Origin of the sequence: Roseateles depolymerans (assembly GCF_003387155.1) — a bacterium.
GTDB lineage: Bacteria > Pseudomonadota > Gammaproteobacteria > Burkholderiales > Burkholderiaceae_C > Roseateles > Roseateles depolymerans.
Genome location: NZ_QUMT01000001.1, coordinates 401,546 through 515,573, shown reverse-complemented (window position 1 = coordinate 515,573; position 114,028 = coordinate 401,546). Strand labels below are relative to the sequence as shown.

Annotated in this window: 103 protein-coding genes (2 of these 103 cut by a window edge); 43 read left to right on the top strand and 60 right to left on the bottom strand. The window is 66.7% G+C overall.

Annotation, left to right across the window (positions count from 1 at the left end):
• A protein-coding gene (locus tag DES44_RS02185) for a hybrid sensor histidine kinase/response regulator (protein ID WP_058936412.1) crosses the window boundary here: on the top strand, positions 1 to 689 show its final stretch. It extends 1,507 nt beyond the left edge of the window; the window shows 689 of its 2,196 coding nt (coding positions 1,508-2,196); its start codon lies off the left edge, out of view; its stop codon occupies positions 687 to 689.
• A gap of 495 nt (positions 690 to 1,184) precedes the next feature.
• The gene (locus DES44_RS02180) at positions 1,185 to 1,997 is read left to right on the top strand and encodes a CsgG/HfaB family protein (RefSeq protein ID WP_058937573.1); all 813 of its coding nucleotides are present in this window, start codon (positions 1,185 to 1,187) and stop codon (positions 1,995 to 1,997) included.
• Positions 1,998 to 2,003: 6 nt separating this feature from the next.
• Here DES44_RS02180 and DES44_RS02175 read toward each other — a convergent pair whose 3' ends face one another.
• The 5 genes from DES44_RS02175 to DES44_RS02155 are packed head-to-tail and all read right to left on the bottom strand — an operon-like array spanning position 2,004 to position 6,022.
• Entirely contained in the window at positions 2,004 to 2,966 is a 963-nt protein-coding gene (locus DES44_RS02175) for a ChaN family lipoprotein (protein WP_083525819.1), read from the bottom strand.
• Between the two features lie 3 nt (positions 2,967 to 2,969).
• Positions 2,970 to 4,040, bottom strand: coding sequence for a S49 family peptidase (locus tag DES44_RS02170; RefSeq protein WP_083525820.1), 1,071 nt, complete (start codon positions 4,038 to 4,040; stop codon positions 2,970 to 2,972).
• Entirely contained in the window at positions 4,041 to 4,415 is a 375-nt protein-coding gene (locus DES44_RS02165) for a Rieske (2Fe-2S) protein (protein ID WP_058936414.1), read from the bottom strand.
• Complete coding sequence (locus DES44_RS02160; RefSeq protein ID WP_058936415.1) at positions 4,408 to 5,064, bottom strand: HAD family hydrolase; 657 nt, start codon at positions 5,062 to 5,064, stop codon at positions 4,408 to 4,410. Before DES44_RS02160 ends, DES44_RS02165 begins: the two co-directional genes overlap by 8 nt.
• A gap of 13 nt (positions 5,065 to 5,077) precedes the next feature.
• Positions 5,078 to 6,022: an RluA family pseudouridine synthase gene (locus tag DES44_RS02155; RefSeq protein WP_310732347.1), complete on the bottom strand. Its 945-nt coding sequence runs from the start codon at positions 6,020 to 6,022 to the stop codon at positions 5,078 to 5,080.
• 909 nt (positions 6,023 to 6,931) lie between these two features.
• On the opposite strand from DES44_RS02155, the gene DES44_RS02150 reads away from it, so the two are divergent.
• Positions 6,932 to 10,114 (top strand): Rne/Rng family ribonuclease, encoded by a 3,183-nt coding sequence (locus tag DES44_RS02150; RefSeq protein ID WP_058936416.1) that lies wholly within the window; start codon positions 6,932 to 6,934, stop codon positions 10,112 to 10,114.
• Positions 10,115 to 10,336: 222 nt separating this feature from the next.
• Positions 10,337 to 11,857, top strand: coding sequence for a POT-type proton-dependent oligopeptide transporter (locus DES44_RS02145; RefSeq protein WP_058937576.1), 1,521 nt, complete (start codon positions 10,337 to 10,339; stop codon positions 11,855 to 11,857).
• Here DES44_RS02145 and DES44_RS02140 read toward each other — a convergent pair.
• On the bottom strand, positions 11,845 to 12,921 hold the full coding sequence (locus tag DES44_RS02140; RefSeq protein WP_232309833.1) for a LysR family transcriptional regulator: 1,077 nt from the start codon (positions 12,919 to 12,921) through the stop codon (positions 11,845 to 11,847). The genes DES44_RS02145 and DES44_RS02140 overlap by 13 nt on opposite strands.
• A gap of 166 nt (positions 12,922 to 13,087) precedes the next feature.
• Here DES44_RS02140 and DES44_RS02135 point away from each other — a divergent pair, with 166 nt between their 5' ends.
• Together DES44_RS02135 and DES44_RS02130 are read left to right on the top strand one after the other, a co-directional pair.
• Positions 13,088 to 14,335 carry an MFS transporter gene (locus tag DES44_RS02135; RefSeq protein ID WP_083525821.1) on the top strand — a complete coding sequence of 416 codons (1,248 nt, stop codon included), beginning with the start codon at positions 13,088 to 13,090 and terminating at the stop codon, positions 14,333 to 14,335.
• A gap of 498 nt (positions 14,336 to 14,833) precedes the next feature.
• Positions 14,834 to 15,469, top strand: a complete 636-nt coding sequence (locus DES44_RS02130) for a DJ-1/PfpI family protein (RefSeq protein ID WP_058936419.1) — start codon at positions 14,834 to 14,836, stop codon at positions 15,467 to 15,469.
• A 42-nt stretch (positions 15,470 to 15,511) separates the two neighbouring features.
• On the opposite strand, the gene nagZ is transcribed toward DES44_RS02130, so the two are convergent.
• The 17 genes from nagZ to plsX all read right to left on the bottom strand — a co-directional run bounded on the left by nagZ (position 15,512) and on the right by plsX (position 32,341).
• Positions 15,512 to 16,597, bottom strand: coding sequence for a beta-N-acetylhexosaminidase (nagZ, locus tag DES44_RS02125; RefSeq protein ID WP_058936420.1), 1,086 nt, complete (start codon positions 16,595 to 16,597; stop codon positions 15,512 to 15,514).
• A gap of 7 nt (positions 16,598 to 16,604) precedes the next feature.
• The gene (acpS, locus tag DES44_RS02120) at positions 16,605 to 17,000 is read right to left on the bottom strand and encodes a holo-ACP synthase (RefSeq protein WP_058936421.1); all 396 of its coding nucleotides are present in this window, start codon (positions 16,998 to 17,000) and stop codon (positions 16,605 to 16,607) included.
• Between the two features lie 14 nt (positions 17,001 to 17,014).
• Entirely contained in the window at positions 17,015 to 17,800 is a 786-nt protein-coding gene (locus DES44_RS02115; protein ID WP_083525822.1) for a pyridoxine 5'-phosphate synthase, read from the bottom strand.
• A 14-nt stretch (positions 17,801 to 17,814) separates the two neighbouring features.
• Positions 17,815 to 18,561 (bottom strand): DNA repair protein RecO, encoded by a 747-nt coding sequence (gene recO / locus DES44_RS02110; protein WP_058936423.1) that lies wholly within the window; start codon positions 18,559 to 18,561, stop codon positions 17,815 to 17,817.
• 11 nt (positions 18,562 to 18,572) lie between these two features.
• Positions 18,573 to 19,469 carry a GTPase Era gene (gene era / locus DES44_RS02105; RefSeq protein ID WP_058937577.1) on the bottom strand — a complete coding sequence of 299 codons (897 nt, stop codon included), beginning with the start codon at positions 19,467 to 19,469 and terminating at the stop codon, positions 18,573 to 18,575.
• Between the two features lie 288 nt (positions 19,470 to 19,757).
• Positions 19,758 to 20,465 carry a ribonuclease III gene (rnc, locus tag DES44_RS02100; protein WP_058936424.1) on the bottom strand — a complete coding sequence of 236 codons (708 nt, stop codon included), beginning with the start codon at positions 20,463 to 20,465 and terminating at the stop codon, positions 19,758 to 19,760.
• A 21-nt stretch (positions 20,466 to 20,486) separates the two neighbouring features.
• Positions 20,487 to 20,912, bottom strand: a complete 426-nt coding sequence (locus DES44_RS02095; protein WP_083525824.1) for a DUF4845 domain-containing protein — start codon at positions 20,910 to 20,912, stop codon at positions 20,487 to 20,489.
• 68 nt (positions 20,913 to 20,980) lie between these two features.
• Positions 20,981 to 21,943 (bottom strand): signal peptidase I, encoded by a 963-nt coding sequence (gene lepB, locus DES44_RS02090; protein ID WP_198164815.1) that lies wholly within the window; start codon positions 21,941 to 21,943, stop codon positions 20,981 to 20,983.
• A 5-nt stretch (positions 21,944 to 21,948) separates the two neighbouring features.
• Complete coding sequence (lepA, locus tag DES44_RS02085) at positions 21,949 to 23,757, bottom strand: translation elongation factor 4 (RefSeq protein WP_058936426.1); 1,809 nt, start codon at positions 23,755 to 23,757, stop codon at positions 21,949 to 21,951.
• A gap of 647 nt (positions 23,758 to 24,404) precedes the next feature.
• Positions 24,405 to 25,952, bottom strand: a complete 1,548-nt coding sequence (locus DES44_RS02080; RefSeq protein ID WP_058936427.1) for a DegQ family serine endoprotease — start codon at positions 25,950 to 25,952, stop codon at positions 24,405 to 24,407.
• Positions 25,953 to 26,010: 58 nt separating this feature from the next.
• A complete protein-coding gene (locus tag DES44_RS02075; RefSeq protein WP_058936428.1) occupies positions 26,011 to 26,592 on the bottom strand; it encodes a hypothetical protein in 582 nt (193 codons plus the stop codon).
• Positions 26,593 to 26,665: 73 nt separating this feature from the next.
• Positions 26,666 to 27,913, bottom strand: a complete 1,248-nt coding sequence (gene fabF, locus DES44_RS02070; protein WP_058936429.1) for a beta-ketoacyl-ACP synthase II — start codon at positions 27,911 to 27,913, stop codon at positions 26,666 to 26,668.
• Positions 27,914 to 27,981: 68 nt separating this feature from the next.
• Positions 27,982 to 28,221: an acyl carrier protein gene (gene acpP / locus DES44_RS02065; protein ID WP_058936430.1), complete on the bottom strand. Its 240-nt coding sequence runs from the start codon at positions 28,219 to 28,221 to the stop codon at positions 27,982 to 27,984.
• A 216-nt stretch (positions 28,222 to 28,437) separates the two neighbouring features.
• Entirely contained in the window at positions 28,438 to 29,175 is a 738-nt protein-coding gene (fabG, locus tag DES44_RS02060) for a 3-oxoacyl-ACP reductase FabG (protein ID WP_058936431.1), read from the bottom strand.
• 80 nt (positions 29,176 to 29,255) lie between these two features.
• Positions 29,256 to 30,197 (bottom strand): ACP S-malonyltransferase, encoded by a 942-nt coding sequence (gene fabD, locus DES44_RS02055; protein ID WP_058936432.1) that lies wholly within the window; start codon positions 30,195 to 30,197, stop codon positions 29,256 to 29,258.
• Between the two features lie 66 nt (positions 30,198 to 30,263).
• A complete protein-coding gene (locus DES44_RS02050; RefSeq protein ID WP_058936433.1) occupies positions 30,264 to 31,277 on the bottom strand; it encodes a beta-ketoacyl-ACP synthase III in 1,014 nt (337 codons plus the stop codon).
• Positions 31,274 to 32,341, bottom strand: coding sequence for a phosphate acyltransferase PlsX (plsX, locus tag DES44_RS02045; protein ID WP_058937579.1), 1,068 nt, complete (start codon positions 32,339 to 32,341; stop codon positions 31,274 to 31,276). The genes DES44_RS02050 and plsX overlap by 4 nt, the downstream gene beginning before the upstream one ends.
• A gap of 212 nt (positions 32,342 to 32,553) precedes the next feature.
• On the opposite strand from plsX, the gene DES44_RS24920 reads away from it, so the two are divergent.
• On the top strand, positions 32,554 to 32,703 hold the full coding sequence (locus DES44_RS24920; RefSeq protein WP_157592982.1) for a hypothetical protein: 150 nt from the start codon (positions 32,554 to 32,556) through the stop codon (positions 32,701 to 32,703).
• A gap of 43 nt (positions 32,704 to 32,746) precedes the next feature.
• Here the strand turns inward: DES44_RS24920 and rpmF are convergent, their stop codons facing one another.
• A complete protein-coding gene (rpmF, locus tag DES44_RS02040) occupies positions 32,747 to 32,932 on the bottom strand; it encodes a 50S ribosomal protein L32 (RefSeq protein ID WP_058936434.1) in 186 nt (61 codons plus the stop codon).
• A 221-nt stretch (positions 32,933 to 33,153) separates the two neighbouring features.
• Positions 33,154 to 33,720 (bottom strand): YceD family protein, encoded by a 567-nt coding sequence (locus tag DES44_RS02035; protein WP_058936435.1) that lies wholly within the window; start codon positions 33,718 to 33,720, stop codon positions 33,154 to 33,156.
• Between the two features lie 98 nt (positions 33,721 to 33,818).
• On the opposite strand from DES44_RS02035, the gene DES44_RS02030 reads away from it, so the two are divergent.
• Both DES44_RS02030 and DES44_RS02025 read left to right on the top strand, forming a co-directional pair.
• Positions 33,819 to 34,520, top strand: coding sequence for a Maf family nucleotide pyrophosphatase (locus tag DES44_RS02030; RefSeq protein ID WP_232309835.1), 702 nt, complete (start codon positions 33,819 to 33,821; stop codon positions 34,518 to 34,520).
• Positions 34,517 to 35,293 (top strand): SAM-dependent methyltransferase, encoded by a 777-nt coding sequence (locus DES44_RS02025; RefSeq protein ID WP_058936436.1) that lies wholly within the window; start codon positions 34,517 to 34,519, stop codon positions 35,291 to 35,293. Before DES44_RS02030 ends, DES44_RS02025 begins: the two co-directional genes overlap by 4 nt.
• A 94-nt stretch (positions 35,294 to 35,387) precedes the next feature.
• On the opposite strand, the gene DES44_RS02020 is transcribed toward DES44_RS02025, so the two are convergent.
• The gene (locus DES44_RS02020) at positions 35,388 to 36,905 is read right to left on the bottom strand and encodes a DEAD/DEAH box helicase (protein ID WP_058936437.1); all 1,518 of its coding nucleotides are present in this window, start codon (positions 36,903 to 36,905) and stop codon (positions 35,388 to 35,390) included.
• A 106-nt stretch (positions 36,906 to 37,011) separates the two neighbouring features.
• The gene (locus tag DES44_RS02015; RefSeq protein WP_058936438.1) at positions 37,012 to 38,142 is read right to left on the bottom strand and encodes an MraY family glycosyltransferase; all 1,131 of its coding nucleotides are present in this window, start codon (positions 38,140 to 38,142) and stop codon (positions 37,012 to 37,014) included.
• Positions 38,143 to 38,535: 393 nt separating this feature from the next.
• Between DES44_RS02015 and DES44_RS02010 the strand changes: the two genes are divergently transcribed.
• From DES44_RS02010 to DES44_RS01910, 21 genes are read left to right on the top strand one after another with little or no spacing between them, the layout of a single operon-like run.
• Positions 38,536 to 40,317, top strand: a complete 1,782-nt coding sequence (locus DES44_RS02010) for an SLBB domain-containing protein (RefSeq protein WP_058936439.1) — start codon at positions 38,536 to 38,538, stop codon at positions 40,315 to 40,317.
• Positions 40,318 to 40,334: 17 nt separating this feature from the next.
• Complete coding sequence (locus DES44_RS02005) at positions 40,335 to 41,456, top strand: Wzz/FepE/Etk N-terminal domain-containing protein (protein WP_116001395.1); 1,122 nt, start codon at positions 40,335 to 40,337, stop codon at positions 41,454 to 41,456.
• A gap of 52 nt (positions 41,457 to 41,508) precedes the next feature.
• Positions 41,509 to 41,892, top strand: coding sequence for a MarR family EPS-associated transcriptional regulator (locus DES44_RS02000; protein WP_083525829.1), 384 nt, complete (start codon positions 41,509 to 41,511; stop codon positions 41,890 to 41,892).
• Entirely contained in the window at positions 41,892 to 42,905 is a 1,014-nt protein-coding gene (locus tag DES44_RS01995) for an FAD-binding oxidoreductase (RefSeq protein WP_058936440.1), read from the top strand. The genes DES44_RS02000 and DES44_RS01995 overlap by 1 nt, the downstream gene beginning before the upstream one ends.
• Positions 42,906 to 42,940: 35 nt before the next feature.
• Positions 42,941 to 43,714 (top strand): glucose-1-phosphate cytidylyltransferase, encoded by a 774-nt coding sequence (gene rfbF, locus DES44_RS01990; RefSeq protein ID WP_058936441.1) that lies wholly within the window; start codon positions 42,941 to 42,943, stop codon positions 43,712 to 43,714.
• An 11-nt stretch (positions 43,715 to 43,725) separates the two neighbouring features.
• Entirely contained in the window at positions 43,726 to 44,784 is a 1,059-nt protein-coding gene (gene rfbG, locus DES44_RS01985) for a CDP-glucose 4,6-dehydratase (RefSeq protein WP_058936442.1), read from the top strand.
• A complete protein-coding gene (rfbH, locus tag DES44_RS01980; RefSeq protein ID WP_058936443.1) occupies positions 44,781 to 46,133 on the top strand; it encodes a lipopolysaccharide biosynthesis protein RfbH in 1,353 nt (450 codons plus the stop codon). Before rfbG ends, rfbH begins: the two co-directional genes overlap by 4 nt.
• An 11-nt stretch (positions 46,134 to 46,144) precedes the next feature.
• Entirely contained in the window at positions 46,145 to 46,681 is a 537-nt protein-coding gene (locus tag DES44_RS01975) for a dTDP-4-dehydrorhamnose 3,5-epimerase family protein (RefSeq protein WP_058936444.1), read from the top strand.
• 2 nt (positions 46,682 to 46,683) lie between these two features.
• Complete coding sequence (locus DES44_RS01970) at positions 46,684 to 47,532, top strand: NAD-dependent epimerase/dehydratase family protein (RefSeq protein WP_058936445.1); 849 nt, start codon at positions 46,684 to 46,686, stop codon at positions 47,530 to 47,532.
• A 52-nt stretch (positions 47,533 to 47,584) separates the two neighbouring features.
• Positions 47,585 to 49,003 (top strand): O-unit flippase-like protein, encoded by a 1,419-nt coding sequence (gene wzx, locus DES44_RS01965; RefSeq protein ID WP_058936446.1) that lies wholly within the window; start codon positions 47,585 to 47,587, stop codon positions 49,001 to 49,003.
• Positions 49,000 to 50,067, top strand: a complete 1,068-nt coding sequence (locus tag DES44_RS01960; RefSeq protein WP_083525830.1) for a glycosyltransferase family 2 protein — start codon at positions 49,000 to 49,002, stop codon at positions 50,065 to 50,067. Before wzx ends, DES44_RS01960 begins: the two co-directional genes overlap by 4 nt.
• Complete coding sequence (locus DES44_RS01955) at positions 50,064 to 50,987, top strand: NAD-dependent epimerase/dehydratase family protein (protein WP_083525831.1); 924 nt, start codon at positions 50,064 to 50,066, stop codon at positions 50,985 to 50,987. Before DES44_RS01960 ends, DES44_RS01955 begins: the two co-directional genes overlap by 4 nt.
• On the top strand, positions 50,987 to 51,940 hold the full coding sequence (locus tag DES44_RS01950; protein ID WP_058936449.1) for a glycosyltransferase family 2 protein: 954 nt from the start codon (positions 50,987 to 50,989) through the stop codon (positions 51,938 to 51,940). Before DES44_RS01955 ends, DES44_RS01950 begins: the two co-directional genes overlap by 1 nt.
• 12 nt (positions 51,941 to 51,952) lie before the next feature.
• A complete protein-coding gene (locus tag DES44_RS01945; protein WP_058936450.1) occupies positions 51,953 to 52,873 on the top strand; it encodes a glycosyltransferase family 2 protein in 921 nt (306 codons plus the stop codon).
• A gap of 15 nt (positions 52,874 to 52,888) precedes the next feature.
• Positions 52,889 to 54,154, top strand: a complete 1,266-nt coding sequence (locus tag DES44_RS01940) for a hypothetical protein (protein WP_058936451.1) — start codon at positions 52,889 to 52,891, stop codon at positions 54,152 to 54,154.
• Between the two features lie 40 nt (positions 54,155 to 54,194).
• Positions 54,195 to 55,094, top strand: a complete 900-nt coding sequence (locus DES44_RS01935) for a glycosyltransferase (RefSeq protein ID WP_058936452.1) — start codon at positions 54,195 to 54,197, stop codon at positions 55,092 to 55,094.
• Between the two features lie 42 nt (positions 55,095 to 55,136).
• A complete protein-coding gene (locus tag DES44_RS01930; RefSeq protein WP_058936453.1) occupies positions 55,137 to 56,099 on the top strand; it encodes an SDR family NAD(P)-dependent oxidoreductase in 963 nt (320 codons plus the stop codon).
• 11 nt (positions 56,100 to 56,110) lie between these two features.
• On the top strand, positions 56,111 to 56,944 hold the full coding sequence (locus DES44_RS01925) for a glycosyltransferase (RefSeq protein ID WP_058937582.1): 834 nt from the start codon (positions 56,111 to 56,113) through the stop codon (positions 56,942 to 56,944).
• A gap of 31 nt (positions 56,945 to 56,975) precedes the next feature.
• On the top strand, positions 56,976 to 58,901 hold the full coding sequence (locus DES44_RS01920; RefSeq protein ID WP_116001266.1) for an HAD-IIIA family hydrolase: 1,926 nt from the start codon (positions 56,976 to 56,978) through the stop codon (positions 58,899 to 58,901).
• Positions 58,898 to 59,884, top strand: a complete 987-nt coding sequence (locus DES44_RS01915; protein WP_058936455.1) for a GHMP family kinase ATP-binding protein — start codon at positions 58,898 to 58,900, stop codon at positions 59,882 to 59,884. The genes DES44_RS01920 and DES44_RS01915 overlap by 4 nt, the downstream gene beginning before the upstream one ends.
• An 11-nt stretch (positions 59,885 to 59,895) precedes the next feature.
• Positions 59,896 to 60,480 (top strand): D-sedoheptulose-7-phosphate isomerase, encoded by a 585-nt coding sequence (locus DES44_RS01910; protein ID WP_083525833.1) that lies wholly within the window; start codon positions 59,896 to 59,898, stop codon positions 60,478 to 60,480.
• A 38-nt stretch (positions 60,481 to 60,518) separates the two neighbouring features.
• On the opposite strand, the gene DES44_RS01905 is transcribed toward DES44_RS01910, so the two are convergent.
• The 12 genes from DES44_RS01905 to DES44_RS01850 form a co-directional block, all read right to left on the bottom strand.
• A complete protein-coding gene (locus DES44_RS01905; RefSeq protein ID WP_058936456.1) occupies positions 60,519 to 61,979 on the bottom strand; it encodes an LTA synthase family protein in 1,461 nt (486 codons plus the stop codon).
• Positions 61,980 to 62,072: 93 nt separating this feature from the next.
• A complete protein-coding gene (locus DES44_RS01900; protein WP_058936457.1) occupies positions 62,073 to 63,947 on the bottom strand; it encodes a polysaccharide biosynthesis protein in 1,875 nt (624 codons plus the stop codon).
• A gap of 55 nt (positions 63,948 to 64,002) precedes the next feature.
• Entirely contained in the window at positions 64,003 to 64,596 is a 594-nt protein-coding gene (locus DES44_RS01895) for a sugar transferase (protein ID WP_058936458.1), read from the bottom strand.
• A gap of 7 nt (positions 64,597 to 64,603) precedes the next feature.
• Positions 64,604 to 65,773 carry a DegT/DnrJ/EryC1/StrS family aminotransferase gene (locus tag DES44_RS01890; RefSeq protein WP_058936459.1) on the bottom strand — a complete coding sequence of 390 codons (1,170 nt, stop codon included), beginning with the start codon at positions 65,771 to 65,773 and terminating at the stop codon, positions 64,604 to 64,606.
• 24 nt (positions 65,774 to 65,797) lie between these two features.
• Complete coding sequence (locus tag DES44_RS01885) at positions 65,798 to 66,523, bottom strand: class I SAM-dependent methyltransferase (protein ID WP_058936460.1); 726 nt, start codon at positions 66,521 to 66,523, stop codon at positions 65,798 to 65,800.
• Between the two features lie 97 nt (positions 66,524 to 66,620).
• Entirely contained in the window at positions 66,621 to 67,838 is a 1,218-nt protein-coding gene (locus tag DES44_RS01880; protein WP_058936461.1) for a glycosyltransferase family 4 protein, read from the bottom strand.
• Positions 67,835 to 68,905, bottom strand: coding sequence for a glycosyltransferase (locus DES44_RS01875; RefSeq protein WP_058936462.1), 1,071 nt, complete (start codon positions 68,903 to 68,905; stop codon positions 67,835 to 67,837). The genes DES44_RS01880 and DES44_RS01875 overlap by 4 nt, the downstream gene beginning before the upstream one ends.
• A complete protein-coding gene (locus tag DES44_RS01870; protein WP_083525834.1) occupies positions 68,902 to 69,624 on the bottom strand; it encodes an acyltransferase in 723 nt (240 codons plus the stop codon). The genes DES44_RS01875 and DES44_RS01870 overlap by 4 nt, the downstream gene beginning before the upstream one ends.
• On the bottom strand, positions 69,621 to 70,844 hold the full coding sequence (locus DES44_RS01865) for a lipopolysaccharide biosynthesis protein (protein ID WP_058936463.1): 1,224 nt from the start codon (positions 70,842 to 70,844) through the stop codon (positions 69,621 to 69,623). The genes DES44_RS01870 and DES44_RS01865 overlap by 4 nt, the downstream gene beginning before the upstream one ends.
• 4 nt (positions 70,845 to 70,848) lie before the next feature.
• A complete protein-coding gene (locus DES44_RS01860; RefSeq protein ID WP_083525835.1) occupies positions 70,849 to 72,192 on the bottom strand; it encodes a DegT/DnrJ/EryC1/StrS family aminotransferase in 1,344 nt (447 codons plus the stop codon).
• On the bottom strand, positions 72,189 to 72,785 hold the full coding sequence (locus tag DES44_RS01855) for an acyltransferase (RefSeq protein WP_058936464.1): 597 nt from the start codon (positions 72,783 to 72,785) through the stop codon (positions 72,189 to 72,191). Before DES44_RS01855 ends, DES44_RS01860 begins: the two co-directional genes overlap by 4 nt.
• 3 nt (positions 72,786 to 72,788) lie before the next feature.
• Entirely contained in the window at positions 72,789 to 73,844 is a 1,056-nt protein-coding gene (locus DES44_RS01850) for a Gfo/Idh/MocA family protein (RefSeq protein WP_058937584.1), read from the bottom strand.
• Positions 73,845 to 74,072: 228 nt separating this feature from the next.
• Here DES44_RS01850 and lysS point away from each other — a divergent pair, with 228 nt between their 5' ends.
• Positions 74,073 to 75,614 (top strand): lysine--tRNA ligase, encoded by a 1,542-nt coding sequence (gene lysS / locus DES44_RS01845; protein WP_058937585.1) that lies wholly within the window; start codon positions 74,073 to 74,075, stop codon positions 75,612 to 75,614.
• Between the two features lie 223 nt (positions 75,615 to 75,837).
• Here lysS and DES44_RS01840 read toward each other — a convergent pair whose 3' ends face one another.
• From DES44_RS01840 to DES44_RS01805, 8 genes are all read right to left on the bottom strand, one after another.
• Positions 75,838 to 76,137, bottom strand: coding sequence for a DUF4148 domain-containing protein (locus tag DES44_RS01840; RefSeq protein WP_058936465.1), 300 nt, complete (start codon positions 76,135 to 76,137; stop codon positions 75,838 to 75,840).
• Between the two features lie 310 nt (positions 76,138 to 76,447).
• A complete protein-coding gene (locus tag DES44_RS01835; RefSeq protein WP_058937586.1) occupies positions 76,448 to 77,236 on the bottom strand; it encodes an enoyl-CoA hydratase in 789 nt (262 codons plus the stop codon).
• Positions 77,237 to 77,373: 137 nt separating this feature from the next.
• Positions 77,374 to 77,787: a hypothetical protein gene (locus tag DES44_RS01830; RefSeq protein ID WP_058936466.1), complete on the bottom strand. Its 414-nt coding sequence runs from the start codon at positions 77,785 to 77,787 to the stop codon at positions 77,374 to 77,376.
• Positions 77,788 to 77,828: 41 nt separating this feature from the next.
• Positions 77,829 to 79,007 carry a DUF3108 domain-containing protein gene (locus DES44_RS01825; protein ID WP_058936467.1) on the bottom strand — a complete coding sequence of 393 codons (1,179 nt, stop codon included), beginning with the start codon at positions 79,005 to 79,007 and terminating at the stop codon, positions 77,829 to 77,831.
• Entirely contained in the window at positions 78,992 to 80,728 is a 1,737-nt protein-coding gene (locus DES44_RS01820; protein ID WP_058936468.1) for a M61 family metallopeptidase, read from the bottom strand. Before DES44_RS01820 ends, DES44_RS01825 begins: the two co-directional genes overlap by 16 nt.
• 121 nt (positions 80,729 to 80,849) lie before the next feature.
• Positions 80,850 to 81,296 (bottom strand): DUF3429 domain-containing protein, encoded by a 447-nt coding sequence (locus DES44_RS01815; RefSeq protein WP_058936469.1) that lies wholly within the window; start codon positions 81,294 to 81,296, stop codon positions 80,850 to 80,852.
• Between the two features lie 64 nt (positions 81,297 to 81,360).
• A complete protein-coding gene (locus DES44_RS01810) occupies positions 81,361 to 82,092 on the bottom strand; it encodes a DsbC family protein (RefSeq protein ID WP_058936470.1) in 732 nt (243 codons plus the stop codon).
• Positions 82,093 to 82,175: 83 nt separating this feature from the next.
• A complete protein-coding gene (locus DES44_RS01805) occupies positions 82,176 to 83,381 on the bottom strand; it encodes an FAD-dependent monooxygenase (protein WP_058936471.1) in 1,206 nt (401 codons plus the stop codon).
• A gap of 164 nt (positions 83,382 to 83,545) precedes the next feature.
• Here DES44_RS01805 and ychF point away from each other — a divergent pair, with 164 nt between their 5' ends.
• The 3 genes from ychF (at position 83,546) to DES44_RS01790 (ending at position 86,284) form a co-directional block, all read left to right on the top strand.
• The gene (gene ychF, locus DES44_RS01800) at positions 83,546 to 84,640 is read left to right on the top strand and encodes a redox-regulated ATPase YchF (protein ID WP_058936472.1); all 1,095 of its coding nucleotides are present in this window, start codon (positions 83,546 to 83,548) and stop codon (positions 84,638 to 84,640) included.
• A gap of 393 nt (positions 84,641 to 85,033) precedes the next feature.
• On the top strand, positions 85,034 to 85,270 hold the full coding sequence (locus DES44_RS01795; RefSeq protein WP_058936473.1) for a hypothetical protein: 237 nt from the start codon (positions 85,034 to 85,036) through the stop codon (positions 85,268 to 85,270).
• A 240-nt stretch (positions 85,271 to 85,510) separates the two neighbouring features.
• Complete coding sequence (locus DES44_RS01790; RefSeq protein WP_058936474.1) at positions 85,511 to 86,284, top strand: substrate-binding domain-containing protein; 774 nt, start codon at positions 85,511 to 85,513, stop codon at positions 86,282 to 86,284.
• Between the two features lie 126 nt (positions 86,285 to 86,410).
• On the opposite strand, the gene DES44_RS01785 is transcribed toward DES44_RS01790, so the two are convergent.
• Entirely contained in the window at positions 86,411 to 87,793 is a 1,383-nt protein-coding gene (locus DES44_RS01785) for an MFS transporter (RefSeq protein ID WP_083525836.1), read from the bottom strand.
• Positions 87,794 to 87,883: 90 nt separating this feature from the next.
• Here DES44_RS01785 and DES44_RS01780 point away from each other — a divergent pair, with 90 nt between their 5' ends.
• The 3 genes from DES44_RS01780 to DES44_RS01770 all read left to right on the top strand — a co-directional run bounded on the left by DES44_RS01780 (position 87,884) and on the right by DES44_RS01770 (position 91,480).
• Positions 87,884 to 88,861 (top strand): LysR family transcriptional regulator, encoded by a 978-nt coding sequence (locus tag DES44_RS01780; protein WP_083525837.1) that lies wholly within the window; start codon positions 87,884 to 87,886, stop codon positions 88,859 to 88,861.
• 171 nt (positions 88,862 to 89,032) lie between these two features.
• Positions 89,033 to 89,707 carry a response regulator transcription factor gene (locus tag DES44_RS01775; protein ID WP_058936475.1) on the top strand — a complete coding sequence of 225 codons (675 nt, stop codon included), beginning with the start codon at positions 89,033 to 89,035 and terminating at the stop codon, positions 89,705 to 89,707.
• Positions 89,708 to 89,899: 192 nt separating this feature from the next.
• Complete coding sequence (locus tag DES44_RS01770) at positions 89,900 to 91,480, top strand: mechanosensitive ion channel family protein (RefSeq protein ID WP_058936476.1); 1,581 nt, start codon at positions 89,900 to 89,902, stop codon at positions 91,478 to 91,480.
• Positions 91,481 to 91,524: 44 nt separating this feature from the next.
• Here DES44_RS01770 and DES44_RS01765 read toward each other — a convergent pair whose 3' ends face one another.
• The 3 genes from DES44_RS01765 to DES44_RS01755 all read right to left on the bottom strand — a co-directional run bounded on the left by DES44_RS01765 (position 91,525) and on the right by DES44_RS01755 (position 98,064).
• Complete coding sequence (locus DES44_RS01765; RefSeq protein WP_058936477.1) at positions 91,525 to 91,899, bottom strand: response regulator transcription factor; 375 nt, start codon at positions 91,897 to 91,899, stop codon at positions 91,525 to 91,527.
• Positions 91,900 to 92,099: 200 nt separating this feature from the next.
• Positions 92,100 to 92,741 (bottom strand): response regulator transcription factor, encoded by a 642-nt coding sequence (locus DES44_RS01760; RefSeq protein ID WP_058936478.1) that lies wholly within the window; start codon positions 92,739 to 92,741, stop codon positions 92,100 to 92,102.
• Between the two features lies 1 nt (position 92,742).
• Positions 92,743 to 98,064 (bottom strand): trifunctional serine/threonine-protein kinase/ATP-binding protein/sensor histidine kinase, encoded by a 5,322-nt coding sequence (locus tag DES44_RS01755; RefSeq protein ID WP_058936479.1) that lies wholly within the window; start codon positions 98,062 to 98,064, stop codon positions 92,743 to 92,745.
• A 288-nt stretch (positions 98,065 to 98,352) separates the two neighbouring features.
• Here DES44_RS01755 and DES44_RS01750 point away from each other — a divergent pair, with 288 nt between their 5' ends.
• The 3 genes from DES44_RS01750 (at position 98,353) to DES44_RS01740 (ending at position 103,036) form a co-directional block, all read left to right on the top strand.
• The gene (locus DES44_RS01750; RefSeq protein ID WP_058936480.1) at positions 98,353 to 101,136 is read left to right on the top strand and encodes an ATP-binding protein; all 2,784 of its coding nucleotides are present in this window, start codon (positions 98,353 to 98,355) and stop codon (positions 101,134 to 101,136) included.
• A 310-nt stretch (positions 101,137 to 101,446) separates the two neighbouring features.
• Complete coding sequence (gene rpoH, locus DES44_RS01745) at positions 101,447 to 102,418, top strand: RNA polymerase sigma factor RpoH (RefSeq protein WP_058936481.1); 972 nt, start codon at positions 101,447 to 101,449, stop codon at positions 102,416 to 102,418.
• 228 nt (positions 102,419 to 102,646) lie between these two features.
• Positions 102,647 to 103,036 carry a tautomerase family protein gene (locus DES44_RS01740; protein WP_058936482.1) on the top strand — a complete coding sequence of 130 codons (390 nt, stop codon included), beginning with the start codon at positions 102,647 to 102,649 and terminating at the stop codon, positions 103,034 to 103,036.
• A gap of 1 nt (position 103,037) precedes the next feature.
• Here the strand turns inward: DES44_RS01740 and DES44_RS01735 are convergent, their stop codons facing one another.
• Positions 103,038 to 103,379 carry a YciI family protein gene (locus tag DES44_RS01735; RefSeq protein WP_058936483.1) on the bottom strand — a complete coding sequence of 114 codons (342 nt, stop codon included), beginning with the start codon at positions 103,377 to 103,379 and terminating at the stop codon, positions 103,038 to 103,040.
• 408 nt (positions 103,380 to 103,787) lie between these two features.
• Between DES44_RS01735 and DES44_RS01730 the strand changes: the two genes are divergently transcribed.
• A complete protein-coding gene (locus DES44_RS01730) occupies positions 103,788 to 106,847 on the top strand; it encodes a sensor histidine kinase (protein WP_058936485.1) in 3,060 nt (1,019 codons plus the stop codon).
• Between the two features lie 54 nt (positions 106,848 to 106,901).
• Positions 106,902 to 107,828 (top strand): M14 family metallopeptidase, encoded by a 927-nt coding sequence (locus DES44_RS01725; protein ID WP_058936486.1) that lies wholly within the window; start codon positions 106,902 to 106,904, stop codon positions 107,826 to 107,828.
• A 113-nt stretch (positions 107,829 to 107,941) separates the two neighbouring features.
• Here the strand turns inward: DES44_RS01725 and DES44_RS01720 are convergent, their stop codons facing one another.
• The 5 genes from DES44_RS01720 to DES44_RS01700 are packed head-to-tail and all read right to left on the bottom strand — an operon-like array spanning position 107,942 to position 112,174.
• Positions 107,942 to 108,565 carry an SCO family protein gene (locus DES44_RS01720; RefSeq protein ID WP_083525839.1) on the bottom strand — a complete coding sequence of 208 codons (624 nt, stop codon included), beginning with the start codon at positions 108,563 to 108,565 and terminating at the stop codon, positions 107,942 to 107,944.
• A 57-nt stretch (positions 108,566 to 108,622) separates the two neighbouring features.
• Entirely contained in the window at positions 108,623 to 109,531 is a 909-nt protein-coding gene (gene cyoE / locus DES44_RS01715; protein ID WP_058936487.1) for a heme o synthase, read from the bottom strand.
• Positions 109,528 to 110,733, bottom strand: coding sequence for a COX15/CtaA family protein (locus DES44_RS01710; RefSeq protein WP_058936488.1), 1,206 nt, complete (start codon positions 110,731 to 110,733; stop codon positions 109,528 to 109,530). The genes cyoE and DES44_RS01710 overlap by 4 nt, the downstream gene beginning before the upstream one ends.
• Positions 110,734 to 110,742: 9 nt before the next feature.
• Positions 110,743 to 111,408, bottom strand: a complete 666-nt coding sequence (locus DES44_RS01705) for an SCO family protein (RefSeq protein ID WP_083525840.1) — start codon at positions 111,406 to 111,408, stop codon at positions 110,743 to 110,745.
• Entirely contained in the window at positions 111,398 to 112,174 is a 777-nt protein-coding gene (locus DES44_RS01700) for an SURF1 family protein (RefSeq protein ID WP_058936489.1), read from the bottom strand. The genes DES44_RS01705 and DES44_RS01700 overlap by 11 nt, the downstream gene beginning before the upstream one ends.
• A 74-nt stretch (positions 112,175 to 112,248) precedes the next feature.
• Here DES44_RS01700 and DES44_RS01695 point away from each other — a divergent pair, with 74 nt between their 5' ends.
• Entirely contained in the window at positions 112,249 to 112,458 is a 210-nt protein-coding gene (locus DES44_RS01695; protein WP_058936490.1) for a DUF2909 domain-containing protein, read from the top strand.
• 274 nt (positions 112,459 to 112,732) lie between these two features.
• On the opposite strand, the gene DES44_RS01690 is transcribed toward DES44_RS01695, so the two are convergent.
• From DES44_RS01690 to DES44_RS01680, 3 genes are all read right to left on the bottom strand, one after another.
• Complete coding sequence (locus tag DES44_RS01690; protein WP_058936491.1) at positions 112,733 to 113,614, bottom strand: cytochrome c oxidase subunit 3; 882 nt, start codon at positions 113,612 to 113,614, stop codon at positions 112,733 to 112,735.
• An 86-nt stretch (positions 113,615 to 113,700) separates the two neighbouring features.
• Positions 113,701 to 113,949 carry a DUF2970 domain-containing protein gene (locus DES44_RS01685; protein ID WP_058936492.1) on the bottom strand — a complete coding sequence of 83 codons (249 nt, stop codon included), beginning with the start codon at positions 113,947 to 113,949 and terminating at the stop codon, positions 113,701 to 113,703.
• Positions 113,946 to 114,028, bottom strand: the 3' portion of a protein-coding gene (locus DES44_RS01680; RefSeq protein WP_058936493.1) for a cytochrome c oxidase assembly protein. It continues 583 nt past the right edge of the window; 83 of the gene's 666 nt are visible here — the last part of the coding sequence; its start codon lies beyond the right edge, outside the window; its stop codon occupies positions 113,946 to 113,948. The genes DES44_RS01685 and DES44_RS01680 overlap by 4 nt, the downstream gene beginning before the upstream one ends.

Here is a 114,028-nt window from a genome sequence, read left to right as displayed (position 1 = left end):
TGGAAGTGGCGGTGGACAACGGTCATGCCAAGGTGACGGTGACCGACACCGGCATCGGCATCGCGCCGGACCAGCAGCCGCAGGTGTTCGAGCTGTTCACCCGCCTGGAGGACAAGGGCAGTGGACCGTCGGGGCTGGGCATCGGCCTGGCCGTCTCTCGCCAACTGGTGCTGCTGCACGGCGGCAGCATCCATGTGGAGAGCGAAGGCGTGGGCCACGGCAGCCGGTTCGTGGTGTGCCTCCCGGTTGCGCAGGCCACGTCCCCGCAGGCCGACGAACGGGATGTGCAGGCCGTCTCCACGACCGCATCGGCAGGGCGTCGCGTGCTGGTCGTGGACGACAACGTCGATGCCGCGGACACCTTGTCCGAGGTGCTGCGTGGGGCCCATTACGACACGGAGGTCGCCTACAGCGGCGAAGACGCGCTGGCGCGCTTCGAGCAGATGCGACCGCGCGCGGTGCTGCTGGACATCGGGCTGCCGGGCCTGTCCGGGCTGGAGGTGGCGCGGCGCATGCGCAGCACGGTCCAGGACACGCCGCTGACGCTGATTGCCATCACCGGCTGGGGCCAGCATGCCGACCGCGAGGCCACGGCCGCCGCCGGCTTCGATGCGCACCTGGTCAAGCCCATTGAATTCGGCGACCTGGAGCAGACGCTGACGCGCCTGCTGCAAGCCGAGCCCGCCTGACGGGGGGACCGTCGGCGGTTCGCGGCGCGCCCGCGTGCCGGGCCCAAGCCTGGTGATGCCCGACCCGCCCTCAGGCGATCGCGCGACGCAGGTTCTCCCGCGCCCGGGCTTCCCATTGGTCCTTCAACGGGGCCAGGCTGTAGAGCGACGGACGGTCCAGGAAATTCTTCAGAATCTGGCGGCGCTTGAAGCGGAAGACGATGCCGGTACAACCCCGCGAGCCGGGTGGTCGGTGTGGCCTCGAAGCTGCCTGCCGCGGTCACATTGGCAACAGATGGTGAACAGCCACCCATCAGTGGGAGTGGGCCCCACTCCTGCTTGCGATAAGGTGCGCGTCGCATCCAGCCTTTGCCGGTGGTTGCCCCCTTCCCTCTCGCTCGGAGTCGCTTCATGACCGATCTGTCCTCGCCGGTGTCCCACGGCTTGATCCTGCCCGCTGGCGCTGCCGTCCCCCGCACACGCGCCTGTGCCGGCCGGGCCGGCCAAGCCAGTCGCATGGCCGGTCTCGCGCTGGCGCTGGCCGGCGCCGCCCTGCTGGCGGCTTGCGGCAAGCAAGGCGCGACCCTGGGTGAAGGCGGCTCGGAGATCAGCGGCTCGGCAGGACCGGCTGGCGCCAACAAGGCCAACCGCGAACTGATGAAGTGCGATGCCCCCGTCGCCACGCTGGCCCTGGTGGAGAACCCCAACGGCTATGTGATGACCGGCGCCAACAACCTGCCCACCACCCCGCTGCCGCTGGTGCGCCTGCTCGCCCAGCAAAGCGGCTGCTTCCGCGTGGTGGACCGCGCCGCAGGTCTGCGTGCCACCATCAAGGAGCAGGAACTCAAGGACGCCGGCATCCTGCGCAAGGAAGGCAGCACCGTGGCCAAGGGCAAGGGCTACGAGGCCCAGTACACCCTCACGCCCAGCCTCACCTTCAGCGAGCAGGACGCCGGCCGTCAGGTAGGCGGCCTGCTGGCAATGATTCCAGGGCTGGCGCGCTTCGTTGGGGCCGCCGAGCATGTCAAGCTGAAGGAAGCGCAGGTGGCCCTGCTGCTGACCGACAACGAAACCACCGAACAGGTGGCCGCCGCCACCGGCTCGGTACGGGTGACCGACCTGGGCATGGGTGGACTGGTGCTGGGCAAGCTCGGCGGCGCTGCCGGCGCGGGCTGGGCCAACAGCAATGAGGCCAAGGTCATCGCCGCAGCTTTCCTGGATGCGCACAACCAGCTCGTGGTCCAGGCCCGTGCGCTGGCGGCCAAGGACCTGCCCGAGCCGGTGCCCACCCGCAAGGTCAAGGCCGCGCCGACTGGCACGGCCTCCTGAGCCCGGTCAGCGCTTGAAGGCGGCGCAAGGGTCTTCGCGCTTGGGCGCGGGGGCCAGCTCGATCCGGTCGTAGGGGACGGTGGCCGAAGCGGCGGACGAAGTGGCGGAAGGGCTCGAAACGATGCCTGCCCGACGCTCCTCAGGCCCATCTGGCTCCAGGTAGCCAATGGACTCGATGTCGGACGCCGCCACACCCGCCGCCTGCAGATACACCGGCACCGCCACGTCGCGGCGCACATGTCCGTTGCCGGCGATGAGCACCACCCGCTTGGCGCCGCCGCTGCGGGCCTGCAGCAGGGCCTGGGCCATGGCCGCGTCCCGCGCCCGCTGCGCGTTCACCATGCCCGGCAGCATCGAGGCGGGCATGGCCCCGCAATGGCCGTCCTGGATGTCGCGCACCAGCGTCTGCTGCTGGTCGTCGGTCCAGGCAGTGCGGTTGCGAAGGGCCAGCAGATCCGACGGCCAGGCCGTGTCGCCTTCCCGCACGATGCGCCTCACCACGTCCCGTTCCAGGTTGCCGCCGCGCAGTCCCGCGCCGTGTTTCACCACCACGTCCAGCACCGGCTGATGGAGCGGCCAGCCCCAGGCCTTCCGGTCGAACTGGCCGGCCTGCAGCACCTGGTCGAGCGTGACCGGCGGTTCGCGCAGCGCTTGCGCCAGGGCGGCGTCCCGGTCCCGGGACATCTGTTCCATGACCACCACCGTGTCCGGCTGCTGGTCCAGCAGGCGCTGCAGCAAGGCAGCCCGCGCCTGGTGATGCGCCGGGTTGTCGTGGACCTCGCCGAGCAGCACGTAGTGGGCGTCGGGACGGACGATGGGAACTGACGGGACCGCTGGGGCGGCGGTGGCCTGCGGTGACGTGGACCCGCCCGCACTGGCACAGGCCGTCAGGACGAGCCACGTGAACGCCGCCGCCATTTTGGCGACGATGACACAAGGGCGAAGAGACACAGACAGGGCAGTGTTCATGACTCACCGGATGCTGGTCATCTCCCGCATCGTCTTCACCGCACCGGCGCCCATGGCGGCGCCGAAGCGCTTGGCCAGGCGTTCCGCCACGTTGTCGCGCGGGGTGTAATCCACCACGTCCTCGGCCTTGATCACTTCCCGGGCCACATAGTCCAGGTTGCCCATGCCATCGGCCAGGCCCAGCTTCACCGCCTGTTCGCCGTTCCAGAACAGACCGGAGAAAGTCTCCGGCGTCTCCTTGAGCCGGTCGCCACGGCCTTCGCGGACCACCTTGATGAACTGCTGATGGATCTGGTCCAGCATGGCCTGCGCATACGCCTGCTGCTTCGGCGAGACGGGAGAGAACGGATCGAGCATGCCCTTGTTCTCTCCAGCGGTCATCAGGCGGCGCTCCACGCCCACCTTCTGCATCAGGCCGGTGAAGCCAAAGCCGTCCATCAGCACGCCGATGGAGCCGACGATGGACGCCTTGTCCACATAGATCTCGTCGGCGCCCGCCGCGATGTAGTAGGCCCCCGACGCACACATCTCCTCGACCACCACGTAGACCTTCTTGTTGTGCAGCGCCTTGAGCCGCCGGATCTCGTCGTTGACGATGCCCGCCTGCACCGGGCTGCCGCCGGGAGAGTTCATGCGCAGCACCACCGCGACCGTGCCCGGGTCTTCAAAGGCATTCTTCAGCGCGGAGACGATCAGTTCGGCACTCGCTTCAGTGTCCGCCGCGATCTCGCCCCGCACTTCCACCAGCGCGGTATGCGGCGCGGCACTGGTGCCGCCGTGATGCCGCTGGGACGCGAACATCCCCCACACCAGCAGCAGGAAGGCGCTGGCCCACAGCAGCCGGAAGAAGATCTTCCAGCGACGCTCACTGCGCCGGTCGCGAAGGTATTCGCTGGCAAACTGCTCCAGCACCTGCTCATACGGACGTGCGGCGGACGCCTGGCCGGCGGTGCCGGCTGTGGACCCTGCCGATGCACGGGCCGACGCACCGGTCGGCGGGGTGCTGAACATGTCCTCCGGTCGCTCGGTGGCGTCCGGAATCGGGTTCGGCAGATCGTTCGGGTTCTGATTCATTCAGTCCTCAAAGGCGGGACGGGTGTCCCGGGAAGGGGTCCAGTAGACCTGTCCGTCGCGTTCCTGGACGTCCAGGCGGGTCAGGCCGATGCGGCCGCACATGCCGGTCACGCAGCGGCCGTCCAGCGGGTGATACACGGCGCCGTGGATGGAGCAGATGATGTAGCGCTTGTCCCGGTCCAGAAACTCGCCTTCCTGCCAGTCCATCTCGGTGGGCACGTGGGCACAGCGGTTGAGGTAGGCCACCACCTGCCCTTCGAAGCGCAGCGCGAAGGCGGTGGCGGACTGCCGGAAATGCAGCACGTCGAAGGTGTGGGCCTTGCCTTTTTCTTCCAGCGCCGCGGAGGCGCACAGCAGCACGTCGGTGTCAGGCATGTTGCAGCAGCCAGGCGTGCAGACTGGCGACATCATGGGCCACCAGCAGCGGGTCGTAGGCGAGCAGGCTGTCGTGTGCATGCGCCCCGTAGGTCACCGCCACGGCGGGACAGCCGGCATTGCGCGCCAGTTCCAGGTCGTGGCTGGTGTCCCCGATCATCAAGGTGCGCTCCGGCTCGGTACCGAACTGGCGCATCAGCTCCAGCAGCATCTGCGGATGCGGCTTGCTGGCGGTCTCGTCGGCGGTGCGGGTGCCGTCGAACAGTCGCTGCATCTCCACGGCTTCCAGGGCCTCGTCCAGGCCGCGGCGGCTCTTGCCGGTGGCCACGGCCAGCCAGTGGTGCCGGTCCTTCAGGTCCTGCAGCATGGCGGGCACCCCGTCGAACAAGGTCACCTCATGGGCCGACGCGAAGTAGTGATGCCGGTAACGCTCACCCAGTTTGGGATAGTGCGCCGGGTCCAGGCCCGGCAGCGCGTGGCGCAGCGCCTCCACCAGCCCCATCCCGATGACATAGCTGGCGCGCTCCCGGCTGGGCGGCTCCAGGCCCAGGTCCACCGCGGCGGCCTGCATCGACTTCACGATCAGGGCCGTGGAGTCGAACAGGGTGCCGTCCCAGTCGAAGACGATCAGGTCAAAACGTTGTGGCATGGGTCAGGTTCGGTCAGACGGTGGGCGCCGTCTTGCGCAGCGCGGCCAGCAGATTTTCGCAGGCCGGCGGCAAGGGGGCGGTGAGCGTGAGCTCTTGTCCCGTGGCGGGATGGGTGAATCGCAGTTCCCGGGCGTGCAGGAACATGCGGTCAAAGCGCAGCGCGCCCCGTGCCATCAAGCGGTTGGCTTCGAAATCCCCGTATTTCGGGTCGCCGACGATGCTGTGGCCTTCATGGGCCAGGTGCACCCGGATCTGATGGGTGCGGCCGGTCTTGATGGTCACGTCCAGCAGACTGTGCTGGGGCAGCTTTTCGGTTACCCGCACCAGGCTGATCGACCGCTTGGCCTGGTCGGCGGACGGGTCCTGCGGGTTGGGCACCGCCCGCACCCAGCGTTCGCCGTCGCTGCCAACGAACTTCAGCAGCGGCACATCCACCACCTTCTTGGATGCCGACCAGTGTCCCCAGACCAGCGCAGCGTAACGCTTGCCGGTTTCCCGGTCGCGGAGCTGGTCCTGTAGATGGTTCAGGGCGCTGCGCTTCTTGGCGATCATCAGCAGCCCGGAGGTTTCCTTGTCCAGTCGGTGCACCAGTTCCAGGAAGCGGGCCTGGGGACGGGCCCGGCGCAGTTGCTCGATCACCCCGAAGCTGACGCCGGAGCCGCCATGCACCGCCACGCCGGCGGGCTTGTCCACGACGATCAGGTGTTCGTCCTCGAACACCACCGGGAATTCGCGACCGGGCACCGCGCTGTCGTCAGCCTTGTCCGCCAGACGCAGGGGGGGAACGCGGACCACGTCGCCGGCCGCCACCCGCGAGTCCGCGCTGCACCGGCCCTTGTTGATGCGCACCTCCCCGGACCGGATGATCCGGTAGACCAGGGTCTTGGGGGCTCCCTTGAGTTCGCGCATCAGGAAGTTGTCCAGGCGCTGGCCGTCGGAGCCGTCGTCCACGGTCAACAAGCGAACGGCGGGAGTCGGGGTCGGTGCGGGTGGGGCTGCTGGCGCGGCTGTGGGTGCGGCAGCCCGCTTGGAAGACGCCTGCGGAGCCTCCTGGGCAGACGCCTTTGCAGGCCCCTTTGCAGGCCCCTTTGCAGGCCCGTTTGCAGCCCCATTTGCAGCCGGGTTAAGCCCCTTCGTAGACCCGTCCCTTGAGCGCGTGGCACCCCGGGCAGTCCCTGGGGCGGCCTTGCGGGCTTTAGCCCCTATAATGCTGCTTGCCACGTTCGCGTTGTAAGTGTTTGATTTTTCTCATTTTACCTGTGCAGGCACTTGTGCGGCGGCCCCATTGAGGCCTTCTGCGCGGCGCAACAACAGCGTGGTTATGGTTGTGCAACGCCCTCTCGGCCTCGTCGGGCCCGTTCCCCAAGTGAGCGGGCAGTCCAGGCTGCGGGACGGAAGAGCAACGTCGTCAGAACCATGCCGTGTGGCCGCTTCAATATCAGGCGGTGCCGGTACAACAACAAGGTTTCACGACGTCAGGATGGAGGCTTGCGCCTGCGTCCTGGCGTCAGCGCCCAGGCTTTTTGTCCGGATGATTCCCCCAGTCCCCCTCACCCCCCGCCGCCAGCGTGCGCGTCCCGGCTCTGCCCGGACGCTGGTCACCGGCCGTGGGCGGGCCGTGCCCCCGACCTGTTCGGGGACATGCTTGCGGGCCGGAACAGACGGACCGGAGCCCGACGCGCACGCGCCAACGCTGCATCACTAAACGGACGTTTTGTCCGTTGTCTGCAGTCCAGGGCGATTCCTTCCTCGGTTCTCTCGCGTTTCTCGTGCATCGGTTGAATCGCCCGCCGGTCAGACCCAATATCCGGCGGCGGTTCTGATGTGGTTCGGCCGAGAACATTCCTCGGCCGTGGAGGAGAACTGATGAAACGCATGCTGATCAATGCGACGCAGCAGGAAGAGCGTCGCCTGGCCATCGTCGATGGACAGAAGCTGCTGGATTTCGAAACCGAAATCGAAGGCCGCGAACAGCGCAAGGGCAATATCTACAAGGCAGTCGTGACGCGGGTCGAACCCTCGCTCGAAGCCTGTTTCGTGGATTACGGCGAGGACCGCCACGGCTTCCTGCCGTTCAAGGAAATCTCCCGCCAGTATTTCCGCGAAGGCGTGGACGTGCGTTCCGCCAAGATCCAGGACGTGATCAAGGAAGGCCAGGAACTGCTGGTCCAAGTGGAGAAGGAAGAACGTGGCAACAAGGGCGCCGCCCTGACCACCTTCGTCTCCCTGGCGGGCCGTTACCTCGTGCTGATGCCCAACAACCCCCGTGGGGGTGGCGTGTCGCGCCGCATTGAAGGCGAAGACCGCGAAGAGCTCAAGGAAGCGCTTGACCAGCTGGACTACCCCAAGGGCATGTCGCTGATCGCCCGCACCGCCGGCATCGGCCGCAGTGCCGCCGAGCTGCAGTGGGACCTGAACTACATGCTCAAGCTGTGGACCGCCATCGACGAGGCGGCTCATGGCGGCAAGGGTGCCTTCCTGATTTATCAGGAATCGTCGCTGGTGATTCGCGCGATCCGCGACTATTTCACCGCCGACATCGGCGAAATCCTGATCGATACCGACGACATCTTCGAGCAGGCCCACCAGTTCATGACCCATGTGATGCCGGAGACGGCGCACAAGGTCAAGCGGTACCGGGACGACGCCCCGCTGTTCAGCCGTTTCCAGATCGAACACCAGATCGAGACGGCCTTCAGCCGCACGGTGAACCTGCCCTCGGGCGGCGCCATCGTCATCGACCACACCGAAGCGCTGGTGTCGGTGGACGTGAACTCGGCGCGCGCCACCCGTGGCGGCGACATCGAGGAAACCGCCACCCGTACCAACCTGGAAGCGGCGGACGAAATCGCCCGCCAGATGCGTCTGCGTGACCTGGGCGGGCTGATCGTCGTGGACTTCATCGACATGGAGGAGTCCAAGAACCGCCGGGATGTCGAGCAGCGTCTGCGCGACGCCCTGCGCCAGGACCGCGCCCGTGTGCAGTTCAGCTCGATCAGCAAGTTCGGCCTGCTGGAACTGAGCCGTCAGCGTCTGCGCCCGGCCCTCTCCGAGGGCAGCCACATCACCTGCCCGCGCTGCAACGGCACCGGCCACATTCGCGACACCGAATCCTCCGCGCTGCAGATCCTGCGCATGGTGCAGGAGGAGTCGATGAAGGACAACACCGCCGCCGTGCACGTGCAGGTGCCGGTGGAAGTGACCAGCTTCCTGCTGAACGAGAAGCGCACCGAGATCACCAAGATCGAGCTGAAGCAGCGCGTGACCGTGCTGCTGGTGCCCAACAAGCATCTCGAGACGCCCAACTACAAGCTGGAGCGCCTGCGCCACGACGACCCGCGTCTGGAAAACCTGCAGGCCAGCTACACCATGATCGAGGAGCCGCAGGACGAGGTGGGCATCACCCGTCGCGGCGCCGAAAAGGCCAACAAGCAGGAACCGGTGATCAAGGGCATCCTGCCCGAGCAGCCGGCCCCGATGCCGGTGCCCGCAGCGGCCAAGCCGGCCGCCGAGCCTGTCGCGGCAGCGCCCACGGCACCCGCTGCGCCGGCCGCACCGGTGGAAGCCGGCGGTGGCTTCTTCGGCTTCATCAAGCGTCTGTTCGGCGGCACTCCGGCGCCGGCACCGGCCCCGGAAGCCGAGGTCAAGACGGCAGAACCGGCCCGCAAGGAGCGCGGTGAGCGTCAAGGCGAGCGCGGGGGCCGTGGTGGCGACCGTCAGCGTCGCGGCGAACGCAGCGAGCGCGGCGGTGAACGCGGCGAGCGCGGTGACCGCGAATCCAAGGCGCGCGATGGCAAGGGCCGTGGCGACCGCTCCGAGCGGGGTGATCGCTCTGAGCGCGGTGACCGTGGTGACCGTGCGGATCGGGGCGAAGGCCGTAGCGACAAGCCGCAACAGGACGGCGCCCTGCGCGCTGAACGTGGTGAGCGCACCGAGCGTGGCGATCGCGGTGACCGTGCCGAGCGTGGTGAGCGCAGCGACCGGGGCGACCGTGCCGAGCGTGGTGACCGCGGCGAACGCGGTGGCCGTCGCAACGAGGCTCGTGGCGAGAAGCCGGACACGGCAGCCGCTGACGGTGCTCCGCGCCAGGACCGTGGCGAACGCACGGAACGTGGTGATCGTGGCGAGCGCGGTGAAGGCCGCCGTCGTCGTGAGGAGCGGGGTGACCGCGCGCCGCGTCAGGACGCAGGCGCCGAGGCCGTGCAGGACCAGGCCCTGAGCCTGGCTGGCACGGACGCGGCACAGGCCGAATCCCCGACCGCATTCGCCGACACGCTGCCGGACGGACTGGCGCTCAACACCGAAGCCGGTGAAGAGCGTGGCGGCCGCCGCCGTCGTCGCCGTGGCAACCGCGGTGAACGTGGCGCGGAAGGTGCGGAAGGCATCGAGGGCGTGGAAGGCACGGAAGGCGCAGCCGCCGTGGACATCGACGCCGCAGCCTCGGCGGAACCGGTGGCCGATGGTGCCGACGGGGAAGCTCCTGCCGGTGAAGACGCCGAAGGCCAGGGCCGTGATGGCCGCCGCCGTCGGGGAGGTCGTGACCGTTATCGCCGCGACCGCCGTGAAGGCGACGCAGGCGGTCAGGACGCCGCTGCGGAAGGCACGCATGGCACGGAGGTCGCCGCTGAAGGCACGCAAGCCACGAACGCCGTCGCGGCGGATCAGCCGCAGCAGGCCGACCTGGGCGCGGACGTCGCTGCCCCGGTGAGCGCACCTGTGCACGCACCGGTGGTGGTGCCGCAAGCTGCTCCGGTGGTCGCGGCCCAAGCGGCCCCTGCCCCGGCAGTGGCGGCTCCCGCAGCACCGGTCGTGCCGCGCTTTGAACTGCCGCTGGCCGACCTGAATGCGGTGGCCGAGAGCGCTGGCCTGGTCTGGGTCAACAGCGACGCCGACAAGATCGCCGCTGCCCAGGCTGCCATCGCCGCCGAGCCCAAGGCCGCGCCGCTGGGCCGTGCACCGGCGCCGGTCGTGGTGCTGGATGAAGGTCCGCTGGTGCTGGTCGAGACCCGCAAGGATCTCAGCCAGTTCAAGCTGCCTTTCGAAGCCTGAACCGACGAAGGACGCTGAGGCGTCTTTCGTCCGCGCAGCCGCCGCGGCCTGGGCCCGGCGGCTCTTTTTTGTCTGCCGTTTTTTTCATGGGCACCACCGTGCCCGATCCGCTGGCCACACCCGTGGCCTTGATCTCGCTGGGAGACCCCCTTGAGCCTCACCCCCTCTCATCCCTTGCCTGCAGGCGCCGGTGCCGGTGCCGCCCCGGCTGCCGCGCCGAAGATGCCGTCGCAGGTGCCCTTCATCATTGCCAACGAAGGCTGCGAGCGCTTCAGCTTCTACGGCATGCGCAACATCCTGACGGTCTTCCTCATGACCAGCCTGCTGCTGGCCATTCCGGAGCCGCTGCGCAAGGGCGAGGCCAAGGAGATCTTCCACACCTTCGTCATCGGGGTGTATTTCTTCCCGTTGCTGGGGGGCTGGCTGGCCGACCGGTTCTTCGGCAAATACAACACCATCCTCTGGCTGAGCCTGGTCTATTGCGTGGGCCATGCCTGCCTGGCGATCTTCGAGAACAACCTGCGCGGCTTCTACACCGGCCTGTTCCTGATCGCGCTGGGCTCGGGCGGCATCAAGCCGCTGGTGAGCTCCTTCATCGGTGACCAGTTCGACAAGACCAACCGGTCGCTGGCGCAGAAGGTGTTCGATGCCTTCTACTGGATCATCAACTTCGGCTCCTTCTTCGCCTCGCTGCTGATGCCCATCTTCCTGGACCGCTTTGGCGCCAGCGTGGCCTTCGGCATTCCGGGCGTGCTGATGCTGTTGGCCACCCTGATCTTCTGGAGCGGCCGTCGTCGCTACGTGCATGTGCCGCCGACGGCGGCGCAGGACCCGCACGCCTTCCTGAAGGTGGTGCGCACGGCGCTGCTGGCCCGTCGCGACGGGGAAGGCCGTCCGGGCCTGATCATTGCTGCCCTCGGGGCGATGCTGGCCCTCGGGTCGCTGGCGATGTCGCCGCAGTGGGGCTTTGTGATTGCCTTCTGCTTTGCGCTGGTGCTGCTGATGTTCTTCGGCGGCGTCGGTGCCTGGATCCAGCTGCCGCGCGCTCGCGGCGTGCATCCGGACGAAGCGGTGGAAGGTGTGCGCACGGTGCTGCGCCTGCTGGTGCTGTTTGCGCTGGTCACGCCGTTCTGGTCCCTGTTCGACCAGAAGGCATCGACTTGGGTGCTGCAGGCCGACCAGATGAGCAAGCCCGAATGGTTCAAGTCGTCCATGATGCAGGCGATCAATCCGGCGCTGGTCATGATCCTGATCCCCTTCAACAACGTGGTGCTCTACCCGCTGCTGGAGCGTGCGGGCGTCAAGCTCAACGCGCTGCGCCGCATGGGCGCCGGCATCGCCCTGTCGGGCGTGGCCTGGATCGTGGTGGGCGGGCTGCAGCTGTGGATCGATGGCGGCCAGAGCGTCTCCATCGTCTGGCAGGTGCTGCCTTATGCGCTGCTGACCATGGGTGAGGTGCTGGTGTCCGCCACCGGTCTGGAGTTCGCCTACAGCCAGGCGCCGCTGGCGATGAAGGGGGTGATCACCAGCTTCTGGAACCTGTCGGTGACCATCGGCAACCTGTGGGTGCTGGTGGCCAATGCCAGCGTGAAGGGTGAGTCGGTGACGGGCTACATCCAGAGCACCGGCACCAGCGTGACGGCGTTCCAGATGTTCTTCTTTGCGGGTTTTGCCCTGGTCGCTGCGCTGCTGTTTGCGCTGTATGCCCGCGGCTACCAGCTGCAGAACCGCTACCGCGACTGATCCACTGGCCGGTCCCCTGCCCCGACGGCCCGCATGCCGGGGATGGCGGGGACCACCTCCCGCATCAGGGCGGCGAATGCCCGCAGCCGTGCCGGCTGATGGCGCCGTGAGGGAAAGACCAGCGAGAACGGCAGCGGCATGGCGCACCAGCGGGGCAGCACCCGCACCAGCCGGCCGGCGTTCAGGTCGTCCATCACGGCCCAGTGCGATACGGCGGCCAGGCCCAGGCCCTGGCGGGCGGCCTCGATCAAGGCGAACAGGCTGTCGGTGCCGAAGCGGAAGTGGATGGGCACTGGCAGCACATCGCCGCCGCCTTGCGGCCGCAGCCGCACCTCGTCGCGATAAAAGGTGGTGAGGGCCAGCCAGGGCTGGTCGCCCAGCGCGACGGCCAGTGCGTCTGGCGCCAGGTCATCCAGGCCCTTGGGCAGTTGCTGGACCACCTCTGGCGCGGCCACGAGCACGCGGGGCACTTCGGCCAGCGGCACCATGATCAGGTCGGGCCGCTCCACCTGGCCCACCACGACGGAGCAGTCCACCGGTTCGCGGCTGAAGTCCGGCAGTTCATCTTGCAGCATCCACTCCACCGACAGGTGGGGATGCTGTTTCATGAAGCGGCCCAGCACCTCCATCAGCTGGTACTGGCCGAAGGCATGCGGGACGCGGACCCGCAGTCGGCCGCTCAGGGGCTGACCGTGCTCGCCCATGTCTTCGCTGAGGCTGGTCCAGCCGTCGATCAGCGGGCGGGCCTGGGCCACGCAGCGCCGGCCTTCCTCGGTCAGGCGCAGGCCTCGGGTGGAGCGTTCCACCAGACGGGCGCCGAGCAGGGATTCCAGCATCTGCAGACGACGGCTGACAGTGGGCTGGGTGGTGCCGAGTTGCTGGGCCGCTGCCGAGAAGCTGCCCGCCTCCACCACCTGCAGAAAGGTCTGCAGCAGCGACAACCGGTCCTGCCCTCCCAGGTCGCGGACTGGCTCCAGCGGTCGTTCGACGCCGCGCTCCCTCATCGGCTCGCCTGCCGGTTCGCTCAGCGGCTGTTTCCTGGGGTCGTTCGTTTGCTCACTCATGGGGACCGTCCTCTTCCGATGCAATCGTCCGATTCATACGTGCGAGGTATAGCACTTGTGCGACCGGGCCGTCTTCTGCCGCGGCTGCTGCATCGCAACAATTCCACTCAGCTCCTCATTCCGCCGTGCCGTTCCAGCGAATGTGCCGGCTCCCGAAAGGTCCCTCATGTCTGTCCTTCCTTTACCCAAGACCGCTGGCCCAGTGCCGGCCAACGCCTCGCATGCGGGGCATTCCGGGGCGCAGCAGGCGGCGCCGGCCCCGGCTCTGATCGTCCTGATGGCGGCCTCTGCGGGCCTGGGCGCGGCATCGCTTTACTACAGCCAGCCGATCCTGGCCCCCCTGGCCGACGACCTGCACGCCAGTGCGGCGCAGATTGGCGCCGTGCCCATGCTGACCCAGCTGGGATACGCGGCAGGCATTTTGCTCCTCACGCCGCTGGGGGATCGTTTTGACCGGCGCAAGGTCATTCTGACCAAGTTTGTGCTGCTGGTGCTGACCTTGCTGCTGTGCGGCCTGGTGCCGGCCTACACCCCCTTCCTGCTGGCCAGTGCGCTGCTGGGCCTGACGGCCACCCTGGCTCAGGACGTGGTGCCGATGGCGGCAGCGCTGAGCCCGCCGGACCACCGCGGCCGTATCGTTGGCCAGGTGATGACGGGCTTGCTGCTGGGCATCCTGCTGTCGCGGGTGATGAGTGGCGTGGTGGCGCAGGCCTTTGGCTGGCGCTGGGTCTTCATGCTGGCTGCGGGTGCCCTGACCTTGGTGGGCCTGCTGAGCTGGCGCCTGCTGCCGTCGGTTCGCCCGGCGACGGCCACGACCTATCCGGCGCTGATGCGTTCCCTGCGGGGCCTGTGGCAGGCCTACCCGTCGCTGCGGCGGGCCACGCTGGCGCAGGGCCTGATCTCGCTGGCCTTCAGCGCGTTCTGGTCCACCCTGGCGGTGATGCTGCACCACCGCTTTGGCCTGGGGAGTGCTGTGTCCGGCGCCTTCGGACTGGCGGGTGCTGCGGGTGCCCTTGCAGCGCCGCTGGCTGGCCGCGTGGCGGACCACCGGGGCCCGGGGCTGGTCACCAAGATCGGCGCACTGATCACGGCGCTGTCCTTCGCGGCCATGTCGATCACGCCCCTGCTGGACCGCTCCGCGGCGATTGTGCTGCTGGTGGTGCTGGCAATCATCTTCGACTTCGGGGTGCAGGCCACGCTCATCGCCCACCAAACCATCGTTTATGGGCTGGACCCGGCTGCGCGGAGTCGCCTCAACGCCATCCTCTTCACCGGCATGTTCATCGGCATGGCGGCGGGGGCTGCTCTTGGGAGCCTGCTGTTGAGCCAGTTTGGCTGGGTGGGGGTGACGGCGCTTGCGGCGTTTGCCAGCTTGGTCGCGCTCGTTTTGCGGATGACGGCGGAGAGCGACTGAACGGTTTTGGTTTTTTGTGAGGTCGGGTCGGAGGGAGGCTGTGCCCCTCCCCCTTTTCCTTCATGTCCCCCGGACCCTGCGGGTCCTCCTCCTTTACTTCCGGAAAAGGGGGAGGGGCACAGCCTCCCTTCGATCGACCGAGTGGTGCGGGAGAGGTGGTGTGCGGAGAGCCTGCCGCATTCGTGATGTTGGTTGTTTGGCGCGATCGCTTGAATCGCGGTCCGCAACCAGTCGCTCGACACTCACCGTGATCGGCTCCCTACACAGCCATCACCTCGGTGCCCCGCAGGAGGTTCAAGGCAGAGCTCGGTGATGGTGAGGAGAGGGTATGCGTTGCCCCTTTCCGTAAGTAAAGGAGGAGGACCCGCAGGGTCCGGGGGACATGGAGGAAAGGGGCAACGCATACCCTCTCCGCTCGCCCCTCACGTCGCAGGACCTCTCCCTGTCGAAGTCCCAAGCGGCCCCCCCGGCAGGAACAGCCTTTGCCGCCTCCCGGTCATGAACGCCCCCGACCGCACAGTCCACCTCTATTTGTTCGACGGCTTCGCTGACTGGGAAGCCGCCTTTGCCACCGCGGGTATCCAGCAGCCCGACTTCCAGCAGACGCCGGGTCGATGGCAGGTGAAGACGGTGGCGGCTGCCGGTGCCGGACTGGTGAGATCGGCCGGGGGGTTGTCGGTGCTGCCGGACATGCGGCTGGACTCATTGTTCCCGCAGGACAGTGAACTGTTGATCTTGCCCGGTGGCCCTGGCTGGGATGTGGGCGAGCACATGAAGGCGGCGCACAAGGCCAAGGACTTCCTGGACCAGGGCCGGCGCGTGGCGGCGATCTGTGGCGCCACGGCGGGACTGGCCCGTGTCGGGGCGCTGGACCAGCGCCGTCACACCAGCAATGCGGCCAGCTATCTCAACGGCACGGGATACGCAGGCGGCGACCAGTATGTGGATGAACCGGTCGTGCTGGACCAAGGCCTGATCACTGCCGGCGGCATGGCGCCGATCGAATTCGCGCGAGCGATTTTCGAGACCCTGGACATCTACAACGCCGAGACGCTGGAGGCCTGGTACCAGCTCTACAAAACCGGCAAATCCGCCTGGTTCGCCCGCATGGCGCAACGGGCATCAGAAGACTGAACGCGCGCCACAGGCCAGCATCGAACCGTCGCCTCGCGCCGCTCAAGGCAGTCGCGCCAAAGCCTCCAGATAACGCGGCGCCAACATCAACTCATCCCAGGTCAGCGGCGCTGATTGCGGCAACAACGCTGCACGGCGGGCTTCGCTGTCGATCGCAGGGTGCCAGCGCCCGTCGGACTGCGCCTGGCTCAACCCGTCGAGCAGCTCATCAATCGCCTGCCCACCGGACTCCAGACTCTGGTTGCACAGCAACACCAGATCACACCCCGCGTCCAGCGCCGCCATCGCCGCCTCGGTAAAGCCCACCGGCCGACCTTCGATGACCCGTGCCCCCGCCATGCCCAGATCGTCACTGAACACCGCGCCCGCAAACCCCAACCGCTCCCGCAGGATCTCCTGCAACCACCGCCGACTGAAACCCGCCGGACGGCTGTCCACCTTGCGGTAGACCACATGCGCCGGCATCACCGCCGACAGACTCAGGCTCAGCCACTCGAACGGCCGCGCATCTTCCGCAAGAATCGCCTTCAGGCTGCGGGTGTCCACCGGCACATCCACATGGGAATCGGCCGCCACATACCCGTGGCCAGGGAAATGCTTGCCGCAACTGGCCATGCCCGCCAGCGCCAGCCCCTGCATCAGGCTCTGGCCCAGCAGACTCACCACCCGCGGGTCCCGATGGAAACTGCGCGACCCAATCACGCCGCTCAAGGACTGATGGGTGTCGTCGTGATGGTCCAGGTCCAGCACCGGCGTGAAACTCATGTCCACCCCGCAGGCCCGCAGCTCCAGCGCCAGCACCAGCCCCGTGGCCGTCGCGGCCTGGATGGCCCGCATGGCATCGTCCATCCACAGCTCACCGAGGCTGCGCATCGCCGGCAGCGCCGTGAAGCCGTCCGTGCGGAAACGCTGCACCCGTCCGCCTTCCTGGTCCACCGCAATCAGCAGATCCGGTCGCAGCGACTTGGCCTCGGCACACAACGCCGTCAGCTGGGCACGGCTTTCGAAATGACGGGCGAACAGAATCAGCCCCCCCGTCAACGGATGCTGAAGACGCCGACGGTCATCCGCCGTCAAGGCCGTGCCGGCGATGTCCAGGATGACGGGCGCGTGCAAGGATTCGGTCATGCTCGGTTCACTCTCGGGTCTCCACGACCACAAAGGCCGCGGCATAGTCGGTTTCATCGGTCACGGTGACATGCGCCGTCAACCCCTTGGCTTCGAACCACGTCGCCAGCGCGTTGTGCAGCCGCAAGCCGGGCTTGCCGCTGGGCGCCTTCACCACCTCGCAGTCCCGCCAGGTCATCGGCATACGCATGCCCATGCCAATGGCCTTGGAAAACGCTTCCTTGGCCGAAAAACGGGTCGCCAGATAAGCAATGCCCCGCGCCGGCACCCGTTGGTAGCGGTCGTGGAACACGGTCAGCTCGTGCGGTCCGAGCACCTTCTCGGCAAACCGCACGCCTCGACGCTCAAAGGTCTCGCGGATGCGGCGGATGTCGCAGATGTCGGTGCCAATGCCGTAGATCATGTCGGTCCGCCCCCTCAGCGGGCATAGGCCCGCTGGATGCTGCGCTGGTACTCTCGCACCGCTTCGCCATACCCCAGCTCCAGCGCATCGGCCACCAGGGCATGACCGATCGACACCTCCGCCACGCCCGGCACGTCCCGCAGGAAACGCGTCAGGTTGTCGCGGTTCAGATCGTGCCCGGCATTGATGGCCAGCCCCTGCGCCAGCGCTGCACGGGCGGTGTCGGCAAAACTCGCCAGCACCGCCGCCTCCCGCTCGGTGCCAAAGGCACTGGCCCAGGTTTCGGTGTAGAGCTCGATGCGGTCCGCGCCCAGCGCGGCCACGTGGGCCATCATCTCCGGCACCGGGTCCATGAACAGGCTCACCCGCACGCCCAGCGACTTGCATTCCGCAATCATGGGCCGCAGCCGCTCCGCGTCCGCCGGCAGATTCCAGCCATGGTCGGAGGTGAACTGGTCTTCGCTGTCCGGCACGAATGTCGCCTGATGGGGCCGGGTCTCCCGGATGAAGTCCATCAGGTTCTGGGTCGGGTTGCCCTCGATGTTGTACTCAGCATGCGGCCAGGCCTTGAGCAGCTCTGCCAGCTCACGCACGTCCTGCGCGCGGATGTGCCGGCCATCCGGCCGCGGATGCACCGTGATGCCTTGCGCGCCCGCTTCCAGGCACAGCTGCGCCGCCCGGGTGACGCTGGGAATGCCCAGGTGGCGGGTGTTGCGCAGCAAGGCCACCTTGTTGACGTTGACGGACAACGCGCAGCGCGCGTCGTGACGGAAGCCTTCAGGGGCCATCAGGGGATTCATGCAGGGAACTCCGGTCAGTTCAGCAGCTTCTGGACATCCAGCAGCACCTGCCGCGTGCGCAGCGGCCGATGCCCCAGATGATAGTGAAGCAAGGCGCGCAGCAACGGCTTCAGGGCCGATCCCGCGTCGTCACAGGCCGCACGCAGCGCAGGCATGGAGCCATGCAGCAGCGCCGCCTGCAGTTGCACCAGCGCCTGCCCGGTGAGCTGCGGCGCATCCTGCGTCGGCACGACCACGCCCGACTCCGGCGACAACATGTACAGCCGCTCCGGGTCCAGCGCAGCCTGCGTCGTGGCCAGCACACTCAGGTCGGGCAGCAGGCCACAGTCGGCCAGCAGGCGAAGTTCAAAGGCACGCAGCGCCGCCTGCGACCCGTCCGGCGTCTGCAGCAGCGGCATCAGGTCCGCATAGGCATCGAACAGCGCCGTGTGCGGGTCCTGGCGCGGCAGGAATTTGAGCAGCAGCTCGTTCACGTAGTAGCCGCTGAAGAGCGCGGCGCCGGTGGGCAAGGTCTGTCCGCCCACCCATTCCGCGCCGCGCAGCGTACGCACCTCGGCCGCGCCTTCCTCGTTCATCTTGGACGGCTTGCTCAGCGTCACCTGCAGCCGCAGGAACGGCAGCAGCACGCCCCGCAGCTGGGAATAAGGCCGCTTGGCGCCTTTGGCGACCACCGCCAGCCGGCCATGGTCCCGGGTGAAGAGATCCAGCACCAGGCTGGTTTCGCTCCAGTCGTAATGGTGAAGCACGTAGCCCTGCACCATCAGCGGCTCACTCACTCATAGCCGTAGCTGCGCAGATGTTCTTCCGAGTCCGCCCAGCCGGAGCGGACCTTGACCCACAGCTCCAGGAACACCCGAGCATCCATCAGCGTTTCGAGCTCCTGGCGGGCTTCCGAGCCGATCCGCTTGAGACGCTCCCCGCCCGCACCGATGATCATGCCCTTCTGCGCGTCCCGCTCCACCACGATGCTGGCGGAAATGCGGCGCAGGTTGCCCTCTTCCTCCCAGCGGTCGATGACCACGGTGGCGCTGTAGGGCAGCTCGTCGCCCGTGAGGCGGAAGAGCTTTTCTCGGATCATCTCGCTGGCCAGGAACTTCTCGCTGCGGTCGGTCAGCGCGTCCTCGTCATAGAACCACTCCTGCTTGGGCAGGTAGGGCTTGAGGATCTGGAAGAGACGCTGCACGTCCGCATCCTTGCGGGCCGACAGCGGCACGAATTCGGTGAAGTTGCGACGCTCCTGCATGCTCTTGAGCCAGGGCATCATCTCGGCCCGGCGGGTGACCGCATCCAGCTTGTTGGCAATCAGCACCACCGGCTTGTCCTGCGGCAGCAGCGACAGCACCTTGGCATCGTCCAGACCGAACTTGCCGGCCTCCACCACAAACAGCACCAGATCCACGTCGGACAACACGCCCTGCACCGTCCGGTTCAGGTTGCGGTTGAGGGCGGAGCTGTGGCGAGTCTGGAAGCCGGGCGTGTCGACGAAGACAAACTGCGCCTCCTCCACGGTCCGCACCCCGGTGATGCGATGGCGCGTGGTCTGGGCCTTCTTGGAGGTGATCGACACCTTCTGGCCGACCAGCGCGTTGAGCAGGGTCGACTTGCCGACGTTGGGACGGCCGACGATGGCGATCAGGCCGCAGCGGTTGTCGCCTTCATAGACGTGCATCGGCGGGGCGCCAATGCCTCCGCTGACGCCGCTGTCTTCGCCGTCGTCCTCGTCGTCGCCCTCGGCTTCATCCGAATCGTCGTCTTCGTCATGACCCTGGCCGTGATCCTCATCATGACCGTGCAGGTCATCGGGTGAGTCCGCCTGCAGCGCGTCCTGCGGGCCGGTGACCTCGTTCAGGTCATCGGCATCATCACGGGCGCGCGCATCGAGCGCGGTCGAGTCAGTAGCAGCCGGTCCGGAGACCGGGCCGCCGCGAGAGGTTTTTTTCATGGGGGTGCCTTTTGCTTAGTCGCGCAAGCCGCCACCGGGCTTGTCGCCAGCCAGCAGCTCATCCAGGAGCTGCCGGGCCGCTTCCTGCTCCGCCATCCGGCGGGAGCGGCCTTCGCCCGTGCGCGCGAGGCTGAGCGCGGGCACTTGGCATTCAACGGTAAAAGTCTGGGCATGGGCCTGCCCGCGGGTCTCGACGATGCGGTAGGCCGGCACCGGCAGCTTGCGCGCCTGCAGCCATTCCTGCAAGGCCGTCTTGGCGTCCTTGGCCCATTGGTCGATGCCGCTGCCGGAGATCAGGTCGCCCAGCAGACGGCGGACGATCTCGTTGGAGGCCTGATAGCCGCCGTCGAGAAAGGCGGCGCCAATGACCGCCTCCAGCGCGTCCGCCAGGATGGACGGACGCTGGCCGCCACCGCCACGGGCCTCCCCTTCGCTCATGCGCAGGGTGGCCGGCATCTGCAGTTGCAGGGCCAGGCGGTGCAGGCTGTCTTCGCGCACCAGGTGGGCGCGGATGCGGGTGAGGTCGCCCTCGTCGGAACCGGCAAACCGCTCATAGAGCAGGGCCGACACCGCCAGGTTCAGCACCGCGTCGCCCAGGAATTCCAGGCGTTCATTGTGCTGCTGCCCGAAGCTGCGATGCGTCAGCGCACGCTGGAGCAACTCCGCCTTGTTGAAGCGGTAGCCCAATCGCTGCTGGAGTGCATCAAGCGCTTGCGGGTTCATGCGTGTCCTTCAATGGCGTCCTCAGCGAGTCTCGCCCTTGTATTTGATCAGCAGATAGACCGGACCGCCCAGCGACACTTCCTTGTCGTAGGCAAAACTGATCTTCACCTTCTCGTCCTTCTTGGTGATGATCAGGTCGTTCGGCTGGATGCTGACGATCGAATATTCAACTTCCTGCGTACGGGCAAATGCCGCGCGCGCCTCGGCCACCGACGAAGGACCGCTGGTGGCAATCTTTTCCACCGCCTTGAGGATGGTGAAGTATTCCATCACCGTCGGCGTGACGCGCATGCCCACAACGGCCAGGAAGGCCAGGATGACGCCCCAGAACAGCAGGCCGAACAGGCTGACGCCGCGCTGGCGACGACCCAGGCGCGCCGGACGGCGGGCGCTGGTGGCCTGGACAGAGTGGCTGTTCACGGTGGTGGTGGTGCTGGCCCCGGTCATGTCTGGTTCTCCCATTCCTCGAAATTCACTCGACGATCAGTCGTTGGCTCGATGCGCTGGCACCGGCCTTATTGGATGCTGCCAATGCGCTTTGGATTCCCGAAGTTCATCCACACGACAAAGGCCTTGCCGACGATGTTCTCATCCGGCACGAAACCCCAGAAGCGGGAATCCTGCGAGTTGTCGCGGTTATCGCCCATCATGAAGTAATGGCCTTCCGGCACCTTGCAGGTCACGCCTTCCAGCGTGTAGGTGCAGTTCTGGGAATACGGGAACTGGGCGATCGGGCTGAGCGGGCCTCGCGGCTGCGGATCGACCAGGATCTTGTGCTCCACCACACCCAGTTTTTCGGTGAACAGCGGACGGATGCGCATGGACCCCGGATCGTCATCAAAGAAGTCGCCCTGGGCCTGCGTTTCCACCTGCTTGCCGTTCACATACAGCTTCTGGTTGAGGTAGCGGATTTCGTCACCGGGCAGGCCGACCGCCCGCTTGATGTAGTCCACGCTGGGGTTGAGCGGGTAGCGGAACACGACCACGTCCCCCCGGGCCACGTCGTGATTGCTGATGATCTTCTTGTTGATCACCGGCAGACGCACGCCATAGTGGAACTTGTTGACCAGGATCAGGTCGCCGATCAGCAGCGTCGGAACCATGGAGCCGGACGGAATCTTGAAGGGCTCGAAGAGGAACGAGCGCAGCAGGAAGACGATGAGAATCACCGGGAACAGCCCGGCGGTCCAGTCCAGCCACCAGGGCTGGCGCAGATGCGGCTCGGCCACCACCTCGCGGGCGGCAGCGGTGGCTTCGGCGCCGCGCCAGCGCTGCTCTTTCTCCCACGCCTCGGCCGCGATCTGGGCCTGGCGCCGGCGGGCCGGCTGGAAGTAAAAGCGCTCGGCCGTCCAGTAGCCCAGCGTGACCAGCGTCAGCACAAACAGCAACAGCGAGAAATTGCCGTTCCAGTAGCCCGAGAACCAGCCGCCCAGGTAGGCGATCAGGGCGGCATACAGCAGCCCGGTCAGTGCACTCATCGCGTTCATTCTTCGACTTGGAGGATGGCCAGGAAGGCTTCTTGCGGCACCTCCACCGAACCGATTTGTTTCATGCGTTTCTTGCCGGCCTTCTGCTTCTCCAGCAGCTTGCGCTTGCGGGTGATGTCACCCCCATAGCATTTTGCCAGCACGTTCTTGCGCAGCGCCTTGATGTTCTCGCGGGAGATGATGTTGGCGCCGATGGCGGCCTGGATGGCCACGTCATACATCTGGCGCGGAATGATCTCGCGCATCTTCGCCGCCACCTGGCGGCCGCGGTACTGGGACTGCGACCGGTGCACGATCAGGGACAGCGCATCGATGCGGTCGCCGTTGATCAGCATGTCCACCTTCACGACGTCGGAGGCGCGGTATTCCTTGAACTCGTAGTCCATCGAGGCATAACCGCGGGAGACCGACTTGAGCTTGTCGAAGAAGTCCAGCACGATTTCCGCCAGCGGGATTTCGTAGGTGAGCATGACCTGGCGGCCGTGATAGGCCATGTTCAGCTGCACGCCGCGCTTCTGGTTGGCCAGCGTCATCACCGGGCCGACGTATTCCTGCGGCATGTACAGATGCACGGTGACGATGGGCTCACGGATCTCGCCGATCTTGCTCTGCTCCGGCATCTTGGACGGGTTTTCCACCTCGATGACTTCGCCGTCGTTGAGCTGCACTTCGTACACCACGCTGGGGGCGGTGGTGATCAGGTCCTGGTCGAACTCACGCTCCAGCCGCTCCTGCACGATCTCCATGTGCAGCAGGCCCAGGAAGCCGCAGCGGAAACCGAAGCCCAGCGCCTGGGAGACTTCCGGTTCGAAGCGCAGCGAGGCATCGTTGAGCTTGAGCTTTTCCAGGGCGTCGCGCAGCTGGTCGTATTCGCTGGCTTCGGTGGGATACAGACCGGCGAAGACCTGCGGCTGGATTTCCTTGAAGCCGGGCAGCGCCTCGGTGGCCGGGCCCAGGTTGTTGGGTTGCTTCTTCTCGACGGTGATGGTGTCGCCCACCTTCGCCGCGGCCAGTTCCTTGATGCCGGCGATGATGAAACCCACCTCCCCGGCGTTGAGCCGGTCGCGCGGTTCGGACTTAGGGGTGAACACGCCCAGGTGCTCGGCGGGGTAGACCGCGTCGGTGGCCATCATGCGGATGCGCTCACCCTTGCGCAGCGTGCCGTCCACCACACGGACCAGCATCACCACGCCGACGTAGTTGTCGAACCAGGAGTCGATGATCATCGCCCGCAGCGGAGCTTCCACCTGGCCCTTGGGGGCCGGCATGCGGGTGATGATGGCTTCGAGGATGTCGTCCACGCCCATGCCGGTCTTGGCCGAGCAGGGGATGGCGTCGGTCGCGTCGATGCCGATCACGTCCTCGATCTCCGACTTGGCCCCTTCCGGGTTGGCCTGCGGCAGGTCCATCTTGTTGAGCACCGGCACCACTTCCACGCCCAGCTCCAGCGCGGTGTAGCAGTTGGCCACGGTCTGGGCTTCCACGCCCTGGCTCGCGTCCACCACCAGCAGCGCGCCTTCGCAGGCGGACAGCGAGCGGCTGACTTCGTAGGAGAAGTCCACGTGCCCCGGGGTGTCGATCAGGTTGAGGTTGTAGACCTGGCCGTCGCGGGCCTTGTACTGCAGGGCCGCGGTCTGGGCCTTGATGGTGATGCCGCGCTCGCGTTCGATGTCCATCGAGTCCAGCACCTGCGCTTCCATCTCCCGGTCCGACAGGCCGCCGCAGCGCTGGATGATGCGATCGGCCAGAGTGCTCTTGCCGTGATCGATGTGGGCAATGATGGAGAAATTGCGGATGTGGTTCATGGACTCAGTCGGAGGCCGCGGACCCGGAGACTGCCATGGGAGCACCGTGCAGAGAACGGCTCCCGGGCCTGCCCCAGGGCGGCGAAGCGTGGCCCCTTCGTGGGCTCACACGGAACATATGAGGAACTCGGGGTCACGTGTGCCACATGCGCCGCTGCCCTCGTGTGGCGGACGGCAGATGCAAGCCTGCGGGACATAAAAAAAAGGCACGTCGAAACGGTGACGCGCCTTCCAACAAAACGTATGGCAACTGCTTGTTGGGCTTTCATTGTAGCCAAAAGGGCCGCGCTGAAAACCGCATGGATGCGAGCTTTGCGGGCGTTGCCCTTCGCCAACAGGAATTTTTTCAACAGGTTATCCACAAAAGCTTGAGGACATCCTGTGGATCAATCCAGCCCTTTGCAGAGCCTTCCTGATTCCCTGTCGCAGTGGCTACAAAGAGAGCCGGACGCGGTGCGATTGTAGCGGAGGGCAGCATCAATCCCGTCGGTTGGTCACATCCGCTAGCGAGCACCAACCGACGGAAATCGTGGACAGGTTGCTCGCAGAGCGGACTCAGATTCCGCATCACGGAAAGCCCCAGACGGGCGGTGGGTTGAAGGCGCATGGCAAGGGTTAACCCTGACAGACACCCTCCCCCCACCTGGTTAGCCCTTGCCCGGCTTCAAGACCACGAAGCTCGCGGCATCCCCGCGGCGCACCAGCATCTGCAGGGGCTTGTTCTTCTCGGCCTTGGCCAGCACCGCCTGGAACTGCTTGATCGTCTTGACCTCGGTGTTGGCCACCGACAGGATCAGGTCGCCTGCACGCAAACCGGCGCGCGCTGCGGGACCGTCCACCGCATCGATCTTGATGCCGGCGCTGAGCTTGAGCTCCTTGCGCTGGGCATCGGTCAGCTCGCTCACCGTCAGGCCCCAGGCCTGGGCGCCCGTCTGCACCGGCGCTTCGGGTTCAGGCGTGGCTGGTGCGCGGTCATCCGGCAGGGCTTCCAGCGTGGCGGTCAGGTCCTTGTAGCCACCGCGGCGGAACACCTGGATCGTCACCTTCGAGCCCGGGGGCGTGGCGGCGGCCAGGCGGCGCAGATCGACCGCCTTCTCCACGGGCTTGCCGTTGAACCGGGTGATGACATCGCCCAGCTCCAGGCCCGCCTTCTCGCCAGGGCCGCCCGCCGTGATGCGGGTGACCTGCGCGCCCAGGGGCTTGCCCAGGCCGATGGCTTCGGCCACTTCCTTGCTCACGTCGTCCGGATAGACGCCCAGCATGCCGCGGGTGACGCGGCCCTTGCTGCGCAGCTGATCGGCCACGCGCATCGCTTCATCGATCGGAATCGCGAAGGAGATGCCCATGAAGCCGCCGGACTGGCTGTAGATCTGGGAGTTGATGCCGACCACCTCGCCGCGCAGGTTCAGCAGCGGGCCGCCCGAGTTGCCCGGGTTGATGGCCACGTCGGTCTGGATGAGGGGCAGCAGGTCGCCGGTATCGCGTGCCTTGGCGCTGACGATGCCGGCGGTCACGGTGTTGTCGAAACCGAAGGGCGAGCCGATGGCCATCACCCATTCACCGACCTTGAGCTTGCCGACATCGCCCATGCGCAACATGGGCAGGCCGGTGGCGTCGATCTTGAGCACGGCCACGTCGGTGCGGCGGTCCAGGCCCACCACCTTGGCCTTGAATTCGCGCTTGTCGGTCAGGGTGACCATGACCTCGTCGGCCTCGTCCACGACGTGGGCGTTGGTCATCACGTAGCCGTCGGCGCCGATGACGAAGCCGGACCCCAGGCCGCGACGCTGGGGCGACGCATCGTCGTCATCGTCGTCATCGTCGGGGGACGGCATGTTGGGCGTCCCTGGCGCGTTGGGCGTCGGAGCGCCCTTGCGCTGCGGCGGCACCGGGATGCCGAAGCGGCGCAGGAATTCGCGCATCTGCTCATCGAGCTGGGCATTGGTGCCCACCTTGATCTTTTCCGAGGTCCGGATGTTGACCACGGCCGGACCGGCCTGCTCGACCAGCACGCTGAAATCGGGCAGTGCCCGGGCGAGGTCAGCCACGGGTGCCGGGGCGGGCGCGGGAGCCGCTGCCGAGGCAGGGGCCACCGGCGTCGCCTGGGCAGCCGCCTGGGCGACCGCATGCAAGGGCGCCTGCAGCGCGGCGGCGCCTGCGAGCGCCAGGGCAAGATGACGGAACGGTTTGGACATGAAGACTCGCGTCAGGAGCAGATCAGAGGAACAGAACTTACATCATGCACGGAAATGCTCAGGTTCGTGCCATGAAGAGGTGAATGCGCAGTAACGACCAGTGGCCGGCCTGCTGCCGCCGGGACACCGCCAGACAGGAGTGGCGCCAGAAGCGCCCTTCACTGCCGATCGGGACCAGCCGCAGCAGCAGCCAGTGCTCGCCATCCAGCAGCACATGAGGGGTCACGGCCACGGCGGGACGACCTGGGTCGATGCCTGCTGGGGTGGCGTTGGCAAGCGGCTCGCCCGCGGCTGCGTGCTTCGCAGCCGCATCGGTGGTGACTGCGTGCTTCGCAGGCACATCGGTGGTAGCTGCGTGCTTCGCAGCCGCATCGGTGGCCGCGGCCGGCTCCCACCACCATTGCTCGCCATCCCATCGCAGGGATGCGGCGAGCGGTGACTCCGCGCGCACCCGCACCTGCCGATCCGTCACCCACAGCGCAGCGGCCAGCAGGCCAGCCGCGATGACCATCAGTGTGCAGAAAGGGGACGTGAGTTGCAGCAGCACCGCCAGCACGGCGGTGAGCAGGCCGGCCGCCCGCAGCACATCCTGCACCGCCTGCCACGCGGGATCCGGCGGACAAAGAAAACGCCGGGCCATCGCTGCACGATGAACCCGGCGTGGGGGAGTGGCCAAGGCCTGCGCGGTCATACGTTCACCGCGCGAGGGCCGTTCAGACCCGCTTGAAGATCAGGGTGCCATTCGTGCCGCCAAAACCGAAGTTGTTCTTGGCGGCATATTCGATGGGCATCTTGCGCGCTTCATTGGCGCAATAGTCCAGGTCGCAGGCCGGGTCCTGATTGAAGATGTTGATGGTCGGCGGGGCGATCTGGTCGTGGATCGCCTTGACGGTGAACACCGACTCGATGCCGCCGGCGCCGCCCAGCAGGTGGCCGGTCATCGACTTGGTCGAGGACACCACCAGGCCGTTCTTGGCATGGTCGCCGAAGGCCTGCTTGATGGCGTTGGTCTCGTTGGCATCGCCCAGCGGCGTGGACGTGCCATGGGCATTCATGTACTGGATCTGGTCGGGGTTCAGACCGGCATTGCGCAGGGCATTGCGCATCGAGCGGGTCGGGCCGTCCACATCCGGCGCGGTCATGTGGAAAGCGTCGGCACTCATGCCAAAGCCCACCAGTTCCGCATAGATCTTGGCGCCACGCTTCTTGGCGTGTTCGTACTCTTCCAGCACCAGGACACCGGCGCCCTCGCCCAGCACAAAGCCGTCGCGATCCTTGTCCCAGGGGCGGGACGCGGTCTTGGGGTCGTCGTTGCGGGTGGACAGGGCACGGGCAGCCGCGAACCCACCCACGCCCAGGGGCGACACGGTGGATTCGGCGCCGCCGGCCACCATGACGTCGGCGTCGCCCGCCTCGATCATGCGACCGGCCTGGCCGATGCTGTGCAGCCCGGTGGTGCAGGCCGTCACGATGGCCAGGTTGGGGCCCTTGAAGCCGCACTGGATGGACACGTGACCGGAGATCATGTTGATGATCGAGGCCGGCACGAAGAACGGAGAGATGCGGCGGGGGCCGCGGTTGGTCAGCTCCGCATGCGTCTCTTCAATCATGGGCAGGCCGCCGATGCCGGAGCCGACCAGCACGCCAATGCGTTCGGCCAGTTCGGGCTGCAGCGCCTCGCCGGTGGGCAGACCCGCATCCCGGATGGCCTGCAGTGAAGCGGCCAGCCCGTAGTGGATGAAGGTGTCCATGTGCCGCGCTTCCTTCGCGGAGAAATATTCCTCCACGTTGAAGCCCTTGACCTCCCCCGCGAATTGACAGGCCAGGTTGCTGGCATCAAAACGGGTGATGTGATCAATGCCGGATTGACCAGCCACGATGTTGGCCCAGCCCTGCTCGACCGTGTTACCCACGGGACTGATCAGGCCAAGACCGGTGACGACGACGCGACGACGGCTCATGCTCTATGACTGAAGTGATACTGCGGGAACGCCTCGGGGCTGCGCTGCTGGAGCGCGCCCCCCATGGATCAAGCCTTTTGGTGCTTGACGGCGTAGTCGATCGCCAGCTGAACGGTGGTGATCTTCTCGGCTTCCTCGTCCGGGATCTCGATGCCGAACTCGTCTTCCAGGGCCATCACCAGTTCCACGGTGTCCAGAGAATCAGCGCCCAGATCGGCGACGAAGGCCTTTTCATTGGTCACATCGGCTTCAGGCACGCCGAGTTGCTCGGCGATGATTTTCTTGACACGTGCTTCGATATCGCTCATGACTCCTCCAGGAGGGGTTTGCTAGAACAACCCGGGATTCTAAGGCCTTAGAGTGGCGCCCCTAAGATCAGGCGCCCCCGAGGCGATCGGTTCCCTTGGGAACGTGAACGCGCTCGGACTCTATCAGCCCCACACCGGCCGGGTGAATCCGGTGGGCACCCACCCTTTTGGGAAGCGGGTACCACGATGCGTGAAATGTAGTGGCGGGCGAGGCCCTCAGCTCATGTACATGCCGCCATTGACATGCAGCTCTGAGCCGGTGATGTAGCCCGCTTCCTTGGATGCCAGGAACGCCACCGCACTGGCGATTTCCGAAGGATCGCCCAGCCGGCCCAGGGGAATCTGTGCCAGCAATGCGGTCTTCTGGGCTTCGGGCAGGACATCGGTCATGTCGGTGGCGATGAAGCCGGGCGCCACGCAGTTGACGGTGATGTTGCGGCTGCCCAGCTCCCGTGCCAGGGCACGTGTCATGCCCGCCACGCCGGCCTTGGCCGCCGCATAGTTAGCCTGGCCGGCATTGCCGGAGGCACCCACCACCGAGGTGATGTTGATGATGCGGCCCCAGCGCTGCTTCATCATCGTGCGCATGACTGCCCGGCTGGCGCGGAAGACGGCCTTGAGATTGGTGTCCAGCACCGCGTCCCAGTCTTCGTCCTTCAGGCGCATGGACAGCATGTCGCGGGTGATGCCGGCATTGTTGACCAGCACATGCAGGCCACCGTCCTGCTTGGTGATGGCATCCACCAGGGCTTCCACCGCGGCGCCATCATTCACATTGAGGACCACGCCCCGGCCGCCCAGCGGCTGCAGCGCCTCCGAGATGGCCTGGGCCCCGGACTCGCTGGTGGCGGTGCCGATGACGGTAAAGCCCTTGTCGGCCAGGGTCAGGGCGATGGAACGGCCAATGCCCCGGCTGGCGCCGGTGACCAATGCGACTTGCTTGCTCTCACTCATGGAAATCCTCAGCTCGGTTCAGCGTGCTCTAAAGGCGTTCTCTAAAGGCGTGCTCTCGCAGCGTGCTCTTCGGCCCAGCCTCAGGCCAGCAGGGCCTTGGCGTCCGCCAGCGAGGCGGGATCCAGCACGGTGGTGCTGGCAATCTCGCCGTCGATGCGCTTGGCCATGCCCGCCAGCACCTTGCCGGGACCGCACTCGATGATCGTGCTCAGGCCGCGGGCCTTGATCGCCTGCACCACCTCCACCCAGCGCACCGGGCCGAAGGCCTGGCGGTAGAGGGCGTCACGCAGGGCGTCCGGGCTGTCGGTCACGGCCACGTCGATGTTGTTGATCACCGGGAAGGACGCCGGCTTGAACGCCACCGCGGCCAGCTTGTCGCGCAGGCGATCGGCGGCCGGTTTCATCAGGCTGGAATGGAAGGGAGCCGACACCGGCAGCGGCAGCGCGCGCTTGGCACCGGCCGCCTTGAGGGCTTCCATCGCCTTGTCGACACCGGCCTTGCTGCCGGCAATCACGGTCTGCTTGGGATCGTTGAAATTCACGGCTTCCACGACCTCGCCACTGTCCTTGGCGACCTGCAGGCAGACGTCGCGCACGACCGAAGCGTCCAGGCCCAGGATGGCGGACATGGCGCCGGTGCCCACCGGCACGGCCTCCTGCATGGCCTGCGCACGGAAGCGCACCAGCGGCAACGCGTCCGCCAGGCTCAGCGCCCCGGAGGCGACCAGTGCGGTGTACTCGCCCAGCGAATGACCCGCCGCGGCGGCCGGCACCAGACCGGTTTCCGCGATCCATGCGCGATAGCAGGCCACGCCGGCGGTCAGCATGACCGGCTGGGTGTTGGTGGTCAGGTCCAGCTGTTCCTTCGGGCCCTGATGGATCAGCGCGCCGATGTCTTCCCCCAGCGCCGCCGAAGCTTCGGCCAGCGTGCGGGCCACCTCGGGATGATCGCCCCAGGCGTCCAGCATGCCGACGGATTGGGATCCCTGGCCGGGGAAGACGAATGCGAAGCTCTTGCTCATGGCTGTCGGATCAGTCGGTAGTGAATGGAATGGAAATGAAGAGTGAGGGGGAGTGCGGGGGCTGGTTCAGAAATCCAGCAGCACCGCGCCCCAGGTGAAGCCGCCGCCCACGCCTTCAAGCATGACGGTGTCGCCCCGGCGGATCTTGCCGGACCGCACGGCAACGTCCAGCGCCAGCGGAATCGAGGCCGCGGAGGTGTTGCCATGCTCGTCCACCGTGACGATCAGCTTGTCCAGGGACATCTTCAGCTTCTTGGCCGTGCCCTGCATGATGCGGATGTTGGCCTGGTGAGGAATCAGCCAGTCGATGTCGGCATCGGTGCGGCCGGCCTTGTCCAGGACGGAGCGCGCCACCTTGTCCAGCACGCCCACGGCCAGCTTGAACACGGCCTGGCCGTCCATCTTCAGCAGCGGATGGCCCAGCACCTCACCGCCGGACACGGTCCCGGGGGTGCACAGGATGTCGACATGACGACCGTCGGCGTGCAGTTCGCTGGCCAGGATGCCGGGCACGTCGCTGGCGCCCAGCACGACCGCGCCGGCACCATCGCCAAACAGCACGCAGGTGGTGCGGTCCTTGAAATCCAGAATGCGCGAGAACACTTCCGCGCCGACGACCAGCGCCTTGCTCGCGGCACCGCTCTTGATCATCGAATCCGCGACGGTCAGGGCGTAAACGAAGCCGGAGCACACCGCCTGGACATCAAAGGCCGGGCAGCCGTGGATGCCGAGCTTTTGCTGCAGCAGGCAGGCGGTGGAGGGGAAGACCATGTCCGGGGTGGACGTGGCCACGATGATCAGATCGATCTCTTCAGCCGCCACGCCCGCGGCTTCCAGCGCAGCGCGGGCTGCCGGCAAGGCCAGGTCGCTGGACGTAGTGTCCGGGCCGGCGAAATGGCGGGCATGGATGCCGGTGCGCTCGACGATCCAGTCGTGCGATGTCTCGATGCCATCCTGCGCCAGCCGGTCGGCCAGCGCCTGGTTGGTCACCCGGTCACCGGGGAGGAAGCTGCCCGTGCCGAGGATGCGCGAGAAGCGTGTCGAAGCAAGGGGGGAAGTAGGGGCGGAAGCAGTGGTCATGCAGCGTGGACAGCCGGGGCTGCCGTGTCTCCAGCATCGCCGCCCTCCTCACTGGCAGGCGCCGGTAGGGCCTGCATCGTTGCGACGATTCGATCATGAACCCGGTCTAGAAGCCGGTTGCGAGCCGCATCATAAGCCCTGTTCAAAGCCTGCTCGAAAGCAAACGCATCCGCCGAACCGTGGCTCTTGAAGACCAAACCCCGCAGTCCCAGCAGGGCCGCGCCGTTGAATCGACGATGATCGACGCGGTTCTTGAAACGTTGCAGGATCGGCATGGCCAGAAGAGCGACGATGCGGGTCCAGCCACTGCGGGTGAACTCCGCACGGATGAAGCTGGAGATCATGCTCGCCAGCCCTTCGGCGGTCTTCAGGGCCACATTCCCGACAAATCCGTCACACACGACGATGTCGGTGGTGCCTTTGAAGATGTCATTGCCTTCCACGTTGCCATGGAACTTCAGGGTGTCATGGGCATGCGCTTCGCGCAGCAGTTCACCGGCACGTTTGATGGTCTCGTTGCCCTTGATCATCTCCTCGCCGATGTTCAGCAGGCCGACGGTGGGCTCTTCCTTGCCATCCACGGCGGACACCAGTGCACTGCCCATCACGGCGAACTGCAGCAGGTGCTCGGGGCCGCAATCCACATTGGCGCCCAGGTCCAGCACCGTCGTGAAGCCGCCATTCTGATTGGGCATGACGGTCGCGATGGCAGGGCGGTCGATGCCGTCCATGGTCTTGAGCAGGTACTTGGCCACCGCCATGAGGGCGCCGGTGTTGCCCGCCGACACACAGGCCTGCGCGAGCGGGGCCTCGCCATCGCGGCCGGCCTTGAGCTGCTGCAGGGCCACGCGCATGGAGGAGTCCTTCTTGCGGCGCAGGGCCACCTCGATCGGATCTTCCATGGTCACCACCTCGCTGGCCGCCACGATGCGGCAGCGCGGCCAGTTCGCCGCCTCCGCCAGCGCCTGCGGCTGACCCACCAGCACCAGTTCGGCCTGCGGGTGGTTCGCCAGGAAGGCCTTGCAGGCGGGCAGCGTGATGGAGGGGCCGTGGTCACCGCCCATGCAGTCCACTGCCAGCCGCAAAGGCGTCAGGGGCGACGTAGGCGACGCAAGGGACGAGGACTGCGGAGCGTGGGTGTCAGACATCGAAACCAATGAGGGACGAGACCAATGAGGGACGGAGCAAGGGGCAGGCAGAACGCAATGACGAGCCGATCACCTTACGCGAGGCAGCGCTGGCGGACAAGCGTTGCCGCCCATGGACCCAACGGGCCATGACCGAAGCGATTCCAGCCCAGCCACCGCAGCAAAGTCTTTCCGGCAAAGCAAAAGCCCGGCAACGCCATGCGCTGAACCGGGCTTTGGAAGCAACACTGTGGAAGCTCAGGTCTGAGGAGACCGATCATGGCGCCGAGGCACCATGACATCGCTGTGGGCGACAGATCGTGACCGACAGGGTCGGGACGATCAGGCCGCGTCAGCCTTGGTCTTCAGAACCTTGCGGCCACGATAGAAGCCGGTGGGGCTGATGTGGTGACGCAGATGCACTTCGCCGGTGGTCGGCTCGATCGCGGTACCCGGGGTGCCCAGGGCATTGTGCGAACGGTGCATGCCACGCTTGGAAGGCGACTTCTTGTTTTGCTGAACGGCCATGAAATTTCTCCTAAAGGCTTCGGCGCGGTGATCAAAAAAACTGATCAAGCTTCGTGAAAGTCGAGGCCTGCGATGGTTTTGCGCTAGGGGTGGTGGCAGATGAAGACCACAACCGATGCCTCGGCCCAGCCATGCCCCAAAACGAAGCCATGAATTCAAGTGTTCATGACCTGCCAATGGGCCAGTAAGCCGGGAAAGCCCGCGAGTGTAGCACAGCGCTTTCAGGCTTTACCAGCCGTCCCCTTCTTGAGAGCGGCCAATGCCGCAAAGGGATGGGGGCGCTCTTTTTCCGCTTCCTCTTCCAGCTCGTCCGGCTCGGCCAGGGGCAGGGGTTCCGGGCAAACCTCGTGGCGGGGCACCAGCGGCAACGCCAGCAGCAGCTCGTCCTCGGCCAGTTCCTGCAGATTCAGGACGCGGGGCAAGGCCAGCACGTCGTCTTCGCTGTCCATGTCCAGTTCAGCGGCCTGGTCTTCGTCCCGCACAAAGCGGAACCAGCGCGACATGGCCACCTCCTCCACCACGGGCTGCAGGCAGCGCTGACAGGTCTGGGCCACCTGGGCCTGGGCATCCAGGCGCATCCAGATCTGCGGCTCACTGCCACGAGGCGTGCGGATTTCGCCCTCTGCAGCCCAGCGCACGGCGGGCCAGCCGGAGGCGGGCGCTTCGGGGGCGGCGGTGTCGGCCAGACGCGGCAGCTCGGCGGCAGGCCATTCGCCATCCAGCGATCCGCCCTCACGGGCAAAGGATTCCACATCCAGCTTGAGAGGATTCAGGGCTCGGGACTTCATGCCGCAAGTGTACGAGCCCGGCCGCCCGTCGCGCCCGTTGCGTCCGAGCGGGAACGACGGCGCCCGGAGAGGCGCAGGCCAATGGGAGAATTCGCGCCATGACCCCTCCTGCCGTGATGACTCCCTCGCCGACACCCCGTCTGGTGCTGGGGTCCACCTCCCCCTACCGACGCGAACTGCTGCAGCGACTGCAGATCGCCTTCGACGTGGCGGCTCCCCGCGTGGACGAGACGCCGCTGCCGGGTGAAGCCCCCGAGGCGCTGGCCCGTCGCCTGGCGCTGGCCAAGGCCCGCGCCGTGGCTGCGGATCATCCCGACGCGGTGGTGATCGGCTCGGACCAGGTGGCGGACCTGGACGGCCAGCCGCTGGGCAAACCCGGCAGCCATGAGCGGGCCGTGGCCCAGTTGCGCGCCATGCGCGGCCGCACGGTGATCTTTCACACGGCGCTGGCGGTGGTCTGCGAGAGGAGCGGCTTCAGCGCTACCGACCTGGCCCGGGTCGAGGTGCGGTTCCGCGCTCTGAGCGACGAGGAGATCGAGGCCTATCTGCGGGCCGAGCAACCCTATGACTGCGCCGGCAGCGCCAAGGCGGAAGGCCTGGGCATCTCGCTGCTGGAGGCGATCGTGTCGGACGATCCGACCGCGCTGATCGGCCTGCCGCTGATCCGCACCTGTCAGTTGCTGCGGCAGGCGGGGATGCAAGTGCCGGCCCTGTCCGCCCTGCCCGCCTCCCCCAGTTCCCCCACCACGTCCCCCACCTCTCCCCTCACTTCCCCCGCCTCGCCCGGAGACCTCCAGTGACCCTCGGCCGCCTCTACCTCGTCCCCAACACCCTGGATTTCGGCATGGACGGCCAGACCGTGGACCTGCGCGAAGTCCTGCCCGACGCCGTGATCGCCCAGGCCGCCCGCCTGACTCACTGGGCCGCCGAGAATGCCAAGACCACCCGCGCCTTCCTCAAGCGGGTGGACGGAGTGCATCCGCTGGCGCTGCCGCTGCAGCAGCAGCAGATCCTGGAACTGCCGCGGCCGCCCAAGGGCCGCACGCCCGCCCCCTCCGCCTCGGACGACGCTGCCTGGCAGGCCCTGCTCGCCCCCGCCCTGCAGGGCACGGACGTGGGACTGATGTCCGAAGCCGGCATGCCGGCGGTGGCCGACCCCGGCGCACGCCTGGTGGCTGCCGCGCACGCCGCGGGCGTCCCGGTGATTCCGCTGGTGGGCCCCAGCTCGCTGCTGCTGGCAGTGGCCGCCAGCGGCATGAACGGCCAGAGCTTCGCATTCGTGGGCTACCTGCCTACCGATGGCGCGGCGCGCCAGGCACGCCTGAAGGAGCTGGAGGCGCATTCGGCCCGGGAGCAACAGACCCAGCTGATGATCGAGACGCCCTATCGCAACAGCGCGCTGCTGCAGGCGCTGATCCAGCAGCTCAAACCCGGTACGGTGCTGTCGGTGAGCTGCGGGCTCAGCCTGGCCGACGCCTGGACGCACAGCGCGCCGGTGTCGCAGTGGAAGAAGTCGCCGAAGAGCGTGCCGGACAAGGTGCCCGCGGTGTTTGCCTTTCTCGCTGGGCGGTGAGCACCGGGGCCGCGGACAGACGAAAAAAATGGGCGCGACCCTCACAGGTCGGCCCATGTCTTGATCTCGGTCAGGCCGGCGAGCCGGCCCGACATCAGGATTCGGTCGTCACCGGTTTCTTGGCGCCGAACAAGGCGGCCACCTTCCGCTTGGGCTTGATGTTGCCCACGGCACCGGCAGCGCCTCGCGACGCGGACGGTGCGCCCGCAGAAGCACTCTCCCAGCTCGGCGGCTCGGCGCGGTCCGAGGCTTCGTAAGGCTTGTCGAACAGCGGGTCGTACGGCGTGCGGGGCTGGGAACGAGCGACCGGAGCACTGCTGTAGGCCTCGTCGCGACGATCCTCGCGCTCCCGGCGCGGACGCTCCTCGCGGCGAACGTCCCCGCGTCCTTCTCCGCGTCCTTCAGGGGCGCCGTCCCGGTCGCGGCGCTCGCTGCGGCGGGGGCGGTCGTCCTCCAGCTGCAGGGGCTCGAGTTCCAGCTTGCGCTTGATCAGCTTTTCGATCTCGCCCACCAGACGGGCATCCGACCGGGCCACCAGCGTGAAGGCCAGGCCGGAGGCGCCCGCGCGGCCGGTGCGGCCAATGCGGTGCACGTAGTCTTCGGCGTTGAAGGGCACGTCGAAGTTGAAGACGGCCGGCAGGTCGGCGATGTCCAGGCCGCGGGCCGCCACGTCGGTGGCCACCAGCAGTTCCACTTCACCGCGCTTGAACGCTTCCAGCGACTTCAGGCGCTCGTCCTGCGACTTGTCCCCGTGCAGCGCAGCGGTCTTCAGGCCGTCACGCTCGAACGAACGGGCCAGGCGCGCCGCACCCAGCTTGGAGTTCACGAAGACGATGGATTGGGTGATCTGGCGCTGACGCAGCAGATGCAGGATGGCCGCCCGCTTGTCGTCATCTTCCACGCTGAAGAAACGCTGCTCGACGGTGGACGCGGTGGCATTGGGGCGCGCCACTTCCACCAGCTCCGGCTCCTGCAGGTAGCTTTGGGCCAGACGCTTGATCTCCGGCGAGAAGGTCGCCGAGAACAGCAGGGTCTGACGCGCCTTGGGCAGGTAGCTGAGGATGCGTTGCAGGTCGGGCAGGAAGCCGATGTCCAGCATGCGGTCCGCTTCGTCCAGCACCACATACTCGACCTGGTTGAGCACGCAGTTCTTGGCTTCGATGTGGTCCAGCAGACGGCCCGGGGTGGCGATCAGCACTTCCACGCCGCCCTTGAGCTGCAGCGTTTGGGGTTTCATGTCCACACCGCCGAAGACGCAGGCCACCCGCAGCTGGGTGTGCCGGGAATAGGCCTTGACGTTGTTGGCCACCTGGTCAGCCAGTTCGCGCGTGGGCGCCAGCACCAGGGCGCGGACGGGGTGGCGGGCTGGCGAGGCGCTGGCATTCTCATGCTTGAGCATGCGCTGCAGCAGCGGGATGGAGAAGGCGGCGGTCTTGCCGGTGCCGGTCTGGGCAGCGCCCATCACATCGCGGCCTTCCAGCACAACGGGGATGGCCTTGGCCTGGATCGGCGTCATCGTCGCGTAGCCCTGGTCAGCGACGGCGCGCAGCAGCTTCGGATCCAGCGGCAGCGTGTCAAATCGCGGGCTTGGCGTCGGGGTGGTGTCTGTCATGGGGGCGGATTATCCCTTATGCCCCGCATTCGGCCCAAATCAGGCCCAAAACCATGAAACACCGGGTGTCCGGCGGTGCCGGGCGGGGCGGCCCGGCGCAGGGGCCTCACTCGGCGCGGCTGTTGCCCGGCAGCTTGCGGGGATCGCCCCGGAAGACCATCCACTTGGGGGTGCGGAAGCGGACGATGCGCCAGTACAGCGCCACGTAGACGACGCCGAACAGCACCATGCAGGCCAGGATCATCGGGGTCGAGTCCCAGAACAGCAGGGCCGGGGCCAGGGACGAGATGCACAAGGTCCAGAGATACGGCGCGGTCATCGAGTTGCGGCGGGTCATGGCGCGCGCATCGCGTGCGCCAATCGCCCATCGCATCAGGCGTCGATAAATCAGGGAATGCAGATGGATGCCATCCGGCGCGCCGGGGGACACGTCGCGCAGTACGCGGCGCCGGTAGATGGAGAACACCGTCTCGAACACCGGGTAGATGCAGACCATCAGGGCGAAGAGCGGCGACACCTCGCTGTGGCGCGAGATCAGCAAAATGCCCATCTCCGCCAGGTAAAAGCCCATGAAATAGGCCCCGCCGTCGCCCAGGAAGATCATGCCGGCCGGATAGTTCCAGACGAAGAAGCCCAGGATGGCGCCCACGCCGGCCAGGGCCCAGAGGGCGAGTTCCACGTCCCCGACCTGGTAGGCGACATAAGCCAGGGTCAGCAGCATGAGGCTGACGCACATGGACGACAGCCCGTTGAAGCCGTCGATGATGTTGACCGAGTTGGCCACGCCCGCCACGGTGAAGACGGTGGCGACAAAGGCCCCGGCGGCGGTGCCCACCACCAGGTCCAGCCCGGGGATGTCGGTGCGGGTGATGGCGGCGCCCAGCACGAAGACGCCCAGGGCGGCCGACACGGCCGTGGCCAGCAGGCGCTTTCCAGGGGACACCCGCTTGGTGAAGTCCTCGATCAGGCCGGCGCCGAAGGCGGGCAGGCCGCACAGCAGCAGCAGCAGGCCGAGGCGGGCGTGACCAGCCGAGGGCATCAGATAAGCCGCCGCGACCATGCCGGCCAGGCCAGCGAAGATGCCCACGCCGCCGATGCGAGGCACCGGGCGGGCATGGAATTTCTGGGGGCCGGACAGATCATGGTCGGCCGACAGATGGCCGTGCCGGGTCGATGAATGCACCACATAAAGGGTGATCACCGCCGCCACGGCAAAGGGGATCAGCAGGAACAGCATGCGCGGCAGTGTAGCGAGCCCGTTTGGGCAAATAGCGGTTTTGGCGCCACAACGTGCTCTTAGAATGCGGCGGCTTGCTGTCGGGGCCCTGGGGCCCTTGCAGGTTCGGTCCAGCTTTCCGTGAGACTTCGCATGCCTATCAGCGCCCTTCGCGCCCCTGTTTCGGCCTTTGGTGGCCTGACCCGATTGGTCCGCCACGCGGGTGTTGCCGTGCTAGCTTGTGGCTTGAGTGCAGGCCTGCTGGCGGCCCATGCAGCCGATAACGACACGACCGGGTCAGGGTCCGGGTCCTCGATCTATCAATCGAGCGGCGATGGCGCCACTGGCCCCTTCCGATTGAACACTGGTCGCAGCTCGTCAGACACCAATCAGGCCACGTCGTCGACTGGGACCATGGTCCAGCGTCAGCGTTACGTCCCCAACGAGTTCGAGATCTACGTCAACAAGCAGCTGGGCATCGACCTCAAGCAACTGGAAGAGCAGCAAAAGCTCGATCGCCAAGCGGAACGCACCAGCACTCTCACCGCGCAGTACACGGGCGCGGGCGCCGGCTCCACGCGCATCAACCCCGACAGTGTCGTCCGCCGCCTGGGCGCAGACCTCATCCTGGATGAATCTCTAACAGGCAACGCCAGCGCCGATGGTCCGCGGGAAGCGCCCGCCGATTACCTGATCGGCATCGGCGACGAAGTGCAGGTCACGCTATGGGGATCCGTCGACGCGGACCTGCGGTTGACGGTCGATCGAAGCGGCCGCATCACCGTTCCCCGGGTCGGCCCCATTCTGGTGGCAGGTGTGCGCTACGGTGACCTGAACGAAATGGTGCGCTCTCGCGTGGCCCAGGTTTTCAAGAACTTTCAGGTGAGCACAACGCTGGGCAAGCTGCGGTCGATCCGCATCTACGTCACCGGCTTCGTGGCCAAGCCGGGCGCCTACACGGTGAGCAGCCTGGCGACCCTGGTGTCGGGGCTGATCCGCGCGGGCGGCCCGTCGGGCGCGGGCAGCTTCCGCAACATTGAGCTGCGCCGCAACGGTCAATTGGTGGCGCAGTTCGATGCCTACGACTTCCTGCTCAAGGGGGACAAGGCGTCCGACCGACCGCTGCAGGCCGAAGATGTGATTCACGTGGGGCCGATCGGTCCGCAGGTGGCCGTCCTGGGGAGCGTTAACAAGCCCGCCATTGGTGAACTCAAGCCCACTGAGACCGTGAGCGACGTGCTCGCCATGGCCGGTGGGTTCAGCGCCGTCGCCGACCGGACGCGGATCGCCGTTGAACGCCTGAGCGACCGCAACGACCGGCGCATGGTGGAGCTGGCGCTGCCTCAGCAACTCGCGGCCAGCATCACGAACGGCGATGTGCTGCGAGTGTTCAGCAGCGTCAATGCGGAGCTCCCGCTGTACAAGCAATACAAGCGAGTGCAGGTGGAAGGAGAAGTGGCACGGCCCGGCGAGTATGTGCTGCCGCCCAATGCAACCCTGGTGGATGCCATCACCGCGGCGGGCGGTTTGACGCCACAGGCCTACCTCTTCGGAACCGATTTCTCCCGGGAGAGCGTGCGTCGCTCGCAGCAGGAGAACTATGACCGCGCACTGCGAGACCTGGAAACGGAATTCACCCGCAGCACCTCGACCCAGCGCACGGCCAATGCCGATGAGGCCCAGGCCCAGGCGGCCCGCGCCAGCAACACCACCCGTCTTGTGGAACGGCTGCGGGCGGTTCGCCCGACAGGCCGCATCGTGCTGCAACTGGACCCCAACGCCTCCACCCTGCCCCCCCTGACCGTCGAAAGCGGCGACCGCCTATTGATTCCCGCACGCCCCACCACCGTCGGGGTGTTCGGAAGCGTGTTCAACGGGGGCAGTTATCTGCTGACCGAGGGCAGTTCGGTCGATGACGTTCTCAAGCTGGCGGGTGGCCCCACACGCGGCGCGGACCCCGGCAGCATGTTCGTGCTGCGCGCCAACGGTAGCGTGATCAGTGCTCGCCAATCCAACAGCGGCTGGTTCGGGTTCAACTCTGCGATGACCAACCTGCCTGCTTTGCCTGGCGACACGGTCTTTGTTCCAGAAGAGCTCAACAAGACCACGTTCATCCAGGAGGCGAAGGACTGGACACAGATCCTGTATCAGTTCGGCCTGGGCGTTGCTGCACTGCAAACCCTGAAGAACAACTGATGACCGGATCGTCCCCCATGTCCGCAGCTCCTTCCCACGTGCCGTCCAGCGACAGCAGTTCTCTCGCCGCGCCTTCATTCCAGGTGGGCGCCACCCTGCTTTCGCACTGGCGCCTGCTCATCGCCGGCCCCATTGCAGCGGGTGCTCTGGCGTTGGGCGCGACCTATTTGATGGACCCGATCTACACGGCCAAGACCACCTTCCTGCCGCCGCAGCAGCAGCAGGGGGCGGCGGCGGCGGCGCTGCAGTCCCTCGGTGCGCTGGCAAGCCTGGCGGGTGGCTCCGGTGCGGTCAAGACCCCGGGCGATCAATACGTGGCCTTCATGCAAAGCGTGACCGTCGAAGACCGGATCGTCGAGAAGTTCAAGCTCATGGAGCCGGCCAAGGCAAAGTATCGATTCGAGGCGCGGAACTTCCTCAGAAAGTCGGCGCGGATCGAGCTGGGCAAGAAGGATGGCCTCATCAGCGTCGAAGTCGATTCGAAGGACCCCCAGTTGGCCGCCGACATTGCCAACCAGTATGTGGAAGAACTGCGCCACATGACGGCGAATCTGTCCTTGACCGAGGCGCAGCAGCGGCGGGCCTTCTTCGAGGAGCAGCTGAAAAATTCGAAGGAGCAACTCGCGCGGGCCCAGCAGGAGCTGCAGACGGTGGGCTTCAACCCGGGTGCCTTGAAGACCGAGCCCAGGGCAGCGGCGGATAACTACGCACGCGTCAAGGCCGAGCTGACCGCGGCCGAAGTGCGCCTGCAGTCCTTGCGTCGATCCCTCACCGACACGGCGCCGGAAGTGCAACAGCAGTCCGCCATCATTGGCGCCCTGCGCAGCGAACTCAATCGTCTGGAAGCCAGCAGCAGCACGAATGCGAGTGACTACATTGGCAAGTACCGCGAGTTCAAGTACCAGGAATCGCTGTTTGAGCTGTTTTCCAAACAGTACGAATTGGCGCGACTGGACGAGAGCCGGGAGGGATTCCTCATCCAGGTGATCGACCCCGCCATCAAGCCGGAATACAAGAGCAAGCCCAAGCGCGCCCAGATCGCCCTGGTCACCGCATTTGCCACGGGGCTCGCCCTGTGCGCCTTCCTCATATTGCGTCAGTCGAGACGCTTCAAGCCAGGGGCCGCCGCAGGCGCGTGAAGCAGCGGCGTCGCATGGTAAAGTGGGTGCGCTCAAACGTTGAACACACTCCGTGCCCCGCTCCGCCGCCACCAACGATCTCGACTACGCGCTGCTGCAGCAAATCGAAGATCACACCGAAATCAGTCAACGCGCGCTCGCACAGGGACTGGGCGTCAGCGTCGGCAAGATCAACTACTGCCTGCGCGCTGTGATCGACCGAGGCTGGGTGAAGGTGAACAACTTCCGACGCGCAGACAACAAGATCGCTTACATGTACCTGTTGACGCCCAGCGGCGCCATGGCGAAGTTGCGCCTGGCTCGCGACTTCCTCGCGCAGAAGGAAGCGCAGTTCGAGCAGTTGCAGCGCGAGATCGCCATCCTGCGCTCCGAGCTTTCGCAGAGCGACCCAACCCGCGTCGAGGAGACCTCCGCGGACAGCCCTGAGAGTTTTTGATGTTTGCGGTCACCATTGCCAACGGCAAGACGTTCTCTGCCGCCGAAGGGGAGTCGCTCCTGGACGCGGCCTTGCGCCAGCACATCACGCTGGATTACAGCTGCCGCACCGGCCGTTGCAGCACCTGTCGCAGCCGCGTGACCGCCGGAACCACCGTGGCGCTGCGCGACGAAACCGGCCTCAGCGCCTCGGAGAAGGCCGAGGGCTTTGTGCTGACCTGTGTCCGGGGTGCCTGCTCGGACGTCTCCCTCGATATCGAGGACCTGGGCGACCTGGCCTTGCCCGAACCCAAGACAGTCCCTTGCCGCATCCATGCACTGGCCAAGCTTTCGCATGACGTCGTGCGGGTCGTGCTGCGCACGCCGCCCGCCACTGCGCTGGCATTCCTTCCCGGCCAATACATCGACGTCATCGGGGCCGGGGGGCTGCGCCGCAGCTATTCGGTGGCCAACGCGCCGCAGGATGACCACCTGATCGAGCTGCACATCCGCGAGGTGCCTGGCGGCGAGATGAGCCAATACTGGTTCCGGGACGCCAAGCCGAACGACCTCCTTCGCCTGCGCGGACCCCTGGGGACCTTCTTTCTGCGGGGCCACACCGACCGTGATCTGGTCTTCCTGGCCACCGGCACCGGCATCGCTCCTGTCAAGGCGATGCTCGAAGGCCTGGCCCGCGCCGATTCGGCCACCCTGCCCCGATCCATCCATGTGTACTGGGGGGGGCGCCAACCTGCCGACCTATACTGGCGGCCCGAAGAAGACCACCGGCTGGACGCATTGCGTCCGCTCCTGAGCTTTGTTCCGGTGCTGTCGCGCGCGGACAGCGCCTGGGAGGGGACCCGGGGCCATGTTCAGTCCGCGCTGCTGGCGCAGGGGCCGGACCTGCAAAACGCAGTGGTCTATGCCTGTGGCTCGGACGCCATGATCCGCGACGCGCAGACTCAGTTGACCCGCAAGGGCCTCGCTTCCGGCAGTTTCCATTCCGACGCCTTTGTGAGCTCGGGCGCAGCCTGAGCCCTTTTGACGATCCACGATTCCATAGGACTTCCATGAAAGCAGTCATCCTGGCCGGTGGCCTGGGCACGCGTCTGAGCGAAGAGACGGCCCTCCGACCGAAACCCATGGTGGAGATCGGTGGAAGACCGATCCTGTGGCACATCCTCAAGATGTATTCGCATCACGGCGTGAATGACTTTGTGATCTGCTGCGGCTACAAGGGATACGTGATCAAGGAGTACTTCGCCAACTACTTCCTGCACATGTCTGACGTCACCTTCGACATGCGGAGCAACCGCATGGAAGTGCATCACAAACGGGCCGAGCCGTGGACCGTGACGCTGGTGGACACCGGTGATGATTCGATGACCGGCGGCCGCTTGCGTCGGGTGGCCGAATACGTCCGCCATGAAGAAGCGTTCTGCTTCACCTACGGCGATGGCGTGGGCGACATCGACATCAGCGCGACCCTTGCATTCCACAAGCAACACGGCAAGGCAGCCACGCTGACCGCGACCTACCCACCTGGCCGGTTTGGCGCACTCGACATCCAGGACCGTCAGGTCAAGGCATTCAAGGAAAAGCCCAAGGGTGACGGCGCCATGATCAACGGCGGATTTTTCGTGCTCTCGCCGCGCGTGCTGGACTACATCAGCGATGACAGCAGCATTTGGGAGCAGGAACCCCTCATGGGCCTTGCCCGCGATGGGGAGCTGATGGCGTTTGAGCATGAGGGATTCTGGCAACCCATGGACACCCTGCGGGACAAGCACCACCTGGAAGAACTCTGGGCCTCCGGGAAGGCTCCATGGAAGCAGTGGGACTGAGCCTAGTGAACATGACCAACCCTGATTTCTGGCAAGGCAAACGCGTCCTTCTCACTGGGCATACCGGTTTCAAGGGCAGCTGGTTGAGCTTGTGGCTTCAGTCCATGGGCGCAGTCGTTCGTGGCCTGGCATTGCCCGCACCGACGGAACCGGCGCTGTTCAATGTGGCTCGGGTCGCCGAGGGCATGGAGCATCGCATCGCCGACATTCGCGACCTGGCGGCCGTGCAACGGGAGTTCAACGACTTTCGTCCGGAGATCCTGTTCCACATGGCCGCGCAGCCGCTGGTGCGCCTGTCCTACCTGCAGCCTGTGGAGACCTACGCGACGAACGTGATGGGCACGGTCCATGTCCTGGAAGCTGCTCGCCAGGTGGGCACCGTCAAGGCGATCGTCAACATCACCACGGACAAGTGCTATGAAAACCGCGAGTGGGTGTGGGGCTATCGGGAAGACGAGCCGATGGGAGGGCACGACCCCTACTCCAACAGCAAGGGCTGTGCGGAGCTGGTGAGCAGCGCCTACCGCCGTTCCTTCCTCAAGGACGCCCACATCGCGATGGCCACCGCACGAGCGGGCAACGTGATCGGTGGTGGGGACTGGGCGCTTGACCGGCTGCTGCCGGATGTCCTGCGCGCCCTGGAGCAGCGTGAGCCCGTGCTCATTCGCAACCCCCACGCCATCCGACCCTGGCAGCATGTGCTGGAGCCGCTATCCGGCTACCTGCTGCTGGCCGAGCGCCTCTACACCCACGGACAGACCGATGCGGAAGGCTGGAACTTTGGCCCCCGCGATGAAGATGCTCGTCCGGTCCAGTGGATTGTCGAGCACCTTTGCTCAAAGTGGGGCAAGGATGCCGGCTGGACCCTCCAGCCCGGCGAGCATCCGCACGAGGCCCATTTCCTCAAGCTGGACATCTCCAAGGCGCGCCAGCGCCTTCAATGGGCGCCACGCTGGTCACTGGAAATCGCCCTGTCCCGCATTACCGAGTGGCACCAGGCCTGGCTGAAGGGCCAGGACATGCGTGCCTTCACCCTGAACCAGATCTCCCAGTACCGAGCCAACGCATGAGCACTACCCCCGTCCATTTCCAGCCGCAGCTTGACAAGCTGCGCAGCCAGATCAACGAACTCGTCCAGCAATACGCGGACATTGCCTATGCGCCCAAGCCGTTCGTGCCGGGCCAGAGCGCCGTGCCGGTGTCGGGCAAGGTGATCGGCGCCAAGGAGCTGCAGCTGATGGTGGAAGCCTCGCTGGACGGCTGGCTGACCACGGGCCGCTTCAATGCGCAATTCGAGCAGCGCCTGGCGCAGTTCCTGGGTGTGAAGTACCTCATCACGGTGAACTCCGGTTCTTCGGCCAATCTGGTGGCCTTCTCCGCCCTGACCAGTCCCAAGCTGGGCGACCGCGCCATCAAGCAAGGTGACGAGGTGATCGGCGTGGCCGCCGGTTTCCCCACCACCGTCAACCCCATCCTCCAGTTTGGCGCAGTGCCGGTGTTCGTGGACGTGGATCTGGCCACGCACAACATCGACGCGAGCAAGATTGAAGCCGCCATCACCCCCAAGACCAAGGCCATCATGCTGGCCCACAGCCTGGGCAATCCGTTCAACCTGGACGTGGTGACGGCACTGTGCAAGAAGCACAACCTGTGGCTGGTGGAGGATTGCTGCGACGCGCTTGGCGCCACCTATGACGGCAAGCTGGTCGGCACCTTCGGCGACATCGGCACGCTGAGCTTCTACCCCGCCCACCACATCACCATGGGCGAAGGCGGCGCGGTGTTCACCAACAACCCCGAGCTCAAGCTCATTGCGGAGTCCTTCCGCGACTGGGGCCGTGACTGCTATTGCCCGCCCGGCAAGGACAACACTTGCGACAAGCGCTTCTGCTGGACCAAGGAGCAACTCGGCGGCGACCTGCCCGACGGCTACGACCACAAGTACACCTACAGCCACCTCGGCTACAACCTCAAGATCACGGACATGCAAGCCGCCTGCGCGCTGGCCCAGATGGACCGGGTCGAGGAGTTCATTGCCAAGCGTCGTGCCAACTTCACCTACCTGAAGAACCGACTGCAGAGCTGCGCGGAGTTCCTGCATCTGCCTGAGGCAACGCCGAAGTCCGAACCCTCCTGGTTTGGCTTTCCGCTGGTCCTGAAGGAGACGGCCGGCGTCAAGCGCGCTGACCTGATCAACTTCCTGGAAGAGAACAAGATCGGTACGCGCCTGCTGTTCGCCGGCAACCTGACCAAGCAGCCGTACATGGCGAACCGGAATTTCCGTGTCAGTGGCGAGCTGACCAACACGGATGTGGTCATGACCCAGACGTTCTGGCTGGGTACGTTCCCGGCGCTGGGCACGGAGCAACTCGACTACATCGCTGACAAGCTGGAAGAGTTCTTCGGACTGAACTTCTGACTGGGGGCTGCATGGAACTGGTGCCCACCCGACTGCCCGGCTGCTTCCAGGTTCGTCCTTTTTTCGCCAAGGACGACCGTGGCAGCTTCGTGAAGACCTTTCATGCGGAGCGCTTCGCAGAACTCGGTCTGCCCGTGTCGTGGCGCGAGGAGTACTACTCCCTGTCGCATCAGGGGGTGATACGCGGCATGCACTTCCAGACCCCGCCACACGACCATGAAAAGCTGGTGTATTGCCAGCAAGGTCGGGTGCTGGACGTCGTACTGGACCTGCGCAGGCAGTCCTCCACGTATGGTCAGCATCTGGCGATTGAACTGGACGCCGCTCGTGGGGACGGCCTCATGATTCCCAAGGGGATGGCGCACGGTTTCCTGGCGCTCACACCTGAGGTCATCATGGCCTACAAGGTCACCACCACCTATTCGCCAGCGCATGACGCCGGTATCCGCTGGGACTCATTCGGGCTGGACTGGAAGGTCGAACAGCCGATCCTCTCCGCCCGAGATGCGGCCCACCCTGCTTTTGCGGACTTTCAGTCGCCGTTCTGACCATGAAGCTCTTCATCACCGGGGGCACTGGCTTTGTCGGCTCCCACCTGATCAATCAGGCGCATGCGGCTGGCCATACGCTGGTGGCACAGCGTCGCCCGGGCAGCCAGTCCCGCCTGAAGCTGGACCGCGAGCCGCAATGGGTGGACCGGGCGTTGGACGGTGACTTCACCGCCGAGCTTGAGGGCTGCGATGCCGTGGTGCATCTGGCGTCACACACGCCCAACCCTCCCTACGCACCGCTGGATGAATGTCTTTACTGGAATGTCTTTGCAGCCGTGCACCTGCTGCAGCAAGCGGCCGCGCTCGGCATCCGGGATGTCCTGGTGGCAGGCACCTGCTTCGAATATGGGGAAGCCGCACAAGGCCTTGACGTCGTCCCTCCGGCGACCGACATGCGCCCCTCCCTGAGCTATCCCATCTCCAAGGCTGCCGCGACCACCGCCTGCCTGGGCCTGGCGCGTCATCTCGGCCTGCGTCTGCAAGTGTTGCGCATCTTCCAGGTCTTTGGCGACGGGGAAGCCGCCACGCGATTCTGGCCGTCACTGAGGGCAGCCGCCCTGGAGGGTCGCGACTTCGCCATGAGTGCCGGCGTTCAGGTCCGAGACTTCATTCCCGTGCAGGACGTTGCCCGCCAGTTCCTGGCGGCGCTGGACTTCAGCCAAGTGGAACCGGGACGCCCACAGGTACGAAACGTGGGAACCGGCCATGGGCAAACGCTGCTGGCTTTTGCCCAGCACTGGTGGGCCCACTGGCAGGCGACAGGTCAACTGGTGCCAGGACAGGTCGGTCTGCGGCCTGGCGAGCTGCCCAGACTGGTGGCCGACATGAACAGCGTCCACATCGCGTGAGTCCGCTCCTTCGGTCCACAGCCGGTGTCGCGCGACACAGGGGACGCCGCTCATGAATGCCGCCAAACCACGCTCTGAGCTGAAGTGGGGCTATTTCGCTCAGGCCCTAAATATTGGGGCCGGCCTGCTGCTGCTCCCTGCGGTGGTGCGCAGCCTGCCCTCCGAAGACGTCGGCATCTGGTTTGTGTTCATGACACTGACCAGCCTGGCGCAGTTGCTGGAGCTGGGCTTTCTTCCCACCATTGCCCGCAACACGGCCTACCTGTTTGCCGGTGCCCGCTCGCTGGCCGGGCACGGTTTGCCCACGGACATGCACACCAGCGGGCAGGTGGATCCTGGACTGCTCGCCGATCTGACGCAAGCCGCTCGCAGGATTTATCGATGGGTCGCCCTGCTCGGTGGTCTGATCCTGATGAGCGTGGGCAGCCTGTATGTGCTGTCCGTGATGACGCCCACGCAGGACCGCGGCATGGTGCTGGGCGCATGGTGGCTCTACGCAGCGGGCAACATCTGCAATTTCTACTATGGCTATGTGAACGGTCTGCTGCAGGGCCGTGGTGACGTGGTGGCCGCCAACCAGGTGGTCATCGTGACTCGTGCCAGCATGCTCGCTGCCGGCATCCTGGCCCTGTCCGCCGGCGGTGGCCTGTTGGGGCTGGGTGCCGCCACCTTCCTCGCCAGCGTCTCCGGAAGGTTCGTGGCCATGCGGTTCTTCCGACGCGGCGCCATTGCGCTGCCCGAGCGATCGCGTGAGTCCATCCAGCACACGGTGCAGCTGCTGTGGCACAACGCCAGCCGGCTGGGGGTGGTGCAGGTCGGGGCTTTCCTTATCCAGCGGGCCAATGTGCTGGTGGCGTCCAGCTTCCTGGGCGTCAGCGCGGCAGCCAGCCTGGGATTGACGGTGACCCTCCTGATGACACTCAGCGGAGTCGCTGCGGTGATTCTTCAGGTCCGCATGCCGCGCCTGGCGTCGGCACAGGCCACCCGGGACATCCACGCGCTGCGCGGGCTCTATGGGGAAGTGTTGCTGATCGCCTGCGGTGCATTCCTGGCGGGGCTGTTGGTGATGATCGTGGCCGGCAACTGGTGCCTGCAGCTCCTGCACAGCAAGACCCTGCTCCTGCCCACCCCCCTGCTCTGTTGGCTGGGCCTGATCATGCTGCTGGAACTGAACCATAGCCTGGCCGCGGGTTATCTCACCACACGCAACCAGGTGCCGTTCGTGCGGGCCGGCCTGCTGTCCGGCGTCCTGATCTGCCTGAGCAGCCTGGCGCTGGTCAAGCCATTCGGTGTTGCGGGACTGATTGCCGCGCAAGGCGTGGTCCAACTGGCCTACAACAATTGGAAATGGCCTCGGGAGGCGCGGCTGGACCTGGGTGTCGGCTGGCTTGAACTGCTGTCTCTGGGATTCCAGCGGATCCTCGGCCGCCGCCATCCCCATGCTGACGACCCACAGAACGTACGTCCATGAACGCTTCCCCTTCCCACGCGTCCCCTGCTGCGGCCCCCACGCCGCAAGCACGAGTGTTGATCGCTGGACCTCAACTTCAAGCGCAGGGCCGGCCCCGGCTCTCCATCGCGATTCCAACGTTCCGGCGCTTTGACCTGCTGAGTGAGGCAATCGCCTCCGTGCTGGCGCAGCGCTTCAGCATTCCGGTGGAACTGCTGATCGTTGACAACGACCCGGACAACGACACGCAGGCGCTAGAGGCGATGCAGGCCTTTGCAGGGCACCCGCTGACCTACTACAAGAACCTCACGAATGTGGGGATGGTGGCCAACTGGAACTGCTGCATGGCCCTCGCACGCGGCGACTACGTCACCATCCTGCACGACGACGACCTGCTGGAGCCCAGCTTTGCAGAAGAGGTGAATCGCCATCTCGGTCCGGGCGGCAGCGCTGGCTCCGCCATTGCGTGGCGGCATGGCGTGCTGGACGAACGGGCACAACGTCCGCCGACGGCACCGCCGTCGCGGCTGCGTCCGCTGAAACAGGCCGTCAAGCGACTGCTGGCGCCGCTGCGCACCAAGGTCCAGCAGCATTCCGTGCACCATCTGTTCTTTGCCAACCCGTTCGCCGGCACGTTGGGAATCATCCTGCACCGGGACAAGGCGATTGCGCTGGGCGGCTTCGATCCCCAGCAGCATCCGATTGCGGACTACGATTTTTGGTGCCGCTGGACAGCCGCCTATGGCGCCCTTCCCATCTGGGCCCGTCCGGTGAGTCTCTACCGCATGCGCCAGAACGAATCCATGCTGCCGCAAACACGTTCCGCCTTTGTCAGCGGATCGCGACAATTGCGCGAACGAATGATTGCCAGCGGAGCGGTGCCTCGCTTTTATCGTCACCTCCTGGATCCACTCCAGCGCACCCAGCAAACATCCATCGAAGAGGATTGGCGTGAGGCCGGTCAGGCACCGATGTCGCGTCTGATGTCACTGAAGCTACGCGCCTGGCGTCTGTTCACTTCCGTGTTGTGCGGTCTGGAGGCCCGGCGACCCCATCACACTCGTCATGGTTCGCTGAGCTCATGAAAGTCCTACTCATTGGTGGCACCGGCTTCGTCGGTCTTAATTTGGCCGAGGCCCTGGTTCGCCATGGTCATGAAGTGCACATCGCCGCGCGCTCCAGCGCGCCGACCACTTTCGCGCGCAAACTGCCGGCAGTAAGCTCATTCCACCTGATCAAGGATATGGCGGTGGAGCCTTTGATGGCGCTGGTCCAGTCCTGCGAGATCGACTGCGTCGTGGCCCTGGCTTCCAGTCTCATTCCTTCCAGCAGCGCTGCAGACTTCGACAGGGAGCTGACGCAGACCATCGTGCCAACGTTCCGGTTAATGGAACAGCTGGCCCGCCAGCAGGTGCGCTTTGTTTATGTCTCCTCCGGGGGAACCGTCTATGGCGCGAGCACGCAAACGACGCTGGACGAAACCACACCGCTGCGCCCCATCAGCCATTACGGCTACTCGAAGCTCATGGTCGAGCAGTACGTGGAATTGATGGCGCGCACCCAGGGGCTGCAGCACATGATCCTGCGGCCGTCCAATCCATTCGGACCTTTCCAGAATCCGCATCGCAAGCAGGGGCTGGTTGCGGTGGCGGTGGAGAAGATGCTGCACGGGCAGCCCATCGAGATCTGGGGAGACGGTTCCGTTGTGCGGGACTACCTGTGGGTGCAGGACCTGGCCGAGGCTGTCGCACGACTACTCGTGGCGGAGTCAGCCTGGGGACAGACCTTCAACATTGGCGCCGGCGTGGGCCACTCGATCATTGAACTCCTCGATCTGCTGCAGCAACTGACCGGCATTTCTGCGGATATTCGCTTCCGTGAAGGGCGCGCCGTGGATGTGCAGCGGATGGTGCTCAACATCTCCAAGCTTCGCAGCGTCGTGCCCTTCGAACCCCTCGAACTGCGCGAAGCCCTGAGCCGCTACCTCGACGATCTGCACCGCTGATGACCCCCAACCCGCTCCTCGCACTGGCGATTCCCACCTACAACCGCAGCGAGATCCTGCTGGAAAACCTGCGTGCCATGCTGCCGGAGCTCATGGCGCATCAGGTGGCCGTCTTCATCTCCGACGACAGCACCGACGACCTGACCGCGCAGAAGGTGCAGGTGCTCCAGCAGGAGTTTCCGCTGGTGACGTATCGCCGGAACGATCCAAGGCACGGCCACGACGCCAATTTTTTTGCGACGGTGTCGATGCCAGACACGGACTATGTGTGGTACCTGGGAGACTCCGTCTTCCTGCAGCCCGGGATGCTGGGCCAGGCGCTGGAGGCGCTTGCGACCCACCGGCCCGACCTCTGCTTCGTGAACGCATACGTTCACGACGACCACACCCGTCTCATCGAAGGCGACGATGTCCACCCCTTCCTGCTGGACCGGACCTGGTATCTCACCTTGTCGGGTGCCACTCTTTACGGACGGGCGATCCGGTCGCTGCCGGTGGCGGAGTCACGCAAGGCCTCCTGGAAGAACTTTCCGCAACTGGGCCTGATTCTGGAGGCCTGTTCCCTGGCGCCTCGCCGGCTGCTTTGGCTGGGGCCCAAGGGGATTGCGTTCAACCGGAAGAAGTCCAGCTACTGGCTACAATCCGCCTTTGACGTGTTTGTCAAGGACTGGACCGCGCTGATCCGGTCGTTCCCGACCCTCTTCAGCCGGCAGGAGCAGGATCGCATCATCCGGTCGCATGCGGTGCAGACGCAGCTGTTCAATGTCGTCAGCCTCGTTCAGCTGCGAGCGATGGGCGCGTTGACGGTGCAATCGTTGAAGCTGCATAGACAGGCATTTGCCGTCGCATCCCCCATTCACCCCTTGTGGGCGTCGGTGGTGGCACGAGTGCCGGTGCGAGCGATCAACGCCGCGCGCGCTGTCAACGTGTGGCGACGAAAGCGCAAAGATTAGGATTCTCTGCCGATGTTATCCATCGACATCCTCTTGCCGGTCTACAACGGCAGCCAGTTCCTCCAGGCCCAGCTGGACTCGCTGCTCGCGCAGACCCACACCCACTGGCGCTGCCTGATGCGCGACGATGGCTCCAAAGACCGCTCCCTGGAGATCCTTCGCGCTTATCAGGCGGCCCATCCTGAGCGCTTCCAACTGATCGAGGACGGCTTGGGCAATCTTGGCACCGTCCGCTGCCTTAACGCGCTGAGTACGCACGTCACATCCCCCGTGTTCGCATTCTGCGACCAGGACGATGTCTGGCAGGCCGACAAGCTCGCCACGTCCCTGGCGCACCTGCAGGCGCTGGACTGTCCAGAGGGCACTCCGGGCCTGGTGTTCTGCGACATGACGGTCACCGATGCAGCTCTGGCGCCCACGGCCGAGTCCTTCTGGGACACCCTGGATGCCCGTCCCTATGCCCGTGAGCTGGCAGGGCTGCCGGTGATCAATGTGGTGGCAGGCTGCACCATGATGGGCAATCGCGCGCTCCTGGGCGCCGCGTTCCCGGTGCCCGAGGGCGCGCCGATGCACGACTACTGGGTGGGCATGGTGGCCAAGTACACCGGACGCATCCAGGCCATCGAGCAACCCTTGATGCTGTACCGCCAGCACGGCCGCAATCAGTGCGGCGTCTCCCGGCGCGGCCCGCTGCTGCAGCGCCTGCTGGGGCGCCTCAAGGCCATCGATCGTTTTCGCGCACAGGCACACAGTTCCCGGTCTTTGCGCCTGGTGATGCTGCAGGCACTGGTCTCGCGCCAGTGGCCAACCCTGAACCTGCCCGAATGCCGCCGGGCCATCGCGGCCGAACAGGGCAGCCCCGTTCGCCGCCTGGCTTACCTGCTGTCCCACGGCATCCGCCCGGACCATGCATTCAGCTATTGGCTGGCCTGACGCCATGAGCGCTCCATGAGCATGCCCCCGCTTCACGCCGACACCTGGAGGCCTGACGAATCCGTCCACCGACCGCGTCAACGCATTGCGCTGGGCCTGTCGCTGGCGTTTTCGCTGGCCACGCTGTTGCTGACACGGCATGCGCAGGTGCCTGGTCTGAGCAGTCTTACCGCGCCATTTGCGCTGCTGATCCTGATGGGCACCCTGCACTTCAGCAAGGTCACGCTGGCGGTGGTGCCGATGCTGCTGTTTTGCTGCGTGTCGCTGGTGGTGTCGGTGTTTCTCGGCAACGAAGCGTCGGTGGGCCTGCGATTCCTGGTCATCACCATCGCCACGCTGGTTGCCTTTGGCGTGCGCTCCCAGCCGGTCTCCCCTGCCTGGGCCTTGTTCCCGGTGGCGCTGCAGGCGCTTGGCATTGCAATCCTGTCCATCACCCTGTCGGTGATGCAGGACCCGCTCATGGGGGGCGCCGTGCGGGCCTACGCCATCACCAGCGACTGGGGCGATGTCTACACGCTGGACGGGCTGTATTACCGCGTCCAGGTGATCGGCAATGCGCTCATCCCCCTCCTTTTCGCTGTGTGCCTGTGGCAGCCGCCCACGCGGTGGCGGCGGTGGGGTTTGATCCTGGCCGTCATGGGCCTGCTAGCCGCCGGCAACCTGACCTATTTCCTGATGGCCGGCCTGGCGGTGTTCCTGCGGTTCAAGGCGTACTTCTACACCCACACCCGTACCTGGCTGACAGTGTTCAGCGTGTTGGCGGTCGTGGCGGTGGCCAACTCCGACGTGGGCATCCATTCGGTGACCCGCAAGTTCGACGGCGCAGGCTCGTCGATGGGCGTGCGCTTCGACCAGATCGACGCGGTGATCCGCGCAACCGACACGCTGCCGGCGGCTGTGTTGACCGGTGCCGGGCTGGGCAGCCGTTTCCCGAATGGGCGTATCAATGACTATTCGGACAGTCTCTACATCGAATTGCAGGCGTTGTTCGTTGGCTATCAACTAGGGTTGATCGGTGCTGCGATCTATGGCGCCACGCTGCTGTACTGCGCACGCCACACTCTAAGCCGCGAGGGGCGGATCATCTTCTGGCTCTACATGCTCTCGGGCATCAGCAACCCCTACATCCTGGACACCAACCAGATCATCGCGACGATGCTGCTGGTACACCTGTTCCCGCGCACGCCGCATCCATCCGGTCTCAGCCCAAGCCCCGGCGAGCCCGCCGTCCCGGCAATGCGGCCGACCCCGACCGTGACGCCCGGATCTCCGGCTGCCTGATCACTGCTCCACTGCCTCACTGCCTCACAGCCTGCTGCCCATGATTGAACGAATTGCGGCCATCTATACGACCTACCGGCCCGATGCTGCCTTCCGCAGCCGGGTGGCCCCACTGGCTGCGCGTTGCCAGGCCGTCATCGTGGTCGACAACACGCCAGGCGGACACGACTTCGGCCATTGTCCGGAGCTGACCCTGCTGCAGGATGGCCACAACAAGGGCCTGGGTGCCGCACTCAACCAGGGTATCGACAAGGCGCGGGCGCTGGGCTGCGATGCCGTCATCCTGTTCGATCAGGACAGCACCCCGGGCCCGGACTTCTTGCAGGCGCTGGCCGATGGTCTGCAGTCGCTGGGGGGTGAACGCTGCGCAGTAGGCCCGCTGATGCTGGACGACTCGGTCCTGGAGAAACAGGGGCTTCCCGCCATCAGCCCGCAGGTCCAGGCGCGGCCGGTCACCTGTCTGGCGACCTCCGGCATGCTGTTTCCCCTGCGAGACCTGCAGCCTGAAGACCGCTTCTCCGAGGAGCTGTTCCTGGACTTCGTTGACTTCGACTGGTGCTGGCGGATGGGCCAGAAGGGTTGGCGCCTCTTCAAGCTGGCCAATGTTCCCATGGCCCATCGCCTCGGACTGGCACAGCGCAGCGTGCTGGGCATGCACTATCACGTCCCCGCCCCATACCGCCACTACTTCCAGTTCCGTGACACGCTCAGGCTGCTGACCTTCCGTCATGTTCCGCTCTATTCCAAGCTGCGTCTGGGGGCTCTCCTGCCGCCCAAGTTCCTGGTCTACCCGTTCATCCTGGACCGCGGCGCGGAGCGGCTGGGGTGGATGCTCAAAGGAATCCGCGACTTTCTGATGCGTCGCTGGAGCGCGGGTGCAGCCGCAGCCCGTCTGCAAGGGGGACAATCGGCCCCGCGCGGCGGCGTCACGCCGCAGTAACGTTCTCACAGATCAAGAATTCTCCCCAGGGACCCCTCTTTCATGAATCAAATCATCTTTGTGGCCGGCGGTGCCGGATTTGTCGGCGCGAATCTGGTCCCGCGACTGTTGGAGGAAGGCGCCGTGGTCGTCGTGGCGGACAACTTCTGCCGCGGCCTGCGCGATGCGCTTCCCCACCATGAGCGGCTGCATGTGATCGAGGCCGATCTGGCCGATCGAGCCGCCACGGCCCAGGCCTTCGAACAGGCCGCCGCACTGGGCCCTCTGAAGGAAGTCTGGCACCTGGCTGCGAATTCGGATATTCCCGCTGGTGTCGAGGACAGCGATGTGGACTTCAAGGACACGTTCCGCACCACCTTCGAGCTGCTGCGTGCCATGCGCGCACATGGCGTGAAGCACTTCCATTTCGCATCCAGTTCCGCGGTCTACGGCGATCTGGGCAACCAGCCTTTGCATGAAGGTCTTGGCCCTTTGCTGCCGATTTCCAACTACGGCGCGATGAAGCTGGCTTCCGAAGCCCAGGCCAGTGCGGCCGCCGAAAGTTTCCTGGAGCGGGTGAACCTCTTCCGCTTCCCGAACGTGGTGGGCGTGCCTGCCACCCACGGCGTCATCCTGGACTTCATCAACAAGCTCGCACGCACGCCGGACAATCTGGTCGTTCTGGGAGACGGCACGCAGCAGAAGGCCTACTTGCATGTGTCGGACCTGGTCAATGCCATGCTGATGGTGCGGGCGCGCAATGACAGCCGCAAGGTGGAATTGGTCAACATCGGCCCGACGGACGAAGGCATTACGGTGCGACGCATCGCCGAGATGGTGGTGGCTCGCGTGGCGCCGACGGCCACGCTGAGCTTCGGTCAGGGTAACAAGGGCTGGGTGGGGGACGTGCCCAAGTTCACCTACCTCACTGACAAGATGCAGGCGTATGGCTGGCAGCCCAGCGTCAGTTCCGCAGGCGCCGTGGAGCGCGCTATCGACGAGATCGCACGCCAGCAAGGGCATTGACCGGCCAAACCATGTCTACTACACGTTCCACGCCGGAGCTCCGCGCCGTGCCCCGCGTCACGGTCGTGATGCCGGCCTTCAATGAGTCCGCCGAGGTCATGACGGCCAGTCTTGACAGCATCGCTGCCCAGACACTGAAGGACTTCGAATGCCTCGTAATCGACGAAAGCACGAAGCCGGAAGCGGCTGCCACCTGCCGGGCACTGTGTGAGCGCGATGCCCGCTTTCGCTACATCCATCCGGACACCCGCATCGGTCTGGCCGCAAGTCTGAACCTGGGCATCAGCCAGGCACGTGCCCCCCTGATCGCCCGCTTCGATTCCGACGACATCTGTCTGCCTTCACGCCTGGAACGCCAGGTCGCTTTCCTGGACCAACATCCGGATGTCGATGTCGTGGGCGGCGGGCTGGAGATCTTCAGCGCGGACCGCGGGGTCATCGCCGTGCGCGAGTACCCGCCGGATCACAAGACCATCGAACGACGCTTCCAGACGACCACCCCGATCGCCCATCCCACGGTGATGATGCGCAAGGCGGTCCTGGGAGGCACCGGCCCCTACGATCCGAGCTTCCGCTTTGCGGAAGACCTGGACCTGTGGTTGCGTCTGCTCAACCAGGGCGCACGCTTTGCCAATCTCACCGAGGTGCTGGTGCGCTACCGCCAGCAGTCGACGCGTCGCAATCCCCAGCACTGGCAATTCAACCTGCGCGCACGGACAAAGAACTTCAGCACACGGCAACTGCCGCGGCGCCTGTTGGGTCTGCTGGCCATCGCCACCTGGCGCATCATCCCGGCCCCCATCCAGGAGCGGGTGTTCCACCACTTGCTGCTTCGAAAAGGTTGAACCGGCCTTGCCCCTGTCCTACGACCACCCCATGACTCAGCCCTCTGGACCCTGCACCGTGGCCATCCTTGCCGGTGGCATGGGTACTCGACTCAAGGTGCGCACCGGCAATCTGCCCAAGCCGATGGCGCCCATCCACGGGCGTCCCGTGCTGCAGCATCAGATCGAGCTGTGCCGCCGCCACGGCTTCACCCGCATCGCCTTGCTGGTGCATTACGAACACGAAACCATCCGCGCCCACTTCGGCGACGGGAGCGCATTCGGGGTCGAACTGCACTACTGCGTGGAGGGGGAGGCGCGCGGCACCGCCGGCGCCCTCGTTGATGCGCTCGGCGCGATGGACCGCCGCTTCCTGGTGCTGTATGGCGACACCTTTGCGGATGTCGACCTCTCGGCCCTGTGGCGCCATCACTCCGATGCCGAGGCTGCCGCCACGCTGCTCCTGCATCCCAACGACCATCCGCACGACTCGGACCTGGTGGAAGTGGACGACCAGGGCCGGGTCCTGGCGGTGCATGCTTACCCGCATCCCGACGGTGCGGCCTACCGCAACCTCGTGAATGCGGCGATGTACGTGATGGAACGCGACGCGTTGCCGGGCGTCATCCCCCTGGACCGCAAGTCCGATCTTGCCAAGCACACCTTCCCGGCGATGCTGGAAAAGGGGCTGCGGCTGCAGGCGCATGTCACGCCGGAATACATCAAGGACATGGGCACGCCGGAGCGCCTGGACAAAGTGGAGCGCGACATCACTGCGGGCCTGCCGGAGCGCCTCTCGGGTCGCAACCCGCGCAGGGCAGTGTTCCTGGACCGCGACGGCACGCTCAATGTCGAGGTCAACCACCTGTCCCGCCCCGACCAACTCCAGTTGATTCCCGGCGTGGGGGATGCGGTGCGGCGTCTCAATCGCGCGGGGGTCCTGGCGGTGGGGGTGACCAACCAGCCGGTCGTGGCGCGAGGGGACGTGACCTGGTCAGAACTCGAGCGCATCCATGCGGTGCTGGACCATCAACTCGGAGCCAGCAAGGCCTACCTGGACCGGATGTACCTCTGCCCGCACCATCCGGACAAAGGCTTCCCCGGCGAAGTTCCAGCGCTCAAGATCGACTGTGACTGCCGCAAGCCGCGCACCGGCATGATCGATCGCGCCGTGCGGGAGCTGTCGATTGACCGGGGTCAGTCGTGGATGATCGGCGACACCACAGGGGACCTGTTGGCCGGGCAACGCGCAGGCCTTCGGACCGTGCTGGTGCGCACCGGACACGCCGGCCTGGACGCGAAATACGACGTCGAGGCGGACTATGTCATGCCGGACCTCTCCGCTGCGGTGCATTGGATTCTGGACGGCCATCCCACCCTGTCCCGTCGGCTGCTGCCCGTCAGTGCCGCCGCGGCCAGTGCGCGTCTGGTGTTGATCGCCGGCCCCGCCCGCGCCGGAAAGTCGTCCACGGCCCGACTGCTGGCGGAGCAACTGCGGGATGCTCGCACGGCGGTGCATGTGCTGTCCCTGGATGGATGGCTGCGTCAAGCCGGCGAGCGTGTGGAAGGCAGTGGCGTGCTGCAACGCTACGACCTGCAAGCGTTCAAGGCCGCCCTGCTGCCGGTCCTGGCTTCCAATGTCCGGCACCTCGTGCAGGTTCCGACGTATGCGCGGAAAAGTCGCGAAGTGCTGCCCGGCCGCCAGGTGTCGATCGGCCCTGAGGACCTGGTGATCGTCGAAGGCGTTCCTGCCTTGATGGATCCGGAACTGAATGCCCTGGCGGATGTTCGCGTCTTCCTGGATCTTCCCGACACGGAGCGTCGCTCCCGCCTGAGTGCCGACTACCTGTGGCGCGGCGAAAACGACGCTGATCTTCAACATCGCCTGGATTCCCGTGAACGCGACGAAATCCCGGTCGTGCGCGCCAGCGCCAGCCAGGCCACGCATCATCTTTCGACCACGACCAGCCTGTCATGATTCTTAGCAAGACTCCCCTGCGCATGAGCTACGTCGGCGGTGGCAGTGACATGCCCGCCTTCTACCGGGAAGAACTGGGCGCCGTGCTGTCGACCTCCATCGACAAGTACATGTACATCGCCGTCAACCCCAAGTTCGACGGCCGTATTCGCTTGAGCTACAACCAGACCGAGGAGGTCGACACGCCGGCGCAAGTGGCTCATCCGCTGGTGCGGGAAGCCTTGCAGCTGCTGGACATCCCCGGTGGTATCGAGATCGCGTCCATGGCCGACATTCCCTCCAAGGGTTCCGGTTTGGGATCGTCCAGCAGCTACACCGTGGGCCTGCTCAATGCGCTGTATGCCTACAAGAACCAGTTCGCCTCCAAGGCGACGCTGGCGCGTCAGGCCTGCGAGATCGAGATTGACCGCTGTGGCGAGCCCATCGGCAAGCAGGACCAGTATGCGGCCGCGTTCGGAGGCTTGAACCTCATCCGCTTCCATCCCGACGAGGCCGTCTCGGTAGACCCGGTCATCTGCAGCCCCGCGCTGCTCAAGACGCTGGAAGATTCGACGCTCGTGTTCTTCACCGGCCGCACCCGCAGCGCGTCCGCGGTGCTGGCGCAACAATCCAAAGCCTTGGCACTGCCCGACCGCAAGGCGCTGATGCGCCGCATGGTTCAGCTGGCTTTTGACCTCAAGACCGAGCTCGAGTCGGGAACGCTCGACCACTTTGGGACCATCCTCGACGAGAATTGGCGTCTGAAGACCCAGTTGTCGGCCGGTATCAGCGACCCTCAGATTGACGGCTGGTACGAAGCGGGAAGGCGCCACGGCGCGCTTGGCGGCAAGCTGCTGGGCGCCGGCAATGGCGGCTTCATGATGTTCTTTGCTCCGCCCCACACCCATGCGGCCATTACCGCCGCGTTGTCCGATCTGCTGCCGGTGAAGTTCAACTTTGACCGTACAGGTGCCCAGATCGTGTTCTATCAACCTGCTGCCTGAATCGAATCCTCATGACTACTCCCTTCACCGTTGCCAATTACTTCGCGGCTCATGCGAAGGTCGCCAGCTCGATGAACCTGGACCAGTTCCAGGCGGGCGTTGACCTCATCCGAAGCAAGTTCGATGCGGGCAAGAAGATCTTCACCTGTGGCAACGGCGGCAGCGCATCCACCGCGTCGCACTACATCACCGACTGGAACAAGATGATCAATCTGGCCACTGGCCGGAAGTTCCGCGGCATCTCGCTGTGCGACAACATTGGCGCGATCACCGCCTTTGCGAACGACCTCTCCTACGACGAAGTATTCGCGGGGCAGCTCAAGTCGATGATGGACGAAGGCGACCTCGTCATCGCCATCAGCGGCAGTGGCAATTCGCCCAACGTGGTGAAGGCAGTGGAGTATGCGAACGCACATGGTGCCGACACGCTGGCCGTGGTGGGCTATGACGGCGGCAAACTGCTGCCGCTGGCCAAACACCATATCCTGGTGCCGTCTTTCGACATGCAGATGTGCGAGGACATCCATCTGATGTTCGGTCACATGGTCATGAAGACCCTCTGCAACAACGACATCAAAATCACCGGCCTCGAGTGACGAGTGCCCATGAGGACGGCTCAGGCGGCTGGCTGTCCTCAGGGGGCCTTCGGTATTGGTTCGTGCAGGGGCGTGTCGCGCGGCTCCAGCAGGATGAACGGAACCTCTTGCGCCAGGAATGCCTGACGGTCCTCCGTTCGGATGAAGGGCGGCGCATGGTCTCCCACGATGGCGACATACGGCGTTGCGTCGCTGTCCTCTAGTTGGGTGGCCATACCCCGCAGAAGGGCGCCCAACTGACCGACCAAAGCACAGCTGGCCGCGCTCACTTCGGCGCGGGCACATAACCCGGCCAGTTGCGGACTCTGCGGCTCCGAGCCCGTGGAGAGCGGCAGGTGCGTGTCCAGGGTGACCACGTAAGCCAAGCGCCGAGGTTTCTGGACCGTTTGAAGCGCGGTACGGAGCACCTCCTGGTCGCAAATGCCGTTGAATACCGCGTGGCAATCCTTGACCTGGGACGCGCTCTGTTGATAGTCGAAGTGGTGCGCTTGCAAGCCGGCCACCGCCCACCACCGGTTTCGGTCAAACATGGACAGCTGAAACCCGTGATAGCCCACGGCAACGAATTGATCAGCGCCAAGTTGATGCGGCAGGCAATCGCGGCTTTTGTTGGTATCCAGCATGTCGTAAGCGCCGTCCAGCCCGCAGAGCACCCGGAGTTCACCGTGCGTGGTGGAGCCCGAGAATCGCTCCTTGCCCGACGTCAGCGTCCAGCGCTGCAACAAAGCGGGCGACTGAATCTGCCGCATCAGCCAATCTTTCAGTGACGGGCTGACCGGCTGCCCCATGGACTCCACCAGCACCAGCAAGACGCTGCTGGAGGGGTGCGTCGCGTGCCACTGCAAAATGCTGTCCCGTGCATGGGAGGGAATCGGCTGCAAGCCCTTCGCTTGCGGCGACACTGCCTGCTGCATCTTGTAGAGGTTCCATACGGGGCTTCCGCCCACGTTGTACGGCTCACGCAGCTTGTCCTGGCCGATCCCGGCCATTTGCATCGATCCGTTCAGGCCGTCGGCCAGCAACACCCCTGCGATCAAGGCGATCTGGATCGCGGCCATCGGGGCTCGCCAGCGTTTGAGCAACTGCAGCAGCGTCAGCAGATACAGCGCGCCCATGAAGAGCATCGCGAAAGCTGCCCACGTCACGAAGGGCGCCAGGTCCATCATGCTGAGGAACCGGACCGAGCCGATAAAGTCGGCGACGTTCAGGAAGTGGTAGTTGAGCGATGCGATGCGGACCACATCCACCAACAGAGCTGCCGCGAGCACCAACCAGCCCAGGCGGGCGCTGATGGAAAAGACCAGAATGGCCAGCATCAGGTCTTCATTAAAGATGGGGCGCTGGAAGCTGTAGAAGTTCTTCAGCACCCAGAAGGGCAACTGCAGCGCGACGTTCAGACCGACCACATAGAGCCAGGCCGAAGGGCTGATGACATTCCGGAAACGCGCAGCACTGGCGCCGCCGGCAAAACCCGCCGTTGAGCTGATTGGTTGATTCATGGAAGGCAGTTCCGAGGAAACGCGGGACCTCAGAAGAGCGTCCGGGCAATGCGTGACGGTTTCTGGTGACCGTCATCATCCGGTCATTATCAGTCAGGCGCCCGACACATTACCTCGGTACTCGGGAAGGAACCGCTTCAACCCTTCCACCACCGTCTCCCTCGACCACTCCTGCCCCCCCGCAGCGGCCCTCACCCACTCCACCACCGCCCCATCCGCCGCCAGGTCCCCCAGCCGCGCGATCCGGACGCGAGGCACCTGCGTCGCCAAGGTCGTATCCGCATCCGCGATCAGCTCCTCATAGAGCTTCTCCCCCGGCCGCAGCCCGGTGAACCGGATGCCGATGTCCTGCTCGCTGCGCCCGGCCAGCCGGATCATGTCGCGAGCCAGGTCGACGATCTTCACCGGATCGCCCATGTCCAGCACCATCACCTGACCGGACTCCCCGATGGCCGCGGCCTGCAGCACCAGACGGGCCGCTTCTGGAATCGTCATGAAGTAGCGGATGATGTCCGGGTGCGTCACCGTCACCGGGCCGCCCTTGGCAATCTGTTCCTTGAACTTCGGGATCACGCTGCCGCTGGACCCCAGCACATTGCCAAAGCGCACCGCCATGAACTTGGTGCCGTGCCCTTGCGCCGCCATGTGGCTGATCACCAGCTCGGCCGCCCGCTTGGTGGCGCCCATCACATTGGTCGGATTCACCGCCTTGTCGGTGCTGATCAGCACAAACCGCTCCGCCCCCGCTTCAGCGGCCGCCACGCAGGCGTGGTACGTCCCCAGCGTGTTGTTGCGCAGGGCCGCCCAGGCGTTCTCTTCCTCCATCAGCGGCACATGCTTGTAGGCCGCCGCATGGAACACCACCTGCGGCCGCTGCTTCTGCATCACGAAGCGCAGATGCGGCAGGTCCTTCACATCGCCGATGAGGCGCACCAGCGGCAGGTGCGGGAATTTCTCGCTCAGCTCCTGCTCGATCGAATACAGCGCAAACTCGCTCAGCTCCAGCAGCACCAGGCGCGACGGACCATAACGCGCCACCTGCCGGCACAGCTCCGATCCGATCGAGCCGCCGGCGCCGGTGATCAGCACCGTCTTGCCGCTGATGCAGTCGCTGATGCCGTTCTCATCCAGTTGCACCGGCTCGCGGCCCAGCAGGTCTTCGGGCTCGATGTCCCGCACCTGGTTCACTGCCCGGCCGGCCAGCAGTTCCTCGCTGCTGGGCACCGTCAGCACCGGCAGAGAGGTCTGGCCGGCCAGGGCCAGTGCACGCCGCCGCTCCACCGCGCTGGCCGCCGGCATGGCCACGATCACATGGGTGATGCCGTGCAGGTCCGCAAACCGCGTCGCCTCCTGCAAGGTGCCCAGCACCGGCACGCCGCCGACCCGGGCGCCGCGCTTCTCCGGCGCGTCGTCCAGATACCCGACCACCACCCACCCCGCCTGGTGCTGGATGCCGGCCACCAGCAGCCGGCCCGCATCGCCGGCGCCCATGACCAGCGCGCGGCGCTGCTCCAGCGCACTGCCGCTGATGCGGCTGCGCATGTGCTCGTAGAGCATGCGGTAGCCCATGCGCATCATCGCCAGCGCCATCAGCGTGAAGACCGGATGCAGCGCCAGCACGGCGCGTGGCACCGCCGTGAGCTGCGCCATCAGCACCACCACCGCGGCGGTCAGGCCCGCCGTCACGCACACCGCCGCCAGACGCTTGACCTCCCCAAAGCCGGAGAACCGCCACATGCCCTTGGGCACCCGCAGCAGCCACAGCAGCAAGCCATACACCGCGACCACACCCAGCATCACCCAGCCGTCATACCCGGGCCGCGCGCTGAACCAGCGTTCAAACCCCAGCCGGAACAGATAGGTCGCCTGCCACGCCAGCGCCACCGCCACCATGTCCAGGCCCAGGGCCAGGGTCTCGCGATAGGGACGGATGCGCGTCAGGAAGGCATCCAGGGACAACCAGTTCATCGTCAGCAGTCTCGTGTCGAGGCCAGGGGCTTCATGGGGAAAGGGCCTGCAGGGTTCATCGGCGCAGCACGCCCAGCGTGGCGAAGATCAGTCGCACATCGGTCACCAGGCTGGCCTGGCGCACGTAGTCCGCCGCCAGCCTCAGCTTGGCCGGCATCACCACTTCCACATACTCGCGCTCGGGGTCGGCCGCGCGGGCCAGCAGTTCGCTTTCGTTGCGAAAGCTCAGCGACGCCGGATCGGTGATGCCCGGCCGCACCGACAGCACCACCTCGCGCAGGTCCGCCGGATACAGCGCCACGTAACGCGGCACCTCCGGCCGCGGCCCCACCAGGCTCATCGCACCGCGCAGCACGTCCCACAACTGCGGCAGCTCGTCCAGCTTGCTGGCGCGCAGGAACTGGCCGCTGCGGGTGATGCGCGGGTCCGCGCCGATGGTGATCTGCGGCCCCAGCGCGGGCGCATCCACCCGCATGGTGCGGAACTTGTGGATGAGGAAGGTCCGGCCAAAGCGCCCCACCCGCTCCTGGCGGAACATCACCGGGCCGGGGGAGTCGAGCTTGATCCACACCGCCACCAACAGCAGCACCGGGCTGAGCAGCAGCAGGCCCAGGCCGGAACAGATCACATCGAACAGTCGCTTTCCCATGCGGGCCTCAAGCGGCACCCAGGCTCTGGCGCACCGCGGCAATCACCCGCTCGACGTCCGCATCGGTCATGGCGGTGTAGAGAGGGATGGTCACGGTCCGCTCGTAGGCCTTCTGCGAATGCGGGAATCGCTCGGCCGTCAGGCCGTAGCGCTCGCGCCAGTAGGGATGCTGGTGCAGGGGCACGTAATGCACGCTGCAGCCAATGCCCTGGGCAAACATGCGCTCGATGAATTCATCGCGGCTGACCTCCGCCTCGTCCGACAGGCGCAGCACGAACAGATGCCAGCTGTGCGTGTCCCCTTCCACCGGCTGCGGCGGCAGGATCAGCGGCAGGTCGGCCAGCGCCTCGAAGTAGCGCTGCGCGATCTGCTCGCGGCGCTGCTGGAAGGCCGGCAGCCGCTTGAGCTGATGCAGGCCCAGGGCCGCGGCGATATCGGTCAGGTTGTACTTGAAGCCGGGCGCGACGATCTCGTAATACCAGCTCGGCACCTTGGCGGTGAAACGGTCGAAGGCGTCGCGGTTGATGCCGTGCAGTCGCATGATCCGCGCGCGTTTGGCCAGTTCCGCATCCCGCGTCACCAGCATGCCGCCCTCGCCGGTGGTCATGGTCTTGTTGGCATAGAAGCTGAACACGGTGGCATTGCTGCCCATGGTGCCGATCAGCTCCTTCTCCAGCGTGGTGGGCAGCGCATGGGCCGCGTCTTCCACCACCTTCAGCCCGTGCTTGCGGGCAATGTCCAGCAGCGACAGCATGTCCACCGCCAAGCCCGCATAGTGCACCGGGATGATGGCCCGGGTACGCGGCGTAATGGCCGCCTCGATCTGGTCGATGGCGATGTTCAGCGTCTTGGGGTCGATGTCCACCAGCACCACGTCCGCGCCCAGGTAGCGCACCACCTCGGCGGTGGCGGTGAAGGTGTGGGTGGTGGTGATCACCTCGTCGCCAGGGCCGATGCCCAGGGCTTCGAGCGCCAGGTGCAGGCCCGCGGTGGCCGAGTTCACCGCCACGCATTCGATCTGCGGCTCTCCCAGGAATTCGGCAAAGGCCTGCTCGAAGCGCTTGGCCTTGGGGCCGGTCGTCACCCAGCCGCTGCGCAGGGTGTCCACCACTTCGGCAATCTCTTCCTCGCCGATCTCGGGCAGTGCGAAGGGCAGGAAGGGGAGTTTCTCAGTCATGGTTGGAATCGGTGTTGGAGACGGTCAGGCCGTGGGATCGGCCGGTTTCTCGATAAGGGCCAGGACATGGGTGCGCAGCAGCGGCACCAGGTTGAGCATGCGGTAAGTGGCCGGATGCAGCCGGCAGGCCGCGCGCGCCAGCGGCGGCGCCAGCGTCACCCGCCGGATCGTGGCCTGTCCCTGCGGAAACAGCGCACGCATCCGCCGCACCGGAACGCCCCGCACATCCGGATTGCGCGGATTGTCGACGATGAAGTCATACCAGAGCACCGCGCCCCCCGGCCGGACCCAGCGCCACATGGCTTGCGCCAGCCGCTGCTGCAGGGCGTCGTCCAGGATGGACGAGAACACGGTGGACTGCATGACCAGATGCTGGCTGCCCGCCTCGATGTCGGCCTGAGACGCATCGCCGGCCAGCAGGCGCACGGCGCCCGGCAGCGTGGCCCGGGCGGCTTCAAAGCGCTCCGGCAGCAGTTCGATGCCGGTCAGGTGCTCCGGCCGCAGGCCGATGCGCAGCATGTCCATCAGGTTGCCACCGGCGCCGCAGCCCACCTCGGTCAGGCGCCAGTCGGCCACGGGGCCGAGGCGGCCGGCCCGCGCTGCCAGCAGCCGCAACTGCTGGGCCTGCCGCTCATGCAGCATCTGCCAGACCTCCGGCCGCAGCAGGCTGTAGCGTTCAAGCCCGCCCAGGCGCTCTTCGCGCCGGGCATACCGCTGGGCAATGGCCTGGAGTTCCTGATCCTGGGGCATGGGGGGCGGGTGGATGGGTGGCTAAGGCGAAACGAGCGACGACTGCGGCCGGATGCGAGCGTGATCGGCGGGAGTGATGACGGACTTCAAGCCGCCCTCACCCCGACACCGCCTCGATGAAGCGCTGCGCCAGCACCGGATAGGTGTGATGCTTCATTACGAAGTCCCGCCCGTTGCGGCCCATGATCTCACGCTGCGCGGCCGGCAGGCTGGCCAACTGGCGCAGGCCGTCGGCCACGGCCTGAGGATCCTGCGGCGGAACAGTCAGGCCGGCACCGGCTTCAGCCACCGGATCGTTGCCGGCGTCGACCGAATGCAGCACCGGGCGCTGCGCCATCATGTAGTCCATCAGCTTGTTGGGCGCGATGCCGAAACGATAGATGGGCGTGCGCTGCCAGCCGATGTAGGCGATGTCGAAGCCCTGCAGCAGCGTCGGGATCTGGGCCTTGGGCACCGGCGGGAACAGGCTCACATGGGTCAGGCCCTCGTCCCGCACGCGGGCCTCCAGCCGCGCCCGCTCATGGCCGCCGCCCACCAGCACAAAGGCCATCGGGCTGTCCTTGAGCCGCTTGGCCGCATCCAGCAGCACATCCAGCGCATTGGGCTGTCCCATGGAGCCGGCATATCCCACCACCGTGCGGCCCGCGGCCCGCTGCGTGGCCAGGTGCGCCTGGATGGCCGCATCCAGCGGCTCGCCGCGCCCCTGCCATTCATCCAGCGTGATGCCGTTGGGGACGATGTGCAGCTTCTTCAGGTCCAGGCCGTGCGCGGCCATGTGCTGATGCACCTTGGGCAGCATGGACACGACCACGTCCGCATCCCGGTAGGCGTCGTTCTCCGCCTTCTGGCACAGCATCGCGAACGGATGCCGGGGCGACATGCCCGACAGCTCGATCGGAGAGAGCGGCCACAGGTCGTGCACCTCGTAGACCAGCTTGGCCTTTGCCAGCCGCGCCACGCGTCGCGCCACCCACACATCCATCGGATAGGTGCTGGAGGCGATCACCACATCCGGCTCGAATTCCCGCGCCAGAATGTCCGCGTCCTTCCAGACCTGCCGGCAGAAGGACCAGATGTTCTTGACCCTGCCGAAGCCGTTGCCCTCGTACTCGGGCGTGTCGTAGAAGTGGTAGGAGACGCCACTGAGCTGTGCGCTGCCCGGGTCCGGCTGCAGCGTGCGCACGTGGGAGTAGGACGCCCCCAGGATCAGCACCTGATGCCCCGCCCTCACCCACTCGCGGGCCAGGTAGAAGGGGCGGAATTCCATGCCGTGCTTGGGCGAGCCGGCGTAATGATTGATGAGAAGCAGCTTCATAGGGCGTTGAGTCGAGCCACGAAGCGCTTCACCGCCGGGCCGAAGAGGGCGTTGTGCGCCACCCAGGCCCGGTTGGCCGCGCCCATCGCATCGATGTGGGCATCGTTCACCAGGGCGTCCAGACGCGCCGGCAGGCCCGTCAGCGCGTCCTGGTCGGACAGGATCAAGCCGTGGCGCCCCTCGCCCAGCAACTCGTGGTTGGCGGGCAGGTCGGACAGCACCGGCAGACATTCATGGGCCATGGCCTCGATCACCGAGACGGAGACCGAATCACTCTCCGGCAGGCTCAAAAACCAGCGGGCGTGGGCGTAGTGGCGACCTTGCGCGACGGCATCGAGCCGGCCCAGGAATTCAACACGATCGGCAAGGCCCAGGCTGCGCACCTGATCTTCAAGCGCGGCGCGGAGCGAGCCATCGTTGGCCACCAGCAGGCGGGCCGCCGGCTGCTGCGCGGCCACCACGGCAAAGGCCTCGATGACGCGGTGCGGGCGGTAGATCGGCTCCAGGCCGCGGTTGGCGTAGAACAGCCAGGGCTGCTTGCGCACGTTCTGCTTGGGCAGGGCCTCGAGTCCGAACGGGAAGGTCATGACTTCGCCCGCGCCCAGCTCGCGCATGCGCTGCGCCATGTGCTCGGAGTCGGAGGTGGTCAGCGTGCAGGCCTGCAGCACCTGGCGCGTCAGCCAGCGGTAGCCCCAGCCCTGGTTGGGCGTGACCAGGATGTCGCTGCCCCAGGCGGAGCCCACGATGCGGGCCCGCAGCCGCCAGCCCTTGCGCGCCGCCCAGGCCAGCGTGCCGTGGGAGGTGAGGTAGTGGGGATGCAGCCAATCGGCATCGACCTTGGCCAGCCACTGGCCCAGGCGGGGCAACTGCTTGATGACGGCCAGGTTGCCACCGCCGTGGTCGGGACGGGTGTCCAGGGCCAGGCGGCGGTCTTCCGGAATCAGGAAGCTGAACTCGGGCGCAAAGCCGCGGGTGGAGGCGGCCCAGAGCTCGACCTGGTCCACCAGGGCACGGGCCCACTTCAGGAGATGCGGACTTTCTCCGTCACCGATCAGGACAAGTCTCATGGGGATGAGGAAGGCGTGGTGGGCGAAGCGGAAGACGGGCCGGAACGCGCAGTGGAGGTGGGCGCGGTCGGAGATGGCATCGGCGGTGCAACCGTTTCAGCCGCTGCGTCCGCCGCCATGAGCGCGCCAGGCAGGCCCCCGGCCCAGGCTTCGTAAAAGGGCATCAGCTCCGGATGCTCGCGCAGCAGACGCTCGTCCATGCGGCGGGTGTCGCCCACGACCTTGGCCGGCTGCCCGGCCAGGATGGCGAAGTCCGGATGTTCCCCGCTCACCAGGCTGTAGGCCGACACGATGGAGCCGCGACCCAGCCGTGTGCCAGGCAGCAGCGTCGCATGGGCGCCGACGAAGCAGTAGTCGCCAATGTCCACCGGGGCGGTGAAGTAGGCCTTTTTCTCCGGCACACGCACGTACTCGCGCCCGTACAGCCGGATGGCCGCATGGCTGGAATGGGTGAAGATGCCGGTGAAGAAGCCGATCTGGCAGCCCTCGCCGATGCGCAGGCCGTAGGTCGCATCCAGCACGCTGAAGTGGCCGATGAACACATGGTCGCCCACGTCCAGGCGCTCGCGGGCAAAGACGACGGTGGTGTTGCTCAGGCGCGTGTGGGGCAGCCAGGTGCCGTCACCGCGCACGAAGCCGCCCACCATGCGGGTGCCCCACAGGCGCGAAACCAGCATCTTGACCGGCTGCCAGAGCCTTCGTCGCAGGCTTGCTTTCATGTGGCGAAGAGTCCGTCCTTGTGTTTCCAGTGCGCCAGCGACCAGAAGTAATAACCGAAGTACAGCGCCATCGTGGCCGAGACGCCCCAGGCCGCGCCGATCAGGCCGCCCTGCACCAGGCCCAGGTACAGGCCGGCCACAAAGGCCACCTGGCCCACCAGCGCCAGGCGCAGCGCCCAGCGCTGGGCCTGCCAGGCCATGGTGGTGACCGACAGCGGCGAGGCAATGAAATGCACCGCGACATACGGGGCCAGCGCCCGCGCCAGTGCGCCGGCATCCTGCCAGCGTTCGCCAAAAGCCCAGGAGAACAGCGACGGGCCCCAGACGGTCAGCACCGCCGCCAGCGGCACGGCGAAGGCCGCCAGCGCCGCCATGGCCTGTCGCACCAGCCGCAGTGCTTCTTCCGGAGACCGGGCCGCCACCAGACGCGGATACAAGGTCTGCGACAGCGCCCCGCCCACCAGGCCCGCCGGCGCCTTCAGGTAGCGCAGGGCCAGGGCCCAGTAGCCAGCAGAGGCGTCGCCGGCCAGACGGGCCAGCAGCAGCAGGGCCACACTGTCCTGCAGCGCGCCGGCAAAGGCATGCGGGGTATTGAGCAGCGGAAAGTCCCTGTGGCGACGGGCCATGTCGCGAAGATCGGCCAGGTTCATCGCACCGAGCGACCGCCAGCCGTTCACCGGCCGAGCGACCGTGGCCAGCCACACGGCGGCGGCCAGGCCCGCAAGGATCGGGCCCAGCAGCAGCCCGACGGCGCCGAAGGCCGCCAGTCCGAGGGCCACTTGCAGCAGCGCGGCGCCGCCATACTGGACCAGCCGTGCCGCGGCCAGCGCACCGAAGGCGCTGGCGCGGGTGGCCCACATCGTCATCGCCTGCGCCAGCGCGCCGGACAGTACCGCCAGGCCCAGCCACAGCGCCAGGTCCAGGTCCTGCCAGGTGGCCCAGGCCCAGCCGATCAGCGCACTGGCCAGGGTGACGGCCAGCAGCACGCGCAGGCACAGCGCCATCAGGCGGGCCGCGTGGGTGACGTCCTTCTCCAGCGGCAGGGCGAATTCATAGCGGGCGCAGCCCACCACGGCCACATTGGTCGCCACCGTCCACACCAGGCTGAAGTGACCGAACTCGATCGGCGAATACAACCGCGTGATCCACGGCCCCAGCAGCAGCGGCAACAGCTGCGCCAGGGCGCCGCCGGCCAGCAGGGTCAGCGTGGCACGCAGCATGGGATCAGGCGGTGCGCACGGGCGCGGCGGTGGGGGGCGTTGCCGTGCCGGACGCGGACGCGGAAGCAGAAACGGACGCGGACGCGGTCAGGGTCCCGGATGCGGGCGCGCCCTGCGTGTCGGCCAGTGCCAGGCGCAGGGCCGCGACCACCTCGTCCTGCTGGGCCTCGGTCAGGTCCGGGCTCATCGGCAGGCTCATCACCCGCGTGGCCGCCGACTCGGCATGCGGCAGTGGTGCCGGCACCCGGCAGCGGTCCGCATAGGCCGCCTGGCGATGCAGCGGGCGGGGATAGTGGATGGCCGTCGGAATGCCGGCCGCCTTCAGGTGCTGGATCACCGCTTCGCGATGATCGACCTGCACGGTGAACTGGGCCCAGACGCAGTCCCGGTCCGGTCGCACCGCCAGGCGCTGCAGCGGCAGGTCGGCCAGCAACTGCTGGTAGCGGTCGCCCAGCGTCAGGCGCTGCTGGATTTCCCAGTCGAAGCGCTCCAGCTTGCCCAGCACGACCGCGCACTGCAGCGTGTCCATGCGGCCTCCCACGCCGACGCGGGTGTGGGTGTAGCGCTGGCTTTGTCCGTGCACGCGGATCTCGCGGGCGGCCTGGGCCAGGGCGTCATCGTTGGTGAAGAGCGCGCCGCCGTCCCCATAGCAGCCCAGCGGCTTGCTGGGGAAGAAGCTGGTGGCGCCCCAGGTGGAGAGGCCGCAGGAGCGGCGCGCGGAAGTGGGTGACTGTGCAGGTGACTGAGCAGCTGACACGGCGGAGGACGGGGCGGAGGCTTGGGCGCCTGCGCCTGCCGATGCACCAGTCGTCGCACCAGCCGTCGGACCAGCCGATGCACCACCGCGATAGCTGGCCCCAAAGCTCTGCGCCGCGTCCTCGATGACGGGGATGTGGCCATGCCGCGCCGCGATGGCATTGATGGCGTCCATGTCCGGCACCTGCCCATACAGGCTGACCGGCATGATGGCCCGCGTCCGCGGCGTGATGGCCGCTTCAATCAGGCGGGCGTCGATGTTGCAGGTGTCGGGCTCGATGTCGACAAACACCGGCACGCCGCCCAGCAGCACGATCACCTCCGCCGTGGCGGCGAAAGTGAACGGGGAGGTGATGACCTCGTCGCCGGGCTGCAGGTCCAGCGCCATCAGCGCGATCAGCAGCGCCTCGGTGCCGCTGGCCACGGTGATGCAGTGCTTCACGCCGACAAAAGCCGCCAGCTTGTGCTCCAGCTCCTGCACCTCCGGCCCCATGATGTACTGGCCATGGTCCAGCACCGCCTGGATGCGGGCGTCGATGGAGGTCTTGAGCGCGGCGTACTGCGACTTGAGATCGATGAAAGGAAGGCTCATGCCTGGGGCTCCAGCGGCTGCACCCGGTGCAGGCCGTCCTTGTTGAGTTCGTACACCTCGCCGCTGCCGGGGCAGGTGGCGCGGCCCTCGCCGGACACCGGGAGGTCGAGTTTTTCGCCGTGGCGGCTCATCCACCCGATCTGGCGGGCGGGCACGCCCACCATCAGCGCATGGGGCGGCACATCGCCCTTGACCACCGCGCCGGCGCCGACAAACGAATATTCACCCAGCGTGGTGCCGCAGACGATGGTGCAGTTGGCCCCCAGCGTCGCGCCGCGGCGCACCAGCGTGCGGCGGTATTCGTTCTTGCGCGGGACGGCCGAGCGGGGGTTGTAGACATTGGTGAAGACCATGGACGGGCCGCAGAAGACATCGTCCTCCAGCGTGACCGCGTCGTAGACCGACACGTTGTTCTGGATCTTCACATTGCGGCCGATGCTCACGTCATTGCCGACGAACACGCCCTGCCCCAGCGAGCAGTCCGCGCCGATGCGCGCTCCCGCGCAGACGTGGCTGAAATGCCAGACCTTGGTGTTCTCGCCGATCTGCGCGCCGTCATCCACCACGGCCGATTCATGCTTCCAGAAGCTCATGACTCAGAACACCAGCGGCAGGCCGACCCGCTGGCCGTCGCGGGCGCTGCGGTAGCAGGCGATCAGCAGCTCCAGCGAGCGCAGGCCTTCGTAGCCGTCCACCTGGGCGTGGGCTTCACCGCGCAGGGTCTGCAGGACGTTGTCGTAGTAGGCGGCATGGCCGAAGCCGTAGACGCTGGTGGTCTCGTAGCTGGCGTTTTTCACCAGCTCGTCGTCGGGATGGGGCGTGTCGAAGGCCCAGTGCTCGATCTTGTTGACCGCCGTGCCGCCGATCTTGACGGTGCCCTTCTCCCCCAGGATGGTGATCGAGCCCTCGAGATTCTGCGGATAGGTCAGCATGGTGACGTTGATGCTGGCCAGGCCCCCGTGGCGCAGGCGCAGGCTCATCACGCCGGTGTCCTCGGCCTCGATGTCGCGGGCGAGCGTGCCGGTGTAGGCATGCACGTTGTCCACCGGGCCGACCAGCCAGTCCAGCAGGTCCACATAGTGGCTGGCCTGGTTCATGAAGGCGCCGCCGTCCATGTCCCAGCGGCCGCGCCAGCGGGCAGCGTCGTAATAGCTCTGCGGGCGGGTCCAGAACACATTGACGGTGCTCATGAAGATGCGGCCGAAGCGGCCCTGGTCCAGCGCCTTTTTCACCAGTTGCACCGTGGCATTGAGGCGGTTCTGCTTGACCACGAACAGCTTCACGCCCGCATCCCGGCAGGCGCGCACCATGGCCTGGCCTTCGTCGAACTTGGTGGCCATGGGCTTTTCGCTCAGCACATGACGGCCGGCCCGGGCGGCGGTGATGGCCTGCTGGGCATGCAGCCCGCTGGGGGTGGAGAGCACCACCAGATCGGCGTTGCTGCCGGCCAGCAAGGCGTCGAGCGAGTCGAAGCCCGGCACGCCGGTCTGGGCCATGGCCTCGGTCAGCGCTTCGGGGCGGTTGTCGCAGACGGCGACCAGTTCGGCCCGGTCCTGATGGCGGCCCAGCGCTTCCAGGTGATTCTTGGAGATGCGGCCACAGCCGACCAGGGCGACACGGATCTTGCGGTCCAGGATGGGGAACTGAGGCATAAACAGCACAATCGACGACACAACGCGACGCCACAACGCGACGAATACCGCGCACGCCTGCGACGACAGCGCCAGGCACGCACGAACAAGATCGAAACAGACCCTTCCGGGGTCTGGAACAGTCCATCAAGGGGCCCGCCAGGCGACCAAATGCCGACGGACGGGCCAAGCGGCAAATTTTAAGGGCCTATGACCACTTAAAATGCCGCCAGCTTCAACGAGTTCATGATGAGCCAGCCCCACGCCCCCTCCCCCGCGCCCGATGCACAGGCCCAGCCTGCCCAAGACGAGAACCAACTGATCGCCGAGCGCCGCGAGAAACTCGCCGGCATCCGCGCCAAGGCCAAGGCTGAGGGCAAAGCCGCCTTCCCGAACGATTTCAAGCCCCAGCACCGTGCCCAGCCGCTGCAGTCGCAGTACGGCGAGGAGCCGAACGAGACGCTGGAGCCCAAGGCCGTCCCGGTCAGCGTCGCCGGCCGGATGATGCTCAAGCGCATCATGGGCAAGGCGAGTTTCGCCACGCTGCAGGACGCCACCGGCCGCATCCAGCTGTTCCTCTCCAAGGACGCGCTGGGCGAGGAGGTCTACAACGCCTTCAAGCACATGGACCTGGGTGACATCCTGGGCGCCGAAGGCACGCTGTTCCGCACCCGCACCGGCGAGCTGTCGGTGAAGGTGACCACGCTGCGCCTGCTGACCAAGAGCCTGCGCCCGCTGCCGGACAAGTTCCACGGCATGCAGGACCAGGAGCAGAAGTACCGCCAGCGTTATGTCGACCTGATCACCGACGACAAGGCCCGGGACCGCTTCGTGGCCCGCTCCAAGGCGGTGTCGTCCATCCGCAGCTTCATGGTGGACAACGGCTTCCTGGAAGTCGAAACGCCGATGCTGCACCCGATCCCGGGCGGCGCCAATGCCCGCCCGTTCGTCACCCACCACAACGCGCTGGACCAGGAAATGTTCCTGCGCATCGCCCCGGAGCTGTATCTGAAGCGGCTGGTGGTGGGCGGTTTCGAGCGGGTGTTCGAGATCAACCGCAACTTCCGCAACGAAGGCATCAGCGTCCGGCACAACCCTGAATTCACCATGATGGAGTTCTATGCGGCCTACTGGACGCATCACGAGCTCATGGACTTCACCGAGGAAGTGCTGCGTCATGCCGCGCGTGCGGCCACCGGCAGCGCCGTGGTCAGCTACGCCGGCAAGCCGGTGGACCTGGAAAAGCCCTTCGCCCGCCTGTCGGTGCGGGACTCGCTGATCGCACACGGGGGCCTGACGGCCGCCGAGGCGGACGACGCCGCCGTGCTGCGCGACAAGCTCAAGCACCACGGAGAGGAAGCCCCCAAGCACTGGAGCCTGCCGGAGCTGCAATTCGGCATGTTCGAAGCCGTGGTGGAAGAAAAGCTCTGGGAGCCGACGTTCATCATCGACTATCCGGTGGAGGTATCCCCGCTGGCCCGCGCATCGGACGCCAACCCGGCAATTACCGAGCGCTTCGAGCTGTTCATCACAGGTCGTGAATACGCCAACGGCTTCTCCGAGCTGAACGACGCCGAAGACCAGGCGGCCCGCTTCCAGGCCCAGGTGGCCAACAAGGACGCTGGCGACGAGGAAGCGATGTTCTTTGACGCCGACTTCATCCGTGCGCTGGAATACGGCATGCCCCCCACCGGCGGCTGCGGCATCGGCATCGACCGTCTGATGATGCTGATCACGGACAGCCCGTCCATCCGCGACATCATCCTGTTCCCGGCGCTGAAGCGGGTCTAAGGCGGGTCTAAAGCAGGTTTGAAGCAGGTCTGAACCGGGTCCGCCCCGGGCTGCGCAGCCCAGCTGCACCCTGGTCGGAACGGTCCGCAAAGGTCCACAAAAAAGCCGCTGAGGCGAACCTCAGCGGCTTTTTCTTTTTTGGGCGGGTGGCAGCGTCTTCGGGCGGCGCCTGTGACCGGTGACCGACCGGTGAGCGCGCTCCAGTTGCGCTGTGAGCGCCGGCTTACTTGCTGGCGACGCCTTCCGACGCAGCGCCCTTCTTGGCCACGGCAGCCTTGTCGGCAGCCTTCTTGGCGGCGATCTGGCTGGCGGACGGGCCGCTGACGCCGTTGCTCAGGGCGCCCACGCCGGCTTGCTCGGCGCTCAGGGCGGCGATTTCGCCGGATTCACGGGCGGCTTGCAGCTCGGCCAGCACTTCGGCGCGGGTCTTGGCCGCCGGGGCGGTGGTGGTGTCAGCAGCAAAGGCGGCACCGGTGCTCAGCAGGGCAGCGGCGATCAGAGCGGTGGCGGAAAACTTGTTCATGGCGGTTCCTCTCGGGTGTTCATCCGGACTCCGCACTCCTTGCGTCGTCCATGGATTGAACTGTAGGCGCCGCCCCCTAGGGGAAACACTAGCCGCGGTGGAAAGATCCGTTCACGGATCGTCAACAATCGCCCGGCCGGGCGGAGCGTGATACCGGCGGACGTCAAGGATCAGGTGGGCCATGCCCGCCGGGGCCGCGCCGGGTCCGCCGGGGCCGCCAACGCCGCCTAGCGCGCCTACTCCGCCTAGCGCGCCTACTCCGCCCAGTGCGCCAGGCACCGGGCGCGTCAGGTCCGCCCGGTGCGTCGGATCAGCGGTGCTTGAAGGACGGCGCCCGTTTGGCCAGGAAGGCGTCCATGCCCTCGCGCTGGTCGTCGCTGCCGAACAGGGCGTGGAAGTAGCGTCGCTCCACGGCCACGCCATCGGTCAGCGGGCCCTGGTAGGCCAGATTGACCAGTTCCTTGATGAGCATGGTGGACGGACCGCTGAAACCATTGATGGTCTCCGCCGCCGCCAGCGCTTCGCTCATGAGCTGATCAGCCGGCACCACGCGGGACACCAGCCCGGCCCGCTCGGCCTCGGCCGCATCCATCATCCGGGCGGTGAGCAGCATGTCCATGGCCTTGCTCTTGCTGACCGCACGCGGCAGACGCTGGGTGCCCCCCGCGCCGGGGATGATGCCCAGCTTGATCTCCGGCTGGCCGAAGCGGGCCGTGTCGGCGGCGATGATGAAGTCGCACATCATGGCCAGCTCGCAACCGCCGCCCAGCGCAAAGCCAGCCACCGCCCCGATCACCGGCTTGCGCACCTGCAGGATGGTTTCCCAGTTCTTGGAGATCAGGCCGCTCTTGAAGGCGCTCATGAAGGTGTGCGGCGCCATGGTGGGGATGTCCGCGCCGGCGGCAAATGCGCGCTCGCTGCCGGTCAGCACGATGCAGCCGATGCCGTCGTCGGCATCGAAGGCCAGCAGCGCACGGCCCAGCTCGTCCATCAGCGGATCGCTCAGCGCATTGAGCTGCTTGGGCCGGTTCAGGCGGATCAGACCGGTCTTGCGGTCGCCGCTGCCGACGATCTCCACCAGGATGTTCTCGAAGGTCACGTCGGTGATCGACTGGGATGTCATGGGCAAGTCTCCAGAGGGGCGGTGGTCCGCCATGGGCGTCGTTGATGGCGGCAACTATAGGCCGGCTAAGGCCTTCCCCACCTCGCCGACCTGCCGGTCGTCCAGCGGTCGGCCTACTCCGACGGCCGCGACTGCGTACGGTACTGCGAGCCAGGCGGCGTCCAGAACACGGCGCCGAAGGAGGTCTCTTTCAGGTTCACCGGCAGCTCCCGGGCATCGAGCTCGGCGCGCAGTCCGTCCAGGCCCGTCTCGGACGCCATCACATAGCCGGCCTCCAGCACATCGCCGTAATGGGCTTCGGTGTCGCCGACCGCCAGCTCGACCAGGTCCTCGACAGCGTCCGCACCCAGCTCCCAGATGTGCACGTCCTGGTCGGTGGCGAAGGTCTTGATGCGCCAGGCCCGGCCTTCGGCGGCGAAGAACTGGATGGTGTCGAAGGCGTCTTCCGTGGCCGGGGCTTCGGTGTTGTTCAGGTAGCTGCTTTGGATGGACAGCTCGAACAGGATGAGTTGGTGGGGAGCGGACATGCCGGCATGCTACGCCACGAGCGGCGCCTGCGCCCAAGCCCTCAGCGCCCAACCTGCGACGCAGAGGGCCCCGCCACGCTGGCCGACGCGGACTCCGACCCGGACGCGGGGGAGGAAGCAGGCGCGGCCGCCGGCATCGCCTGCAGCGGCGCTTCCTTCAGCGTCAGGTCGATGTAGCTGCTCGCATCCTTGCTGCGGTTCTGCCAGATGCGGATGCGCACCGGCAGGTATTGCAAGGACGGCGCCAGCCACATCTCCGTCTCCATGTCGCCCCAGGTGTCGGTCATGTCGGAATCGACATGCCAGGCCTGCAGCGGGCCCATCGGCGTGTCCACGGTCTCCAGCGCGTCGCGCACCACATAGCGCCACAGATGCACACGGCGCGGCAGTGCCAGCGGAAGCTGCACCAGCCAGCCCGGCTGCGCCGTCTGACGCCCGGTGAGGAACATCCAGGTCAACTGCACGAACTGGCTGGCCGCGTCCTGGGTGCTGTCCTCCCGCGGCGACCGTTGCCCGTTGGCCAGCACCACACCGCCGTCGTCGAACAGCAGCGACACCTTGCGATTGCCACCGGCCAGGCCGCCGTTGACTTCGTCAAAACGACGCGGCATCAGCCCGTCCGGGCCGATCATGCCGTCGCTGCTCAGCCGACGCGTCATGAGCGGCGCGAACGACGGGCCGATGCTCGCTTCCAGATGCACCTGGTAATGCGCGCCCTCTCGCAGCCACTGCACCCGCGCCTGGCCGTACACCGGGCCGCGGTAGTTGCCGGTGAGCTGGTAGTGCATCTCGGTGGACAGCGGCCATTCCATGCCGGGCTGATAGTCGCCCGGCGTCTCGGGCAACTGGAGCGCCCCAGGAGACTGCAGAGCGTCAGGCGGCGCCTGCGTCGTCGGCGCTGGCGTCTCAAGCGGCGACAGGCGGGACGGTGTGGTCCCTGGCGCCCCGGTGGTCGCGGCCAGGCCCGGCTTGACCTTGACCGCCTCTGGCCCCGGTGTGCCTTCCGTCCCCCGCGGTCGCGTGGCCATCGGCGGCGGCGGCGCGGCAGGTTGCAGCGCCCGCACGAACACGGCCTGGATCCGGTCAGGCTCGGGCGTGTCCGGCGCCCAGGTGCCCAGCAGTTGCTGCGCGCCCCCCAGCAGGACCAGATGCAGCACCACCACCAGCAGCGTCAGCGCCGCCAGGAGGGCGGTGCGACGCTGGCTCAGCCCCCCAGCCATGCACGCCGCAGGCTTTGCGCGCGGGCAGGCGCCTTGTCGAACACACCCAGGCAGATCGGCCGCGCCAGGCTGTCCTGCAGGGGCAGCGACAGCGTCAGGTTGAGCATGCGCTGGTCCCGCGCCACCAGCAGCTGCAGCTCCTGCGGATGCTGCGGGTCCAGCGTGAGCATCAGGTCGTCCAGCTTGTGCACCCGCCAGCCGTTGCAGGCTACGATCTCGTCGCCGGCACTCAGGCCCGCGGCCAGCGCCGCGCTTTCAAGCAGCACCTGCTTGACGGTCAGGCCTGCGTCGGTGTCCTGCACCCGCAGGCCCAGTCGCTGGGCCAGGGTGGGCTTGTCGTGGGTCCAGCGCACGCCCAGGCGCTCCAGCAGCGGCGGCAGCGGCAGGTCGTCGCAGCCCTCCACCCATTGCTGCAGCAGTTGCGACACCGCTTCCCCGCCTAGCTCGGCCACTCGGCTGAAGATGCGTTCCTCGCTCACCGGACCGCCGGCGGACTCGCGCCACAAGGCGCGCATCACGTCGTCCAGCGAGCTGGCGCGTTCGGCGCTGCGCAGGGTCAGGTCCAGCGCCAGGGCCACCATCGAGCCCTTGGCGTAGTAGCTCACCAGCGCATTGGGCGCGTTCTCGTCCTGGCGGTAGTACTTGGTCCAGGCCTCGAAGCTGGACTGGGCCACGCTCTGATGCTTGCGGCCCGGCGCTCCCAGCACCTGGGTGAAGGTCTGGCCGATCAGCTTCAGGTAGCGCGGCTCATCGATCAGGCCGCTGCGCACCAGGAACAGATCGTCGTAATAGGAGGTGAAGCCTTCGAAGAACCACAGCAGCCGGGTGTAGTTCTCCTGGTCGTAGTCGTAGCGGGCGAAGACGTCCGGACGCAGCCGCTTGACGTTCCAGGTGTGGAAGTACTCGTGGCTGATCAGGCCCAGCAGCTTCACGTAGCCGTCGCTCATCTCCGGCTGGCCCAGGCGCGGCAGGTCGCGGCGGGACGCGATCAGCGCGGTGCTGGCGCGGTGCTCCAGGCCGCCATAGCCGTCGTCCACGGCATTGAGCAGGAAGACATAGCGGTCCATCGGCGGCCGGCCCTTGGGGCCGTGCCAAAAATGCATCTGCGCTTCGCAGATCCGCTGTGCGTCCTTGAGCAGCCGGTCCGCGTCCATGACCGGCAGCGCGCCGGACACCACGAATTCATGGGGCACTCCGCCCGCCACGAACTCGCCGCGCCAGAAGCGGCCCAGCTCGAACGGATGGTCCACCAGCTCGTCGTAGTCGGCCGCTTCATACAGCCCGCTGTCGCTGCGGGTCATGGCGGTCGCCACGTCCCAGCCGGCCGGCAGTCCCACCAGCTCCAGCCGATGTACCAGCGACTCCTTGCCATGCACCCGCAGGCACAGGCTGGTGGGATTGAAGAAGCCGCGCTGTGCATCCAGGAAGGCCGCGCGCACCGAGGTGTCGAAGGCATAGACCGCATAGGTCACCACCAGGGCGCCGCGGCCGTTGCAATCGAACTCCCAGCGGTTCTTGGACGTCTGATGCGGCGTGAGTTCGCGACTGCCCTGACGGGCCGTGACCGGTCCGAGATGGCGGGAGAACTCCCGCACCAGATAGCTGCCGGGGATCCAGACGGGCAGGCTGAGCACCTGTCGCGCGGCGGGTGCTGGCACGGTCACGCTCACCTCGAAGCGGTGGGCATGCAGGTCTGCGATGGCAATACGGTACTGGATCATGGAGGCAAGCCTACCAAGGCTTGGCGCCTATCAACACCGGCATGGGCGGCTGTCGCTCTATTTGAGGGGGGTGTCCCCGAGGCGACGATGGGCGCTCACGCCAGCGGTCGCTCAATGCGCTTCAAAAGAGAGTCGCCTGGGCCGCAAGGAAGCAGCACAGCGCCGCCACCGCGCTCAATCGGAAGCGCAGCGTCAGCCAGGCGCCGGCGCCCATGGCCGGATAGAGGCGACGGTCCACCAGATAGCAGACGATCAGCATCACACCGTGCACCACCAGTCCGGCATCGGGCTGCATCATCGAGGCGACCCAGGCCACCAGCGACGGCACCACACCCCAGACATAAGGACTGGGAGAAGGGATGGATTGCCGGAAGGCCAGGCCCCAGTGGATGGCGCCCAGGAAGGAGACGATCACCGCCGCATAGTTGGTCAGGCCCCGGACGGCGTAGACATGCGCCTCGTCGCGGACGAGCCAGGTCAGGATCGTGCCCAGCACAAAGGGAATCAGCCCCGCATAGCCCAGTCTCAGCGCGACGGGGTTGGGAGGAAGCACGGTGCGTTCGTTCATGGATCCAAAGAGCAAAGGAGAGTCGGTGGCGCGAGGCGGTGCCGATCGATCTGGCGCCGATCGATCAGGACTTGGCCGCGCCGGTGGTCTGGGTCTGCAGGCGCTGCTCGAGCTGGTCGGCGCTCAGGGCGCCCGGTGCGCGGGTGCCGTCCTCGAAGACGATGGCCGGCGTGCCGTTGACCTTGAGCTTGCGGCTCAGTTCGACGTTGCGGTCAATGACGCTGGCATCACACTTGGCGTCGGGGCGGGGCAGCGTCACGCCGCTGACCATCCAGTCGCGCCAGGCAGCGGTACTGTCCTTGGCGCACCAGGCGGCGCGGGCCTTGTCAGGCGAGTCGCCGCCCAGGATGGGAATGACGAAGGTGTAGACCGTCACGTTGTTGACCGCCTGCAGCGACTGCTCGAAGCGCTTGCAGTAGCCACAGTTCGGGTCGGCGAAGACGGCGATGCGGCGCTTGCCGTCGCCCTTCTTCCAGACGATGGCGTCCTTGAGCGGCAGGGTGGAGAAGTCCACCATGGTGATCTTGGTGATGCGGTCCTGCGTCAGGTTGCGGCGGTTCTTGAGGTCGAGCATCTCGCCCTCGATCAGGTATTGGCCGCTCGCGTCGGTGTAGCGGATTTCGGTGCCGATGCGCACTTCCCAGAGGCCGGGGATCGGCGTCTGGCGGACTTCGTCCAGCTTGATGTCCTTGGGCAGCGCGGCGCCGAGGTTCTTGCGGATGGTGTCCTCGTTGGCCTGCGCGGTGCAGCCCACCAGGGCCAGCGCGGCGGTGAGCAGGGAGAGGGTGAACTTCATGTCGGGTTCCTTCAGGCTCCGGCAGGGGCCGGAGTCGGTTGATTCTTGGGCCGGGTCACGTTGGGCGGGCCACGTTGGGCGGGTCAATGACCCAGGGCCCGTGCGGTGAGCCACTTCTTGATCGGTCCGGCCCGGTCCACGAGGCGCAGGCCTTCATTGCGCAGCCGGGCGATGACCGGCGCCTGGCTGGCAAAGCCCCGCAGCAGGCTGTCGGTGAGCTCGCCCATGGCCCAGGTCGGCGTCAGGCGGGCGCGGGCATAGCGGCGCAGCAGCTTCTCGTCGTCCAGCGTGCGCCAGGCCTCACGGGCGACGATCACGTCCACCAGGGCCTCGACGTCGGCCAGACCCAGGTTGAGGCCCTGCCCGGCCAGTGGGTGCACCAGATGGGCGGCATCGCCCAGCAGCACCCAGCCAGGACCGCAGAGACGGTCGGCGCGGGCCAGTTGCAGCGGCCAGGCCTGGCGTTCGCTCGCCAGGGTCAGGGCGCCGACCTGGCCGCCGGTGGCTTCCATCAGCGCTGCTTCGAATTCGGACTTGCCGGCCGCCAGCAGGCTCTGCGCCCTCTCGCGCGGCAAGGACCAGACAAAACCGTAGCTGCGCCCCGCTTCGGGGCGGTCAAACGGCAGCAGGCCCAGGATGTCCGGGGAACGGAACCATTGCAGGGCCACGCCGTGATGCGGCTGGCTGGCCACCACGCGGGCGGCGACGCCCAGGTGACCATAGTCGTGACGCTCGAAATGCACCCCGTGCTGCATTTGCGCGGTGACCGACTCACGGCCCTCGCACAGGGCTTCCAGCGTCGCCGGCACCGGCGCGCTGACCCGCTGCACATGCGGAGCAAAGCGCAGGGCGGCATCGAGCTGGTCTTCCAGGGCAGCGGCGTCCACGATGTGCGCCAGCTCCCCCACGCCCTGGTCCCAGGCGCTGAAATGCAGCGAGGCACCGGCGCGGTCGCCCATCACCCGCATGTCATGCACGGGGGTGCGGGCATCTTCCGGAAGGGTGTCCCACACACGCAGCCGGGTGAGCAACCGCACGGACTGGGCGTTCAGCGCATAGGCGCGGACATCGCTACCGGGCTGGACGCTGCGACCTGGCGTCGCTGCCGCCGCCGGGCCGTTGGTCATTCCCGCCAGGCTTGCCGTGCCCGCCATGCCGATTTCTGCCGGGGCGCCGGCAGTGGCCGACTTGCCCAGCAAGGCGACACGAAAGCCTCTGGCGCCCAGCGCCAGGGCCAGACTGCGGCCGACGCAGCCATTGCCGCGCACCAGGACGTCGAACTTTTCCATGTCGGGGATTGTAGGCAGGGGCTTGAGGGCTGCCGTCGCGGGCCGCTTAAAATGTTGATCTGAAGGTAACCACGGGGCGATGAGATCTCCCGGGGGAGCCCTGTTGCCTGCTGCCGCTGTCTGTCATGTGGCTGCCGGCCTCCCAGCAATTCCGAAAGCCCCCCATGAGCCTCAAATGCGGCATCGTGGGCCTGCCCAATGTGGGCAAGTCCACCCTGTTCAATGCGCTGACCAAGGCCGGCATCGCCGCCGAGAACTATCCTTTCTGCACCATCGAGCCCAATGTGGGCGTGGTGGAACTGCCCGATCCGCGCCTGCAGAAGCTGGCCGAGATCGTCAAGCCCGAGCGCATTGTTCCGGCCATCGTGGAATTCGTGGACATTGCCGGCCTGGTGGCGGGTGCGTCCAAGGGTGAAGGCCTGGGCAACCAGTTCCTCAGCCACATCCGCGAGACCGACGCCATCGTCAACGTGGTGCGCTGCTTTGAAGACCCGAACGTCATCCACGTGAATGGCAAGGTCGATCCGATCTCCGACATCGAGGTCATCCAGACCGAGCTGTGCCTGGCCGACCTGGGCACGGTGGAAAAGAGCCTGCACCGCTACAACAAGGCGGCGCGCTCCGGTAACGACAAGGAAGCCGCAGCGCTGGTGAAGGTGCTGGAGAAGTGCCAGGCCGCGTTGAACGAAGCCAAGCCGGTGCGTGGCATCGATTTCAGCAAGGAAGAGCTGGTCATCCTCAAGCCGCTGTGCCTGATCACGGCCAAGCCGGCCATGTTCGTGGGCAACGTGGCGGAAGACGGTTTCGAGAACAATCCGTTCCTGGACCGTCTGAAGGAATACGCCGCCTCCCAGAACGCGCCGGTGGTGGCCATCTGCGCCAAGACCGAAGCGGAACTGGCCGAGATGGAAGACGAAGACCGTGCCCTGTTCCTGGCGGAGATGGGCCAGGATGAGCCGGGTCTGAACCGCCTGATCCGCGCCGGCTTCAAGCTGCTGGGTCTGCAGACCTACTTCACCGCTGGCGTGAAGGAAGTGCGGGCCTGGACCATCCACATTGGCGACACCGCCCCGCAAGCCGCGGGTGTGATCCACACGGACTTCGAGCGCGGCTTCATCCGTGCCCAGACCATCGCGTTTGACGACTTCATCCAGTTCAAGGGTGAACAAGGCGCGAAGGACGCCGGCAAGATGCGGGCGGAAGGCAAGGAATATGTGGTGAAGGATGGGGATGTGTTGAACTTCTTGTTCAACGTCTGATGAGCAGACCGTCTTTCCTGACGCATCAGGAAGGACGCTGAACTCAGGAAAGCATCAACAAAGCCGCGTTCTTACGCGGCTTTGTCGTTTCTGGACGTAGCCAGAAATTGCGCGAGCAGGACTACCAACTCACTGAGCACCGCAACCTGTGCACTGCCGCGGAAATGGGGTAATTGAAGTTTTATTGGGGTAATGACTGACGAAAATACCCTTATCCAGCACAGGACGTCACCAGCTTGGGCGCACCCCTGGCTGGAAGTGTGGGTGGTGATCAAAGGCCGTCCGCAGATCGCCATCGCCCTCATCTGATCCGGTCTCTTTTCCCACATCTGCCTCTGTACCTCGCCCCGAATGAGGCGCACAGTTCACCCAAACACCGCAGGCATCACCACCATGGAATGGGTCCCTACCGTCTTCATCGCATTCAAGCTCGTCGTGCTGGCCATCGGCATGTTTTATGCCGTCAAGTGGCACTACGACCAGGGCAAGAAAAAGGGCACGGAAAACCAGCGCGCCGTGCTGCTGATGGGCGGAAAGCTGCTCGCCCTCTTTGTGGTGCTGGCGGCGGTGCTGCTCTGGGTGACCTTCGATGTGGCCACCTTGCTGGGCATCGACCTGCGCATGTCTTGAGGCCTGCGCGGCAGACCGGCAGCAATCAGGAAGACAGCCGGCGTTGATTCATCACACGCAACACTCGTTAAGAACATTGCAATAGACGCAACGACCCCTGCGGTCCAAGATTTCGGCCTCCTCTCTTTCAAAGGCCGTTGCATGCAGTGTCCGCTCCGCCCCATCCCTTCCGCAACTGACTTCCGAGGTCCATCTCTCCCTCGCTCAGCGCGACGCTCCGCCCCCGGCGCCCGGGTCCGCATGGCAGCCCTCGCCGCAGTCGCCGCTGCTGCTTCACTCCTGTCGGCCACACCCAGCTTCGCCGCCGACGCCCTGGTAGCCATTTCTTCCGGTGGGTTCGCCGAAGCCTTCAAGGCCCTGGCCAAGGACTATCCGTCCCGCGCGGGCGCCCTGCCCGTCCAGACTGAGTTCGGCCCTTCCATGGGCAAGACCCCGCAGGCCATCCCCGCGCGGCTGGCCCGCGGCGAGCCGATCGACGTGGTGATCATGGTCGGCCCCGCACTCGACCAGTTGATCGCAGACGGTCTGGCCGACGGCAGCACCAAAGTGGTCCTCGCGGATTCCTACATCGCCTGCGCCGTCCCGGCCGGCGATCCGAAGCCCGACCTCAGCACGCCTGAGGCTGTTCGAGACGCCTTCCTCCAAGCCCCCAGCGTCGCCTGGTCCGACAGCGCCAGCGGCGAATACATCCAGCACGAATTGCTGGCCAGGCTGGGCATCGAGGCCCAGGTCAAGGCCAAGGGCCGGCAGATTCCCGCCACACCGGTCGGGGAGATCGTCGCGCAGCGCAAGGCCGCCTTTGGATGCCAGCAGCGCAGTGAGCTGCAGCCCGTCCCGGGCATCGACATCGTCGGCGAGTTGCCGGACGTCATTCAGAAGATCACACCCTACGCCGCCGCTGTGGTGCGCAGCAGCACACGCCGCAAGGAGGCGATGGCGTTCATCCAGTTCCTGGCCTCCAGGGACAGCGCCCCCACCGTGGCAAAAAGCGGGCTTCATCCACGCCAGCCTTGACCGACCTACCAGCCACGGGCCATTCCCCTGACGCGCTGGCGCCCTGACGCCCCGGTGCGTCCACCCTCACGCGGCGCGCCGGACGCCAACCCAAGGCGCCGGCCACCCCGCGTGAAGCAGTCCCTCTCACCGCGCCTTGACGATCCCGCGATACAGCAGGAAGGTCGCCACCAACCCGATCGCACCGGCTCCACTCATCCAGAGCCCGGGCGCCGCCTTGTCACCGGTCACCTGGATCAGCCAGGTCGACACCAGCGGCGTGAAGCCCCCAAACACCGCCGTGGCGAGGCTGTAGGCCAGCGAAAAGCCCGTCGTGCGCACCTCTGGCGGCATCACCTCCGTCAGCGCGACGATGGTCGCCGCGTTGTAGCTCGCATAAAGGAAGGACAGCCAGAGCTCCACCACCAGCATGCGCTCGAAGCTGGGCCCACTGGTGAGCCAGGACATGGCCGGATACGCTGTGAGCACAGTCAGCAGACTGAAGGTCAGCAGCAGTGGCCAACGGCCGATGCGGTCGGACACTGCCCCCATCACCGGCAGCCAGATGAAGTTGGACAGGCCCACGCAGAAGGTCACGACAAGCGCACTGGTGGCCGACAGATGCAGCACCGACTTGCCGAAGGTGGGCGTGTAGACGGTGATGAGGTAGAAGGACACCGTGGTCATGACCACCAACATCATGCCGGCCCCCACCAGCGCCCAGTTGCGCACCATCGAGGCCATGATCTCGCGCAGTGTCGGGTGATGCTTGCGGGCCAGGAAGGCCTCGGTCTCCGCCAGCGAGCGACGAATGTGGAACACGAACGGCAGGATCAGCGACCCAATCAGGAACGGAATGCGCCAGCCCCATTCGCTGATCTGCGCAGCGGACAGCCACTGGCTGAGCCCGTAGCCCAGCGCTGCCGCTACCATGATGGCCGCCTGCTGGCTGGCCGACTGCCAGCTGACGTAAAAGCCCTTGCGCCCGGGCGTGGCCATCTCCGACAGATACACCGACACGCCGCCCAGCTCCACGCCCGCCGAGAAGCCCTGGAGCAGTCGGCCGACCAGCACCAGCACCGGCGCCAGCACCCCGATCGACGCATAGGACGGCGTAAAGGCAATCAGCACTGTGCCGCAGGCCATGATGGCCAGCGTCAGGATCAGGCCCTTGCGGCGGCCGATCTTGTCGATGTAGGCGCCCAGGATGATCGCGCCCAGGGGCCGCATCAGGAAGCCCGCACCGAAGGTGACGAAGGTCAGCATCAGCGACAGGTATTCGCTGCTGGTCGGGAAAAACGCCTGCGAGATGTAGAGCGCGTAGAACCCGTAGAGGAAGAAGTCGAACATCTCCAGGAAGTTGCCGCTGGTCACGCGGATGACGGCGCCCAGGGCCGCCTTGCGTGGCAACGGGGCAGCCGCTGCACCGCTGGATGCCAGGGCGGTCGGATGTTGGGGCACGGCCGGGGCCGCAGCGGCGGCCGTACGGCCGTCTGTGGCGCCTCCCGGCGCGGAGCTGTAGACGCTCATGAGAAGTCTCCGGAAATCTGGTCCTTTGCAGCCATCATGCGGTGGGTGCAACATTGACGGAAGTGCAAAGAACAGAATGATTGGTGCGCCGTGAGAATCAATTTCGATGTCGCCGAATTGGCGGCCTTTGTGGCGGTGGCGGAGCGGCTGAATTTCCGGGCGGCCTCCGAAGCGCTCTTCATTTCCCCGTCGGCCCTGAGCCGCCGGATCGACCGGCTGGAGGAGGCGCTGGGCCTGCGGCTGTTCGAGCGCACCACCCGGCGCGTGGCGCTGACCGAAGACGGCCGGCACTTCCTGGCCCATGCCAGTGACGCATTGGCTTCGCTGCAAAACGCCATTTCGGATGTCAGCGAACGCGCGGTGCGCCGCACCGGCGTCGTCACCATCGCCTGCATCCCATCGGTGGCCAACCATCTGCTGCCCACCGTGCTGTCGACCTTTGCATCCCGCCATCCGCACACACGCCTGCGCATGCTGGACCAGAGCGCCCCGCTCGTCCTGCAGGCCGTCTCCGAAGGCACGGCGGACTTCGGCATCAACTTCCTCGGCGCGCAGGACCCGACCATCGACTTCACGGCGGTGGTGAACGAGCGGTATGTGCTGGCCGTGCCCGCCGGTCACCGCCTCGCCCGACAGCGGGCCGTCGGCTGGGAAGAGCTGGTGGACGAGCGCTTCGTCTCCCTTGCTTCCGGCAGCGGCAACCGCATGCTGCTGGACAACGCCATGGCGCAGGCCAAAGCCCGCCCGGTGGCGCATGTGGAAGCCAATCACGTGGAGGGCGCGATGGCGCTGGTGCGCGCGGGCCTGGGCGTCAGCGCCATTCCGGGGCTGGCGCTGGCAGGCACTTCCAGCAAGGACCTGGTGGGCATTCCGCTGGTCCGCCCCGCCGTGAGCCGCACGCTGGGGCTGATCGCTCGCAAGGGCCACCAGTTGGCGCCGCAACCGGCGGAGCTGGCTCGCTTGCTGATGCAGAGCCTGCGCGCTCACGCCCGGCGAAGCGCGAAAACCGGCGCATCCGCAGTCCTGGACAGCCCCCCAGCCGGGTTAGGCACTCATACCAAAACATGATGGTGCGCCCGGGGCCTGCCACCTAATCTGCGAACACCGCTTCAGCACTGTCACTTGAAGCGTTTCGGGACTCGGCGCGCAGCGGATGCGCAGGCGTAGGTCCCCGTCCGGAGGCACCCGTCCCAGCGACGGGTGATGTGGCATGAAGACAAGTTGGAATGGAGAGCAACCATGCTGAATGGATCATCCCCACGCATCCAGGTGAGCGTGAAGTATGTGGACCCGTTGGTGGCCGCCGGTTTGACCACGGTGCTGTCGCAGCAGGTGGATATGGAAGTCGTGGAGGACTCGGGGGAGGTGGGAGACCCCGGCACCGCGACCCGGGCTGCAGACCGTCCCGCCCAGGTGATCGTGGCGGACTATGCCCGCGCCCTCTCGCTGGCCGCTCATCGCGAGGCCCAGCGCCGCCACCAGCCCGCCCATGCCGGCGCGCGGCCGGCGATGAAAGTCCTGGTGGTGACGCCTCATGATCGCGAACACGATGTGCGTTCGGCCCTGGAGGCCGGTGTGGACGGGTATCTCGAGCTGGGCTGCGACGTTGGGGAACTGGTCTGCGGTGTGCGCCAGCTGGCAAGGGGAGCCCGTTACCTCAGCCAGATGGCGGCGGCGCACATCGCCTCCAGCATGGGCCGCTCCACCCTCACCTGCCGCGAGCTCGACGTCCTGTGCCTGGTCGCACGCGGCCACAGCAACAAGGCGGTGGCCAACCGGCTGGACATCTCTGAAGGGACGGTCAAGGCCCACATGAAGGCCATCCTGGGCAAGCTCAACGCCAACACCCGCACCGAGGCGGCCAACATTGCGCTCCAGCGCGGACTGATCGGCGAACGCGCCACGGCCTCCTGACCATCCGACCCCGGTGCCCGCGTCCCGCAGGCCGGGGCTCGCGCAGGTGCCGACACCTTCGGTAAGCTCCAGGCAGGTCGACCAACGGGAGTCCGCTCCGTGCGCCTGATCCGCCTTTGTTGCCTGCCGACAGGCCTTCGTGACTGGCCCGTCGGCTGGGCCGGCCTGATGAGTCTGCTGCTCGGGCTTTGCATGAGCGCCCCAGCCTCGTCACAGACGCCGGACGCTTCCCCGCCCGCCAGCGATCACGCTGCGAGTGCAGCCGTCCAGGTCTTCCTCAACAACCGGGCGGTCGCGAGCTTTCGGGCGGACGGGCTTCGAGGCACTGCCGGCGACCGCGCCGCACTGGCCCAGCAGGCCATGGCCGATGCGCTGGCAGCGGGCGGTCCGGGCAACGTGACCCGGGTCGAAGCGCCCGACGCGGTGCGCTTCGACATCGATGGTCGCCCCGTGTTTTTTCTCACTGCCGCGGACGTGGCCGTCCTGCCCGGCTCAGGCGCCCTGCCCGCCGCGGCCTACCGGGTGCAGCGGCGGCTGGAACTGGCCATCGCCGAGCACCGCGAAATGCGGGATCCCCGTCGCCTTGCCATCGCGACCGTCTCCGCACTGGCCGCGACCGCCGTGGCCTGGGCCGTGCTCTGGGCGCTGCTGCGCGGACGCCGATGGCTCAGCCGGTCCCCGCTCAACACGCTGGAGCAGCGCCAGGGGCTGCTCGCCTCCTCGCTCAAGCCGGTGGGAAGAGCCCTGAACGGGCTGATCGCCGGCCTGGCCTGGGCCCTGGGGCTGCTGCTGGCGGAGCTCTGGCTGACCTGGGTGCTGCGCCAGTTCGCCTACACACGGCCCTGGGGCGAGCGCTCCAGCACCTGGCTGCTGGACGTGGCGGACCATTTCCTTGGCGCCATCGCGCAGGCCGTGCCCGGGCTGAGCATTGCCGTGCTGATCTTCCTGCTGGCCCGGGGCGCCACGCTGGCCAGCGCGGCCTTTCTCGATCGCGTGGCCCGCGGGGAGGCGCGCCTGGGCTGGCTGGACGCGGACACCGCCATGCCCACCCGCCGCTTGTCCAACGTCGTCATCTGGCTGTTTGCGCTGGCCATGGCCTATCCCTATCTGCCGGGCTCTCAGAGTGACGCCTTCAAGGGGGTGAGCGTGCTGGCGGGCCTGATGCTGTCGCTGGGGGCCTCGGGCGTGGTGGGCCAGGCCATGTCCGGGTTCTCGATGATCTATTCGCGGTCGATGCGTGTGGGCGAGTACGTCAAGATCGGCGACACCGAAGGCACGGTGGTGGAAATGGGGCTCTTTGCCACCCGCATCCACACGGGCCTGGGCGAAGAGGTGAGCCTGCCCAACACCGTCATCTTCAGCCAGCCGGTGCGCAACTTCTCCCGGCTGGCCCAGGGGGGGCGCTTCGTGCTGCACACCAGCGTCACCATTGGCTACGCCACGCCCTGGCGACAGGTGAATGCGCTGCTGATGGAGGCGGCGCGCCGCACGCCCGGTGTGGCCGAATCACCCGCGCCCTATGTGGTGCAGTCGGCCCTGTCCGACTTCTATGTCGAATACCGGTTGTGTGCCCAGAGCACCCAGGCCGCAGCCCAGCGACGGGTCGAGGCGATGAGCGCGCTGCATGCCCATGTGCTGGACGTCTTCAACGAGAACGGGGTGCAGATCATGTCGCCGCACTACCTGGGCGATCCGCCACAGGCGCAAGTCGTGGCGCCGTCCGATCCGTGGGCCGCCAGGACGCCGCAGCCGCCCCTGCAGCCTGGCGCCTGAGCCTGAGGCTGAAGCCCAAGAAGCGCCGTCAGAGGGGCGCAGGACTAGATCGTCCGACCGAGCGCCTGCGCAATGCAGCGCATCATCTCTTCGGTGCTGAAGGGCTTGTTCAGCAGATGCCACGCGCCAACGGCAGCAGCCCGCTCCGCATCGCCGTCGCCCTGGTGCGCCGTCATGAAGATCACGGGGAACTGGTAGCCCCGCTCCCGCAATTCGCGGCAAAGCTGGAAGCCGTCCAGGCCCGGCATGACCACATCGGTCAGCAGGCATCCCACCTCTCCCAGGGCGGGATGGCTCAGCAGCGACTCACCGCTCCCGAAGAGCTCGACGTCCACGTCGTACGACTTCAGCAGGCTGCCGAGCGCGGCGCGCAGGGAGTCATCATCGTCCACCACGGCAACGACCCGTTCACGTTTCAAGATGGCGCCTCCAGACTGCTGCCGATGCTCATGAGGGGGCCGCGGGGCGCCGGCTGAGCAAGCGGCACACGGCTCACGCCACCCGGTCGCCGGAAAGCAAGGGGACGGTCGGGGTCCACTCTAGGACGGATCCGCGCCGCTGACAGTCATACCTTCGCACTATTGAACCCAACCTCGTCTGCCGGTAGGGTGTGCTGCCGTCAGATCTGGATGGGGCAGATGCCCAGTTGCTGCGCCTGCACCACCAGCATCGCCAGCGAATCCGCCTCCATCTTGCGCATCACCTGGGCGCGGTGGATCTTCACCGTGATCTCGCTGATGCCCAGCTGGTCGGCAATCTGCTTGTTCAGCCAGCCGGCAGAGACCTTGGCCATCACCTCCCGCTCGCGGGGCGTGAGGCTTTCATACCGGACACGCACGCCCTCGGCCTGCCGATCACGCGCGCGCCGCGCGGCGTCCTTGGTCAAGGCGGCATGCACGGCATCGAGCAGTTCCTGCTCGCGGAAGGGCTTGGCCAGGAAATGCTCGGCACCGGCCTTCATGGCGGTCACCGTCATCGGGATGTCCCCGTGGCCGGTGATGAAGATGACGGGCACCGGATTGCCGCGCGCCACCATCAGGGCCTGCGCATCCAGCCCGCTGGCGCCGCGCAGGCGCACATCCAGGATCACGCAGCAGGTGCGGTCCGGAAACACGTACTGCTGAAGCTCGGCCGCCGACGCCAGCGTCACGACGTCGGACCCCAGCGACCGGAACAGGCTGCTCAGCGCCTGGCGCACCTGGTCATCATCATCCACCACCACCACGGTGCTGTCTTCCAGAGAGGCCGTTGCCGGTCCCATGTCACTGCTCCTTCATCCATGCCGCGGTCTCCGGAGAAACCGACGGCGTCTCTGCCAGTGGCAGGCTCCAACTCATGACCGTGCCGCCGGCGTCCGCGCGCAGGGCCCGCAGCGTCCCGCCGTGAGACGTCACGATGCTGCGGCAGATGGCCAGGCCCATGCCCAGGCCGTCCGACTTGGTGGTGAAGAACGGATCGAAGATGGTGTCCAGCAGCGCGGGATCCACCCCCGGTCCAGCATCCTCCACCCGGACCACCACCTGCCCGGCCTCCGCCACCGAACTCAACCGCAGCCGACGCCGCTGAGCTGGCACGTCTTCCATCGCTTCCATCGCATTGGTCAGCAGGTTCAGCGCGACCTGCTGCAACTGGGCCCGGTCCGCCATCACCGGCGCCGGAGCGGCCAGGGCCAGATCCACCTGGACCTGGCGCGCGGACAGATCCGCCGACAGCAGGGTCAGCACGTCCTGCAGCAGCGCATCCAGGCTCAGGCTCTCCGGTTGCGGCGGAGCCTGTCGAGCCAGCGTGCGCACGGCCCGGATCACCTCGGCCGCGCGCAGGCCGTCCTGGCGGATGCCGATCAGGCCGGCGGTGATTTCCTCGATGTTCGGGGCTGCCCGGTTCAGCCAGCGCAGGCTGGCGTCGGCCCGGGTGACGATGGAGGCCAGCGGTTGATTCACCTCATGCGCAATCGCCGCCGACAAGGTGGCCAGCACGGTGAGGTGGGAGGTGCGCACCAGTTCTGCCCGGGCCGAACGCAGGCCCATCTCCGCCCGCAGCCGCCGGTCGCTTTCCGAGATCAGTTCCTCATAGAGCCGCGCCGACTCCAGCGCGATCGCCACCTGCGGCAGCATCAGGCCCACATGGGCCGTCCGCTGTTCATTGAACACGCCCGCTGCCAACCCGTTCTCGAAATAGATCACGCCGTCCAGCCGATCCCCGCGCAGCAGCGGCATGCACAGCGCGGATCGCAGGCGCCCTTCCCTGCCGGCCTGCGCCGGACCGCCTGGGAGGGCGGACCCGTCGGCCAGGACCAGCGCCTGCCGGGTGCGGGCCACGGTGTTGAGGATGCTCGACGGAATGCTTTGCCCGGTGGGCGGCGCATTCGCCTGCACCACCTGCACCTGCCCTTTCACCACCCGCGCGGAAGCGGTCAGCCGGAAGTCGCCGTCCCGACGCAGCAGCAGGGCGCCATAGGTCGCGCCGGCGTGGACCATCAGGTGGGTCATCAGGGTCTGCACCAGCGGCGTCATGACACTGTCGCCGGAGAGGGCCGTGGCGGCGCTCACCCCCAGCGCCCAGGCCGCCTGCCCCCAGGCGTTTGGCGTCCCCGGCGCTTGCCATCCTGCGTCCTGCCCGGACACCGCGGCAGTCGGTGCGCGGCGCTGCGCGGTCAGCAGGAGGGCCTCCAGGCGCTGGACACAGGCCTGCGCGCCCCATCGGCGATAGGCATGGCCCGCCTCCCGCAGGTAGGCCAGGGCTGCGGCGTCCAGGCCATGGGCCAGGCTCAATTCACCCGCCCACTGCAGCGCCAGGGCCTGCTCATGCACAAAGCCGGCCGCCCCTGCGCTCAGGGCGGACTGTTCGAACCCGGCCATCGCTTCGAGCGTCCGGCCCTGCAGCCGCAGCCGTTCGCTGATGAGCAACTGGAGCTTGCTCTGGAAGGTCTGCGGATGGGCACCGGCCCAGCGCCGCCATCGTGGCAGCCGCTCGTCCAGGTGGGCGATCACGGCGTCGGGGTCGTCCCGCCCGCGCTGGGAGCGGGCGAGCGACAGGCACAGATAGAGGTCGGCGTCAGAGATGTTCACATGGGCGGGGGCCGACCATGCCAGGGCGTCCGCCTCCTGCAGCAGCCCCACCGCTTCGTCATAAGCGCCCACCTGGAACAACGCCATGCCGCCGTACAGCCAGTTCCAGAAACGGGTCGGCAGCGAGTTGGCTTCGGCAATGCGCTGCAGGGTGGCCTGACGGAGCGCCTGCACAGGACGGAGCGCCTCGTGGGACTCACCGCTGCCGGTACCACTGCTCGCCGTCCCACTCAGCGCCTCACCAACCGCCCCAGTCACTGCCTCACTCACCGTCTCGAGATACTGCTGCTGCGACAACAGCAACAGCTCGATATCCCGGTACTGCATCATGCGGGTCAGTTCAAGACCCTCGTCCAACTGCTCCCGCACCAGCGCCAGCGGACGCCCCATCACCAGCAGGTCGGACACGATGTGGTTGTAGGCATAACAGGCCATCGTCGCATCGCCACTGGCCAGTCCCAGTTGCACGGCGCGCTGCACATGGGCCAGGGCGAAATCCATCGGGCGGGTCCAGACGGAGCATTGGTCCACCGCCACCAGGGTGGAAATCCGCTCCGACTCGAAGCCATGCCGGTCGATCATCGACAGCGCGCAGAGCCCGAAGGCCAGCGCGTCGTCATAGGCCTCATAGCGGCTGGCGCACTCCACCCCGAACCAGGCCAATCCATGGGCCGACTCCGGCGTTGCGCCATGGCGCACGGTCAGCTCCACCATCTTGGCCAGATGCAGGAAGCTGATGCCGTCCTTGACGAACACCGACGACAGCAAGGTCTGCAGCAGGCCCATCGCCGCGCGGATGCGAGGGTCGTCGGTCAGGGGCAGATCGGCCAGCGCCTGCACGCCGCCGTGTGCCTGCACCAGTGCCATCGTGTCGCGGTGGGCCGCCCGCATCTCGTCGGGGGCCGGATGGCGGCGCAGCGGCACTTCCAGCAGTCCCAGACCGTTCAACGCAGCATCGATCGCGCCTTCGTAGTCGGAACGGATGGTGCACAGCACGGCCTCCAGGCGATGCGCGGCCGCCCGATGCAGCGGGCTCAGCTCCCGACCCAGCAACTGCAGGATCTGCACGCCCGCTTCCTCCAGGCGGGCCTGCGCCAGCAGGGACTCGCAGTGCAGCACATGGACGCCGAACGCCACTGCGGGCTGCTCCGTCCACAGACGCTCCTCCATCAGCTGCAAGGCACGGCCGATGCAGCGGGTGGTCTGCGCCCAGGCGGAGGCCCGTCGCGCCTGGAGTCCGGCGCGCCACAGGGCCGCCACGTAGGCGTCCCGCTGCGAGGGCTCGAGCGGATGCCCGTCGGCACGCTCGATCTGGTTGCTGATGTCGAAGGCATGCGCCGTCAGGTCGTCCTGCCAGTGCAGCAACATGGCGTCGGCCACGAAGGCATGCACCTCGGCGGTCCGGTCGGCCGGGATCAGCGAATAGGCGGATTCCAGCACCCGGTCATGTTCGAAGGCATAGCCGTCGGACGTGGCGGTGATCAGCCCGGCCTCGATGACCGGCCGCAGCGCCTCGGCCAGGTCCGCCGCGGACAAGCCGGACAGCCGCGCCAGCAGTCCGGCTTCACATGCCATGCCGACACTGGCCAGATGCTGCGCCACCGCGGTCGCCTGCGCCGGCATACGGCCGAAGCGGTGCACCATCAGGTCCAGGACGGTCTCACTGTAGGGCGCGTTGGCCAGGGCCGATTCATTGCAGGTCCAGCCGCCGCGGTCGGGGTCCCGATGCAGCACCTCCTCCTCCAGCAGCGCCCGGATGAGCTGATGGGTGAAGTACGGATTGCCGCCGGTGCGGCGATGCAGCGCGGACGCCAGACGGTCCCTGTCCGCCGCCGCCTCCTGCCCCAGCACGGCCAGCAGCAGGTCGCCGACCTGGGTCTCGGTCAACGGAGGAAGGCCCAGCTCGGTCACGCCGATGGCACGTGCACGACTGGCATGACGGGCCTGGGTCATGCGACTGAGCACTTGCGCGGCCAGTTGGCCATCGACGCCCGCATCGCGATAGGCACAGATCAGCAGCACACCGGGCGGCGGCTGCTGCACGAAGGCTTCCAGCAGGCCTGCGGTGGCATCGTCGGCCCATTGCAGGTCGTCGAGGAAGACGACCAGGGGGTGGTCCTTCGTGGCGAAAGCTCGCAGGGACTGCAGCAGCGCCTGCTCCATGCGCGCGCGGGCCTGGTCGGCACCGACGTTGGAGAGCGCAGGGGTGGGCCCCAGGACATGGGCAATCGCCGGCACCAGCGCCACCACCGCCTGGCCTTGCCCGTTCAGCAGCTCCAGCCAGCGGCTGCGGACCGTCGCAAGCGTCTGGCCGTCAGCGCCCAGCAACTGAGCGGTGAGCGCCTGCAGCACCTGGGCCACCGACGCAAAGGGAATGTCCCTTTGCTGCTGGTCGCATTTGCCGTAGGCCGCGCGTGCGCCCTGGGCCGAGGCTTCCTGCAGCAGCGTGTGGACCAGGGTGGATTTGCCGCTTCCTGCGCGGCCGCCCACCTGCACCACTTCGCTGTCGCCCGTGCTCATCACCCGCGCGAGAGCCGACGCCAGAACGGCTTGCTGCGTCTCCCGTCCGACCAGCGGCGCTCCGGCGAGGTCGGCCACGGTCCGCGGCAGGGCGACCGGCCAGCCGGCCAGGGAGCCGGTGGACTTGAGCACCTGCTGCAAGGCCGTCAGCTCCGCCAGCAGCGCCGACGCGGAACCGATGCGCGCCGCCGTGTCCTTGGCCATGAGCTCGTCCAGAAGGCGGCTGATGACCTCGGGCACATCCGGTCGGCACTCACTCGCCCGACGCGGCGCGGCGGCGGCGTGCACATGGGCCCATTCGACCGGCGTGCCTCCGACCAGCGGCCATGCGCCGGTCAGCAACTCGAACAGACAGACCCCCAGCGCATAGAGGTCGCTGTTCACCGTCGGGACCACGCTGGGGTCCACCGTCTGGCCCTCTGGGAGATCGGTGTGGAGCTCCGGCGCCCGGAACGGCAGCGCTCCCGGCTCCAGCGGCACGGACGGCGCCTGGGCGCCCACAGCAGCCAGCAGCATCACGGGGCTCGTGGCGGCGCGGGGGTCCACCAGGCAGTGCTCGGTGCGAAGGTCTCCATGCACCCGTCCTGCCCGGTGCAAGGTCTGCAGGGCAGTGGCGGCCTGCACGGCCAGCGTCACGAAGGTGTCCAGCGTCACGCCTGTGGCGCCCAGCCGACGAAACGTGGTGAGGCCTTCACCGGCGGGGTGGACCAGCACGAGGCGGTCCTCCAGCCAGAGGCTCGCCGGCGGCTGTGAAGAAGGAAGCGCCGCCTGCGCGGCGCACTGGGCCTCCCGCTGAAGGCGCTGGCAGGCCGCGGTGTGCGCGAGCGGCGCCTCCCGGATCAGCCAGGTGAGGCCCACGTCCGGCTCCTGCACCAGCCGCGTCCGAATGCCGCCGCTGGCCGGCAGCAGATCGTCCACCAGCGGCCGCGCGCCGACCAGCCGGCGCGGGTCGGGGAACGAGGGAGGCCGTTCTGAAGCAGGAAGGTCCGGGTGCATGAGAGGTGGAGGCAAAGACCAGCCCGGACGCACGCCCACAGGCGGCCAGGAAGGGCCGCCCTTGCGGCGCGGCACTGCCACCCGCAGGGGTGGTTGGCTGTAGGCTGGGGTCGCGGGAGTCTAGGAGAGTGTGCGCCCGGAGAAACTTACTCGATCGGGGAATTGCCAGGGCGTGCCAGCCGCTCGTCCCTGCCTTGAAGCCGGTTTCGGTTTCACTAGGGAAACTCCCTTCCTCCCTCCCTGACTTTGAGCGTGCCAGGGGATCCGTTCTCGCGTTAGGCTGAGCCCATGCGGGATGCCTCCGTCCAAGCGGCCTCGATCACGCCTTCGGCCTCGCCCTTGCGGCGCTGGCTCGTTTCGCTCGGACTGAATGCGGCCATCGCCGGGGTGTATGCCGCCCTGGGCATCGGCGCGCTGCTGGCCATCGTGCCGCCGGATGGCGCTGCTCCGGTGTACCCCGCCGCCGGCCTCGCCGCGGCTGCGGTGCTGCGCTGGGGTCCGCGGGTGCTGCCCGGCATCGTGGTCGGCTCCCTGGCGGTCAATCTGCTGCCGGAGATGCGCGGCTCGTCCACCTTGACCGGCTATCTGATCATTGCCCTGGCCGCCGCGCTGCAGGCCTGGGTGGGAGTCTGGCTGGCGCGGCGCTGGGTGGGGCCGGTGCCGCGGCTGACCGAGCCTCGAGAAGTGCTGCGCTTCTACCTGGCCGTGGCGGGCCTGGCCTGTGTCATTGGCCCGTCCGTCGGGGTGGCGGTGCTGTCCGCCTCCGACACGGTGTCCTCGGGCGGCGCACTGTCCCACTGGCTGGCCTGGTGGCTGGGAGACGCCATCGGGGTCATGCTGGTCACCCCGCTGGCCCTGAGCCTGTTCGGACAGCCCCGCAGCCACTGGGCGCCGCGTCGGCTGAGCGTGGCGGTGCCGATGCTGCTGGCCTGCGGACTGCTGATCGCCGCCAGCTACTACGTCGCGCTCAATGAGGAAGCCCGGCGCCGGCATGCCTTCGACCTGGAGGCCGAAGCCACGCTGGACGTGCTGAGCAACGCCCTGCTGCGCCCGCTCACGGCGCTGGAAGCCAACCACAGCCTGCTCACCGTGGCCCCCTCCATCGGCCGCGCGGCTTTCGAGCGGGCCCACGCAGAGCGGCTGCTGGGCAGCGCGAGTGTCTATGCGCTGGGCTGGTCCCAGCGCGTCCCGGTGACGCAGCGCGACGCATTCGAGCGGGCCGCGCGGGCGGACGGTTATCCCAGCTACCACCTGCACGAGCGCCAGCGCCCCGGCGACCTGACGCTGGACCCCAAGGAAGACCTGCTGGCCATCCGGCTGATCGTGCCGTTCGCGCGCAACCAGAATGCACTGGGCGTCAACGTGCGCAGCATCCCGCAGGCCCGTGCAGCCCAGGACCTCGCCATCGCCACCGGTCTGCCGTATGCGGCAGAGGGTTTTCCCCTGTCCCAGGACATCGGCACTCGGGCGGTGGGCGTGGTGATCTACCGGGCCGTGTACCAGGACGGGGATCGGCTGGCCGGCGACCCACCCAAGGTCCGCGGCCTGGCCTTTGCCACCCTGCGGCCCGAGGCGCTGCTGCACGAGTCCATGCCGCCGCAGTCCACCCATCTGGACTTCTGCCTGCTCGACCGCACGCCGCAGACGCGGCAGGTGCTGCTGGCCGGTGATGACCGCTGTCTCGCGCTGCCGGCGGCCATGCCGATGCGGCAGCAGGCGGTGAGCTTTGCCGGGCGGCAGTGGGAAGTGGTGGTCTATGCGCCCAAGGGCCTGCCGATGCTGACCGGCCACGCGGCCCTGGCCTTCGCATTGGCCGGGCTGGTCTGCACCAGCCTGCTGGGCGTGCTGCTGCTGGTGGTCACCGGCCGGGCGGCCCGTGTGGCGGAACTGGTGGAAGAGCGCACCCAGCGGCTCCGCGAGAGCGAGGAACGGTTTCGGAACATCGTGGAGCATGCGCCCATCGGCGTGGTGTTCACCGACCTCAACGCCAAGCCGCAGACGGTGAATCCCTACTTTGCCCAGTTGGTGGGCTACACCGAGGATGAACTGCGCCACCTCTCCATCCTCAAGCTGACCCATCCGGATGACCGGGCGGAAGACAGCCGGCTGGGGTCGTCCCTCATCCGCGGTGAGATCGAGCGCTACAGCCGCATCAAGCGCTACATGAGCAAACAGGGGCGGCTGATCCCCGTGCGGGTGTGGGTGTCGATGCTGCGGGATGCACAGGGCGAGCCCTTCCGCCTGGTGGGCGTGGTGGAAGACATCGGCGAGCGGCTGCGGCTGGAGGAACTCGAGCGACTGCATGAAACCGCCGAAGCTGCGCACCGGGCCAAGAACGAATTCCTCTCCCGCATGAGCCACGAACTGCGCACGCCGCTGAACGCCATGCTGGGGTTCTCGCAGTTGCTGGAAGCGGACCGCGACCCGCCGGTGAGCAGCCGGCAGCGGGGCTGGGTGCAGCACATCCAGCAGTCCGGCTGGCATCTGCTGGAGATGATCAACGACGCGCTGGACATGTCGAGACTGGAAGCGGACGACATCCGGGTGGACCTGTCCCCGCAACCGCTGCCACCGATCCTGGCGGACAGCCTGGCCATGGTGGAGACGCAGCGCCAGCGCCGCCAGGTGGAGGTGCATCTGGAAACGGAGGACGACCTGCCGCAGGTCATGACCGACGCCACGCGGCTGCGGCAGATCCTGACCAATCTGCTGAGCAATGCGATCAAGTACAACCGTGAAGGGGGACAGGTCTGGCTGCGTGCGACCCGAACCCCGGTGGGCAGCGTGGCGCTGAGCGTGACCGATACCGGCGCGGGTCTGACCGAGGCCCAGCGGGCGCAGCTGTTCCAGCCCTTCAACCGCCTGGGCCGGGAGTCCGGTGGGATCGAGGGAACGGGGCTGGGCCTGGTGATCACCAAACGGCTGGTGGAGCGCCTGGGCGGCCAGCTGGAGGTGGTCAGCGCGCCGGGGCAGGGATCGAGTTTCCGATTCGAACTGTCACCCGCCCCGCCTCTGCCGGCGGCCGCGCAGCGTTCTGCCAGCGAGCCCGAACCCGGCACCCATCAAGCTTGAACACTGTGTGCAAGCTAACGCAACAATCGGGCGCGATTTCTGCCGCATGATGCTTGCAGTGGCGCCGGATACCTTTTGGGCTTTGTGACAAGGACGGCTGAGTGGAAGTTTGAGCCATGCCTCATTCGTCAGCAGGACATTGAAATCGGCAAATGTGATTCAAACGATAAATTTGCCGCTTGTTTTTCCTTCAACACTGCCCTACACAAGTTCACAAAGGCCTTCTGTTTGGCCCTTAGCACTCCAGCCCCATGAGTGCTAATATTCATCGCAACACCAGTGATTCAACTGGTTCAGGAGATTCCAAGACATGTCCAACAGCCTTGCATTGAAGACCAGCAATCCTTGGTCCCTGGTGCCGTCGCTGGGCAACCTGGATGCATACATCTCCGCGGTCAACCGTCTCCCGATGCTGACCGCAGAGGAAGAACAGGATTACGCCCAACGCCTCAAGACCAAGGGCGATGTGGAAGCCGCAGGCCGCCTGGTGCTGTCGCACCTGCGCCTGGTCGTTTCGATTTCCCGCCAATACCTGGGTTATGGCCTGCCTCAGGGCGACCTCATCCAGGAAGGCAATGTCGGCTTGATGAAGGCCGTGAAGCGTTTTGATCCCGATCAAGGTGTTCGGCTGGTCAGCTACGCCATGCACTGGATCAAGGCCGAGATCCACGAATACATCCTCAAGAACTGGCGCCTGGTGAAGGTGGCCACGACCAAGGCTCAGCGCAAGCTGTTCTTCAACCTGCGCTCGATGAAGCACAGCCTGAAGGAAAGCGCGCAGGACCAGCAGCGTTCGTCCCTCACCGAGCGTGAGATTGACCTGGTGGCCAAGGAGCTGAACGTCAAGCCGGAAGAAGTGCTGGAGATGGAAACCCGTCTCTCCGGTGGCGACATTGCGCTGGAGCCGCAGGGGGATGACGACGGCGAGAGTTTCGCTCCCATCGCCTACCTGGCCGACGAATCGCAGGAGCCGACCCGTGTGCTGGAAGCCCGCTCGCGGGACACGCTGGCCAGCGACGGTCTGCAAAAGGCGCTGGACGTGCTGGATCCGCGCAGCCGCCGCATCGTGGAAGAGCGCTGGCTGAAGGTGAACGACGACAGCTCCGGCGGCATGACGCTGCATGAGCTGGCGGCAGAGTACAACGTGTCGGCCGAGCGCATCCGCCAGATCGAAGTGGCGGCCATGAAGAAGATGCGCAAGGCGATGGCCGGTGAAGACGTGGCGGCTGCCAAGCCGGCGGCGCGCAAGTCGTCCAAGGCGGAAGTGGCCGAAGCGGCCTGACGCTCAGCGACGGGAGGCGAGGCCTCTCCGTTGCGCTCCGTCGAAGATCAAGGGCTCCCCAACGGGAGCCCTTGTTGTTTGAGAGCTTCGTTATCTCTGGCTTTCGCGACCTGCGCGCCTGGCCGTTGGCAGGCCTTGCCCATGCACTGCGCACCCTGCGTGCATCGGGCACCGCGCACCGCAAGGTAAAGTGCCAACACTCCGGCCCGGTCGGAGTCTGGAGACTCCATGCCGATCTGCTTCATCCATGGTCATCGCCCTCGCCCTGACGCGGAAGTCGCCGCGCTGATGTCCGCACTTCATCAGGCCATGCTCGACGCCTTTCGGGTGCCGGACGATGATCACGACATTCGTTATGTGGAGCACCGTGCGGCCCACTGCCGCATTCCCGGCGGCAAGACCCAGGACTATCTGCTGGTGACGGTCCACATGTTCCCGGGCCGTTCCGTCGAGGCCAAACGCACGCTCTATCAAGCCATCGTGCGCAGGTTCGCCGAGGCCGGCACACCCGCCAACGAGGTCAACATCCTGCTGCAGCCCCTGCCGCTGGAAGACTTCGGTCTTCGCGGCGGCCAGGCTGCCTCTGACCTGGACCTGGGGTTCAAGATCGACGTCTGAATCAGGACGCTGGATCGAACATGAACACGCGCAGTTCCTGATCGCAGCGGCACGCCGACGCCAGTCGTGAGGCCCAGTGCACAGCCTCCTCGCGGGACGGCAGCTCCAGCACCGCGAAGCCGCCGTTGATCACCGGCCCGTCGGGGTAGCCGCCCTCGGTCACCGCGCCACCGGCGCCCACCCGCACAGGCGCCACCGCTTCATCGACGCCGCCGGCAAACACATACACCCCTGCACGCTTGGCGTCTTCGATGACGGCTCGCGATTCGCGGCCAGCCGCTTCCAGGGCTGCACCGGAGGCGGTCATGGCCCAACTGGGGAATGAAATCAGGTATTTGCTCATGGCACGCTCCACGGGTTTTGCGCGGACCCAAGGCCCACATTGGCCCGAGTATCATCCGCCCGCCCGATCCTGAGCGAGTCCCGCGCGCCGATGCCCTCGACCCTTCCTACTGCTGGCTCGACCCCAGGCGTCCCACGCCGGCAGCGGTCCATCCAGCGGCAGGGCTGGCGCACCGGAGGGAGCGGCTTGTGGCGGCTATTGCAGAGCGTGGCGCTGGCCGCGTCGGCACTCACGCCAGGAATGGCGCTGACTGCGGCGACCTCGACGCCGGCAACGCACTCAGCAAGCTCGACACTTGCAACGCCCTCGGCAGGCTTGGCCCGCTCGACGCCCGCAGCGCTCTCCGCAAGATCCGCGCTTGCAGCCCCTTCGGCGGTCACCCTGGCGCCGCCCGCCCCCGCCCCGCTCGTGGAGTTCAAGCACGACGCCTGGACCATCGAACAGGGTGCCCCCAGCCGCATCAACGCCATCACCCAGACCCGGGACGGTTATCTCTGGATCGGGAGCGTGGAAGGCCTGTTCCGGTTTGACGGCGTGAGCTTCGAGCCGATCCGCCTGGAGGGCGATCAGGGCCAGCGCCTCGTGGTGTCCAGTCTGCTGGCCACGCGGTCGGGAGACCTCTGGGTCGGTCTCGGACGCGGCCGCGGCGTGGCCCGATGGCGCGACGGCCGCCTGGTCGATGCTCGCATGCCCAACCCGTCCCGCGAGGTCAACGACCTGCAGGAAGATCCGCAGGGCGGCATCTGGGTCGCCCGGGGCGGACGCAGCACCGGCATGCTGGCGCGGTTTCACGACGGACGCTGGGAAGAGCCAGGGCCCGAGACCGGCTTGCCGGCCCAGCCGGTGTGGCAGTTGCACTTCGGACGGGATGGCCGGCTGCGGGTGGTCCTCTCCGGCGCGCTGGCCGTCGCCGACTTCACCCAGCATTCCAACACGACCGGCCAGGCCAACCAGGCCAGCCAGGCCACCCTCAAAACCCTGCGCTTCCAACTGGTCGAAACCGGACTGTCCCCGCGCGCCAGCCTGACCGAAGACACCCACGGCCAGCTCTGGCTCTCGGACGCCAATGGGCTGCGCGCGCTGCAGCGGTCTGCCAGCCCGGACACTGCCTTCCGCTACCCGAATCCGGTCGGCGGCTCGCGCCTGATCTTCGACCGCCAGGGCGACCTCTGGACCACGACCTTCAACAGCGGTGTGCTGCGCATCCAGGCCCCCGGCCACCCGCTGACGTCCGCCCGCAAGGACGCGCGACGCATCGCGTCGTTGCAGGCCAGCGCCGGCCTCACCTCGGACCAGACCCGTGCGCTGTTCCAGGATCGCGAAGGCAATGTCTGGGTCGGCACGGAACTGGGCCTGGACCTGCTGCGGCCTGCCAGCGTGGTGGCCGACCCCGACCTGCCCGCCAATTCGCCCACCAGCTACCGCCTGGCCGTTACCCGTGACGGGGTGGTGTATGTGGCGGATGCCAGCGGGCTGTATGCCATCGCGCCGGGCGAGCGACCGCGCCGGGTGATGGCGCTGGAGAGTCCGGCGGAGGCCCTGTGCGACGCGGGGGAACGCGGCGTCTGGTTGTTCCTCGCCGACCGGGTGCTGAAGGTGGATCCGGACCGCGTGACGCGTCTGGCCAAGCCGGTCCGCGGCACCGCCTATGGATGCGCCGAAGATCAAGAAGGCCGCCTCTGGATGCCGGGCCTGGACCAGGGGCTGCACTGGTGGCAGGACGGCCACTGGCAGCGCTGGCCGGAGGCCTTGCCGTCCGCCTCCCTGCCCGCCAATGCGGCACGGGATCGTGGCGGGCGCGTCGCGGTGGTGTTCCGGGGACCGCCGCCCAGCGGCGACACGCCCTTCCTGGCGTTGGACATGAGTCGCTCCGCCGTGGGTGGCATCGAAGGGCTGCTGCCCTCGCAGGCAGGCCTGCTGATCAGCGGCAGCCTGGGCCTCGGGCCAGCGATCGCGACGCCTCCGGGCTCCCCACCCCATGACGCCCTGAAGCCGCCTCCGGCCCTTGCAAACCCTGCGAACCCTGCAACCCCTTCAGCCGCCTCAAGCGCTTCAGCCCGTTCATCCGCTCTTCCCAATGGGCCCCTTGCCCTGGCGCTCCCCGCCTCGGCCCATCCCTGGGCCGCCTCGGTCAACGGCCTGACGCAGACGCCGGCCGGCGACACCTGGCTGATCGGGGACGCCGGCATCGTGCGGCTGCGCACGGCCGATCTGCAGGCAGCGCTCCAGCAGCCGGGCGCTGCCCTGCCCTATCGCGTCTTCGACTTCAAGGACGGGCTCAACAGCTTCGTGCAGAAGGCCCCGGGCGCCCAGGTCGTGACCGGCGCAGACGGCAGGGTCTGGTTCCTCACACGGCGCAATGTGCAGCGCATCGACCCCGCCACGCTGGCGCCCAACCCCTTGCCCCCGCCCGTGCTGGTGCGCGCCGTGCAGGCGGGGGATGACACCTTTGCCGCGGGGTCCTCGCTCACCTTGCCGGCGGGCACCACCACTGTCAGGATCGACTTCACCGCACTGAGTTTTCCGGTGCCGTCCCGCGTGCGGTTCCGGCATCGACTGGTCGGTGCCGAGCAGGAACGCTGGAGCGAGCCACGACCGGACCGCAGCATCGTGCTGCAGGACCTCAAGCCCGGGCGCTATCGGTTCGAGGTCATGGCCAGCAACAACGATGGACTGTGGAACCCGCAGCCGGCCCAGCTGGCGTTGTCCATTCCGGCCACCTTCACCCAGTCCCTGGTCTTCAAGCTCGCAGTCGCCGGCGCGGTCGGGCTGCTGCTGTACTCGCTCTACCTGATGCGCATCCGGCGGATCCTTGCACGGCTGCGGGAGCGCAGCGAGGACCGCAGCCGCGAGCGCGAGCGCATCGCCCGCGACATTCACGACACCTTGCTGCAGAGCGTGCAAGGCCTGATCCTGCGATTCCATGCGGTGGTGGGGCGGATGCAGCATGAGCCGGCCTTGCAGCAATCGCTGCATCAGGCGCTGGACCGGGCCGAAGCGGTGGTCGTGGAGGGCCGCGACCGCCTGCAGGGACTGCGACGCGCCAGCGGCAGCGACCTGGAGCAGGAGCTGCGGCTGCTGGTCCAGGAAAAACCGTTCTGCGCCGGGACGCAGGTGAATGTCTCCAGCTCGGGGCCGCACCGGAGGCTGCGTCCGCATGTGTTCGACGAGGTGCTGTGCATCACCGGGGAGGCGCTCTTCAACGCCGCTCGTCATGCGCGGGCCTCCGACGTGGCCGTGCACATCGACTATGGGCGCCACTGGTTCACGGTGCAGGTGCATGACAACGGCATCGGCATGGTGCGCACTGGCAAGGATGGTCACAGCAGCCACTTCGGCCTGCTCGGCATGAAGGAACGTGCGGCGCGGGTGAGCGCTGAGCTGGACATCAACGGCCAGGCCCGACCCGGCACGCAGGTGTCGTTGCGGATCAAGGCGCGGATTGCCTACGCACGAGACACCGGTTGAGCAGTGGGAGAATCCACCGACCCCTTCTCGACCCTCACGTTCTGCGGAGTTTTCATGAGCACAGCGCACTTCTATCCCGTCGGCACGCCCGGCGTCCCCTGGGGCGATGCGGAGCGTCAGGCCTGGCGGGAGCGGCAGGTGCGCAGCCGCAGCTACCAGGACGATGTGGTGGCGCGCATGGACAGCCTGGGCGACCGGCTCGAGTGCCTGCGCTATGGAGAGATCCAATACGGCGACCAGACCTTCCCCCTGGTCGCGGCCCGCAGCCGGGACTGGCATCCGGACCTGCCGGTGGCCCTGGTGACCGGTGGCGTGCATGGCTACGAGACCAGCGGCGTGATGGGGGCCTTGCGCTTCGCGCAGGACCATGCCGCGGCGTACGCGGGGCGCTTGAATGTCCTGGTTGTGCCCTGCGTGAGCCCCTGGGCCTATGAGCGCATCAGCCGCTGGAACTACCACGCCATCGATCCGAACCGGAACTTCGGCGCACGCCGCGAGGCGCAGGAATCCTCCGCGGTGATCGCGCTGGTCGCGCCGTATCTGGGCCGCGTGCTGGTGCACATCGACCTGCACGAAACCACCGATACCGACATCACCGAATTCCGCCCGGCCCTCGCCTCGCGCGACGGGAAGGCCCTGGAGCCTGAAACCGTGCCGGACGGTTTCTACCTGGTGGGGGACAGCGAGACCACTCGTCTGGACTTTCAAGTCGCCATCATCGACGCAGTGGCGAAGGTCACCCACATTGCACCGCCGGATGCGCAGGGCCACATCATCGGCTTCCCGCTCAGCGCACCGGGGGTGATCGAGTTCCCGGTGAAGACGGCGGGCCTGTGCGCCGGGTTCACCGGGGCACGGTTCACCACCACCACCGAGGTCTATCCGGACAGTCCGCGCACGAACGCTGCAGAGTGCGAAGCCGCGCAGGTGGCGGCAGTGCGTGCGGCCTTCGACTTCGCGCTGGCGCATGAGCGCGACTGAAGGGCCACGGAACGGGCGATTGAACGGCGGTTGAACGGGCGATTGAACGGGCGACTGAACGGGCCGCTGACCGAGGCTGAACGGGGCGCCTGATCAGCCCCCGCGAGCACGCCTCACTGGCCGGCCAGCAACAGCTTGATGTCGCTCATCAGCGGCTGGGTGCCGGCCCCATAACGCGCATACACCCGCACCCGGCCCTCGGGGTCGAACAGGAAGCTGGCGGCGGTGTGGTCCACGGTGTAGGTGTCCGGCGTGCTGCCGGCCTTCTGCGTGTAGTAGACCTTGAACTCCTTGGCCGTTTCCTTGATCTGCTCTTCGCTGCCGCGCAGCGCCACGAAGCTCGGATCGAAGCTGGCCAGATAGACCTTGAGCAGCTCGGGCTTGTCGCGCTGCGGATCCACCGTCACGAACACGCCCTGCACCCGGTCACCGTCCGGGCCCAGCGCCTTCTTCACCTGGGCCAGTTCGGCCATGGTCGTGGGGCAGACGTCCGGGCACTGCGTGTAGCCGAAGAACACCACCACCACCTTGCCCTTGAAATCGGCCAGCGTGCGCATGCGGCCATCGATGTCCGGCAGGCTGAAGTTGCGGGCGTAGTTGGCACCGGTCAGGTCCACGCCCTGGAAGCTGGTCTTGGCATCGGACTTGACGCCCAGCTTGTCGCAGCCGGTCAGCAGCAGTGCGGCACTCAAGGCCGCGCCCAATGCAGCCAGGCCCAGGGTACGTCGGACGATCATGTGTGAACCTTTGGAACGAAAACTTCAGAGGCGTCGGAGGCGTCGGAGCTCGCGGACTCAGCCGAGCCACGGGCTCAGATAGTGATCCAGCAGCAGGGCCCCGAACAGCAGGGAAAGATGGAAGAGCGAGAAGAGGAAGGTGCGCCTGGCCAGCGCTTCCGAATACGCGCGCCACAGCCGCCAGGCATAGTGGCAGAACATCAGGCCCAGGATCATGGCGGCGGCCAGGTAGAGCCATCCGCTCATGCCGGTGAGGAAGGGCAGCAGCGTCGCCGCGAACAGCACCCAGGTGTAGAGCAGGATCTGCAGCCGCGTGAATTCGTTGCCGTGCGTCACCGGCAGCATGGGCAGGCCGGCCTTGCGGTAGTCCTCGCTGCGGTACAGCGCCAGCGCCCAGAAGTGCGGCGGTGTCCACAGGAAGATGATCAGGCACATGAGCCAGGCTTCCGGACCCAGTTCGCCGCGCATGGCCGCCCATCCCAGCACCGGCGGCATGGCGCCGGACGCGCCGCCGATGACGATGTTCTGCGGCGTGGTGGGCTTGAGCAGCACCGTGTAGATGACCGCATAGCCGACGAAGGTGGCGAAGGTCAGCCACATGGTCAGCGCATTGACCCAGATGTAGAGAATGGCCGAGCCGACGGCGCACAGCACGGCGGAGAACAGCAGCGTCTGGCGACGGCTCAGTTCCCCCCGGGCGGTGGGCCGCCAGGCGGTGCGTTTCATCTTGGCGTCGATCTGCTGCTCGATGAGGCAGTTGAAGGCGGCGGCCGCACCGGCCACCAGCCAGATGCCGGCGGTGCCTGCGATCAGCCGCACCCATTCCTGCCCCTGCGGCAGACCGGGGATGGCCAGGGCCATGCCGATCACCGCGCAGAACACGATGAGCTGCACCACGCGCGGCTTGGTCAGTTGATAGAACTGCCACCATCGGGAAGGCATGGCGGCCTGAGTCAGGGAAGTCATCTCACAGGATCCAGAAAAACCGCCTGGCGGCCGGCCTTCAGACGGGCCAGCACCAGGGAGCAGATCAGCAGCAGCGCCGCGGCGCCGCCGGTATGGGCCAGCGCGGCCACCAGCGGCCACCCCAGCACGACGTTGGACAGGCCCGAGGCCACCTGCCAGGCGCCGACGGCCAGCAGGCGCCAGGCCCAGCGGCGGCTTTCGCCGCCCTGCCGCCACAAGGCGGCGGCGAGCGCCAGCAGCGCCACCACCACCACCAGGGCGCCCACGCGGTGGGTCAGGTGGATGGCGGTCAAGGCCTCGAAGGGTAACCAGTCTCCGTGGGCCCCACGCCCCAGCTCGCGCCAGATCGTGAAGCCGTGCTCGAAATCAGTCGGCGGCCACCATTGTCCCTGACAGGTCGGGAACTCCCGGCAGGCCAGCACCGCATAGTTGGTGCTGACCCAGCCGCCCAGGGCCACCTGCACCAGCACCAGCAACGTGAACAGCAGCATGCCCACCCGCAGGCCCCGGCTCGCCTTCAGCGGCTTGGGCGCATAGGCCTCGGCTTGCCAGGCCAGCAGCATCAGCAGGCCCAGCGCCAGCATCAGATGGGTGGTGACGATGGCGGGGAACAGCTTCATGGTCACCGTCAGCGCCCCGAACATGCCTTGCACCAGCACCCACACCAGGGAGGCGGTGGCCCACCAGGGCGACAGGGACGGCTCCAACCGGATTCGGCCTGAACCTGGCGGCCCACCTGAACCACTCGACCCACGCGGACGATCAGCGGCCCCACCCGCGCGTGCGCGACCGGCGTGGACATGCTGCCGCCAGCTCTGCACAGCCAGCACGAGGATCAGGAAACCGACCGCGCTGGCCAGATAGCGGTGCAGCATCTCCACCCAGGCCTTGCCGTGGGTGACCGGTCCGGTGGGCATGGCGGTCTGGGCGGCGTGGATCTCGTCGCGGGCGCCCAGGGGCGTGGCGGTGCCGTAGCAGCCGGGCCAGTCGGGGCAGCCCAGGCCAGAGTCGGTCAGGCGGGTGAAGGCGCCGAACAGGATCAGGTCGAAGGTGAGGAACACCGTCATCACGGTCAGCGCGCGCAGGCGCTGGCCCGGTGTGGCGCTGCGCTGGCGCAGGAACCACCACAGCAGCGGCCCACCGCCGAGCAGGGCGGCCATCAGCAGCAGTTCAAGCAGCGGGGCGAAATCGAATCCGGTCATGCGTGGCTCTCAGCGCCCGGGCCGGTCCCAGCCGGCGTTGGCGCGCATCAGTCGTTCCAGGTCTTTCTTGAACTTGCCCGGATCGGGCTGGGCGGGCGATCGCAGCATCCAGCGGCCCATCGGGTCCACCAGGAACAGGTGCTCGCCCATGCGGTGTCCGGGGGCGGGCATCAGCCAGGCCTGCAGGGCGGCGGTGGGCGCGCGCAGCAGGGTGACCTTGGGTTCGTGGCCGATCAGGGCGTCGAGCTGGGCGGGGGTCAGGCTGACTTCGTCGGGCAGCAGGACCAGCTTGTCCAGGCGGTCCCGGTCCTTGCCGAGCATCTCGCGCAACTGGCGCTGCATGAAGAGCATGCGCTCGCAGCCGTCGTTGCAGCGGGCCTGGGCATCGGGGACATAGGTGAGCAGCCACTGGCCTTGCAGCGACTGCGGATTCACTGCGTCGCCGCTGAGGGTGCGCAGGGGCAGGTCATGCGGCAGGTCGCGGGTGGGGGTGATGAGGTCGCTGTAGGCGGAGCCGCGCAGGTCCAGCACGTAGAAGCTGAAGTAGGAGGCGATCACGGGGGCGGCGCAGACCAGCAGCACCAGCCACATCGTCCAGTGGCGACGGCGATTGCCTTCGGCGTTGGTGACGGGCAGGCTGTGGACGGCCAGGGTCACCGGGCCGTCAGGCGGCATCGGTGTCTGGGGAACTGCGTCGACGGCGGTCTCTCCGGAGAGGGGCGAGAACTTGGAACCAGACATAAAGACCCAGAATGAGCGCAGCGAGCGCAAACCATTGAAATGCGTAGCCGTAGTGTTTGTTCACGTCCACCGCCGGGGCGGGCCAGTGGCGCAGCAGCCCATCGGAGGGGGCGCTGGACGCTTGCGGCGAGGGCGTTTCCAGCAGCACCAGGGGCAGCAGCCGCACGCCGGTCTCGTCCTGAAAGGCGGGCAGTTCCACATTCTGCCGGATTGGTCCTGACCTCACGGGCGACCCGAGTTCGAAGGCCCGCGACGGCGCGGCCGCAATGTGGCCTTCAATCCGCACATCGCCCTGGGGCAGCACAAGGGTGGGCAGACGCTCGCGCTGAGCGGCATCGCGGGGCACCCAGCCACGCTGCACCAGCACCGACTCTTGACGGCCTTTCAGCTGAAAAGGGGTGAGCACGAAGAAGCCGGCTCGCCCGTCCATGGGCCGATTGTCGAGAAACACTGTGTGGGCCGGCTGCGCGTCCCACTGCCCGACCAGTTGCGCATGCCGATGCAACAGCGCTTCAGGCAGCGCTTCATCGGCCTTGGGCAGTTGCTCATTGGACAGCGGGGGCAACAGCGCGCGCTGCTCCAGCGCCTGCTGAAGTGCGATCTTCTGAGCCGCGCGATCCAACTGCCAGCGCCCGAGACTGATGGTGACGACGAGGCCGACGAGGGCAGCGACGGCGACGACCCAGCGCCGATCAGCCACGTGGTGCTTCCTTGCTGCGGGGGTGGTCTTTCCCGAGGGAGGGACGAAGGCCCCGAGTGGAATAATGGCTCATCATGAAGATCATTGTCACGCTGGCCTTCATCGGCATTTTGGGCGCCTTGTTCAGTGCGGGCATTTTGATGCTGCGCCGTCACAAGGGCCGGGCCAGCATGGCCAATGCCTTGGCGGTGCGGGTGGGCATCAGCGTTGCGCTGTTCCTATTCATTCTCTTCAGCGCATGGATGGGCTGGATCCACCCCACCGGCATCACCTTCACCCGCTAGCCAGCGAAGCCTGCACACCGCAGGTGTGCCGACACTTCACCAGCGCGCCACCCGCAGCACCCCACCCTGCCCCACCAGCCGCTCCCTCTGCACACCGAAGGTGTGCTAGGACGCGCGCAGCGCCGTCCCACCTCCAACGGAGCCCGCGGAACTGGCTCTGCCAGGCCGCTGGGCTCGCCCCCTGGGGGGGCCGCCGTCAGGCGGTAGGGGGGACAACTTCTCTCCAGGCCGCTGGGCTCGCCCCCTGGGGGGCCGCCGTCAGGCGGTAGGGGGGTTAGAACCAGTAAATTATGATGTAGAGGCCCAGCCAGACCACGTCCACGAAGTGCCAGTACCACGCGGCGCCTTCGAACCCGAAGTGGCGGTCCGGCGTGAAATGCCCCTTCATCAGCCGCAGCGTGATGAACAGCAGCATCAGCATGCCCACGAACACGTGGAAGCCGTGGAAGCCCGTCAGCATGAAGAACGTCGAGCCATACACCCCCGACGTCAGCTTCAGATTCAGCTCATGGTAGGCATGCACATACTCATAAGCCTGGAAGCCCAGGAAGGTCAGGCCCAGCAGCACGGTGATCCACATGAAGGCAATCGCCCGCGCGCGGTGACTGGCAATCAGCGCATGGTGGGCCACCGTCAGCGTCACGCCGGAGGTCAGCAGCAACGCGGTGTTGATCGTTGGAATCGGCCACGGCCCCATCACCTGGAAGGGCTCGACCGTGCCCGCCGGTGATCCGGTCGCGCCCGGCGAAGCGCTCGGCCACACGCCCTGGAAGTTGGGCCACAGCAGCGAGTTGTCCAGGCTGCCCAGCGTCGGCACCGTGTACCCGCGAGACCAGAACAGCGCGCCGAAGAAGGCCGCGAAGAACATCACTTCCGAGAAGATGAACCAGCCCATGCTCCAGCGGAAGCTGGCGTCGATGCGGTCGCTGTAGAGACCGCCTTCGCTTTCATGGATGGCATCGCCAAACCACTGCTTCAGCACAAAGGCCCACCACAGCAGCCCGAACAGCAGCGACCAGGCGCCCCAGTCATGCCCATTGATCCACTGGCCCGCACCCAGGATCACCCAGAACAGGCCAAAGGCGGCCATGGCCGGATGGCGGGAAGGTCCTGGCACAAAGTAATAAGGGGTCTTGCCGTGAGTCGTTGCCGACATACCTTGTTCTCCTCGAATGCTTGCGATCTCGTCGATTCCGGTACTGCGTTCTTGATCTCTGACCAGGGGTGACGCGACGCGGGGCCTCAGGTGCCCGCCACGCCGCTGCCCACCACCCAGTTCACCAGCAGCAGCAATCCCACCACAAACAGCACCGCGGCCAGCACGCCGGCCACGACCACATGCAGCGGATTGAGCTGCGACACATCCTTGTCGTACTCCGACCCCTTGCGGATGCCGAAGAACGACCACATCACCGCCCGCAAGCTCCCCAAGAAGGAGCCTCTGCGCTGCAGGGCCTGCTTGAAATCATCACCGGGACGCGGAGCGGTCATGTCCGCGGCTCCTGTCCCTGGCCCTGCTCCTGGGCCCTGCCCTGCACCGGTCCCGGCGTCTGCACCGGCAAGGCCTGCG

Bases quoted from the DNA above. Each gene is read 5' to 3' on its own strand.
- DES44_RS02180 (WP_058937573.1), top strand. From the start codon at position 1,185: ATGGCCGGTCTCGCGCTGGCGCTGGCCGGCGCCGCCCTGCTGGCGGCT.
- DES44_RS02175 (WP_083525819.1), bottom strand. From the start codon at position 2,966: ATGAACACTGCCCTGTCTGTGTCTCTTCGCCCTTGTGTCATCGTCGCC.
- DES44_RS02170 (WP_083525820.1), bottom strand. From the start codon at position 4,040: ATGAATCAGAACCCGAACGATCTGCCGAACCCGATTCCGGACGCCACC.
- DES44_RS02165 (WP_058936414.1), bottom strand. From the start codon at position 4,415: ATGCCTGACACCGACGTGCTGCTGTGCGCCTCCGCGGCGCTGGAAGAA.
- DES44_RS02160 (WP_058936415.1), bottom strand. From the start codon at position 5,064: ATGCCACAACGTTTTGACCTGATCGTCTTCGACTGGGACGGCACCCTG.
- DES44_RS02150 (WP_058936416.1), top strand. From the start codon at position 6,932: ATGAAACGCATGCTGATCAATGCGACGCAGCAGGAAGAGCGTCGCCTG.
- DES44_RS02145 (WP_058937576.1), top strand. From the start codon at position 10,337: ATGCCGTCGCAGGTGCCCTTCATCATTGCCAACGAAGGCTGCGAGCGC.
- DES44_RS02140 (WP_232309833.1), bottom strand. From the start codon at position 12,921: ATGAGTGAGCAAACGAACGACCCCAGGAAACAGCCGCTGAGCGAACCG.
- DES44_RS02135 (WP_083525821.1), top strand. From the start codon at position 13,088: ATGTCTGTCCTTCCTTTACCCAAGACCGCTGGCCCAGTGCCGGCCAAC.
- DES44_RS02130 (WP_058936419.1), top strand. From the start codon at position 14,834: ATGAACGCCCCCGACCGCACAGTCCACCTCTATTTGTTCGACGGCTTC.
- nagZ (WP_058936420.1), bottom strand. From the start codon at position 16,597: ATGACCGAATCCTTGCACGCGCCCGTCATCCTGGACATCGCCGGCACG.
- acpS (WP_058936421.1), bottom strand. From the start codon at position 17,000: ATGATCTACGGCATTGGCACCGACATCTGCGACATCCGCCGCATCCGC.
- DES44_RS02115 (WP_083525822.1), bottom strand. From the start codon at position 17,800: ATGAATCCCCTGATGGCCCCTGAAGGCTTCCGTCACGACGCGCGCTGC.
- recO (WP_058936423.1), bottom strand. From the start codon at position 18,561: ATGGTGCAGGGCTACGTGCTTCACCATTACGACTGGAGCGAAACCAGC.
- era (WP_058937577.1), bottom strand. From the start codon at position 19,469: ATGCACGTCTATGAAGGCGACAACCGCTGCGGCCTGATCGCCATCGTC.
- rnc (WP_058936424.1), bottom strand. From the start codon at position 20,465: ATGAACCCGCAAGCGCTTGATGCACTCCAGCAGCGATTGGGCTACCGC.
- DES44_RS02095 (WP_083525824.1), bottom strand. From the start codon at position 20,912: ATGACCGGGGCCAGCACCACCACCACCGTGAACAGCCACTCTGTCCAG.
- lepB (WP_198164815.1), bottom strand. From the start codon at position 21,943: ATGAGTGCACTGACCGGGCTGCTGTATGCCGCCCTGATCGCCTACCTG.
- lepA (WP_058936426.1), bottom strand. From the start codon at position 23,757: ATGAACCACATCCGCAATTTCTCCATCATTGCCCACATCGATCACGGC.
- DES44_RS02080 (WP_058936427.1), bottom strand. From the start codon at position 25,952: ATGTCCAAACCGTTCCGTCATCTTGCCCTGGCGCTCGCAGGCGCCGCC.
- DES44_RS02075 (WP_058936428.1), bottom strand. From the start codon at position 26,592: ATGGCCCGGCGTTTTCTTTGTCCGCCGGATCCCGCGTGGCAGGCGGTG.
- fabF (WP_058936429.1), bottom strand. From the start codon at position 27,913: ATGAGCCGTCGTCGCGTCGTCGTCACCGGTCTTGGCCTGATCAGTCCC.
- acpP (WP_058936430.1), bottom strand. From the start codon at position 28,221: ATGAGCGATATCGAAGCACGTGTCAAGAAAATCATCGCCGAGCAACTC.
- fabG (WP_058936431.1), bottom strand. From the start codon at position 29,175: ATGAGTGAGAGCAAGCAAGTCGCATTGGTCACCGGCGCCAGCCGGGGC.
- fabD (WP_058936432.1), bottom strand. From the start codon at position 30,197: ATGAGCAAGAGCTTCGCATTCGTCTTCCCCGGCCAGGGATCCCAATCC.
- DES44_RS02050 (WP_058936433.1), bottom strand. From the start codon at position 31,277: ATGACCACTGCTTCCGCCCCTACTTCCCCCCTTGCTTCGACACGCTTC.
- plsX (WP_058937579.1), bottom strand. From the start codon at position 32,341: ATGGGCGGTGACCACGGCCCCTCCATCACGCTGCCCGCCTGCAAGGCC.
- DES44_RS24920 (WP_157592982.1), top strand. From the start codon at position 32,554: ATGACCGAAGCGATTCCAGCCCAGCCACCGCAGCAAAGTCTTTCCGGC.
- rpmF (WP_058936434.1), bottom strand. From the start codon at position 32,932: ATGGCCGTTCAGCAAAACAAGAAGTCGCCTTCCAAGCGTGGCATGCAC.
- DES44_RS02035 (WP_058936435.1), bottom strand. From the start codon at position 33,720: ATGAAGTCCCGAGCCCTGAATCCTCTCAAGCTGGATGTGGAATCCTTT.
- DES44_RS02030 (WP_232309835.1), top strand. From the start codon at position 33,819: ATGACCCCTCCTGCCGTGATGACTCCCTCGCCGACACCCCGTCTGGTG.
- DES44_RS02020 (WP_058936437.1), bottom strand. From the start codon at position 36,905: ATGACAGACACCACCCCGACGCCAAGCCCGCGATTTGACACGCTGCCG.
- DES44_RS02015 (WP_058936438.1), bottom strand. From the start codon at position 38,142: ATGCTGTTCCTGCTGATCCCCTTTGCCGTGGCGGCGGTGATCACCCTT.
- DES44_RS02010 (WP_058936439.1), top strand. From the start codon at position 38,536: ATGGTCCAGCGTCAGCGTTACGTCCCCAACGAGTTCGAGATCTACGTC.
- DES44_RS02005 (WP_116001395.1), top strand. From the start codon at position 40,335: ATGTCCGCAGCTCCTTCCCACGTGCCGTCCAGCGACAGCAGTTCTCTC.
- DES44_RS01995 (WP_058936440.1), top strand. From the start codon at position 41,892: ATGTTTGCGGTCACCATTGCCAACGGCAAGACGTTCTCTGCCGCCGAA.
- rfbF (WP_058936441.1), top strand. From the start codon at position 42,941: ATGAAAGCAGTCATCCTGGCCGGTGGCCTGGGCACGCGTCTGAGCGAA.
- rfbG (WP_058936442.1), top strand. From the start codon at position 43,726: ATGACCAACCCTGATTTCTGGCAAGGCAAACGCGTCCTTCTCACTGGG.
- rfbH (WP_058936443.1), top strand. From the start codon at position 44,781: ATGAGCACTACCCCCGTCCATTTCCAGCCGCAGCTTGACAAGCTGCGC.
- DES44_RS01975 (WP_058936444.1), top strand. From the start codon at position 46,145: ATGGAACTGGTGCCCACCCGACTGCCCGGCTGCTTCCAGGTTCGTCCT.
- DES44_RS01970 (WP_058936445.1), top strand. From the start codon at position 46,684: ATGAAGCTCTTCATCACCGGGGGCACTGGCTTTGTCGGCTCCCACCTG.
- wzx (WP_058936446.1), top strand. From the start codon at position 47,585: ATGAATGCCGCCAAACCACGCTCTGAGCTGAAGTGGGGCTATTTCGCT.
- DES44_RS01960 (WP_083525830.1), top strand. From the start codon at position 49,000: ATGAACGCTTCCCCTTCCCACGCGTCCCCTGCTGCGGCCCCCACGCCG.
- DES44_RS01955 (WP_083525831.1), top strand. From the start codon at position 50,064: ATGAAAGTCCTACTCATTGGTGGCACCGGCTTCGTCGGTCTTAATTTG.
- DES44_RS01950 (WP_058936449.1), top strand. From the start codon at position 50,987: ATGACCCCCAACCCGCTCCTCGCACTGGCGATTCCCACCTACAACCGC.
- DES44_RS01945 (WP_058936450.1), top strand. From the start codon at position 51,953: ATGTTATCCATCGACATCCTCTTGCCGGTCTACAACGGCAGCCAGTTC.
- DES44_RS01940 (WP_058936451.1), top strand. From the start codon at position 52,889: ATGAGCATGCCCCCGCTTCACGCCGACACCTGGAGGCCTGACGAATCC.
- DES44_RS01935 (WP_058936452.1), top strand. From the start codon at position 54,195: ATGATTGAACGAATTGCGGCCATCTATACGACCTACCGGCCCGATGCT.
- DES44_RS01930 (WP_058936453.1), top strand. From the start codon at position 55,137: ATGAATCAAATCATCTTTGTGGCCGGCGGTGCCGGATTTGTCGGCGCG.
- DES44_RS01925 (WP_058937582.1), top strand. From the start codon at position 56,111: ATGTCTACTACACGTTCCACGCCGGAGCTCCGCGCCGTGCCCCGCGTC.
- DES44_RS01920 (WP_116001266.1), top strand. From the start codon at position 56,976: ATGACTCAGCCCTCTGGACCCTGCACCGTGGCCATCCTTGCCGGTGGC.
- DES44_RS01915 (WP_058936455.1), top strand. From the start codon at position 58,898: ATGATTCTTAGCAAGACTCCCCTGCGCATGAGCTACGTCGGCGGTGGC.
- DES44_RS01910 (WP_083525833.1), top strand. From the start codon at position 59,896: ATGACTACTCCCTTCACCGTTGCCAATTACTTCGCGGCTCATGCGAAG.
- DES44_RS01905 (WP_058936456.1), bottom strand. From the start codon at position 61,979: ATGAATCAACCAATCAGCTCAACGGCGGGTTTTGCCGGCGGCGCCAGT.
- DES44_RS01900 (WP_058936457.1), bottom strand. From the start codon at position 63,947: ATGAACTGGTTGTCCCTGGATGCCTTCCTGACGCGCATCCGTCCCTAT.
- DES44_RS01895 (WP_058936458.1), bottom strand. From the start codon at position 64,596: ATGGGAAAGCGACTGTTCGATGTGATCTGTTCCGGCCTGGGCCTGCTG.
- DES44_RS01890 (WP_058936459.1), bottom strand. From the start codon at position 65,773: ATGACTGAGAAACTCCCCTTCCTGCCCTTCGCACTGCCCGAGATCGGC.
- DES44_RS01885 (WP_058936460.1), bottom strand. From the start codon at position 66,523: ATGCCCCAGGATCAGGAACTCCAGGCCATTGCCCAGCGGTATGCCCGG.
- DES44_RS01880 (WP_058936461.1), bottom strand. From the start codon at position 67,838: ATGAAGCTGCTTCTCATCAATCATTACGCCGGCTCGCCCAAGCACGGC.
- DES44_RS01875 (WP_058936462.1), bottom strand. From the start codon at position 68,905: ATGAGACTTGTCCTGATCGGTGACGGAGAAAGTCCGCATCTCCTGAAG.
- DES44_RS01870 (WP_083525834.1), bottom strand. From the start codon at position 69,624: ATGAAAGCAAGCCTGCGACGAAGGCTCTGGCAGCCGGTCAAGATGCTG.
- DES44_RS01865 (WP_058936463.1), bottom strand. From the start codon at position 70,844: ATGCTGCGTGCCACGCTGACCCTGCTGGCCGGCGGCGCCCTGGCGCAG.
- DES44_RS01860 (WP_083525835.1), bottom strand. From the start codon at position 72,192: ATGAGCCTTCCTTTCATCGATCTCAAGTCGCAGTACGCCGCGCTCAAG.
- DES44_RS01855 (WP_058936464.1), bottom strand. From the start codon at position 72,785: ATGAGCTTCTGGAAGCATGAATCGGCCGTGGTGGATGACGGCGCGCAG.
- DES44_RS01850 (WP_058937584.1), bottom strand. From the start codon at position 73,844: ATGCCTCAGTTCCCCATCCTGGACCGCAAGATCCGTGTCGCCCTGGTC.
- lysS (WP_058937585.1), top strand. From the start codon at position 74,073: ATGAGCCAGCCCCACGCCCCCTCCCCCGCGCCCGATGCACAGGCCCAG.
- DES44_RS01840 (WP_058936465.1), bottom strand. From the start codon at position 76,137: ATGAACAAGTTTTCCGCCACCGCTCTGATCGCCGCTGCCCTGCTGAGC.
- DES44_RS01830 (WP_058936466.1), bottom strand. From the start codon at position 77,787: ATGTCCGCTCCCCACCAACTCATCCTGTTCGAGCTGTCCATCCAAAGC.
- DES44_RS01825 (WP_058936467.1), bottom strand. From the start codon at position 79,007: ATGGCTGGGGGGCTGAGCCAGCGTCGCACCGCCCTCCTGGCGGCGCTG.
- DES44_RS01820 (WP_058936468.1), bottom strand. From the start codon at position 80,728: ATGATCCAGTACCGTATTGCCATCGCAGACCTGCATGCCCACCGCTTC.
- DES44_RS01815 (WP_058936469.1), bottom strand. From the start codon at position 81,296: ATGAACGAACGCACCGTGCTTCCTCCCAACCCCGTCGCGCTGAGACTG.
- DES44_RS01810 (WP_058936470.1), bottom strand. From the start codon at position 82,092: ATGAAGTTCACCCTCTCCCTGCTCACCGCCGCGCTGGCCCTGGTGGGC.
- DES44_RS01805 (WP_058936471.1), bottom strand. From the start codon at position 83,381: ATGGAAAAGTTCGACGTCCTGGTGCGCGGCAATGGCTGCGTCGGCCGC.
- ychF (WP_058936472.1), top strand. From the start codon at position 83,546: ATGAGCCTCAAATGCGGCATCGTGGGCCTGCCCAATGTGGGCAAGTCC.
- DES44_RS01795 (WP_058936473.1), top strand. From the start codon at position 85,034: ATGGAATGGGTCCCTACCGTCTTCATCGCATTCAAGCTCGTCGTGCTG.
- DES44_RS01790 (WP_058936474.1), top strand. From the start codon at position 85,511: ATGGCAGCCCTCGCCGCAGTCGCCGCTGCTGCTTCACTCCTGTCGGCC.
- DES44_RS01785 (WP_083525836.1), bottom strand. From the start codon at position 87,793: ATGAGCGTCTACAGCTCCGCGCCGGGAGGCGCCACAGACGGCCGTACG.
- DES44_RS01775 (WP_058936475.1), top strand. From the start codon at position 89,033: ATGCTGAATGGATCATCCCCACGCATCCAGGTGAGCGTGAAGTATGTG.
- DES44_RS01770 (WP_058936476.1), top strand. From the start codon at position 89,900: ATGAGCGCCCCAGCCTCGTCACAGACGCCGGACGCTTCCCCGCCCGCC.
- DES44_RS01760 (WP_058936478.1), bottom strand. From the start codon at position 92,741: ATGGGACCGGCAACGGCCTCTCTGGAAGACAGCACCGTGGTGGTGGTG.
- DES44_RS01755 (WP_058936479.1), bottom strand. From the start codon at position 98,064: ATGCACCCGGACCTTCCTGCTTCAGAACGGCCTCCCTCGTTCCCCGAC.
- DES44_RS01750 (WP_058936480.1), top strand. From the start codon at position 98,353: ATGCGGGATGCCTCCGTCCAAGCGGCCTCGATCACGCCTTCGGCCTCG.
- rpoH (WP_058936481.1), top strand. From the start codon at position 101,447: ATGTCCAACAGCCTTGCATTGAAGACCAGCAATCCTTGGTCCCTGGTG.
- DES44_RS01740 (WP_058936482.1), top strand. From the start codon at position 102,647: ATGCCGATCTGCTTCATCCATGGTCATCGCCCTCGCCCTGACGCGGAA.
- DES44_RS01735 (WP_058936483.1), bottom strand. From the start codon at position 103,379: ATGAGCAAATACCTGATTTCATTCCCCAGTTGGGCCATGACCGCCTCC.
- DES44_RS01725 (WP_058936486.1), top strand. From the start codon at position 106,902: ATGAGCACAGCGCACTTCTATCCCGTCGGCACGCCCGGCGTCCCCTGG.
- DES44_RS01720 (WP_083525839.1), bottom strand. From the start codon at position 108,565: ATGATCGTCCGACGTACCCTGGGCCTGGCTGCATTGGGCGCGGCCTTG.
- cyoE (WP_058936487.1), bottom strand. From the start codon at position 109,531: ATGACTTCCCTGACTCAGGCCGCCATGCCTTCCCGATGGTGGCAGTTC.
- DES44_RS01710 (WP_058936488.1), bottom strand. From the start codon at position 110,733: ATGACCGGATTCGATTTCGCCCCGCTGCTTGAACTGCTGCTGATGGCC.
- DES44_RS01705 (WP_083525840.1), bottom strand. From the start codon at position 111,408: ATGCCGCCTGACGGCCCGGTGACCCTGGCCGTCCACAGCCTGCCCGTC.
- DES44_RS01695 (WP_058936490.1), top strand. From the start codon at position 112,249: ATGAAGATCATTGTCACGCTGGCCTTCATCGGCATTTTGGGCGCCTTG.
- DES44_RS01690 (WP_058936491.1), bottom strand. From the start codon at position 113,614: ATGTCGGCAACGACTCACGGCAAGACCCCTTATTACTTTGTGCCAGGA.
- DES44_RS01685 (WP_058936492.1), bottom strand. From the start codon at position 113,949: ATGACCGCTCCGCGTCCCGGTGATGATTTCAAGCAGGCCCTGCAGCGC.